The following is a 112,193-nucleotide window of genomic DNA, read 5'->3' on the forward strand; positions in this document are numbered from 1 at the left end:
GATCATGCAACACGCAGAAGATTATGATTTATCCAAAAATGGAATGATTAATTCTGGAATTATTGCAACTAAACTTGGATTATCTGGAATACCTGCTGTTGCTGAAAGAATAATTATTGAAAGAGATTTAACGTTACTTGAAAACATTAAATGCAGATATCACATATCACAAATTTCAGCTGCTAAATCAGTAGAAATTATCGAGGAAAGAAAAAATAAAGTTAAATTTACGACAGGTGTATCCATAAATAATCTTTCATTAAATGAAAATGATATAGGAGATTTTAGAACTTTTTTAAAATTATCACCGCCATTAAGAACTGAAGAAGATAGAATTGCTTTAGTACAAGGATTAAAAGATGAAACGATAGACGTTATTGTGTCTGATCACAAACCAGAAGACGAAGAGCAAAAAAGATTAACATTTGCACAAGCGTCTACAGGGGCCTCTGGAATAGAAACGCTTTTATCATTAAGTCTAGAATTATATCACAATGGCTCTGTTAAATTAGAAACTATCATTAAAGCTTTAACATCAAACCCTGCAAAAATTTTAAAAATTGATAAGGGTAATCTTTCAGTGGGCAATGAAGCAGATTTTTGCATTGTAGATATTGATAAACCTTGGGTTGTCAAAAAAGATAAACTTATCTCCAAATCAAAAAATACCTCTATTGAAGACAAAAAACTCCAAGGAAAAGTCACTAATACATTTGTAAAAGGTGAAGAATTATTTAAGTTATAATAATGGAATATTTAATTGTTGCATTAAGCTCATATTTATTAGGATCAATACCCTTTGGTTTTATACTTACAAAAATATTTTTAAAAAAAGATATTAGAGATATTGGCTCAGGAAACATTGGAGCTACAAACGCCCTTAGAACAGGTAATAAAACATTAGGCTACGCAACTTTACTACTGGATATAACAAAAGCTGTATTGCCTGTTTTATATGTAAAATTTAATTATCCTGATTATATCTTTATTGCATCATTAAGTGCATTTTTAGGTCATGTTTTTCCAATATGGCTTAAGTTTAAAGGAGGCAAAGGTGTTGCAACATATGTTGGTATATTATTTTCTATAAACATCTTTTTGGGTTTGGTATTTATTATTAGTTGGGCTGTTACATTTCTTATTTCAAAATACTCATCACTTTCATCACTAGTTGGTAGTTTAATGGTGCCAATGTATTTAATAATTTTTGAAAATTATAATTCAATATTTTTCATAATAATGTTTGTGCTTATATTCTACACGCACAGAGAAAACGTCAAACGATTGAAAAACAAAGAAGAAACTAAGACTAAAATTTATTGATTTGACTATCTAAGTCTTTTAAGTAATTTGTTTAGTAATGAATCTTGTAGTCGTAGAAAGTCCAGCTAAAGCAAAAACTATCAACAAATATCTTGGTGATGAATATATTGTTTTAGCGAGTTATGGTCATATTAGAGACCTTCCCTCAAAAAATGGTTCTGTTGATCCAGAAAATAATTTTAAAATGGAATGGGAAGTTGATAGTTTTTCTAAAAAATATCTTAAAGAAATTACAGATGCAGCTAAGATTTCATCAAAAATCATATTAGCAACTGACCCAGACAGAGAGGGAGAAGCAATTGCTTGGCATGTTAAAGAATATTTAAATGAAAAAAAATTAATTAAAGACAAGCATATAGAAAGAGTTGTTTTTAATGAAATTACAAAAAAAGCTGTTATTCATGGAATTGAAAACCCTCGACAAATAGAGCCATTACTTGTTGATGCCTATATGGCTAGAAGAGCCTTAGACTATTTAGTTGGCTTTAATATATCACCAATTTTGTGGACAAAGTTACCAGGTTCTAAATCTGCAGGTCGTGTTCAGTCAGTTGCCTTAAAATTAATTACAGAACGAGAACATGAAATAGAGCTTTTTGATCCTGAGGAATTTTGGACTTTAAGTATTCAATTCAACGATAGTGATAAAAATTCTATATTAGCAAGTATCACTCAATTGAACGATAAAAAAATTGAAAAATTTTCTTTTAAAAATAAAGCTGAAATTGATAAAGCAATGGAAGAGGTTAAATCTAAGAATTTCAATATAAATGACATCTCTAGCAAAGTTGTTAATAGAAACCCTTCTGGTCCTTTTACTACCTCCACATTACAGCAAGTTTCTTCTGGTAGGTTAGGATTTGGAGCGTCACGTACAATGCAAATAGCTCAAAAACTTTATCAAGGTATAGAAATTGACGGTGAAACTATTGGTCTTATCACGTATATGCGAACAGATGGCACTAACCTGTCCAAAGACGCTATAGATACTTTTAGAAAATATATAAAAAATGAATTTGGTGATGAGTATGTTCCAGATAACGCTGCAAGTTACTCTGGAAAAAAAGCTAAAAATGCTCAAGAGGCACATGAAGCAATTAGACCCACAGATATAATGCGAGCACCAGATACAGTTAAAAAATACCTAAGTCCAGATCAGCATAAATTATATGATTTAATTTGGAGTAGAGCCCTATCCTCTCAAATGAAACCCGCTCAATTTGATAGAAATACTATAACGATATCTTCGGATGATAATGGAACAATTTGTAAAGCTAGTGGATCTGTTATTAAATTTGAGGGCTTTTTAAAGGTTATGAAGGATAACAAAAAAGATGATGATGAAGATATCCTTCCTGAAATGAACAAGGGCCCCGTTAATATAGAATCTTTATTAGATGAACAGCATTTTACACAGCCACCACCAAGATACTCAGAAGCAAGTTTAGTTAAAAAATTAGAAGAATTAGGTATTGGGAGACCTTCAACATATGCAAGTATAATATCTGTTATATCTACTAGAGGATATGCGGAAACAATTAATAAAAGATTTCACCCAACTGATCGTGGTAAATTAATTTCTGCTTTTCTTGAAAAGCTTTTTTCTAAATATGTTGACTATAATTTCACTGCAAGTTTAGAAAATCAACTAGATGATATTACTACTGGTAAGGAAGGATGGATAAAAGTTCTAGAGTTATTTTGGAAAGACTTTAATCAAAACGTATCTGACGTTAAAGAGAAAAGAACTAGAGAAGTTTTAGATCTATTAAACGATAGTCTAGGTAGTTTAATTTTTGAAAGAGATGCAGATGGAAATATTAATAGACAATGCAAGTTATGTGACAGTGGATCATTAAGTTTAAAGAATAGTTTTAGGGGTGGTGCTTTTATTGGTTGCTCAAATTATCCAGATTGTAAATTTACCAGACCCCTGTCTAAAGCAAAAGCAGCTGCTCAATCTCAATTAGCTGAACCAAAATTTATAGGTAAGCATGAAAATGGAAATGACATGTACCTTAAAAATGGAAGGTTTGGTCCCTATTTACAGTATGAAAAAATTGAGGAAATAAAAGATGAGATTATAATTGAAACAAAAAAGAAAAAAAAAACAAAAAAAAAGAAGATAGAAAAAGAAGATAATAATTTAAGAAATGTCTCAATACCTAAAGGAATTACATTAGATAGCGTGGATCTTGATAGAGCTAAATTTTTATGCTCGTTACCAAAAAGTTTAGGCATTAACCCTGAAAATCAGAAAGATATAATATTAAACTCAGGAAGATTTGGCCCATATTTGAAATGTGAAAACAAATCAGCAAGAATTGAAAATGTTGAGGAGATCTTCTCAATTGGGCTTAATAGAGCAATAACTCTAATAGCAGAGGCTAAACCTGGTAGAATGTCAGCATCAATTATAAAAGATCTAGGAGAACACCCTGAAGACAAAAAACCTGTTAGAGTAATGAAAGGACAATATGGGCCTTATATTAAATATAAATCTCTTAATGCAACAATTCCAGAGGAAAAAGACCCTTTAGAACTTAATATGGAAGAAGCTTTAATATTAATTGAGAAAAGAAAAGAATACGATAAAAATAAAAAAGTTAAAAAAAAGAAAAAGAAATGAAAAAAATAATATTTATAACATTTATTACATCAGCACTTATGTCTAATGCTATGGCTGAAAAAATTGATTGTAATCAGTTTGAAAAGGTTAGTGCTAAATACATAGAGTGTTCAGCAAAAAATCTAAAAGAAAAATCTTCAAAACTTAAATTAAAAGCAACGGTTGGAGCTGAAGAACTTAAAGATAAAATAACTACTAATGCTAAGAGTGGAAAAAAGAAATTTGACAAACTTAATTTAAAAGAAAAACTTGTTAAATTTAAAAACAGTAAAACATTAACTGAATTTATGGAGAAATAATCATGTCATATGAAAATAAAATAAAAGAATTAAAGTTAGAGCTGCCAGAAGCAAGAGATCCTGTTGGATCTTATGTTGCATCAAAACAAATTGGTAAGATGTTATTTATCTCAGGACAAATTTCTACTGCAGCAAATGGAGAATTAATCAAAGGTAAGGTTGGTAAGGATCTAAAAACTGAAGATGGATATGAAGCAGCTAAACGTTGTGGTATAAACATAATATCTCAAGTTAAAAAAGCTTGTGGCAATGATCTTTCAAAAGTAAAATCTTGTATAAAGCTCACAGGATTTGTTAATTCAACAGAAGATTTTACAGAACAACCCAAAGTAATAAATGGTGCTTCAGATTTAATAGTTTCAGTTTTTGGAGACTCTGGAATGCATACAAGAGCAGCTGTTAGTACAAACAGTTTGCCGCTTGGTGTGTCCGTTGAGGTTGATGCTATTTTTGAATTAAATTAATTTCCAATACTAAAATATTTAATCTTATTATCTTTCATTTTATCAACTGAGTAAATATTTCTCATATCAAAAATTGAGAATTTTTTATTTTTCACATCTTTTTTAAAATTAATATTTTTAAAATCATTCCATTCTGTGTGAATAATAATTAAATCTGATTTTTTAATTGCATCTTTAATGTTGGTTGAAAAAATAACATTCTTAAATTTTTTAAAATCTGGTTTTTCTCCAGTTGGATCAAAATAATTTATTTTTGCACCTTTTTTAATTAATGCAGGAATCATTGTTAGACTAGAAGAATCTCTCATATCATCTGTGTTGGCTTTAAATGTTACTCCTAAGAAACAAACATTTTTATTTTTTATTTTATTTTTTAAAATCTCGAAAACTTTTTTTAGCATTAGTGATGATCTATTTTCATTTGATTTAATAACACTTTTAATCACTGTTAAATTAGTTTTGAATTTATTTGCAGTGGCTGTAATGGCCTTAGTATCTTTTGGAAAACAAGATCCACCATAAGCAGGACCAGCTCTTAAAAAACGACTACCAATTCTATTATCGAGGCCCATACCGATAGAGATATCTTCAATGTTAACATTAATTTTTTCACATAAATTGGCTAGTTCATTAATAAAAGTAATCTTTGTTGCTAGAAAAGCATTAGAAGCATATTTTATTAATTCGGCTGCTCTTCGAGACGTATTAACGTATTTTGCACCTTTTGATATCAATGGCGAATAAAGATTTTTTAAAATCTTATTAGATTTTTTATTATGAGTCCCAATAACTACTCTATCAGGGTAGGTAAAATCTCTTATAGCATCACCTTCTCTTAAAAATTCAGGATTTGAAACCACTGAAAAAAGTTTTTTTGATACTTTTTTTGAAATAATCTTTTCTATTTCGTCTCCTGTTGTCACAGGTACAGTAGATTTAGTTATAATAATTTTAAACTTTTTAATAGATTTGCTAATTTCTTTTGCAACATTGTATACCTGACTTAAATCAGCATTATTACCATTTTTTTTAGTGGGAGTGCCAACGCAAATAAAAATAATATCCGATTTTGAAATTGAATCTTTTAAATTTGTAGAGAACTTTAAACGATTATTTTTATAATTTTTAATGAGTAATTCTTCTAAACCAGGTTCATATATTGGGATAATACCATTTTTTAAGTTTTCAATTTTATTTAAATCTTTATCAACACAAATAACGTCATTTCCTAAATCTGAAAAACAAACTCCACTAACTAAACCGACATACCCCGTTCCTATCATGCAAAGTTTCATTGTTTAGAAATCTCCAACGTTGATTTAATATAACCCTTCATTGTTCCACAATCTAAGTATTTACCTGAAAAATTGTGACCAATAAATTGATTATCATCTTCTATTAAAGCTTGGATAGCGTCAGTGATATGAAATTCACCACTTTTACCTGGTTTAAGAGATTTTAATTTAGAAAAAATTGTTTTAGGTAATATATATCTTCCTATTACAGCATTATTAGAAGGTGAAGTTTTTATAGAAGGTTTTTCAACAACATTATTTATAATAAAATTATTTTTATCAATTTTTTTTCTGATGTTGTAGATACCCCACCTAGATACATCATTTTTATTAACCTTCATACTTGCCATAACTGATGCTTTAAACTTATTATGCACGTCAATCATTGACTTAGAGCAGTTTTTTTTAATTATCAAATCATCAGGTAATAACATTAAAAAATATTTATCTGTAATAAATTTTTTAGTCTTGTAGACAGCATCACCAGTTCCTAATGGTTTGTCTTGAAAAACAAATTTAATCATTTTTTTATATTTGAGAATTTTTTTATATTCTTTGATAATTTTTGGATCATTTTTTTTCTTGATAATATCTTTATAAAATTTATCATTATAAAAATATTTCTTTATCATCAATTTTTTTTTAGAAATAATAAATACAATTTCCTTAATACCAGCCTCAATACATTCTTCGATAATATATTCTAAGCCTGGTTTTCCATTAATAGGTAGAAGCTCTTTAGCAAAAACACTTGTTAGTGGTAGTAGTCTAGTACCAAGACCAGCTAAAGGAATTATAGCTTGTTTAATCATATAAATGTTTTACTTATTAATATTCTTATTACAAATGAAATTAATAAAATTAAAAACTGATTTAATTAAGGCAATTGAGTTAGATAAAAGATTAGGTTTTGTCCCAACAATGGGAAGTTTACACGAAGGTCACAAGACATTAATCAAGACATCACAAAAAAACTGCAAAAAAACATTAGTCAGTATTTTTATTAATCCAACTCAATTTAATAATAACAAAGATTACAAAACATACCCTAAAAATTTAAAGCAAGATTTGAGTTATCTTAAAAAACTTAAAGTTGACTATGTATATTTACCAACCATTAAACAAATTTATTGGAAAAAAAATAATGAAATCAAACTAAATAAATCACAAAAAATATTGTGTGCAAAATTTAGAAAAGGACATTTTGAAGGTGTACTTGATGTTTTGGATCGTTTTATTGAATTAATTTCTCCACAAAAAATGTTTATGGGAGAAAAAGATTTTCAACAATTTTTCTTGGTTAAAAACTATATTGAAAATAAACACAATACCAAAGTTCAAGTATGTAAAACAGTCAGAGAACAAAACAAACTAGCTTTATCTTCCAGAAACTCTTTATTAAATAAGAAAAGTTTTATTAATTCGGGAATAATTGCAAAAAAATTATTATCTTTAAAAGATGAAATTCTGAAAAACAAAAAAAATTACAAAAAAATGATATTTAGTTTAAAAGAAGAACTATCTAAAAATTTTGATATTAAAATTGAATATTTGGAATGTAGAAACACACATAATTTAAGCACAAATATTACGAACAAACCTTTTAAACTTTTTGTGGCTTACTATATTAATAACGTACGATTAATTGACAATTTTTAGAGAAAATAAGCACTAACACCAAGAAATGAAACAAAACCTATAACATCAGTAATAGTTGTTACAAACACACTTGATGCAATAGCAGGATCTATATCCATTTTTTTTAAAGTTATAGGTACTAAAATTCCAAATAAACCTGCAACAATCATCGTAACTATCATTGACATAGAAATTATTAAAGAAAGTAGAGAGTCTTGAAACCAAACTTGAACTACTAAAGCACTTATTATTGCAAATATAATGCCATTTAAAATACCAATATTAAATTCTTTTAAAATATTTTGTGTAAAATTGTTTTTAGTTAAGTCATTGGTTGCTAATGTTCTTACAGTTACTGCCAAAGTTTGCATTCCAGCATTACCACCCATAGATGCAACAATTGGCATAAGAAATGCGAGCACTACCATTTGTTCAATTGTAGCACCAAATAAACTAATAACCCACGTTGCAAGAAATGCTGTAAATAGGTTTAATAAAAGCCAGTTAAATCTTCTTCTAGTTTTCTTAAAAACTCCATCAGTAATTTCTTCATCCCCTACCCCAGCTAATCTCAAAGCATCTTCTTCAGCTTCTTCTTTTAATACCGTTAAGACATCATCATACATGATCATACCAACCAACTTGTTTGATTTGTCGACAACAGCCGCTGAATTTAAGCTATAGTTTTCAAACACGTTACCAACTTCTTCTTTGTCCATGTCTACTGGAATAAGTAGTTGAGATTCTGACATAATAGAAAGCATTTTAGTTTCTCTCGAAGTAGTTAAAACTTTAGATGATGGAACGGTTCCAATAGGTTTAAAACCCTCATCAATAATAAAAATTTCTAAAAATTCTTCCGGTAAATCTTTATTTTCTCTTAAATAGTCAATTGTTTGACCAACAGACCAATTACTAGGAACAGCCGTGAACTCACGTTGCATTATTCTAGCAGCTGTGTCTTCCGGATAACTTAAGCTTTCCAGTAAAGCAAATCTATCTTTTGGAGGTAAGGAGCTTAATATTGTATTCTTATCTTTTTCATCAACATTTTCTAAAATTGTAATCGCATCATCAGATTCAAGATTTTTTAAAAGTCTAACAATAGTATCAGGTGAAAGATAAGCTATGATTTCAGACTGCACCGACTCGTTTAATTCAATAAAAACTTCTGGATCTATATTGAAATTATTAAGTTTAATTAAGCTTTCTCTATCATTTTGACCAAGATGTTCAATTATATCAGCCGCATCAGCAGGGTGCATCTCATTAAAAGAATTAGTAATAAATTGAGCATCATTGTTAGCAATCTTAGAAGTAACAACTTTTATGTACTCTTTATTAAACTCAAAATTAACTTTTTTATCTTTTATTTTTTTTATTAAAGACATAAATTTACCTATAAATCAATTTTGCACTAATAGAGCATAATAAAAATAATACAATTTATAAATGAATATAGAGATTAAAAAGTCAATAAAACCAATAAAATATGAAGATGCAATAAAACTACTTGAAGAAAGATTATTGCAGATAAACAATGGTCAAAAAGAGGATTTAATATGGATCTTAGAACATGAAGAGGTTTATTCTGCAGGTACGAGCTATAAAGAAAAAGAAATTCTTAATAAAGATATTAGTCTAGTAAAAACAAACCGTGGAGGAAAAATTACTTATCATGGTCCAGGTCAATTGATTTGTTATTTTGTGATAGATTTAAAAAAAAGAAAAAAAGATATAAGAAAATTTATAACTTTAATTGAAGAGACGATTATTGACAGTTTATCAAAATTTAATATCAAGACATTTGGTGATCCAAAAAACATTGGTATTTGGACTGACCATAAAGGTAAAATTAATAAAGTTGCAGCAATTGGTGTAAGAGTTAGTAAGTGGATAGCTTATCATGGGTTTGCAATAAATATTAATAACGATCTTTCAAAATATAAAAATATTATTCCATGTGGTATTTCAGACAAAGGCGTAATCAATCTTAAAGAAATTAAAGATCAAGACTATAAGAATTTAGATGAAATTATTATTGAAACCTTTTCTAAGAATTTGGAAATCTAAGTCTTTTTGTCTTTAAAAGTTTTTTAAAATAATCTGGTAATAATGCTGTGTAGGTATATTTTTTATCATTAATCATAAATTTAATTTGATATGAATGAAGCATTAAATTTTTATTTATTGCTTTATCTGTGTTACTAAATTTATATTTTTGATCCCCATAGATTGGGCATCCTACAGCGTAAAGTTGCTTTCTTAATTGATGTTTTCTTCCTGTGATTGGTTTCATTTCAACTAGACTACATATAGAATTTTTATCTAACACTTTGTAAAGTGTTCTAGCTTTTTCAACTACCTCTCTATCATTATCATATCTGGTTAAATCATCATTCCACTCACCAGAGTCCTTTTGCAATTCTCCATGGCATATAGCCAGGTAAGTTTTATGAACTTTTCGAAGTCTAAATAAAGAGGTTAATAACTGAGCGGATTGTCTGTGTTTAGCCATAATAAAAACTCCAGATGTATCTTTATCAAGTCTATGTACAGAAAATGGTTTTGTGTCCTGAAAAATTTCACTACGAGCAAATATATCTACAAGATTTTTTTTAGATTTGGTTCCACCTTGAACTGAAATGCCAGAGCTTTTATTAAGAACAATGAAATCATCATTATTATCAATTATTAATTCTTCATTTTCTTTAATAACTTCTTCTGAAGGTACAAATTTAATTGTTTTTTGAACAATTGTTTCTTTAAAATCAAAGTTGAATAAATCTATAGTGTCACCTGTCTTTACTTTATGAGAGCTTTTAATTTTTTTATTATTGATTTTAACTTTTCCACTTTTTAAACTTTTTTCAATTAGACCTTGAGGGTAATTGCCAAGATTATTACGTATCCACCTATCGATACGCATATCGTTAAACGTTGAATCAACGTTAAAAGACTTTTTCATGATGATATAATTTTATATAAAAAATTAAGCAGTAGCTAATTTTTTCTCTTCAGTTTTATCTTTAGCTGGATCTTTTTTCTTTCTATCAACTCTTTTTGCCTCAACATCTCTATCTACAAATTCAATTACAGCCATAGGTGCATTGTCACCATATCTAAAGCCAGCTTTGATGATTCTTGTGTAGCCACCATTTCTTGTTTCATATCTTTTTGATAATGTTTTTTTGACTTTATTTGCAGATGTTATGTCTTGTAATTTAGACATTAACATTTTTGTAGTTTGAAGAGTCTCTTTTTTTCCTAAAGTTATGATTTTATCAGCTTGAGGTTTTAAGAATTTAGCTTTTGGAAGTGTTGTAGTGATCTGCTCATATTTTATTAAAGAATTAAGCATATTCTTCAATAAAGCTTTTCTATGTTCAGAAGTTCTATTTAACTTCTTATTAGCCATTCCATGTCTCATTAGATTTGCTCCTCTAACTTTTTAGACATTTCAGCTATATTTTCTGGTGGCCAGTTCGGAATCTCCATACCTAAGTATAAAGACATACCAGTTAAAACTTCTTTTATTTCATTAAGTGATTTTCTTCCAAAGTTAGGTGTTCTAAGCATTTCACCTTCTGACTTTTGAACTAGATCTCCAATGTAAATAATATTATCATTTTTAAGACAATTCATAGAACGCACAGATAATTCAAGTTCATCAACTTTTCTTAATAAATTCTTATTGAATTCAGGCTCAGATGAAACTTCTTTTACAGGTACTTCAACAGGTTCGTCAAAATTAACAAACATATTTAGTTGATCTTGGAAAATTCTAGCAGAATAAGCAACGGCATCTTCAGCAGAAATTGATCCATTAGTTTCAACTTCCATAATTAATTTATCATAATCAAGGGCTTTTCCTTCTCTTGCTGTGCTTATAGAGTAAGAAACCTTCTTAACTGGACTATATAAAGAATCTATAGCAATTAATCCCAAAGGTGGTTCTTCTGGCTTGTTCATTACTGCAGGAACGTATCCTTTACCTGTTCCAACATTCATTTCCATATGGAAATGCGTATTTTCATCTAAATTACAAATAACCAGATCAGGATTTAAAATTTCAATATCAGCAACTGGTGCTATGTCAGAAGCTTTAATTTCTCCAGGACCTTTAGCATCTAAAATAAGTTTTTTAGTAGTTTCTGATGAGCTTTTTAAAGCTAATGATTTAACGTTTAAAACTATGTCAGTAACATCTTCTCTAACACCTTTGATAGATGTAAATTCATGTAAAACACCATCAATTTGAATTGAAGTTACAGCAGCACCTCTGATTGATGAAAGTAAAATTCTTCTTAAAGAATTACCTAAAGTTAAACCATATCCTTTTTCTAAAGGCTCTGCGATAATTTTTGCATGTGACTTGTCATCACTAATTTTAACATCTAATTGAGCTGGTTTAATTAATGCTTTCCAATTTTTAGCATTTACATTTAAACTTTCCATTTATTAAACTCTCCTTTTTTTGGTGGTCTTACGCCGTTATGTGGCATTGGTGTTGTATCTTTTATTGAAAGAATCTTAAATCCTCTCGCTTGTAAAGCTCTTAATGCAGTTTCTCTTCCTGAACCAGGTCCTTTAACTTCAACTGACAAAGTTTTCATTCCATATTCTAAAGCTTTAGATGCAGCAGAATCTGCAGCAATTTGTGCAGCATAAGGTGTTGATTTTCTTGAACCTTTAAAACCTTTTTGTCCAGCGGATGCCCAAGAAATTACATTTCCATTAGTATCTGCAATTGAAATTATTGTATTGTTAAAAGTAGACTGTACATAAGCAATACCATTAAGAATATTTTTTTTTATTTTCTTTTTTTTGGAATAAGAGCTTTTCTTAGATTTTTTATCTACTTTTTTTTCTACAACAGCATCTTTATTCTCAACTTTATCTACTTTAGCCATAAATTAATTATTTTTTAAGTGGAGTTAATTTTTTACCAGCAATTGCTATTGCTTTACCTTTTCTTGTTCTTGCATTACATCTTGTTCTTTGTCCTCTAACAGGAAGTTTTTTTCTATGTCTAGATCCCCTGTAGCAAGCAAGGTCAATTAATCTTTTAATAGTTAAAGAGTAATCTCTTCTAAGATCACCTTCGACTTTAAAATTTGCATCAATGTATTCTCTAATTTTTAAAATATCTTCGTCAGTTAGTTCATTTATTCTTTTTGCTTTAGGAATTTCTAAAGAAGTACAAATTTGGCTAGAAAATTTATTACCAATACCATAGATGTACGTTAGTCCTATGTGGACAAGTTTGTTTTGTGGAATGTTTACACCTGCTATACGAGCCATATTTTTGAGAATAAATTTAGCCTTTTATATAAGAAGATGTTCCAAAGTCAACGTCTTAAACCTTAAGAATTTCATTAATTTTATTGGTTATTTGATCAATTTCACCTGCTCCATCAATTTCAGTGAAATTTGAATTTTTTGAATAGAATTCTAACACTGGTTTTGTTGAAGACATATAAGTGTCATATCTAGAAATAACAATTTCAAGATTGTCATCTTTTCTTTTCTTTAAGTGTTCAACACCACAAGGATGAAGCTCTATTTGCTCCTTATTAAAATATTCATTTAACGTCATATTACATTTTTCACAGGTCATTCTGCCCAAAATACGTTTTTCTATAATGTCTCTTGATACATTTAAGAATATAGTATGCCCTATTGTTTGTTTGAACTCGTTTAATAAAACCTCTAAATTAATAGCTTGTTCAACATTTCTTGGATAGCCATCAAAAATAATTCTATCTCTATATTTTAAATTAGTTAAAGATTGTCTTAATAAAGTGTTTACGATCTCATCTGAAACAAATTTGCCATTAGATATTAACTTTTCTATATCCACTCCAAGATCAGTTTTAGATTTAACTTCATCTCTTAATAGATTTCCTGTTGATAATTGGAAGTAATTATGTTTTTTAACAATAGATTGAGCTTGAGTCCCCTTACCCGCTCCTGGAGGACCAAAAAGAATTATATTCACTTAATTATTTTCCGAATTTTGTTTTTTTAATTAATTGCTCATATTGAGAGCTCATTAATCTAGTTTGGATTTGTGTAACGGTATCAATTGCAACTACAACAACAATCAAGATTGAAGTCCCACCTAAATAAAAGGGTATTGGATAATTAGCAATTAGAAATTCTGGCATTAAACAAACTATTGTTAAATACAATGCTCCAATTGTCGTAAGTTTTGTCACAATTTTTTCAATATACAAAGCTGTATTTTCACCTGGTCTAATCCCAGGTACAAAACCACCATATTTTCTTAAGTTATCAGCGGTCTCAGTTGGATTAAATGTTATGGATGTATAGAAAAAAGTAAAAAATATTATTCCAGAAGCATAAAGCAACATGTAAAGAGGTTGTCCTTGTGTAAAGTATGAACTTAAATTTAAGAATGTGTCATTGTCTGAAAAACTAAAATTAGAAAAAGTAACAGGCAATAATAATAAAGCTGAAGCAAAGATTGCTGGAATAACACCGGCTTGGTTAATCTTTAAAGGTAAATGAGAAGATTCACCACCGTACATTTTATTTCCCATTTGTCTTTTAGGGTAATTTATTAAAATTTTTCTTAATGCTCTTTCCATGAAAACAATGAACATAATTGTTGCGACTAATAATACAAAAATCCCAATAATCATAATTGTAGATACTGCACCCGTTCTACCCAACTCGAATGTAGTAACTAAAGCACGTGGAATTTCAGCAACAATACCAGCAAAAATAATCAACGAAATACCATTACCGATACCTCTTTGTGTTATTTGTTCACCAAGCCACATTAAAAACATTGTACCAGCAACAATGGTTGATACCGCTGTTATAGTAAAAAATAAGCCTGGATTAATAACTAAGTCAGCAGAAGATTGTAAACCTATAGATAATCCGTAACCCTGAATAGTAGCAAGAATTACAGTTCCATATCTTGTGATTTGAGTTATTTTTGCTCTTCCAGTTTCACCTTGTGCCTTTAAATTTTTAAAGTAATCAGATACGCCAGTTAATAACTGAACTATGATTGAAGATGAAATATAAGGCATAATTCCAAGTGCGAATATAGCCATTCTACTTACAGCCCCGCCTGAAAAAACATTGAACATTCCAAGTAATCCTTTTTGATTACCACTCATCATTGTTTGTAATTGCTCAGGGTCAATGCCTGGAATTGGCACAAAAGTACCAAATCTATAAACTGCTAAGATAAATATTGTAAAGATTATACGATTTTTAAGATCATTAGTTTGAGAAGAAGAGCTCATAATATCTTAATTATTTTTTTAGTTGTATTGTTCCGCCAGCTTTCTCTAATTTTTCTACAGCAGATTTAGAGATTAAGTCAGCTTCGATATTAACTTTATCTTTAATTTCACCTGTACCTAGTATCTTTAATTTTTGTGAATTTTTATTGATCAATTTAAGTTTTTTAAGTAATGCCATATTAATAACATCACCAGAATTGATTGTTTTTTCAGTTATAAAAGTTTGAATTTTTTCCAAGTTCATTATTGCAATAACAGCTTGGTATCTCTTAATTGCATTAAAGCCTCTTTTAGGTAATCTTCTATATAAAGGCATTTGACCACCTTCAAAAGCTTTAATAGCAACACCAGATCTAGATTTTTGACCTTTAACACCTCTGCCAGATGTTTTTCCTTTTCCAGAACCGATACCTCTACCGACTCTCATCTTTTTTTTGTATAAAACTTTTCCTGTAGTATTTAATGTAGTCATTATCCTCTTTTTTCGATTACATCAGAAATTTTTTTATTTCTAATTGTTGCAATATGCTTTGGTGAATTTTGTTTTGAAAGAGCTTTCATCGTCGCTCTTATCATATTGTGAGGGTTTGATGTACCCATTGATTTAGCAACTATATCTTTAATTCCTAAAACTTCACAAACTGCTCTTACAGGACCGCCTGCAATAATACCTGTTCCCTTAGGAGCAGATCTTAAAATAATTTTACCAGCACCATCTTTACCATAAACATCATGATGAATAGTTCTACCTTCTCTTAGCGGCACATGGATTAAAACTCTTCTTGCTGTTTCATTGGCTTTTTTAATTGCATCAGGCACCTGTTTGGCTTTAGCATGTGCTACTCCAATTTTACCTGCTTGATTACCAACTACAACTAAAGCTGAAAAACCAAATCTACGACCACCTTTTACTACTTTTGTAATTCTGTTGATGTGAACTAATTTTTCTAAAATACCGTCGTCTTTTTTGTCTTTAAAATCCATAATTAAAATTCCATTCCATTTTTACGTAGTGTTTCAGCAAAAACTTTAACTCTGCCGTGGTATTTGTATATACCTCTATCAAAAAATATTTTTGATATTTTCTTTTCTTGGGCTTTCTTTGCAAGTTTCTCTGCTACTATTTTAGAAATTTCTGTTTTATTTACTTTGTCCATAGAACGAATGTCTTTTTCAACAGAAGAACATGACACAAGAGTAATGTTTTTTACATCATCAATAATTTGAGCTGAAATATTTTTTGCAGATCTTGATATGCTTAGCCTTAATCTATCAGATGATGCAACTTTTTTTAATTTACCAGTTACTCTAAATTTCTTTCTTTGAATGGTATTTAATTTCATTATTTCTTCTTCCCTTCTTTTCTTAGAATGTATTGACCTTGCTCTCTAATACCTTTGCCTTTATATGGCTCTGGTTTTCTAAAAGCTTTGATTTTTGAAACAACCATACCTACTTGTTGTTTATCAGATCCACTAACTTTAACTACCGTCTGTTTTTCAACAACAATTTTAATTCCTTCAGGAATATCAAAATTAATATCGTGGCTATAACCTAATTGTAAATTTAACTGTTTATCTTTTAATGCAGCTCTGTAACCCACTCCAACAAGCTCAAGAATTTTTTCATAGCCAGTACTTGACCCAATAACAGCATTATTGATTAAGCTTCTATTCATGCCCCATAATCTTTTTGAGTTTTGATCCTTAACTTTAGGGCTGATAGATATTTCTTTTCCTTCGGTAACGTCAAGATTAAACATTTCAAGATCAATATTAAGTGATTTTTTACCTAAAGGTCCCTCAATGTTAAGAACACTACCAGAAAGTACTGCTTTAACTTTTTCAGGGATTGAAATACTTATTTTACCAATTTTAGACATTAAAATACCTTACAAATTATTTCGCCACCAACTTTTTGTTTTCTAGCTTCAATATCAGTCATTACACCTTTTGGTGTTGATACAATAGCTATTCCTAGTCCACCATTAATTTTTGGCAAACTATCAGCACTTGAAAATATTCTTCTACCAGGCTTAGATACTCTCTCAAAAGTACTAATTACTGGATTTCCAGAATAATATTTTAAGTCAACTGACAATGTGGGTTTATTATTTTCAGTTTCAATTTTATAGTCTTTTATAAATCCTTCACTTTTAAGAATATCTGCAATCTTAACTTTAAAGTTAGAAGAAGGTAATGTTACTTTCTTATGATTTCTCACTTGTGCATTTTTTATTCTTGCAATCATATCCCCTATTGGGTCACTTAAACTCATATTATCCTTTCTACCAACTCGACTTAGTCATGCCAGGAATTAATCCATGCAGTCCCAAGTCTCTTAAGGCTATTCTTGATATTTTTAATTTTCTGTAAACACCGTGTGGTCTTCCAGTAATTTGGCATCTATTCATAACTCTGTTTTTTGCAGAATTACGAGGTAAATTTGAAAGCTTTTGCTGTGCTTTAAATCTTTCTTCTAATGATATTTTTTTATCCATTACAATTTTCTTTAATGCTTGTCTTTTTTTGAAAAGCCTATCTGAAAGTTTAATTCTTTTATTATTTTTATTTACTGCGCTTACTTTAGCCATTCCTAATTGTCTCCTTTTTTAATAAATGGAAAATTTAGTTTTTCTAAAAGAGCAAAACTATGATCTTTATTTAAAGCAGAGATCACAACTACAACATCAAGACCTCTAATCTTATCAATTCTATCAAAATTAACTTCTGGAAAAATTATATGTTCTTTAATGCCAAACGTGTAATTACCAAACTTATCAAATCCTTTGGGTGATAAGCCTCTAAAGTCTTTAATTCTTGGTAAAGCAATATTTACAAGTCTATCTAAAAATTCATACATTTTGTTACCTCTTAAAGTAACTTTTAAACCAGCGTTTGTACCTTTTCTCGTTTTAAAGTTTGCTACTGATTTTTTAAATTTAGTCACAGTTGGTTTTTGACCTGTAATTTTTCCTAAATCTTCTTCAGTAGATTTCATAATCTTTGCATCAGCACCATCAAGACCAAGACCCATGTTAATAACAACTTTTTCAACTTTTGGACCCATATAGGTATTTTTATATCCAAGGGTTTCTTTAAGCTGTGGTTGGATTTCTTTGTAATAAAGTTCTTTTAATCTAGGTATCATTATTTCTTAGCCTCAGTTTTTTTTGTTTTAGCTTTTTCGTCAATAAGTTTAAGGTTTGAAATGTGGATGAAGCTCTCTTTAGAGACTATTCCACCTTTTTTTTCTTTTGTAGTTTTAACATGTTTTTTCACAATATTAATTCCTTGAACTTTTGCTCTGTTATTAGGTCTATCGATTTCAATAACCTCACCCTCTTTTTTTTTATCTCTTCCAGTTAAAACTCTAACTTTTAATCCTTTTTTAATCATTTATAAAACCTCTGGAGCCAATGAAATTATTTTCATTTGACCTCTACTTCTTAATTCTCTTGTTACTGGACCAAAAATCCTAGTCCCCACTGGTTCACCTTTATCATCAACTAAAACAGCTGCATTATTGTCAAATTTAACTTTGGATCCATCTTCCCTATGAATTCCCTTTTTAACTCTAACTACAACAGCCTTATGAACAGAACCTTTTTTAACTTTTCCTTTAGGCAATGCCTCTTTAACTGCGATAACGATAGTATCACCAATGCTTGCGTATCTACGTTTAGAGCCACCTAAAACTTTAATGCATTCTATTCTTTTTGCACCAGTGTTATCAGCTACTAATAATTCAGTTTGTACTTGTATCATTTAGATCCATCCATTACTTGAAATTTTTTATTCTTAGAAAAAGGCTTACACTCAATTATTGACACTGTGTCTCCAGTTTTAAATTTATTATTTTCATCGTGAGCGTTATATTTTTTTCTAACTTTAACTACTTTTTTTAATACTGGGTGTGAATATTTTCTTTCAACAGATACAGTTATAGTTTTGTTTGGTTTATCGCTTGTTACTACTCCTGTTAATATTTTTTTAGGCATTTAATTTTCCTTTTAGTGTAGTTTTTAATCTAGCTATAGTTTTTTTAGTTTGTCCAATTTTAGATGGATCTGTAACTTGTGAATTAATTTTTTGAAATCTAAAGTTAAATAAATCTTTTTTTAATTTATCAATATTTTTGATAACTTCGTCCTTAGATAATTTTTTAATTTCTTGTTTTTTCATATTATGCAAATCTCTTAATAAATTTTGTTTTTATAGGTAGTTTAGCTGAAGCCTTATAAAGTGCTTCTTTTGCTATTGTCTCTGAAACACCATCAATTTCAAATAAAATTCTACCTGGCTTCACTCTACAAGCCCAATATTCAGGAGCTCCTTTACCTTTACCCATACGTACTTCAACAGGTTTTTTTGAAACAGGTATATTTGGAAAGATTCTTGTCCAAACACGTCCCTGTCTTTTCATGTGTCTTGTTAAAGCGACCCTAGCAGCTTCTATTTGTTTTCCTATAATTCTCTCTGGCGCCATAGCTTTTAATGCAAAAGATCCATAGTTAATCTTGCTAGCACGTGTAGCTGTTCCATGAATTCTTCCTTTATGTGCTTTTCTGTATTTTGTTCTAACTGGCTGTAACATAATTATTCTTTAACCTCTTTTGGAACTATCTTGTTAGTTTCTTGGCTAAATTCTTTAGCAAATACTTCACCTTTATAAATCCAAATTTTTATTCCAATAATACCAAATGTTGTTAATGCTTCAGCTTCTGCATAGTCAATATCTGCTCTTAAAGTATGTGATGGTATACTTCCTTCTCTTAACCATTCAGTTCTAGCTATTTCATTTCCACCTAGTCTACCACTAATAGAAACTTTAATGCCTTTTGCACCAAGTCTTAAACATGATTGCATAGCTCTCTTCATGGCTCTTCTATATGATATTCTTTTAACTAATTGTTGTGCTATATTTTCAGCAACTAAATAAGCATTTGTTTCCGGCTTTTTAACTTCTTTAATATTAAGTGTTACTTCATTGTTAGTAAATTTAGATAAATTGTTTTTTATTTTATCAATATCGCTACCTTTCTTTCCAATTACAAATCCAGGTCTTGATGTGTAAATAGTAACAAAACATTTATTAGAGGTTCTCTCTATCATAACTTTAGATACACCAGAATTAACAACATTTTTCTTGATATATGCTCTGATCTTAAAATCTTCGATAAGATAATTTCCAAAATCTTTCTTTTTTGCATACCAGACAGAATCCCAACCTCTGTTTACACCTAGTCTGAAACCAACAGGATTAACTTTTTGACCCATGACTCTCCATTTGTTTTGCTTCTGATAATATAATTGTAATAGTTGAATAAGGTTTTAAAATTGGTGCAGCTCTACCTTTTGCTCTTGGTCTAAATCTTTTCATAACAACTTTTTTTCCACAGTATGCTTCTTTAACAATTAGTTTATCTATGTCGTATTGATTGTTATTTTCAGCGTTAGCAACAGCTGATGAAACTGTTTTTCTTATTTCTCTAGAAATTCTTTTTGCAGAAAATTGAAGCTCTCTAATAGCTACATCAACTTTTTTTCCAACAATTGCTTTAAGTATTGGGTTAAGTTTTCTTACACTAGATCTAATATTATTATTTACAGATCTAACTGTATCTACTTTAGTTCTGTTAATTTTCTTTTTTTTATTCATAATTATTTTTTCTTCTCAGCTGGTTTTCCTTTTTTTTCAGCTGGTGTATGTCCGAAAAATGTTCTAGTTGGAGAAAATTCACCTAATTTATGACCCACCATATCTTCAGATATAGTAACTGGAATGAATTTTTTTCCATTATAAATCAAAAAACTAACTCCTATAAACTCAGGAATAATTGTTGATTTTCTTGACCACGTTTTAATAGGCATTTTTTTTGGATCTAATTTTTGTTTTTCAACTTTTTTAATCAAGCTCTCTTCAACAAAAGGTCCTTTCCATACTGATCTAGCCATTATTTTTTAGAATCCTTCCTGTTGTTTCTTCTTCTAACTATAAATTTATCTGTACTCTTATTGTCTCTAGTTTTTAATCCTTTTGCAGATTGACCTGTTGGAGATACCGGATGTCTTCCACCTGCAGTTTTACCTTCACCACCTCCATGTGGGTGATCAACAGGATTCATCACAACTCCTCTAGTATGAGGTCTTCTACCAAGCCATCTTGATCTTCCAGCTTTACCAATCTTAATATTTTTTTGATCTGGGTTTGAAAGCACGCCAATTGTTGCCATGCATCTTGAGTCAATTTTTCTAACTTCTCCAGAGGTCATTTTAATTAATGAGTAATTTCCATCTAATCCACTGATAGTAACTGATGTACCTGCAGATCTAGCTATTTTTCCACCAGCACCAGGTTTTAGCTCTACATTATGGATATTGATACCAACAGGAATATCTCTAAGTGGCATACAGTTTCCAACTTTAATTTCTTTTTCCGATCCATTTTCAACTTTATCACCTACTTTAATTTTTTGAGGAGCTAAATAGTAAAAATGTTGTCCATCATCAAACTTAACTAACATGATGTAGCAAGATCTATTTGGATCATATTCAATTCTTTCGACAGTGCCTGGCATGTCGATTTTCTTTCTGTAGAAATCAACCAACCTATACATTTTCTTGTGCCCACCGCCTGACATATTACGAGAAGTTATGTGTCCATTATTATTTCTTCCACGCATTGAATTTTTTGGCTCAACTAAGGCCTTAAATGGCTTGCCTTTCCAAAGACCAGCTCTATCAACTAAGATTGTTCCTCTTGTTGATTTTGTATAGGGTTTGAATGTTTTTAATGCCATTTTTAAATTCCAGATGTTAGATCAATACTTTGACCCTTTTTAAGTGTTATTATTGCTTTTTTGTAACCTTGAACATTAACTTTTTTACCTCTAGTTACTTTGGTTCGATTTTGTTTATTGATAATATTTATTTTTGTAACATTAACTTTAAAAATCTTTTCAATATTTTTCTTCAAATTAGTTTTGTTGGCAGCTCTGGGTACTTTAAAAACAATTTTATTTTGTTCTGACAAGTTAGTTGTTTTCTCAGTAACCATTGGTGATAGAATTTTATCGTATAAATGTATTTTATCCATTTTAAGAATATCTCTTTTCTAGTTCTTTAATTGAGCTTTCTGTAAAAACTACTTTTTTAAACTTTATAATATCAAATGCACTGAAATGATTAATATCCGTAACTTTAACATTTGGAATATTTCTAACTGACTTTTCAATTTTCTCTTTAGATGATTTATCTAAAATTATTAATGAATTTGTAATTTCAAATTTTTTAATAATTAAATGCATTTCTTTAGTTTTTTTAATCTCATTTCCAAAATCACTAAAAATTATCAAATTATTAAGTTTATTCTTCTCAGTAATTAGTGAAGCTATACTTAGTTTTTTTTCACTTTTATTTAATTTTCTTTTTTTGTATGCCAGTTCACCTTTAGGTCCATGTGCAACACCACCACCAACAAAAATAGGTGCTTTTCTACTTGCGTGTCTAGCTCCACCAGTACCTTTTTGAGCATAAATTTTTGATGTAGATCCAGCAATCTCATTTTGTTGTTTAGTTTTTGCGTGTCTACCTTTGTAATTAGCATTAGTTTTATATAATACGTTATCAACCAATCTTTTATTAATTTTAGCAGAGAAAATTTTATCTAAAACTTCAATTGAATCTTTTTTACCGTCTAAGTTTAATTTATCAATTTTCATTATTTTTTCTTTTTTATCTGGTGTTTTTTTAGCTTCTTCAGCGGCAGCAATTTTTTCATTAATAGTCATTTTGTTTATAACTTTTACTGACTTTTTAACTAAGATTTCAGTATTTTTTGAACCAGGAATTGATCCTTTTAAATATAACAATTCATTTTCAACATCTGTCTTAATAATCTCTAAATTTTGCATAGTTCTAACTCTATCACCCATATGACCAGCCATTTTTTTACCTTTAAAAACTTTACCAGGATCTTGTCTTTGTCCAGTGGATCCATGAGATCTATGTGATACAGAAACTCCGTGTGTAGCTCTTAATCCACCAAAATTGTGTCTCTTCATGGCACCTGCAAAACCTTTACCAATAGTTTTTGAAGTAGTATCAACAAACTTAACTTCATTAAATATTTCAAGACCAAATTCGTTACCTTCTTTGTATAACTCTGTATCTTTAACTCTAAATTCTTTTAATTTTTTCTTAGCTTCTGTATTTTTCTTTGCATAAAAGCCTTTCATTGCTTTTGTAAGTTTAGATGCTTTAATTTTACCAAACCCCAATTGCACAGCTTTATATCCACGTTTTTCTTCGTCAATAACTTGGATCACTCTAGCCTTTTCCATTTTAATAACAGTTACTGGAACTAAACGCCCTGTTTTATAGAACTCTCTAGTCATACCAATTTTTTTCCCAATTAATGCAATCTCGGTCATATTTAAATTTTAATCTCCACATCAACACCTGATGCTAAATCAAGTTTCATTAAAGCTTCAACAGTTTGAGGTGTTGGCTCTATAATATCTATTAATCTTTTGTGTGTTCTTGTTTCAAATTGCTCTCTACTTTTTTTATCTATATGTGGTCCTTTAAGAACTGTGTATTTTTCAATTCTAGTTGGCAAAGGAATTGGTCCCTTGATGGTAGCACCTGTTCTTTTAACAGTATTAACAATCTCTTCTGTAGAAGCATCTAAAATCTTATTGTCGTAAGCTCTTAATTTTATTCTTATGTTTTGTTTTTCCATAATAGTTAGCCTGCAATTTTCTTAGTTACTTCATCCTGCACGTTTTGTGGGACTTTAGAGTAATGATCAAAAAACATTGAATACTGAGCTCTACCTTGAGACATTGATCTTAAGCTATTTATATATCCAAACATGTTAGCTAAAGGAACCATAGCTGTAATCACTGTTGCATTTCCTCTATTTTCTTGAGTACTGATTTGGCCTCTTCTACTATTCAGGTCACCAATAACATCACCCATATAATCTTCTGGTGTGACAACTTCAACTCTCATAACTGGTTCTAATAATTTCAAAGTTCCTCTAGTACACGCTTCTTTAAAGCAAGCTCTACCTGCTAATTCAAATGCAAGAACACTTGAGTCAACATCATGATGTAATCCATCTAAAATTGTAACTTTATAATCAATCATTGGAAATCCTGCTAAAATTCCGCCATCTGAAATTGTTTCAATTCCTTTTTCAACACCAGGAATAAATTCTTTTGGAATTGCACCACCTTTAATTTTGCTTTCAACAGATCTACCTGAACCAGGCTCTTGTGGTTCAACCAAAAGTTTAACTTTTGCAAACTGACCAGCACCACCACTTTGTTTTTTATGAGTATATTCAAATTCTGAGGCGTTTTGTAATGTTTCTCTATAAGCAACTTGAGGAGCACCAACATTTGCCTCTACATTAAATTCTCTTTTCATTCTATCGACAATAATATCAAGGTGTAACTCACCCATTCCTTTAATAATAGTTTGACCAGATTCTTCATCTGACGTTACTCTGAATGATGGGTCTTCTTTAGCCAATCTTCCTAATGCTTCACCCATTTTTTCTTGGTCAGCTTTTGTTTTAGGCTCAACAGCAATTTCGATTACAGGTTCCGGGAACTCCATTGGTTCTAATAAAACAGGATTAGCTTCATCACAAAGAGTATGTCCTGTTATCGTGTATTTTAAACCAGCTAAAGCAACAATGTCACCCGTATTTGCTTCTTTGATATCCTCTCTTGAGTTCGCATGCATTAAAAGCATTCTACCAACTCTTTCTTCTTTATCTTTTGAAGTATTATAAACGGCAGTTCCAGTTCTAATCGTTCCCGAGTAAATTCTAATAAAAGTTAATGAACCAACAAATGGGTCATTAGCAACTTTAAATGCTAATGCAGAAAATCCTGTACCATCATCAAACTTCATTTCAACAACATCTTCACTACCTGGTTTAGTTCCATTAATAGATCCAATATCGATCGGGCTTGGTAAGTAGTTAATTACAGCGTCAAGTAAAGGTTGAACACCTTTGTTTTTAAAAGCTGAACCAGTAGTTATTGGAACAAAACTAAAATTTAAAGTTCCTTTTCTTATGCATTTTACTAAATCTTCTTCTTTGATTTCTTCCCCATTTAGGTAAGCTTCCATTAGTTTTTCATCTTGCTCTACAGCCATTTCAACTAATTCAGTTCTGTATTTTTGTGAAATTTCTTTTAAATCATCAGGAATTTCTTTGTATTCCCATTCAGCTCCTAAAGCTTCATTTTTCCAAACTTGAGCTTTCATTTTAACTAAGTCAACAACGCCAGATAAATCTGCTTCAATACCAATAGGGATTTGAATTGGTAGAGGCTTACAGCCTAATCTATCCTTAATCATTTCAACACATCTATAAAAATCAGCACCCGTTCTATCTAACTTGTTTACAAAACAAATTCTTGGAACTTTATATTTATCAGCCTGTCTCCATACTGTTTCAGATTGAGGTTCTACACCGGCAACACCATCAAAAACACAAACAGCACCATCTAAAACTTTTAATGATCTTTCTACTTCAATCGTAAAGTCAACGTGTCCAGGAGTGTCGATGATATTAATTCTATGATCATTCCAGAAGCAAGTTGTTGCTGCTGATGTAATCGTAATACCTCTTTCTTGTTCTTGTTCCATCCAATCCATTGTTGCAGCACCATCATGTACTTCACCAATTTTATGACTTTTTCCTGTGTAATATAAAATTCTTTCGGTCGTAGTAGTTTTACCAGCATCAATATGGGCCATGATACCAATGTTTCTGTATTTATTTAATGTATGTGTTCTAGCCATAATTTATTACCACCTAAAATGAGCAAAAGCTTTATTTGATTCTGCCATTTTATGTACATCTTCTCTTTTTTTAACTGCAGAACCTTTTTTTTCATAAGCATCATACAGTTCGTTAAAAATTTTATCTGACATATGTTTGTCTTTTCTTTTTCTAGAAGCATCAACTAACCATCTAATTGCTAGTGCTTGTGCACGTTTAGTTTTAACTTCAACAGGAACTTGATAAGTTGCGCCACCTACTCTACGTGATCTAACTTCTACAGTGGGTTTAATATTATTTATCGCTTCATTAAAAACATTAATGGGCTCTTCTTTTGTTTTTGATTTTATTTTTTCTATAGCTTCATAGACAATTTTTTCAGCAACTACTTTTTTGCCGTCGTACATTATTGAGTTAATTAATTTAGGGATTATTGTAGAATTAAATATTGGGTCTGGAGTAACAACTTTTTTGGGTTGTGTTTTTTTTCTAGACATAATTATTTACCTTTTTTAGTTCCATACAAAGATCTACGTTTCTTTCTATTTGCAACACCTTGTGTGTCTAGGTTTCCTCTAAGGATATGATAACGAACACCAGGTAAATCTTTTACACGACCGCCCCTAATTAAAACAACTGAGTGTTCTTGTAAATTATGACCTTCACCACCAATATAAGCTGTAACTTCAAAACCATTAGATAGTCTAACTCTAGCAACTTTTCTTAATGCTGAGTTGGGTTTTTTAGGAGTTGTTGTATAAACTTTTACACAAACACCTCTCTTCAAAGGTTGTTTTTGAAGTGCAGGAACTTTATTCCTAGCAACAGGTTTAATTCTTTTTTTTCTTAACAACTGGTTAATAGTTGGCATAAATTTTTTTAATTAATTAATATATTTTTGAGTGAAAATAACTGACAGGTTATTTTGTGGCAGCGTTTAGTTCCGTAAAGTAGGTACTACATTCCAACCAAAAACAGCGTCAAAATACTATTAAATCTCTGATTGTCAAACTAAAACTACAAGTTAAACGTGTTTTTTTTATTAATTTGCTGGAGTTTCTGTAGTCTCTAAAGGCTCAATTTTCTCTTGCTCAGCTAAGAATTTATTATCGGCATCAATGGCATTCTTATTCCATTTGTTCTTAATGTGACCTGTTCCAGCTGGAACTAATCTACCTACAATAACGTTCTCTTTTAAGCCATTTAATGGGTCGACTTTACCTTTAATCGCAGCATCAGTTAAAACTCTAGTAGTTTCTTGGAATGAAGCAGCAGAAATAAATGACTCAGTTTGAAGTGAAGCTTTAGTAATACCCATTAAAACTCTTTCACCAGATGCTGGATTCTTTCCTTCAGCAACTAGTTTTTCATTTGTATTATCAAACTTAATTCTGTCAATCATTTCACCTGGTAAGTAAGACGAGTCGCCAGACTCTTTGATTTCAACTTTTTTAAGCATTTGTCTTAATATCGTTTCGATATGTTTGTCGTTAATAATTACACCTTGTAACCTATAAACTTCTTGTACTTGGTTAACAAAGTATTCTGTTAAATCTTTTATACCAAGTATTCTTAAAATATCATGTGGCAACGGTTGTCCATCTAAAAGATACTCACCTTTTTTTATTTTTTCACCTTGGTTAAAATTAATATGTTTACCTTTTGGAATTAGATAATTTGAAGGTTCACCATTATCTGGTTGTATGGAAATTCTTTGTTTTCCTCTAACTTCTTTACCAAATAAAACTTGGCCATCATTTTCTGCAATTATTGCACTATCTTTTGCTTTTCTAGCTTCAAATAATTCTGCAACACGAGGCAATCCTCCAGTAATATCTTTTGTTTTAGTAGTTTCCTTTGGAAGTCTAGCTATTATATCACCAGCAAATATTTTTTGACCATCTTTCACTGAAAGAATTGAATCTGGAACTAAATAATATCTGGCTTCATTATCGTCAGCTTTTTTAATAACATTTCCTTTATCATCTCTTAAAGTAATTCTTGGTTTTAAATCTGTGTTTTTAGATTGAGCTCTCCAATCAATAACAGATTTAGATGAAATTCCTGTTGCATCATCAGTTGTTTCTTGAATTGAAACACCATCAATTAAATCTACATAGCCAGCTATACCACTTTTCTCTGCGATAACTGGAGTTGTATAAGGATCCCATTCACAAATTTTTTCATTTGCTTTAACTTTATCACCATTCTGGAAAAATAATTTTGATCCATAAGCAACTTTGTAAACAGCAACTTGAACTCCATTATTATCTTCAATTGATAATTGTGTATTTCTTCCCATTACAATTAAATTTTTCTTAGAATCTTCTAATAGGTTAGAGTTTATAATTTTTAAAGTTCCAGCTGTTTTTGTTACAATCTGAGATTCTTGCTTAACAGAAGCAGTACCACCAACGTGGAAGGTTCTCATTGTTAACTGAGTACCAGGTTCACCAATTGATTGAGCTGAAATCATACCAATTGCTTCACCAACATGAACCATTTTTCCTCTAGATAAATCTCTTCCATAACAAGTAGCACAAACACCAAGTTTAGAGCTACAAGTCATAACTGAATAAGCTTTAATAAATTTAACACCAGCTGCATCAATTTTATCGCAACCAGCTTCATCAATCATTGTTTCTTTTTTAATAACTACTTCGCCAGTGATTGGATTTTTTACATCGAAAGCTGTAACTCTACCAAGTGCTCTTTCTGATAAACTAACAACAACATTTCCACCTTCCAAAATTTCTGCTAATTCAATAAACCCTGGATTATCACACTTAATTTTAGATATAGTAAGATCTTGAGCTACGTCACAAAGTCTTCTTGTTAAATAACCCGAGCTTGCAGTTTTCAGGGCTGTATCAGCTAAACCTTTTCTGGCTCCGTGTGTTGAATTAAAATATTCTAGGGCAGTTAAACCTTCTTTGAAGTTAGAAATAATTGGAGTTTCGATAATTTCACCAGATGGTTTTGCAATAAGACCTCTCATACCAGCCAACTGTTTCATTTGCGCAGCTGAACCTCTAGCTCCACTATCTGCCATCATAAATACTGAGTTAATCTTCATGCCATCAGGAGTACTTTCTGTAGCTGAAATACCTCTCATCATTTCACCAGCAACTTTATCTGTACATTTTGACCAAGCATCAACAACTTTGTTATATTTTTCACCTCTAGTAATTAAACCTTCTGAATATTGATTTTCATAATCTGCAATTAATTTTTTAGTATCTTCAATTAGTTGTCCTTTGTTTGCAGGAATAACTAAATCATCTTTACCAAAAGAAATACCTGCTTTAAATGCGTGCTTGAAACCTAAATCTTTTAAATGGTCACAAAATATAACTGTAGTTTTCTGACCACAAAATCTAAAAACACTATCGATAATTTCTGAAACAGTTTTTTTAGGAAGCAATCTATCAATCATTGAAAAAGTAATATCTTTATGTTTTGGAAGTAAGTTAGCTAATAAGAATCTTCCAGCAGTCGTAGTGTGTTTTTCAACTCTTTTGTTGCCCTTCTCATCTAATGTTTCAAATCTAGAAACAATAGTAGAGTGAACTTTTATTTGACCTGTAGATAGTGCATGTTCAATTTCATCATTATTTATGAAGTAACCATCTGGTTTTTCAGTTTGAAAAGGCGCTTGAGATAAATAGTAAAGACCTAAGATCATATCCTGACTCGGTACTATTATAGGTTTACCGTTTGATGGACTTAAAATGTTATTTGTTGATAGCATTAAAATTCTTGCTTCTAGTTGAGCTTCTAAACTTAGAGGTACGTGAACTGCCATTTGGTCACCATCAAAGTCAGCATTAAAGGCCGCACAACATAAAGGATGAAGTTCAATTGCATCTCCTTCAATTAACTTAGGTTCAAAAGCTTGAACTCCAAGTCTGTGAAGTGTTGGTGCACGGTTTAATAAAACTGGGTGTTCTCTTACAATAAGTTCTAATGCATCCCAAACAGCATTAGTTTCTTTTTCTACTAATTTTTTTGCTTGTTTGATTGTAGAAGCTAATCCTAGTTTATTTAATCTAGCATACAAGAATGGTTTAAATAATTCTAAAGCCATCTTCTTAGGTAAACCACATTCATGTAATTTAAGGTCTGGCCCTACAACGATTACAGATCTTCCTGAATAATCTACTCTTTTTCCTAGTAAGTTTTGTCTAAATCTACCTTGTTTACCTTTAAGCATCTCTGCTAAAGATTTAAGTGGACGTTTACCGGTTCCAGTAATTACTCTTCCTCTACGACCATTATCAAATAATGCATCAACAGATTCTTGAAGCATTCTTTTCTCATTTCTAACAATGATATCAGGAGCTTTTAAATCCATTAATCTCTTAAGACGATTATTTCTGTTTATAACTCTTCTATAAAGATCATTAAGATCTGATGTAGCAAATCTTCCACCATCTAATGGAACTAAAGGTCTTAATTCAGGTGGTATAACTGGTATTACAGTTAAAATCATCCATTCTGGCTTTTGACCAGTTTCAATAAATGACTCAATCAATTTAAGTCTTTTAATTGATCTTTCTTCATTAACTTTTGATTTTGTTTCTTTAATTGTATTAATTAAAAGCTTTCTTTCAAGCTCAAGATCCATTGATTTAAGAATAGATAAAATTGCTTCAGCTCCAATACCAGCTTCAAATGATTCTTCACCAAACTCGTCTTGGTATTTTGCTAATTCTTCTTCGTTAAGTAATTGATTTTTTTGAAGACCAGTTAAACCAGGCTCAATAACTATGAAGTTTTCGAAATAAAGAACTCTTTCAACTTCTTTTAACTTCATATCAACGGCTAGTGAAATTCTACTAGGTAAAGATTTTAAAAACCAAATGTGTGCAACGGGAGTTGCAAGGTTTATGTGACCCATTCTCTCTCTTCTTACATTGGATTTTGTAACTTCAACTCCACATTTTTCACAAATAATACCTCTAAACTTCATACGCTTGTACTTACCGCACAAACATTCGTAATCTTTTATCGGTCCAAAAATTCTAGCACAAAACAAACCATCTTTTTCTGGTCTAAAAGTTCTATAGTTAATAGTTTCAGGTTTTTTAATTTCACCATATGTCCAAGATTTAATTTTTTCAGGGCTAGCTAAAGTAATTTTAATGCTATTAAAATTTTGTGCTTCAGAAACTTCACTATTTTTAAATAAATCTGTTAATTCTTTTTTCATATTTAATTTAACTCTATGTTTAGTGCTAATGATTTAATTTCTTTAACTAGAACGTTGAATGACTCTGGAATTCCAGACTCAAAATTTTCTTCACCTTTAACAATCGTTTCATAAACTTTAACTCTTCCGGCAACGTCATCTGACTTGACTGTTAAAATTTCTTGTAATGTGTACGAAGCTCCATACGCTTCAAGAGCCCACACTTCCATTTCACCAAATCTTTGTCCACCAAGTTGTGCTTTACCACCCAATGGCTGCTGTGTAACAAGACTATAAGGACCAGTAGATCTTGCGTGAATTTTATCCTCAACCAAGTGATGCAGTTTAAGCATATAAATAATACCAACGGTTACAGGTCTATCAAACATTTCGCCTGTTCTACCATCCCATAAATTAGTTTGACCTGAAGTAGGTAATTTTGCTAACTCAAGCATTTCAGAAACATCTTTTTCTTTAGCTCCATCAAATACTGGAGTTGAAATAGCTATACCATTTTGTAAGTTTTCACATAAATCTGAAAATTCAGTTTTGTTTAATTTGTCAATTCCCCCATCAAACACTTCTTTACCATAAACAGATTTTAGGAATGATGAAATTTTTTCAGTTTTTTCAAATTTTTTATTATTTTCATTAACTAATCTTTTAACTTCTTCACCAAATTCTTTACAAGCCCAACCAAGGTGAGTTTCCAAGATTTGACCAACATTCATACGACTTGGAACTCCAAGTGGATTTAATACAATGTCAACAGGTCTTCCATCTTCTCTATAAGGCATATCTTCAACAGGGACAATTTTACTGACTACACCCTTGTTTCCGTGTCTACCTGACATCTTATCACCTGGTCTTAATCTTCTTTTAATCGCAACGAAAACTTTTACCATTTTCATAACACTTGGTAATAAATCATCTCCACTTCTAATTTTTAAAACCTTATCTTCAAATCTTTCTTGAATATCTTGTTTTGCTTGATTGTATTGATCTTTTAATTGAGCAATACTCGCTTCATCATTAACATTGCCTACTGTTATTTTGAATACATCGTTAATATTAATTTTATTAATTGTCTCAAGATCAAGTTTGGTACCTTCGTCTAAATCTTTTATTTTTTTAGTTAAAGAAGCTCCTGATAAGATTTGATTAGCTCTTTGTTTTATGCTTCTTTCTAGAATTTCTTCCTCTACAATTTTGTCTTGTTGAACAGTATCAATTTCTGCTCTTTCAATTGTAATAGATCTTTCATCTTTTTCTATACCATGTCTATTGAATACTCTAACATCAACAACCGTTCCACTGCTTCCTCGAGACATTTTTAATGATGTGTCAGTTACATCGATTGCTTTTTCACCAAAAATAGATCTTAATAATTTTTCCTCAGGTCCAGATGCTGAATCTCCTTTAGGTGTAACTTTACCAACTAATATATCGCCAGCTTTTACTTCAGCGCCAATATAAACAATTCCAGATTCATCAAGGTTTTTTAGGGCTTCTTCATTTACATTTGGAATATCTCTAGTGATTTCTTCTTCACCCAATTTTGTATCTCTAGCCATAACTTCATATTCAACAATATGAACTGATGTAAATACATCATCCGTGACACATCTTTCTGAAATTAAAATAGAGTCTTCAAAATTGTAACCTTGCCAAGGCATAAATGCTACTGTCACATTTTTTCCAAGTGCTAGCTCACCTAGTTTAGTAGATGGTCCGTCAGCAATAATATCTCCTGATTTAACTTTATCACCTACTCTAACAAGTGGTTTCTGGTTTATACATGTATTTTGGTTTGATCTTTTAAATTTTTGCAGGTTATAAATATCCACACCTGATTTAGTGAAATCTGTTTCTTCTGTTGCTTTGATTACAATTCTTTTTCCATCAATTTTATCAACTGTACCATCACGACTAGCAACAATAGTTACACCTGAATCAAGAGCAACATCACTTTCAATTCCAGTACCAACTAAAGGAGATTCTGGTTTTAATAAAGGAACCGCTTGTCTCATCATGTTAGATCCCATTAGAGCTCTGTTCGCATCATCATTTTCTAAGAAAGGGATTAGAGAGGCTGCAACAGAAACTAACTGTTTAGGTGAAACATCAATATAATCAATTTTACTTGGATTTGATAAAACGAAGTTTAAATTTTCTCTACAAGGAACAAGTTCTTCTAAAATTTTTCCAGATTTATCTATTTTTGCATTAGCTTGAGCAATTGTATATTTTGTTTCTTCCATCGCTGAAAGATATTCAACTTTATCTTGAACTACACCGTTTAAAACTTTTTTATAAGGACTTTCAATAAAACCATACTTATTAATTTTAGCATAAGTAGATAAGCTATTAATCAAACCAATGTTCGGTCCTTCAGGTGTTTCAATTGGACAAATTCTTCCGTAGTGAGTTGGATGAACGTCACGTACCTCAAACCCAGCTCTTTCTCTAGTTAACCCACCTGGTCCTAAAGCTGAAACTCTTCTTTTGTGTGTAATTTCTGATAATGGATTTGTTTGATCCATAAATTGAGAAAGTTGTGAACTTACAAAAAAATCTTTAAGAGAAACTGTTAATGGTTTCGCATTAATCAAATCTTGTGGCATTGCTGATTCAATATCAAGAGTTGTCATTTTTTCTTTAATCGCTCTTTCCATTCTGTAAACACCAATACGCGCTTGGTTTTCAACAAGTTCGCCAACAGATCTTACTCTTCTGTTACCTAAGTGATCAATATCATCAACTTCATCTTTACCATCTCTTAAATCTAACATTTTATGAACGATAGCAATTATGTCGTCATTTCTTAAAATTGTAATTTTATCAGAACACTCAAGGTTCAGTCTCGAGTTCATCTTAACTCTACCAACATCAGAAAGATCGTATCTATCTGAACTAAAGAACAGGTTATTAAATATCTGTGTAGCAATCTCAACTGTTGGCGGTTCACCTGGTCTTAAAACCTTGTAAATTTCAGTAATTGCATCATTTTTTGAATTATTTTTATCATTTAAGATAGTTGTTAATAAATAAGGTCCTTTATTAATAGAATTAGTAATAGAAATTTCAATTGAGCTAATGTTAGCCTCTAAAATTTGCTTAATAATGGTATCATTTAACTCTGTACCTATTCCAAAAATACCTTCTTCTTCATCATCACTAACTTTAACTTCATTATGCAAATATTTTCCAATTAAAGACTCTTGAGATACAAGAATGTCTTTAAGCCCATCTGAAGCTAACTTTTTAGCATTTAAAAAATTAATTTTATCACCAAGCTTAATTACAACATTTCCTGTTTTAGCATCAGTAACTTCTTCAGAAAAATTTTTTGCTTTGTAATTTTCAGGATTAAATTTTGTTTTCCATTTACCTGTTTTTGCATCAAATGAATAAGTGTCTTTATCATAAAACTCATCCGCTATTTCTGATTTAGTTAAACCTAAAGCCATCAAAAGAGTTGAAGCAAATATTTTTTTCTTTCTATCAATCTTGAAATATAAAAAATCTTTAACATCGTATTCTAAATCTAACCAAGATCCTCTGTTAGGAATAACTCTACAATTAAATAATAATTTACCACTTGCATGTGATTTGCCTTTATCATGATCAAAGAAAACACCCGGACTTCTGTGCATTTGGTTTACAACAACTCTTTGAACACCGTTTGTTATAAAAGTTCCACTATCAGTCATCATAGGTACTTCACCCATATAAACTTCCTGCTCTTTGGCAGATAAAATATCTTTAGTATTGTTTTCTTGGTCAATTTCGTAAACAACCAATCTTAAAGTACATTTTAGTGCTGACGTAAAAGATAATCCTCTTTGAATACATTCTTCAGTATCAAATTTTGGTTTTTCAAGTCTATAAGAAACGTATTCTAATGTGGCTTTATCATTTAAATCTTCTATCGGAAAAATACTTTTAAAAACTCTATCAAATCCTTTTGATAAATCTCCAGCTTCACTGTCAAAATCAGTAAGTTGTTTGTATGAATTTTTTTGAACTTCAATTAAATTTGGAATAGATAAAGTTTCCGCAAGCTTTCCAAAGCTTTTTCTTACATTTTTCTTTTGAGTAAAAGATAATTGCATTTATTACTAATCACTGATTAATAAATTAACCAGTTATGAAATCTTTCTAATTAATTTATTTAAGTTCTACTTTTGCGCCAGCTGCTTCCAACTTAGCCTTGATCTCTTCAGCATCTTTTTTGTTTACACCAGACTTAACTTCTTTTGGTGCACCCTCAACTAAATCTTTTGCTTCTTTAAGACCTAAAGATGTTGCTGCTCTAACTTCTTTAATAACATTAATTTTTTTATCACCTGCAGAAATTAACATGATTGTAAAATCATCTTTTGCTTCTTCAGCTGCACCGCCTGCTGCTGCTGCTGGTGCTGCTGCAGCCATAGCAGTAACACCCCACTTTTCTTCAAGCTGTTTTGAAAGTTCAGCTGCTTCAACGACAGTTAAACTTGATAAGTCTTCAATAATTTTGTTTAGATCAGGCATATTTTTTTTTACTCTTTAGGTTGTTTTTTAAGAATTTTCTGGGCTCAAACTACTCATTTTTTCGGATCGTGCAAGTAAAATACTTACTAATTTTGATGCTGGTGTAGCCAAAATTCCGACAAGATTAGCTCTTGCTTCATCAAGTGTTGGTAAATTTGCTACATTTTGAACTGCAGCTTGGTCTAATACCTCATTACCCATAATTCCACCTAAAAGTTTCAAACTTTCGTTTGTTTTGGCAAATTTAGATAAAATTCTAGCTGATATTATCGCGTCATTAGAAAAAGCAACTGCAGTAGCGCCTGTAAATAAATTTGATAGCTCCTTACACTTAGTTTTTTCTAGTGCAATTTTTGTAATTCTATTTTTTGTTATAGTGAACTTAATGCCATGTTCTCTCATTTGCGCTCTAAGTTCATCAAGTTGAGACATTGTAAGTCCTTGGTAGTGAGTTACCATTACAGCTTCATTATTCTGAAAATGTGTTTCCATTTCACTAATATAATTCTTTTTTTGTTCCTTGTTCATCATAACTATATAGCTTTTCCTAATTTAACTTTATACGAAACACCCATGCTTGACGTTATAAAAGTATTTTTTATTAAGTCACCTTTTAAAGTTAGGTTTCCTTTTTCTTTTTCTAAAGTATCTAAAATAGCATGAAAATTTTTAAGTAATTGATCATCATGGAAAGATTTCTTGCCTATACTTACACCAATATTTCCATCTTTATCGTTTCTAATTTCTGCTTGTCCTGATTTAGCATTTGTTACAGCTTGCTTAATGTCCTCTGAAACTGATCCTAATTTTGGGTTAGGCATTAATCCTTTTGGACCTAAAACTTTTCCAAGCTTAGATAATTTAACCATCATACCTGGTGTACAAATTAATTTTTCAAAATTAAGTTCACCAGCTTTAATTTTATCAATAAATTCATCGCTACCAACTATATCAGCTCCGGCATCTTTAGCTTCTTTGGCTTTTGTATCCTCACAAACAACAGCTACTTTCACTTTCTTACCTGTTCCACCAGGTAAGTTAACTACAGTTCTAATATTTACTTCACCTTTTTTTTGTTTGTTGTTCACTTGAAAGCTCAAGTCAATTGATTCATCAAATTTTGTAGTACAATTTTTTTTAACATTCGCTAATAAATTTTCAATAACATCAGCAGTTAAATCTTTTGTTTTTTCAGGTAATTGTTTAAATCTTTTTGATGGCATTAGTCTTTAACCTCTATCCCCATTGATCTTGCTGATCCTGCAATAATTTTTACCGCTTGCTCAAGATCGTGAGCATTAAGATCTTTCATCTTTTGGGTTGCAATTTCTTCTGCTTGTTTTTTTGTAATTGATCCAGCAATACTTCTGCCTGGCTCTTTAGATCCACCTTTAAGTTTAGCAGCTTCTTTAATAAAATGTGATGCTGGCGGTGATTTAATTTCAAAATCAAATTTTTTATCTTTATATACTGTGATAACTACTGGAATTGGTTTTCCAGCAAATGCTTTTGTTTTATCGTTAAAAGCTTTACAAAATTCCATTATATTAATTCCACGTTGACCTAACGCAGGACCAACTGGCGGTGCTGGATTGGCTTGGCCACCCATAATTTGTAACTTTATATATCCACTAATTTCTTTTGCCATTAACTTGCTTTCTCTACTTGGTTATATTCTAAATCAACTGGTGTTGGTCTTCCAAATATTGAAACTGAAACCTTAAGTCTTGATTTCTCTTCATCTATATCTTCAACCATACCGCTGAATGATGCAAAAGGACCGTCAACGACCTGAACTTTTTCACCAATGCTGTATTCTATACCAGATTTTGGCTGAGCTACACCATCTTTTATTTGTCCTAAAATCTTTTCTATTTCTTTATCTGAAACAGGAACAGGAATGCCCTTTGAACCTAAAAACCCACTCACACGCTTTAAGTTTTTAATTAAATGATAAAGATCATTATCCATTTCACTTTTAATCAAAACATAACCAGGAAAGTATTTCTTTTTTCTCTGAATTCTCTTTCCTCTTTTTACTTCTGTTACATCGTGTGTTGGAACAACAATTTCTTCAATTTTGTCAGAAATTTTTGCTTTTTCAGCTTCTTCCTTAATTAATCCAGCAACTTTATTCTCAAAATTTGAGTGTGATTGAACAATATACCAATTTTTCATTAAATACTTACCTTTAGTAAAGCTTCCAATAAAAATTTAAGTACTTGATCAAGAAGCAAAAAGAAAAGAGACATAATAACTGCCATAGCAAATACCATTAATGCACCTTGCATTGTCTCTTTTCCGGTAGGCCAAGAAACTTTAAAGGCTTCTTGTTTAACTTCTTGGATAAATTTTATCGGGTTTTTCATAATATACTGTTTAGCTTATTGGCAGGAGCGGAGGGAATCGAACCCTCAACCTCCGGTTTTGGAGACCGGCACTCTACCAATTGAGCTACACTCCTATAGAGTTTACTCTATAATTTTAGTTACTACTCCAGCTCCAACTGTTCTACCACCTTCACGAATAGCAAAGTTTAATTTTTCGCTCATCGCAATTGGAGTAATTAATGTAACAGTGAATTTAGCGTCATCACCAGGCATAACCATTTCAGTTCCAGCTGGTAATGTAACTTCTCCAGTTACATCAGTTGTTCTAAAGTAAAACTGAGGTCTGTATTTAGTAAAGAAAGGAGTGTGTCTTCCACCCTCATCTTTTTTAAGTACATAGGCCTGAGCTTCAAATTTAGTGTGTGGTGTAATTGAAGCAGGTTTACAAAGAACTTGTCCTCTTTGAATGTCATCACGTTCAACACCTCTTAATAGTATACCAACGTTATCCCCTGCTTCACCAGAATCTAAAAGTTTTCTGAACATTTCAACACCAGTACAAACTGATTTTTTAGTTGCAGTAACCCCTACGATTTCAACTTCTTCACCAGTTTTAATAACACCAGATTCAATTCTTCCAGTTGCAACAGTCCCTCTACCTGAAATTGAGAAAACATCCTCAACAGGCATTAGGAAAGGTTTGTCAATATCTCTAGTTGGTTGAGGAATAAATTCATCAACAGCTTTCATTAATTCTATAATAGAATTTTTTCCAATTTCTTCATCTCTACCTTCAACAGCAGCTAATGCAGATCCTTTAACGATAGGAGTTTTATCACCTGGATATTTGTATGAAGTTAAAAGTTCTCTAATTTCTTCTTCAACAAGTTCAATCATATCTTTATCATCAACTTGATCTACTTTATTTAAGTAAACAACAATTGCAGGAATACCAACTTGTCTTCCTAAAAGAATGTGTTCTCTAGTTTGAGGCATAGGACCATCAGCAGCATTAACCACTAAGATAGCTCCATCCATTTGAGCTGCACCGGTAATCATGTTTTTTACATAGTCAGCGTGACCTGGGCAATCAACGTGTGCGTAGTGTCTTTTTTCAGTTTCATATTCAACGTGAGCAGTTGAAATTGTAATCCCTCTTTCTTTTTCTTCAGGGGCTTTATCAATCTGATCGTAAGCAACAGCTTTTCCTCCACCAAGTTCTGCTAATGTAATTGTGATAGCAGCTGTTAATGTTGTCTTACCATGGTCGACATGACCAATTGTACCGATGTTACAGTGTGGTTTATTTCTTACGAACTTTTCTTTTGACATTACGTTTTTACCTCAGTTTTAGTTTTATTAATAATTTCTTTTTTTCTTGGAGCGGGTAAAGAGAATCGAACTCTTACATCCAGCTTGGAAGGCTAGCGTTCTACCATTGAACTACACCCGCACAACATCAAGAATAACACTCCATTGTTATAAAAAATTTTATTGATTGGTGGAGGGGGAAAGATTCGAACTTTCGAAGACCGAAGTCAACGGGTTTACAGCCCGCCCCATTTGACCGCTCTGGAACCCCTCCTTTTTGGGGAAGTGTCCCCTTGCTCAATAAAGCTTCAAACAACATGCGTTTTATATATTTTTATTATGCAATTGCAACACGAGATTTACTGTGAAAATGGAGGAAAATACGTATAAAACAAAGATAATTTTATGAATAAATCATCTTTTTTAATCGTTGGTCAACATGCTGTAATTGAGGCTTTAAGAAACCCAAAAAGAAAGGTTTTAAAAGTTTTTTTAACAGAAGAAAGTAAAAAAAATATTCATAGAAAAAACCCAAAGAAGAATGTCCTTGAAGACGTTAAAGTCTATTTTAAATCAAAAAAAGAATTAGATAAGTATACCTCTAAAGATCAAATTATGCACGGTGGGTACATTGCAGAAGTTGAGCATATCGATCAACCCGACTTAAAAGAATTTATAAAAGGAAAAAATGAATTAACATTTGTTTGCATAGATGAAGTAACAGATCCTAGAAATATTGGATCGTTAATTAGAAGTGCTTCTTCATTTCATATAGATGGATTAATAGTTAAAGAAAGACAATTCCCGTCTGATAGTAAGCTTATGTATAAAGCCGCAAGTGGATGCATGGAGCATATTAATATTTTTGAAGTATCAAACATAAATTCAACACTTAAAAATTTAAGAGAAAAGAATTTTTGGGTTTATGGGTTTGATGCAAGAGGAGAAAAAGACTTTACAGAAATTAAATGGGAAGGAAAGAATGTTCTTTTATTTGGATCTGAAGGTTTCGGTATGAGAGAACATACTGGAAAGTACACAGATTTTTTTGTGAAGATTGACATAAATAAGGATGTAGAAAGCTTAAATATCTCAAATAGTGCAGCGATTGTGTTTCATCATTTAAGTTATTTGAAAAAAAATTCTTGATTAGTCTAAGATTTCTTAATAGAAATCGTTTATGCCCTTGTAGCTCAGCTGGTAGAGCAATTGATTTGTAATCAATAGGTCCGCGGTTCGACTCCGTGCGGGGGCACCATCACTTAATTATTTGAAGTTTCTTTACGCGTTTGTTCAATCTTTATTTTTTTGTGAAGACTGTTATTTTTATCATATAATAATTCAAAGCTAATTTTTTTATTGGCTTGAATTTTAATTGTTTTTGCATTTCTAACCTCAAAATTATCTGCAACAGCGCTGATAGGTCTTTTATTTGTATCTAAATTTTTTATTAAAATTTTAGATTTATCACTAATAATTGTACCCTTCCATCTTCTAGGTCTAAAAGGACTAATCGGAGTTACTGCTAGCTTTCTTGAATCTAAATTTAGAATTGGTCCATGTGCTGATAAATTATAAGCTGTACTACCTGCAGGTGTTGAAACTAATACGCCATCAGAGATTAAATTTTTAATAATATTTTTTTTATTAGCAGTAATCGAAATTGATGATGCCTGCTTGCTTTGTCTTAATATTGATACCTCATTGATAGCTATTGATTTTTTTGTTTGATTTTTTTTATTAGTCACAGTCATTTGTAGAGGATAAATTTTAACACTATTAGAGATATTCAAATTTTTAATAAAGTTTTCATTAGAAAACTTATTCATCAAAAAACCATAGTTTCCAGAATTAATTCCATAGAAAGGTTTCTTATACTTATGTAATTTTTTTAAAGTTTGAAGCATGAAACCATCTCCACCTAGAACAATTATTATGTTGGATTTTCTTAAAGATGTAATCTTAACTTTTTTAATAAGAATTGATTTAATCTTAAGGGAGACTTTGGTTTTATCAAATACTAAATATACTTTATCTCTCATTTGGTGGTGCCCTCGGCCAGACTCGAACTGGCACTCCAAAAAGGCACGGATTTTAAGTCCGTTGTGTCTACCAATTTCACCACGAGGGCATGTACTATTTTCATTTGTTTAACTGTTTTTATTTATAACTCAACTTCTTTTTGTTAACAAATCATATCAATATTTTTATTAAGCTTTTAATGCTTTTTTAAGAATACGATTATCTAAACTACAATCTTTATAACCTCTCTTTACAACATTTAAATATCGTTCTGTTGGATATGCAAATAAAGTTTTTTTAGTCATGGTATAGGTCATTACTTTTTTACCATAATAAGTAAAATAATATTTTTTATATAGAACTGGATAATCTTCATAAACATCTAATTTTTTTTCATCACTTTTAGATATTTCAAATAAAGCACCAGGAACAATTGAGTTTTTTTTAGGTTCTATATCAGCAGCTCTATATTTGCTTCTAAAGGTTAGTTTAAAATTAGTTAAATTAATTTTTTTTAAAAAGACACTGTCCTTGCATCTTCTTTTCATTTGAAAATGATTAAGATTACTTCCGTAAGCAAAATAAAGCATTAAACTACCTAGCAACTACTTCTATTTTTTTTTGATTAACAAACTCTAATACTTCAGAGCTACACTTATCAATTTTAAGTTGATCTTCAGATCTTATTACTATTGATACGCCTAGCTTGCCTGCTTGAAAAAATGGGTAACTTCCAATTTCAACATCCTTATTGTTATCTTGAACATTGGTTAAAGAGTTTGCAATTTCACTTTCAACAGTTTTTAAACTTATTGTATGGCTTAATATTGGATCTCCCCCTACTATCTTGTTTTTTAATCCACCCAACATTGATTTTAAAATTGAAGGAACTCCTGGTAAGCAAAAAACGTTTTCTATATAAAATCCTGGAGCACCACTTGTTGGATTTAATATTAAATTAGCATTACGTGGCATCCATACCATTTTTTGTCGACCTTCGTTAAATTCACCCACTTTGTAGTAAGCTTCTAATATTTTAAAAGCTTCTTTATGAATTTCATACTCAAGATTAAATGCTTTAGAAATAGACTGAGCAGTAATATCATCATGAGTTGGTCCTATACCACCAGTTGTAAATACATAATTATTAACCTTTCTTAAATGATTAACGGTCTCAATAATTGTATTTTCTATATCTGGAATAACCCTAACCTCGTTAACTTTTACACCAATTGAGTTTAACCATTGTGCAATTGTGCTGGTATTAGTGTCTTGCGTTCTTCCAGATAGGATCTCATTACCGATAATAAGTATTGCTGCATTAAATTTTGTATTTTGGGTCATTATTAAATATACAATTTAAATATGGAATTTACCAAAGCTTTAATAAAAGGCAAACTGATCAAACGTTATAAGAGGTTTTTTGCAGACGTTAAAATTGGCAAGGAAATAGTTACGGCACATTGCCCTAATACTGGATCTATGAAGGGCTTATTAGATGAAGGAAATGTGGTTTATGTATCTAAAAATGATGACCCAAAAAGAAAGTTAAAATATACTCTTGAAATAGTTAAAGTTAAAAAAAATTTAGTTGGTGTTAATACTCATTTTGCAAATAAAATTGCCTACCATGGTTTAGCAAATAATCTACTTAAAGAAGTTGCAAACAATGACAGTATCAAGGCTGAGGTATTTTTTGATAAAGAAACACGGTTTGATTTTTTAGTTGAAAAAAATAAACAAAAAATATTTGTAGAAGTTAAAAATGTTACTTTATTCAGAGAAGAAAAAACTGCAGAATTTCCAGATTCCGTTACCACTAGAGGGTCAAAGCATTTAAAAACACTTATAGAGGCGGTTAAAAAAGGCTATAAATCCTATCTATTATTTTTAGTCCAAATAGAGGGTGTGGATAATTTTAAAATAGCAAAAGACATTGATAAAGAATATTATGAAAATTATTTACTCGCAAAAAAAGCTGGAGTTAACTTTTTAGCTTATCAATGTAAAATAAATTTAAAAGAAATTAAAATAGATAAAAAAATTAAAATTATTAATGCCTGATTATTTAGAAAAATTTGAAAAGATGAGAGTTGCTGGAAATCTTGCAGCAAGAACTCTTGATATGCTTACAGATAATATTAAGCCAGGTGTAACTACAGAGTTTGTAGATAAACTAGGATATGAATTTATTAGGGACAACGGTGGTTACTCAGCTCCACTTTTTTATAGAGGTTTTAAAAAATCATTATGCACTTCTTTAAATCATGTTGTCTGTCACGGTATACCTTCTGATAGAGTTTTAGTTGAAGGTGATGCTTTAAATGTTGATGTAACAGCTATAGTTGATGAACATTATGGTGATACAAGTCGAATGTTTTGTGTTGGAAAAACTCCTGTTAAAGTTAATAACTTAATTGATGCTACATACGAGTCGATGATGAGAGCAATCAATTTATTAAAGCCAGGATTAAAATTGGGTGACATTGGATATGAAATACAATCTTTTGTTGAAAAAAAAGGCTACTCAGTCGTTAGAGATTTTTGTGGTCATGGAATAAGCACAACATTCCACGAACCACCTAATATTTTACATTATGGAAGAAGAAATACAGGGATGGAACTTAGACCTGGAATGACTTTTACAATTGAGCCTATGATAAATATCGGTGAATGGGATGTAAAGATGCTAAAAGATGGCTGGACAGCAGTTACAAAAGACAAATCTTTATCGGCACAATTTGAACATACGCTAGGTATTACTGAAAATGGTTATGAAATCTTTACAGAATCTGTTAAAGGTTATTCTAAGCCCCCTTACTTATAATTAATGATTGAACGATATTCTAGAAAACAACTAACTGACATATGGTCAGAACAAAACAAATACCAAATTTGGCTCGATGTAGAGGTTGCAGCAGCAGAAGCCATGGAAAAATTAGGTCAAATTCCTAAAGGTGTTGCATCAGTTGTTAGAAAAAAAGCTAAAATAAACGTTAAAAGAATTCATCAAATTGAGAGTAAAGTTAAGCACGATGTAATAGCATTTTTAACCTCTATTACTGAAAAAGCAGGGATTAAAGCAAGATACCTTCACCAAGGCATGACCTCTTCTGATGTTTTAGATACCAGTTTAAATATTCAATTAGTTCAATCAGGTAAAATTCTACTCAGTGATATTGATCAAATTCTAAAAGTTTTAAAGAAACAAGCCAAAAAATACAAATACACTCCTTGCATGGGTAGAAGTCACGGAATTCACGCTGAACCTATAACTTTTGGTTTAAAATTAGCATCATTTTATGAGGAGTTTAAGAGAAATAGAAAAAGATTAGTTGATGCAATTGATGAAATTTCAACATGCGCAATCTCTGGTGCTGTTGGCACATTTGCAAATATTAATCCTAATGTTGAAAAACATGTAGCAAAAAAACTTGGATTAAAAGTTGAGTCTATATCAACACAAGTAATACCAAGAGATAGGCACGCTTTTTATTTTTCAATTCTTGGAATTATTGCAGGATCAGTTGAAAGAGTTGCAGTTGAGATTAGACATTTACAGAGAACTGAAGTTTATGAAGTGCAAGAGTTTTTTTCAAAGGATCAAAAAGGTTCTTCTGCAATGCCTCATAAAAAAAATCCAATCTTAAGTGAAAATTTAACAGGACTTGCTAGAATGGTTCGAAGTGCTGTTATCCCTGCTCTTGAAAATATTGCACTATGGCATGAAAGAGATATTTCTCACTCAAGTGTTGAAAGAAATATTGGTCCAGACGCAAATATTACCTTAGATTTTGCTTTAGCAAGACTAAGTAATATTTTAGATAAAATGATTGTCTATCCAAAAAAAATGATTGAAAATTTAAATATAACTAAGGGTTTAATTTTTTCACAAGAAGTAATGTTAGAACTAACAAAATCAGGTTTAAGTAGAGAACAATCTTACAAAATGGTTCAAAATTATGCAAAAAAATGTTTTGCAGAAAATCTAAATTTATTTGATGTTATATCAGATGATAAATTCATAATGGCTAAAATTTCATCAAAAAGATTAAAAGCTATATTCAATTATTCATCGCATTTTAAGAACGTAGATTTAATTTTTAAAAGAGTATTCAAATAATGAAAAAAGGTAAAAAATTATACGAAGGCAAAGCTAAAATAATTTACGCAACATCTGATAAAAATTTGGTTATTCAATATTTCAAAGATGATGCAACTGCTTTTAATAATTTGAAAAAATCAACAATTGAAGGCAAAGGTGTTTTAAACAATAGAATTTCAGAACATATTTTATCAAACTTAACTCAAATTGGGATTAAAAATCATTTAGTAAAAAGACTAAATATGAGAGAACAAATTATCAAATTAGTTGAGATTATACCTATTGAATTCATTGTTCGTAATGTTGCAACAGGTTCTATTACTAAAAGATTAGGTATCGAAGATGGAACAGTTCTAAAACAGCCACTATTAGAGTATTGCCTTAAAGATGATAAATTGGGTGATCCACTTATTGCTGAAGAACATATTTTAGCTTTTGATTGGGCTACAAAATCTGAATTAGAAAAAGTTAAAAAAATGATTCTTAGAATTAATGATTTTATGATTGGAATGTTTAGAGGAGTTGGGATTAAACTAATTGATTTCAAACTTGAATTTGGAAGGCTTAAAGAAAATGGGAAAAATGAGGTTATTCTGGCTGATGAGATTAGTCCTGACACTTGCAGATTATGGGACAGTATTACTGATAAAAAACTAGATAAAGATAGATTTCGTAAAGATTTGGGTGATTTAATACCTGCATATACTGAAGTTGCAAAAAGACTTGGTATATTGCACGAGCAATCAAATTTAAGTGCTGTTAATGTTACAAAGTTAAGATCAGTTAAAAAAAGAAAATAATATGAAAATATCTGTAATTATAACACTTAAAAAAGATGTTTTAGATCCTCAAGGTAAAGTTATCCATCAAACCCTGGACGGTATGGGATTTGAAGGGATTAATGAAGTAAGACAAGGAAAATATTTTGAAATTGACACTAAAGAAGACGATAAGAAAAAAGCTGAAAAAAAAGTTGAAGAAATGTGTAAGAAACTTTTAGCAAACTTAGTGATAGAAGACTTTAAAATTATTGGATCACAATAATAAAAAATGCATTCATCTGTAATAACCTTTCCTGGATCTAATTGTGATAGAGACATGGATGTTGCTTTAAAGAAGTTTGGTTTTAAAAACAAAATGGTTTGGCATGACGATGTTGAGCTGCCAAAAAGTGATTTAGTAGTTTTACCAGGTGGTTTTTCATACGGGGATTACCTTAGATGTGGAAGTATGGCATCAAAATCAAAAATTATGAAATCGGTTCTAAACTTTGCTCAAGGGGGTGGTAAAGTTATGGGAGTTTGTAATGGGTTTCAAATTTTAGTTGAATCTGGATTACTGCCTGGTGTGCTGCTTAGAAATAAATATTTAGAATTTATTTGCAAAAATGTTTTTGTTAAAGCTAACAATAAAGATAACTCTTATTTTAAAGATGATAAAAAAAACATCTACGAGTTTCATATAGCTCATAATGAGGGAAATTACTTTTGCTCTAATGATCAAATTAAAGAAATTAATGACAATAACCAAATAGCTTTATTTTATTCAGATGAAAACGGAAATGTTAATGAACAATCTAATCCAAATGGTTCATTACAAAATATAGCTGGTGTGTTTAATAAACAAAAAAATGTTTTAGGAATGATGCCTCATCCAGAAAGAATGATAGACCCTGCTCTTTCAGGTGAAGATGGTTCAATTTTTTTTCAAAACTTAATTAATAATTTAAAATAATGATAGTTAACGAACAGCTTGCAATTGATCATGGTTTAAAAAAAGATGAATATAAAAAAATCTGTGATTTGTTAAAAAGAGTTCCCAATATTACTGAGCTTGGTATTTTCTCAGCAATGTGGAATGAGCATTGTTCTTATAAATCTTCAAGATTTCATCTTAAAAACTTACCTACTAAAGGAAAAAACGTAATTCAAGGTCCTGGTGAAAATGCTGGTGTTATTGATATTGGCGATGATGATGCAATAGTATTTAAAATTGAAAGTCATAATCACCCTTCATTTATTGAACCTTATCAAGGTGCCGCAACGGGTGTTGGTGGAATTATGAGAGATGTCTTTACAATGGGAGCAAGACCAATAGCTAATTTAAACTCAATTCATTTTGGCTCACCTCAGCATAAAAAAACTAAGAATTTATTACGTGGAGTTGTTCACGGTATAGGTGGATATGGTAATTGTATGGGGGTTCCAACAATTGCTGGTCAAACTAGTTTTGACGAATCTTATAATGGTAATATTTTAGTAAATGCTATGACCCTAGGTCATGTAAAAAAAGATAAAATTTTTTATTCAAAAGCTGCAGGTTTAGGGAAACCTGTGATCTATGTTGGTTCAAAAACAGGTCGAGATGGAATTCATGGTGCAAGCATGGCATCAGCTTCATTTGATGATAAAATTGAAGAAAAAAAACCGACTGTTCAAGTTGGTGATCCTTTTACAGAAAAACTATTATTAGAAGCTTGTTTAGAATTAATGGCAGGAGATTCGATTATTGCTATTCAGGATATGGGTGCTGCTGGATTAACTTCTTCAAGTATTGAAATGGCTTCAAAAGGAAATTTAGGAATTGAGATCAATTTAAATAAAGTTCCTTGTAGAGAGGCAAACATGTCCCCTTATGAAATTATGTTATCAGAAAGCCAAGAGCGAATGCTTATTGTTTTAGAAAATGGCAAAGAAGAAATGGCTAAAAAAATATTTGATAAATGGAATTTAGATTTTGCTGTAATTGGTCAAACAACAAAAAGTAAAAAAATTGAACTTTATTTTAATGAAGAAAAAGTAGCAGATATTCCTGTTAACACATTGGTTGAAAACTCACCTATGTATGATCGAAAATGGAAAAAAGCTAAATTACCTAAAAGGATTAAAGTTGATAAAGAACAATTTAAAACCTTAAAAGTAAAAAATGTTTTAAATAAAATATTATCTAATCCAAATGTTTGTAGCAAAGAGTGGATTTGGCAACAATACGATCATACCGTTATGGGTGATACTATTCAAAAACCTGGTGGAGATGCTGGTGTTGTTAGAGTTCATGGTACCAATAAAGCTGTTGCTGCATCTGTAGATTCATCTGCTGTATATTGTTGGGCTCACCCTTTAAGTGGGGGAAAGCAAATTGTTTGTGAAAGTTGGAGGAACTTAATTTCAGTTGGTGCTAAACCAATTGCTATTACTAATTGCTTAAATTTTGGTAGTCCTGAAAATGAAGAAAATATGGGTGAGTTTGTTGAGTGTGTTCAAGGTTTAGGTGAAGCGAGTGCTTACTTAGAGTTTCCAGTAGTTTCTGGAAACGTTTCATTTTACAACCAAACTAAAGATATTGGGATTAAACCTACACCAGCAATTGGGGGGGTTGGTTTAATTAAAGATTACCAAAACATGGTTACAATGGATTTAAAAGAAGCTGATAATATACTTTTAGTTATTGGTAAAACTGAAGGTCACTTGGATCAAAGTTTATTTGCAAGAGATATTTTAAATGAAAAAAATGGACCTCCTCCTGAAATTAATCTTTTTAATGAAAAAAATAATGGTGAAACAATTTTAAAGCTTATTAATAAAAAATTTATAAAATCTGCTCACGATGTTTCTTTAGGTGGAATAATTACTGCTCTTTCTAAAATGTGTATTAAAGGTAAAAAAGGTGCAACTCTTAAAAAGTCTAATTACTTAATTAATCAATTTGAATACTTATTTGGTGAAGATCAGGGAAGATACATTATTGAAATTAGTAAAGATGATCTAGAAAATGCTACTAAAATACTTCAAGAAAACTCCGTACATTTTGATGAACTTGGGTTAGTAAATGAAGATGGTTTAATAATTGACGATAAGACAAAAGTATCAATTGACGATTTGATTAAATCACATACAAATTGGCTAACGAACTACATGGAAAATTAAAATGGCAATGGATATAAAAGAAGTTGAAACACTCATTAAAGAAGCTTTACCAGATGCTATAATAGAAATTCAAGATCTTGCAGGAGATAGTAATCACTACTCAGCGACAATAACCTCTAAAGAGTTTTCAGGAAAAAGTAAAATTGAACAACACAAAATGGTGTACAATTCTTTAAAAGGGAAAATGGGCAACGAACTTCATGCATTAGCAATTAAAACAAAGGAACAATAATGGACGATAGTACAAAAAATTTAATTCAAGGTCATATAGAAACCAACGAAGTATGTTTATTTATGAAAGGAACGCCAGATGCTCCTCAATGTGGATTTTCTATGGCTGTGTCAAATATGTTAAAAATTTTAGAAGTGAATTACAAAGGAATAAATGTTCTTGAATCTCAGTCTTTAAGAGAAGGTATAAAAGAATTTAGTGACTGGCCTACTATTCCACAAGTTTATATTAAAGGTGAATTTGTTGGTGGCTGTGACATCGTTAAGGAAATGTATGAAAATGGTGAACTCAAAAAAGTCCTTGAGGATAAAGGAATTAATTTTAAAAAATAATTTATTACTTATAAATATAATCTCTAGTATTCGGAGTTGACATATAGTTCTTTGTTAGTTGGAACTGATAAACAACTTGGTCTCCCCACTTAAAAGCACTTTCACAGCTAGCTAAATAAAATTCCCACATCCTAAAAAATTTTTCATCAAACATATTAATTATTTGAATTTTATTTTTAATACAATTTTCTTTCCAGTGCCTTAGAGTGTGAGAATAATGTAATTTAAGTACCTCTATGTCAGATACTATTAATCCAGCTTTCTCAACAGGTGTTACCACCTCACTGAGACTAGGCGTATAACCACCTGGAAAAATATACTTAGTTATCCAGGGGTGTGGGTCTCTAGGAGGATTAACTGAGCCAATAGTGTGAACTAGTGAAACACCATCATCTTTAAGCAAATTATCAATTTTCTTAAAAAAATTTTTATAAAATTTCCTACCCACATGTTCAAACATTCCAACACTTACAATTCTATCAAACTTTTCGTCTAACTGACGGTAATCTATTAGCTTAAAGGTAACTTGATTTTCTAAATTAAACTTTTTAGCTTTTTTAACACAGTAGTTAAACTGATTTTCAGATAGAGTAATCCCTGTAACTTCACAATTATTACTTTTTGCAATATCAATAGCTAAAGATCCCCAGCCACAACCTATATCAAGAACTTTTTGATTTGGCTTTATATTAAGTTTTTTTATTATGTGTTGTATTTTATTATTTTGAGCATCTTCCAAAGTATCATTTTCATTTATAAAATACCCACACGAGTATTGTTTTTTAGGATCTAAAAATAAACTGTATAAATCATCTGAGAGATCATAATGATGTGCCACATTCATTTTTGATTTTTTTATAAAGTTAAAGTTTGTTAAATATCTATAAGACCCATAAAGCTTATTTATCAACATACTAAAAAAATTTAATTCACCTCTTCCTATATTCATAAGCGCTATATCTAAGAAATCAGTTAAACTTCCGTTTTCAATTTGTATATCTCCATTAGAATAAGCTTCTCCAAAATATAAATCTGGCCTAAAAAATAATTTATAATGGAGTTTCTTATCTAATATTTTAACTGTGATTGGCTTATTGTTTTTTGGTGTGCCAATAATATATTTATTTGAATTAGCATCAATTAAAAGAAAGCCATCTTTCTGAAACAATTTATTTAGATATCTTGCCAGTTGCATTTAAAATCTCATAAAAATTTTATTTATAAGAAAAAATGTATAATAAATTTATATAAAATTCACTCAGGATTAATTCACAATTTTATTGGAATTTTAAGAGCAATATTAAAAGAATTTTTTAAAAAAGGATATTTATTATCTAGAGTAATATTCAATTACTAGATTAGGTTCCATTATTACTGGATAAGGAACTTCGTCGAACTTAGGCGTTCTAACAAAAGTAACTTTTTTATTTTTTTCATCTAAATTAATGTACTCAGGAGTTTCTCTTTCTTTACTAGCTAGAGCAATATCAATTATAGCTAACTGTTTAGATTTATCTCTAATTTCAATTATATCTTCTTCTTTAACAACATAACTTCCAATATTAACTTTTTTACCGTTAACTCTTACGTGACCATGGTTAATAAGTTGTCTCGCTGAAAATACTGTTGTTGAAAATCTTGCTCTATAAACAACAGAATCTAATCTTCTCTCAAGTAATCCAATTAAATTTTCACCCGTATCCCCTTTCAACATGGTAGCTTTTTTATAAATATTTCTGAATTGTCTTTCGTTAATGTTACCGTAGTAACCCTTTAATTTTTGTTTAGCTTGTAGCTGAATTCCGTAATCAGAAGGTTTTCCTTTTCTACCTTGTCCGTGTTGTCCTGGACCATAATCCCTTTTATTAAAAGGACTTTTAGGTCTACCCCATAGGTTAATTTTTAACCTTCTATCTATTTTATGTTTAGCGCTTATTCTTTTTGTCATTTGATAGGTGGGTTTATAAACTTACTCATTATTTTGTCAATCAACCTTTTTTGGACAAACTTGCAAATACACTGGATAAAATACGCGTTTCCTTCTCAGAAAGCTCCATTTTAGAAAAAATGCTTCTTAAGTTTTCAAGCATAATAGGTCTCTTCTCCAAGGGTTTAAAAAAGTGTTTTTCCTCTAGTTTTTTGATGCACAAGTTAGTCATAGCTTGAATATCCTTTTTGCTAGCTAAGGTTACTTTTTTTGATTTAGAATATTTTGCACCTTTTAGATTAATGATGCTTGCTACTGTATGAGCAATAATAATAACACTATGTGACAGGTTTAAAGATTTAAAATCAGGGTTAGTTGGGATTTGCATGGTGAAATTAGCATAACTAATCTCATTATTAGATAAACCAGACGCCTCAGAACCAAATAAAAAAGCTATCTTTTTATTAAAATCAATTTTTTTTAAATCATCTAAATTAATATGTTTAATATTTTTATTTCTAAACCTTGCAGATGTTGCAATAACACAATCTACCTTTTTAACAGCAGATTCTAAGGTTTCATGTACTTTAGCATTAATAATTAGATCTTTTGCGCCAACTGACGTTGCTAAAATTTTATCATTTGGGAAAATTGGTTTTGGTTTAACAATAACTAACTTTTTAAAGTTAAAGTTTTTAACAGCTCTAGCACAAGCTCCAATATTTTCAGATAATTGAGGTTGATGTAAAATAAATGAAATATTGTTAAACGACATTAAAGACTTGCTGGGGCTTTATCTTTAAATAATTTATAATCTAAACTATCAACCAATGCTTTAAATGAAGCATCAATTATATTTGCTGAAACACCAATAGTGAACCAATTTTTGCCTTTTGAGTCTGTGCTTTCTATTGAAACTCTAGTGATTGCCTCAGTACCTGTATTTAAAATTCTAACTTTATAATCAACTAATTTTAAATCTTTTAAATATTTAGAGTATTTGTTTAATCGATCTACATTTTGTCTTATAGCATTATCTAGAGCATTAACAGGACCATTTCCTTCACCCGTACACATAATTTTTTCACCATCAACTTCAAGCTGAGCTTTTGCAGAAGAAACAATTGTACCTGACGAATCTTTTTTAACAGAGACATCGTATTCTTTAATCAATATATACCTTGGTATTTTGCTGATAATCCTTCTGGCCAATAATTCAAAAGATGCGTCAGCGCCATCATAACTATAGCCAATAAATTCTCTATCTTTAACTTCATCTAAAAGTTTTTTAATTTTAGGATCGCTCTCTTCTATTTCTATACCAATAGTTTTTAGTCTTGAGATTATATTGGATTTTCCAGATTGATCTGAAACTACTATGTTTCGAGAATTTCCAACTTCTTCAGGATCAATATGTTCGTAAGTTTTTGGATCTTTTTGAACCGCTGATACATGAAGACCACCTTTATGAGAAAAAGCAGCAGCACCAACGTATGGAAGATGTTTGTTAGGTTTTCTATTTAAAATCTCATCCAACAATCTAGAGCATTCTGTTAATTTCTTAATATTGTCTGGTTTAATTTTTAATTGAAAATTAGTTGCAAAATCTTCTTTTAAAAAAAAAGTAGGGATTAGTGACATTAAATTAGCATTACCACACCTTTCACCTAAACCATTGATGGTTCCTTGCACCTGTCTAACTCCAGCCCAAACTGCAGCTAAAGAATTCGCAACTGCATTACCAGTATCATTGTGTGCATGTATCCCTAAATTTTTTCCAGGTATAGTTTTAGAAACTTCTGTAACAATTTTTGTAACTTCATGAGGTAAGGTTCCACCATTAGTGTCACATAAAACAATCCACCTTGCTCCCTCATCAAATGCTGATTTGAGACATGATAAGGCGTAACTTGGATTAGCCTTGTATCCATCAAAAAAATGCTCTGCATCGAACATGAATTCTTTATTCTCTTTAACGAAATGTTTAGCTGTCTCTTTAATGTTTTCTAAGTTTTCTTCATTAGAAATACCAAGTGCTATATCAACATGAAAATCCCAAGATTTTCCTACAATACAAACTGCCGGTGTGTTTGAGTTTAAAAGTGCTGATAGTCCAGGATCATTATCGGCACTTCGACCAGTTCTTTTGGTCATACCAAAAGATGTTAGTTTAGCATTATTAAATGAATGTTTTTTTTGAAAAAATTCAGTATCCGTAGGGTTGGCTCCTGGCCACCCACCCTCAATATAATCAACACCTAAATTATCTAAAGCTGAGGCAATTTTCAATTTATCATCTACAGAAAAGTCTACACCTTGTGTTTGTGCACCATCTCTTAGTGTTGTATCAAATATAAAAAGTTGTTGTTTGCTCATTTTAGTTTCCAAATTGTTTTACCATCTTTGTCTTCTATTAAAACCCCTTTATCTAAAAGCTTATCTCTAATGATATCAGCTTCTTTATAATTCTTATCTTCTCTTGCTTTGTTTCTAAGTGAAATCATTTCCAAAATATCATCTTCATTAATGGATGATTTTTTCTTTTTAAATTCCATCCACTCTTCTTTTGTTTTATTTAAAATACCAATAAAATTACAAGCTAATACAAATAAACTTTTCTCTTCATTTCCTCCTTTTAAGGCCTTATCATAAAGTTGATGTAATTTTGCAATGTAGCCAGGTGTATTCAAATCATCATATAATGGAGACAAAATATCTTCATCTAAAACTATTTTGTCTTTCGGGGGTAAATAAACTTCATACCATTTATCAATAGTATTTTTGCAATCTTCTAAGAGCTTTTCGTTCCAGTCTAATGGCTGTTTGTAGTGAGCACTCATAAGAGCAAGTTTTAAAACTTGTCCATCAACATTATCTTTAAAATCTTTAATCTTAAGTATGTTGCCAGTTGATTTAGCCATTTTTTCATTGGACATAGTAATAAATGCGTTATGGATCCAATAATTTGCAAAAACTTTACTATCATTCGCACATCTTGATTGTGCAATTTCATTTTCGTGATGTGGAAAAATTAGATCAATTCCTCCACCATGAATATCAAATACGTTTCCTAGGTATTTCTTTGACATTGCTGAACATTCTAAATGCCAACCAGGTCTTCCTTTACCCCAAGAAGAATCCCAAGAAGGCTCATCATCCTTAGAGGGTTTCCATAAAACAAAATCTTCTGATTTTTTTTTATTATCTGAAACTTCTACTCTAGATCCTGCAATTAAATCTTCTAATTTCTTATTCGATAGCTTTCCATAATCATCAAATTTGCTAACTTCAAAATAAACATGGTTGTTTGCCTCATAGGCAAAATCTTTTTCTATTAAAGTTGATATCATTTTAATCATGAGATCAATATGATCTGTAGCTTTTGGCTGTTGGGTTGGATTATCTAAATTTAAGTAATTACAATCATCATTAAAATCTTTAATAACATTGTTTGTTAATTCAGATATTGAAAGATTTTTTTCTTTTGCTGATTTAATTATCTTATCATCAACATCTGTAATATTTCTTATATAATTTATTTTATCATGACCATATTTTGATTTTAAAACTTTGAACAAAATATCAAAAATAACAAGAGGTCTAGCATTACCTATGTGTGGGTTGTCATAAACAGTTGGACCACAAACATACATTCCAATGTTTTCTTTATTTATAGGAACAAATTTTTCTTTTTTATTCTTTAGATTATTTGTTAAAAAAATATCCATGTTTATTATCTTAGAATTATACTTTAATTATAGATTTGTGAATCTATAAGATTAGTTGGGAATCTTGCAAACTGGGATTGGTTCCATTTTATGCAAGTTCATCTTTCTTATTTTTTCGTATTTTTGACGATTTATTGAATTAACATTGTTCATAGCTTCTTCTAATTCCTCGTATTTAAGACCTAACTGACCTTCATCAGTTCTGCCATCATCCCATAATCCATCTGTTGGAGCAGCATCAATTATCTCTTGAAGAATATTAATAGATTTACCTATTTCCCATACTTCTGATTTATTACAATCCGCAATAGGGGATATATCAACTCCACCATCTCCATATTTTGTATAAAACCCCACTCCAAAATCCTCAACTTTATTTCCAGTACCAACCACAATACCTTTGTTTGCAGCTGCTACTTGATAAAGAGTGGTCATTCTAATTCTTGCTCTAGAATTTGCCATTCCAAGTTCACTATCAAAATTTGATAACGTACTCTCAAAGGTTTCAAATAATTTATCTAAATTTATTGTGTGTGCTTCAACATTATCAAAATTTTTAACAAGCCATTCTTGGTGTTTTAAACTTAAATCATGCTGTGATGATTTTTGTTTAATAGGCATTGATAAAACAATTGTTTTAATGCCTGTCATTGCGCTCAATGTGCTTGATACAGAAGAATCTATTCCTCCAGAAATTCCAATAATTAAAGATTGAGCCTTACTTGGCATCTTGTTCACGTAATCTTTAATCCAATTACTTATAAATTGTGCTTTTTCTAACGGTTTCATTTCCTAAAATTTAAACGAAATTGTATTCAATACAATGGTTTAAGATGCCGCTTTAATATTTTTTTTAGAATAAGCGGCATTTTTTTTAATCTCATCAGAAATTAAAAAAGCTAACTCTAATGCTTGGTTAGCGTTAAGTCTTGGATCGCAATGAGTGTGGTAACGGCTAGATAAATCTTGGTCAGATATTTTTTGAGCACCCCCTGTACATTCCGTAACATTTTGACCAGTCATTTCAATGTGTAAACCACCTGCATAACTTCCTTCACTTTGGTGGCATTCAAAAACATTTTTTACTTCTTTGACAATACTATTAAAGGGTCTTGTTTTAAATCCAGTTGTAGCTTTAATTGTATTTCCATGACAAGGGTCACATGACCATATTACATTTAAACCTTCTTTTTTGATTGCTCTAATTAATTTTGGTAAAAATTTAGAAACATTTTCATGGCCAAATCTAGAAATTAAAGTTATTTTACCTTTTTCATTATTTGGATTAATTTTATTACAAAGGTTTATCAAGTCTTCAGCTTTTAATGTTGGTCCACATTTAATTCCAATTGGATTTTCAATTCCTCTACAAAACTCAACATGTCCACCATCTAGTTGTCTTGTTCTATCTCCTATCCAAACAAAGTGAGCTGAGGTATCATGATATTCACCTGTTGTTGAATCTACTCTCGTCATTGCTTGTTCAAAAGGAAGTAATAAAGCTTCATGTGAAGTCCAAAAGTTTACTGTTTTTAATCTTCTATTAAAGTCAGAATTAATTCCACAAGCATCCATAAATGCTAAGGCATCTGCAATTCTATCTTCTAAATCTTTAAATTTTTTAGCAGCAGGTGTATTTTTAATAAACCCTAAGTTCCAAGTATGTACTTTTTTAAGATCAGCAAAACCTCCATGAGAGAAGGCTCTTATAAGGTTAAGCGTTGATGCAGATTGAGAATAAGCTTTAAAAAGTCTTTTTGGATCAGGAACTCTTGATTTTTCATTAAATTCCATTCCATTAATATTATCACCTAGGTAACTAGGCAGTTCAACACCATCAATATTTTCAACAGGAGAACTTCTTGGTTTTGAAAACTGTCCAGCAATTCTTCCAAGTTTAATAACTGGTAATGATGCCGAATAAGTAAGCACTAACGACATTTGCAGTATCAGTTTAAATGTATCTCTAATGTTATCAGGATGAAATTCTGCAAAACTTTCTGCACAATCTCCACCTTGTAATAAAAAAGCTTTTCCATCTACAACATCAGCTAATTGTTCTTTTAAATGTCTCGTCTCACCAGCAAAAACTAATGGTGGGAAATCTTTAATTTTACTTAAAACACCATCCAATTCTTTTTGATCAGGATATTCAGGAATGTGTTTTACAGGATAATTTCTCCAGCTATTTATTTTCCAATTTTTCATATTCAACCTAGGGGTGTTGTAGCAGAGTTTAATTATTATTCAACTGTGACTGATTTTGCTAAATTTCTAGGTTTATCAATGTCATACCCTTTTTTAAGAGCTGAATAATAAGCTAATTTTTGCAATGGAACAGTTAATAAAAAAGGCAACAAGTCATCATTGGCACTTTCAACTAATACTGTTTCCCAAATATTTTCTGAAAAAACTTCGTCTTTGCTCTTGTTAGTAATCAATAAAACTTTAGCCCCTCTTGCTATTACTTCCTGCATATTAGAAATTGTTTTTTTATAATAATTATCTCTTGGAGCTAAGACAACAACTGGCATTCCATCTTCAATTAAAGCTAAAGGCCCATGTTTCATCTCACCTGCAGGGTACCCTTCGGCATGAACGTAAGCTAATTCTTTTAATTTTAACGCCCCTTCTAATGCAATTGGGTAAGAAAAGCCTCTGCCTAAAAACATCGAACCTTTTGCATCAGTAAATGAACTTGAAACTGTCTGGATTTTACTCTCTGTAAGTAAAGTTTGCTCAACTAATTTAGGTAATAACTTTAAGTCTTTAATTTTGTTTAAATATAAATCTTTGTCCAAGTCTTTTCTTAAAATTCCTAATTTTAATACCAAAATATATAAAACCAACATTTGACCCATAAAAGCTTTTGTGGATGCAACACCAATTTCTTGTCCACAATGAATGGGTAAAACAAAGTTAGAGTCCCTTGCAATAGAGCTTTCTATAACATTAACTACACTGCAAGTTTTCATGTTATTTTTATTACATAAATCTAGAGCAGCATAAGTGTCCGCTGTTTCACCAGACTGAGAAACAAAAATGTATAAATTATCATCTTTAAATCTATTTTTTCGGTATCTAAACTCGGATGCAATATCAATTGTTACATCAAGTGTAGTATTTTCTTCAAACCAATATTTTGCCATTAAGCAAGAGTGATAAGCTGTACCACAGCCAATTAAAGTAACTGAAGAAATTTCCTTAATATTCCAGGGAAAATTGTAGATGTTGATATCATTGTTAATTTTATCAATATACTCATTTATACAATTCTTTAATGTTGTAGGCTGTTCTTCAATCTCTTTTGCCATAAAGTGTTTAAAATCACCTTTGTCATAATCCTGCTCTTTTGAAGATAATTCTAAAACTTTTTTATTAACCTTTAAGCCCTCTTCATCAAAAAACTCAACTTGGTCTTTTTTTATAATGCAAAACTCTCCATCATTTAAATATGAAATTTTATTAGTCATAGATTTTAAAGCGTAAGAATCTGAGCCTAAATAATTTTCATTAGGACCATAACCAACTGCAAGTGGAGACCCTCTTCTAGCACCCACTATAAGATCTGGTTGATCTTTAAAGATTATACCTAAAGCAAAACTTCCATGTAATTGTTTAAGGGTTTTGATAATTGCCTCTTTTAAATTTAGTTCTTTTAAATACTCTGTTATTAAATGTACAATTACCTCAGTATCTGTTTGAGATTTAAATACATGACCCTTGTTTATTAAATGCTTTTTTAAAAGTGTAGAATTTTCAATAATCCCATTATGTACAACCGATACACTCTCTGAAGAATGAGGGTGTGCATTAATAGTATTTGGAATACCGTGCGTTGCCCATCTAACATGTCCAATTCCAATAGGGCCTGACATATTCTTAACAGCAAGATTTTTTTCTAAAATATCAACTCTACCTTCTGATTTTGCTTCACTTACAATTCCATTTGATAATGTGGCAATTCCTGCAGAGTCGTATCCTCTATATTCTAATTTTCTAAGAGAATTAATAATTGTAGATGAAACCGGTTTATTACTAGCTATACCTATTATTCCACACATTTTATTTCGTTCTTCTTTTATAGTTTTTAACTTCTGTTTGAGAGCTTCTAGTTAAAGCTAATGAATTTTTTTTAACTTTCTTTGTAATAACTGATCCTGCCCCAACAATACTATTTTTTTCAAGAGTAATTGGTGCAACTAATGATGAGTTAGATCCTATAAATACATTATCTCTAATTTTTGTTTTACTTTTTTTAACACCATCATAATTACAGGTAATTGTACCAGCTCCAACATTTACACCTTTACCCAATTCACTATCGCCAATGTAGGATAAATGATTAATTTTTGATTTTTTTCCAACTGTACTTTTCTTAACTTCTACAAAATTTCCAATTTTAGACCCTTCTTCAAGAATAGTTCCTGGTCTTAATCGTGCATAAGGTCCAACTTCAACTTTATTTTTTATTTTACAATCTTCTAAATGTGAAAATGAATTGATAGTTACATTATTTCCAATTTTAACTTTTGGCCCGATGACAACATATGGATTAATAGTAACGTTTTTTCCAACCTTTGTATCTTTTGAAAAAAAAATAGTTTCAGGACCAATCATCTTTACACCAGACTTGATAAAAAATTTACGAAGTTTTTCTTGTTCAATATTAGAATTTATTTGTTTCATCTGGAAATATTTTTATATTAAGTGTATAGATAGCTTAATTCACAATTTATTTCTTAAAAATACTTTATTAATGACTCAAAATTACTCAATTTTATTTGACCTAGATGGAACATTAGTCGATACCGCACCTGATTTAATGAATGCTCATAATCATGTAATGAGAAAATATGGTTACCCCACCAAATCTACTGCTGACATTAGAAATTTAGTGGGTCAAGGAGCTGGTGCGATGATTGGTAGATCTATATGGGGGCAAGCAAAAAAAGAGTTTGGTAAAATTGATGATCAAAAAATTAAAGCTGAAATGGTAAAAGATTTCGTTAATTTTTATGGAAAAAATATTATTAAAGAAAGCACACTTATTAATGGGGTAAAAGAATTTCTAAAATGGTGTAAAGAAAAAGAAATTTCAATGGCAGTTTGTACTAATAAACAAGAACACCTAGCAATTGATCTTTTAAAAAAAATTGGAATTTATGATTACTTTGAGTACGTTGCTGGGTCTGATACGTTTGATTATTGCAAACCCGATCCAAGACACATAACAAGTATTATTGAAATCATCGGGGGTGATGTAAAAAAATCTCTAATGTTTGGGGACAGTGAAACTGATGCAAATGCAGCAAAGGCTGCCTCTGTTCCTGTTATTTTATTAGAAAATGGTTATACAGAAAAAAATTCTAATGAAATTTACCATAATCATTTAATAAAAGACTTTATTGGTGTTGAAAAAATAGTTTCAACTTACTTAAAAGATTGATTTAATTTTTTTTCTTACTATTAATAGGTTTGCACAATTAAGGAGGCCTAATGATTTCACATAAAGTTAAAGTTTACCCATCAAAAATTGATTTACCTAAAAAAAATCAATTAGCATGGAAAATTGCTGAAATTGCCTCTGATAATGCAAAATTAGATAAGGCAGCCATTGAGATGGTTATTAATAGAATAATTGATAATGCTTCAGTTGCCATTGCTTCTTTAAATAGGAGAGCGGTTATCTCTTCAAGAGAAATGGCCCTAAAGCATCCTAGAAAAAATGGTGCAAATTTATTTGGTATTGATTCAAAATTAAAATTTGATTGTGAATGGGCTGCTTGGTCCAATGGAACAGCTGTTAGAGAGCTTGATTTTCATGATACTTTTTTAGCAGAAGATTACAGTCATCCTGGAGATAACATTCCACCCATTTTAAGTGTTGCTCAACAAACTAAAAAAAGTGGACTAGATTTGTTAAGAGGAATTATCACAGGTTATGAAGTTCAGGTTAATTTAGTTAAAGGAATTTGTTTGCATAAACATAAAATAGATCACATAGCACATTTAGGACCAAGTGTTGCTGCAGGTTTGGGTACAATGTTAAAACTTAACACTGAAACAATTTATCAAGCAGTTCAACAAGCTCTACATACAACAGTTTCAACAAGACAATCTAGAAAAGGTGAAATCTCTAGTTGGAAAGCTTACGCCCCTGCTCATGCTGGTAAACTTGCAATTGAAGCAGTTGATAGAGCAATGCGTGGTGAAGGTGCTCCAAGTCCTATTTATGAAGGAGAAGACAGTGTTATAGCTAGAATATTAGATGGCAAGAAAGCTTTATACAATGTGCCCCTTCCAAAGAAAAAAGAATCTAAAAGAGCGATACTTGAGACCTATACAAAAGAATATTCAGCTGAGTATCAGTCTCAAGCACTAATAGATATTGCTAAAAAACTTAATAAGAAAATTCCTAATTTAAATCAAATTAAAAAAATTGATATTTACACAAGTCATCACACTCATTACGTAATTGGAACTGGTGCAAATGATCCACAAAAAATGGATCCAAATGCAAGTAGAGAAACACTTGATCACTCTATTATGTACATTTTTGCAGTAGCACTTGAGGATGCTGATTGGCACCATGTTAAATCATATACCAAACAAAGAGCTAATAGAAAAAGCACTATAAAAATTTGGAAATCAATTACGACGTTTGAAGATAAAAAATGGACTAAAAAATATCACGATCCTAATCCAAAAAATAAATCATTTGGTGCAAGAGTTGTAGTTACTTTAAATAATGGTAAAAAAATTACAGAACAATTAGATAGAGCAGATGCTCATCCTTATGGAGCACGTCCGTTTAAAAGACAAAATTATATTAATAAGTTTTTAACGTTAACAGACGGTATCTTAGATAAAAAAGAGAGTGCACGTTTCTTAAAAGTTGTTCAAAATCTTAAAAACCTTAAAGCTGGAGAGTTAAATAAATTAAACATCCAGGTTAAAAGAAGTCAGATAAAAAAAAATACGAAACAAGGAATTTTTTAATGCATTTTGTAGAAAAAGAGCCCAGTCAAAAAAGAGCTGACTTTGTTAGTAAACTAAAATCAAATAAAATTTTAAGAGTTCCTGGTGCTTATAATCCACTAACAGCAAAACTAATTGAAGAAATTGGGTATGATGCAGTTTATGTATCAGGTGGAGTTATGGCTAATGATTTAGGATTTCCAGATATTGGTTTAACTACGCTGCAAGATGTTAGTACTAGATCTTATTTAATATCTAGAGTTACAAGTTTACCTACCATCGTTGATATCGACACTGGTTTTAAGTCTTGTGAAGAAACTATTAAAACTTTTGAAGAATTTGGGGTGTCAGCAGTTCACTTAGAAGATCAAGTAGAACGAAAAAGATGTGGTCACTTAGATAACAAAGAATTAATTTCAACTGAAGCAATGGTTAAGAAAATTAAAGAATGTGTTGCTGCAAAACAAGATGAAAATTTTAAAATTATAGCAAGATCTGATGCTAAAGGAGTTGAGGGAATAGATAAGATGATTGATAGATGTAAGGCATATATTGATGCTGGAGCTGAAATTATTTTCCCAGAAGCTTTACAGGATGAAAAAGATTTTGAAAAAGTTAGAAAAGAACTGTCCTGTTACTTGTTAGCGAATATGACAGAATTTGGAAAATCTAAGTTATTCAATTACAAAGAGTTAGAAAATTTTGGGTATAATATTGTGATTTATCCGGTCACCACACAAAGATTGGCTATGAAAAATGTAGAAGATGGTCTTAGAGACATTTTTGTGAATGGACATCAGAACAACATTATTGATAAAATGCAAACTAGAAAAAGACTTTACGAGTTAGTAGAATATGAAAAGTACAATTCGTTAGATGAAAAAATTTATAACTTTAGTACGGAAGGACATGAATAATGAGTGATGATATTAAAAAAGGTTTACTAGGGATAGTTGTTGATGAAACAGAAATTTCAAAAGTTATGCCAGAGATCAATTCTCTTACTTATAGAGGTTATGCAGCTCAAGATTTATGTGCAAGATGTGATTTTGAAGAAGTTGCTTACTTAATTTTAAATAAAGAATTACCCAATAAAAAACAATTAAAAGAATTTAAGAAAGTATTATCTAAAGAAATAACTTTATCTAAAAATTTATTAAGTATTTTAAAAAAAATACCTAAAAAATCTCATCCAATGGATGTTGCAAGAACAGCTGTTAGCGTCATGGGTCTTGAAGACAAAGAAACTAAAGACAGCTCACCAAAAGCAAATTTAAGAAAGGCGATTAGAATTCTTGCAAAAACACCTACTGCCTTAGCAGCTTTTTACAGACTTCGAAAAGGAAAAAAAATTATAGCTCCAAAGAAAAATCTTACTTTTTCTGAAAACTTTTTCCATATGTGCTTTGGAAAAGTTCCTGAAAAAGAAATTGTTAAAGCTTTTGATGTATCACTAATTTTATACGCTGAGCATAGTTTTAACGTATCCACATTTACTGCAAGAACTATTACCAGTAGTTTATCTGACATTCATGGAGCAATCACAGGTGCGATCGCTAGTTTAAAAGGTCCTCTTCATGGTGGTGCTAATGAAGAAGTAATGCACATGATGAAGAAAATTAAAAAACCTGAGAACGCTTTAAAATGGATTACGAAGGCTCTTAAAAACAAAGATGTGGTGATGGGATTTGGTCATAGAGTTTACAAAAGTGGAGATTCAAGAGTTCCAACCATGAGAGAATACTTTAAAAGAGTAGCTATTATTAAAAAAGATAAAACATTTGAAAAAATTTATGACATTGTTGAAAAGGTAATGATTAAAGAAAAAAATATTTATCCAAATGTTGATTACCCGACAGGACCTACTTACCATTTAATGGGTTTTGATACTGATTTCTTTACTCCAATATTTGTGATTTCAAGAATTACAGGTTGGTCAGCTCATATTATGGAACAACATGCTGCTAATAAATTAATTAGACCACTTGCAAGTTATAAAGGTAGTAAGCACAGAAAAGTAATACAGCTTAACCAAAGATAATTAATTTTTTTCTATTTTAGCAAATCTTTCGAAAATAATTTCTGATTTGAGATTGTTATCTCTAACAAATTCATCTATGGCTTGTTTGACCCCTGGTGCTTGACTTAAGTTGTAGTCATCACAAAGAATGGTTCCATTATTATCTAGAACTGGTTTTGAATAATGAAGGTCATTTTTAACCGTCTCATAAGCATGTCCTCCATCTAAAAAGACATAGTCAATTTGAGACATATCCATCTTTTTTAAAAGTAAATTTGAATTCCCTTTAATTAAATGAATATTTTCTTTAAATTTTTTTAAAAGATAGGTTACCGCCTCAACTGAGTATGGATCTTGTCTTAAGATATATTTAAAATATATTTGCTTTAACGGATTATTAAACTTAGTGTTTGGTATAACTTCATTAGCATTTTCAACACTCTCACCAAACAAATCTAATCCTATATATTTGAAATCATTTCCATGAAGGCCGTGTAATAACTCACAAACATTTCGTGCTGTAACACCATGAAACACACCAATCTCTAGGAAATTTTTAGGTTTCTTGGAGGCTATTTCATTAAGAAAATGCTCTCCAATACCTTCTTGTTTAAGGCTAGTTTTTCTAAAATATTTCTTATATTTCAAAAGATTAACTAAAAGCTTCTGTCCAAGTTCCTTGAGTTGCTGCTTTAGAATATTCAGTGGAACGACCTTCGAAGAAGTTCATGTGTTCAACTGCATTCAACATAGAATCTAACCAAGTAAGTGGGTTTTTGTCCACATCATAAATTGGCTCTAATCCAAGCTGAGATAATCTTCTATTAGCAATAAATCTTATATAAAGTTTTACATCTTGTGCTGTAAGACCTTGCATAGGACCCATTTCAAAAGCTAAATCAATGAAAGCATCTTCATGCTCAATGATTGTTCTACATGCTTTGTAAAGTTCTGCTTTTAATTCAGGAGTCCAGATTTCTGGGTTCTCATGAATGAACTCTTTAAACAATCTAATCATAGAATTACAGTGCAACGTTTCATCTCTTACTGACCAAGTAACAATTTGGCCCATCCCTTTCATTTTATTATGTCTTGGGAAGTTAAGTAAGATTGCAAAACTTGCAAACAATTGTAAGCCTTCAGTGAACGCACTAAATACAGCTACTGTTAATGCAATATCTTTTTTTGAACTCATGTCAAAATTTTGCATGTAGTCATATTTATCTTTCATCTCTTTATATTTCATGAACGCAGAATATTCAGACTCAGGCATTCCAATCGTATCAAGTAAATGAGAGTAAGCTGCGATGTGAACTGTTTCCATTGAAGCAAAAGCAGTCATCATCATTAAAACTTCTGTAGGTTTAAACACAGTTGTATAATGTCTTAAATAACAATTTTGTACTTCAACATCAGCTTGAGTAAAAAATCTAAAAATTTGTGTTAATAAATTTTTTTCAGATTGAGTTAAATTTTTCTGCCAATCTCTAACATCATCACCAAGAGGCACTTCCTCTGGTAACCAATGGATTCTTTGTTGAGTTAACCAAGCATCATAACACCATGGATATCTAAAAGGTTTGTAAACTGGGTTTTCAACTAGTAGTCCCATTTTTTGGGGTTTAACTATTTCCTCTTTTGGTGGTTGAATAATTTTAGTATTCATTTTTTCTACTGACATGATAGGCACTCCTCGTATTCTGGTTGTTCAGTTGTTTGTGGTTTTGATTTGTAAACATTTGCGTTAACATCTGTTGCTTTAGTGTCATTAACATTTTCCGCACGTTGAATTGATTTTGATCTACAATAGTAAAGACTCTTTAAACCTTTTTTCCAAGCATCAAAATGAATTTTGTGTAATTCTCTTTTGTGAATATCAGCTGGTACAAATAAGTTAATTGATTGAGCTTGAGATATATACGGCGTTCTATCTCCACTTAACTCAATAATCCATTTTTGATCCAACTCAAAAGCAGTTTTGAAAACATCTTTTTCTAAATCAGTTAAAAAATCTAAATGAGAAACAGATCCTTGATTTGTTGTAATCCCAGACCAAACATCATCAGTATTTTTCCCATGTTTTTCCAATAATTCAACTAAGTATCTATTTCTAACATTAAATGAACCTGAAAGAGTTTTGTGCGTGTAACTATTTGCTGCAACTGGCTCTACTCCAGGGGATGCTCCACCACAGATAATAGAAATAGAAGCTGTTGGTGCAATCGCAGTTTTGTTAGAAAATCTTTCATTATAACCATAATCTGCAGCATCTGGACAAGCTCCTCTTTCATCAGCTAAATCTTTTGAGGCTTGATCAACATGTTCTTGAATATGTTTGAATATCTTTTTATTCCAAGCTTTACTCATCACAGATTCAAGTGGAATACTATGTTTCTGCAAATAAGAATGGAAACCCATAACACCTAGGCCAACACTTCTTTCTTTTTCAGCAGAATATTTTGCATCATCAAATTGCTCTGGAGCTCTTTCAATAAAATCAGTCAATACATTATCTAAAAATCTCATAACATCATTAATCATAACGTTGTCATCTTTCCACTCATCATACTTTTCTAAGTTTAAAGATGATAAACAACATACAGCAGTTCTATCTCTGCCATTTTTATCTATTCCTGTAGGTAATGTAATCTCACTACAAAGGTTAGAAGTTTTAACAGTTAGATTTGCTAACTTATGGTGTTGTGGAATTTGTCTGTTAACTGTATCGATATAAATAATATAAGGTTCACCCGTTTCAATTCTTGCAGTTAATAATCTAATCCATAAATTTCTTGCAGAGATCGTTTGTTGTACAGTTCCATCAGCAGGACTTTTTAGTGCCCACTGTGCATCTGTTTCAACCGCTCTCATAAATGCATCAGATACTAAAACACCATGATGAAGGTTTAATGCTTTTCTATTTGGATCTCCACCTGTAGGTCTTCTCATTTCTATAAATTCTTCAATTTCTGGATGTTCAATTGGAAGATAACAAGCAGCAGATCCTCTTCTTAATGAACCTTGGCTAATTGCCATTGTTAACGAGTCCATTACTTTAATGAAAGGAATTATTCCTGATGTCTTTCCAACTTTACCAATTTTTTCTCCAATAGATCTAAGGTTACCCCAGTAACTTCCGATCCCACCACCTTTAGCAGCTAACCAAACGTTCTCACTCCATAAATCTAATATTCCATTTAAACTATCTGATGCTTCATTTAAAAAACATGAAATGGGTAAACCTCTTTTAGTTCCCCCGTTTGATAAAACTGGAGTTGCTGGCATGAACCATAAATTACTAATGTAGTTATAAATTCTTTGTGCATGTAAATTGTCATCAGCGTATGAACTTGCAACACGAGCGAATAAATCTTGAAAAGATTCGTTATGACCTAAGTAACGATCTTTTAAAGTTGCTCTACCAAAGTCTGTTAATTTATTGTCTCTTGATCTATCAATTTTAATAATGATACCTTTTTCATTTTGAAAAAGTTCAGTGTCATTGCTAAGTGAAAATAAATCTGGTCCTTTATTTTTTGAAAGTTCGCTATTATCTGGGCTATATTCGGAGACAGCTTTCTTGAGTGCCTGTGATAGAATTTTGTTCATATTTTAAGTTTATTTTAGTTTTTTTTACAAAACAACTATATGTTGTATGCTGAAAGCATTGATACACCATATAAATCATTATTCAACAGAACGTTTATAGAACATAGAAAAAAAATATCAATAAAAAAATTAAATTGATTGTAGAAACATAAGCAATGACAACAGAATTAAAAATAGATCCGTATGGCTTCAGGGAGTATGACGCGAGGTGGTTGTATGAGAAGGACATAAACAGAATCGGAATAGAGAATCTAGGTAAAGGTTTAGGCACTCAAATTATAAAACATACAAAAAAAGCGAATCCAAGAGTAATTGTTGGTCATGATTATAGATCTTACAGTGAAGAAATAAAATCTGCACTTAAGAAAGGTCTACTTTCAACAGGATGCAATGTTGAAGACATCGGTTTATCATTATCCCCTACTGTTTATTTTGCACAATTTAATTTAGATGCTGATGCTGTTGCAATGGTTACTGCTAGTCACAATGAAAATGGTTGGACTGGAGTTAAAATGGGTATCAAAAAAGGTTTAACCCATGCACCAGAAGAGATGAAAGAATTAAAAGAGATAACTTTAAATGAAAATTTTACAAAAGGTGAAGGAGTTGAAAAACAAATAGAAGGTTTTCAACAAATTTATAAAGACGATTTAATAAATAAAAATAAAATAACAAAAAAAATTAAAGCAGTTGTTGCTTGTGGAAATGGAACCGCTGGAATATTTGCCCCTGAAATTTTAAGAGGAATTGGTTGTGAGGTAATAGAGCTTGATTGTGATCTTGATTGGACTTTTCCAAAATATAATCCAAATCCAGAAGATTTAGAAATGTTATATGCAATCGCAAAAGCTGTAAAAGATAATAATGCTGATATTGGTTTTGGCTTTGATGGTGATGGTGACAGAGTTGGTGTAATTGATAATTTGGGGGATGAAATCTTTTCAGATAAAATTGGATTATTGATTGCAAGAAACTTATCTAAAACTCATAAAAATTCTAAGTTTATTGTCGATGTTAAATCAACAGGACTGTATGCAACTGACAAAGTTTTAAAAGACAATAACTGTCAAACCATTTATTGGAAGACAGGTCACTCACACATTAAAAGAAAAGTTAATACTGAAAAAGCTTTAGCTGGATTTGAGAAAAGTGGTCACTTTTTCTTTAACCAACCTTTAGGTTTTGGTTATGATGATGGAATAAATTCTGCAATTCAAGTGTGTCATTTATTAGATAACGAAAACAAATCGATGAATGAGATTATAAAAGAACTGCCTAATACTTTTCAAACTCCAACCATGGCACCTTTTTGTAAAGATGAAGAAAAATATCAAGTAGTTGAAGAGTTAGTTAAACAAGTAAATGAATTAAAAGATAATAAAACTAAAATTGATGACCAAGAAATAAGTGAAGTCTTAACCGTTAATGGTATCAGATTTTCTTTTAAAGATGGATCATGGGGATTAATTAGAGCCTCATCTAATAAACCATCTCTTGTAATTGTTACTGAAAGTCCAACATCGAATGAGAGAAAGAAAAAGATCTTTGATTTTATTGATGATCTTTTACAAAAAACTGGCAAAGTTGGCGAATATGATCAAAAAATATAAATATTTACTAATTTTTATCCTCCTGTTTACCTCTAAAAGTCACGCTTTAAGCCCTGAATATGAGAAGGAATTGTACATTGGCTGTTACTCTAACTCTAAAGCTTATATTGGCCCAGATGGCGCTAAAATATACTGTCAGTGTACCGTTGATAAATTAAGCGCAAAATTTAGTGATGAAGAGATGGATGAAGTCTTCAGCAAAGAGCCTGAAGAGATTATGGAGCAAACAGCATTTGCGACAGAAGATTGTGAAAAATAATAATTAAAGCTTTTCAAATAATCAAATAATTAATAGGTTTTGAAAATGGAAGATAAGAAAAACTTCGGTTTTGGAACTCAAATTAGAAAATCTCCTTACTTTAACTCAACTGTTAAATGGGGTGCAACTGGCTTTTCAGTTTATAATCATATGTACATTCCTCGTGACTTTGGTTCTCCTGAACAAAACTTTTGGAATTTAGTCAATGAAGCGATTTTATGTGATGTTGCAGTAGAGCGACAGGTTGAAATTACAGGACCCGATGCTACAAAATTTATTCAACTCTTGACCCCTCGAGATCTATCAAAGCTTTCAGTTGGTCAATGTAAATATGTTTTAATTGTAAACAATGAAGGTGGAATTTTAAATGATCCAGTTTTATTAAGATTAAAAGAAAACCATTATTGGTTGTCTCTTGCTGATAGTGATATTTTATTATGGGCACAAGGAGTTGCAATCAACTCAGGTCTTAATGTTAAAATTATTGAGCCCGACGTTTCCCCTCTTCAATTACAAGGGCCAAACTCTGGAAAAATTATGGAGGCTTTATTTGGTGAAAGTATTAATGATCTTAAATATTATTGGTTACGTGAATTAGATTTAGATGGCATTCCTTTAATAGTCTCTCGTACCGGTTGGTCAAGTGAACTAGGTTATGAATTATATTTAAGAGATGGCTCTAAGGGAGATGAGTTATGGGAAAAAATAATGGCAGCTGGTAAACCACATGGATTAAAACCAGGTCACACATCATCAATTAGAAGAATTGAAGGTGGAATGTTATCTTATCATGCAGATGCAGATATTAACACTAACCCTTATGAAGTTGGATTAGGAAGACTTGTTAATCTTGATACCAACATAAACTTTGTTGGTAAAGATGCTTTAAAAAAAATAAACAAGGATGGCATTAAAAGAAAACAAGTTGGAGTTATCTTAGATAGTGATCCTTTAACTGGACCTAACACTACTTTTTGGGAAATCACTAAAGACAATGAAGTTGTTGGTAAAATAACTTCTGCAGTATATTCACCAAGACTAAAACAAAACATAGCCCTTGCAATGGTTTCAATTAACAATTCAGAAATTGGAACAGTGCTTGATGTTAAAATGAATGATAAAATCGTTAAAGCAACTGTTGCTGAAAAACCTTTTTATGATCCTAAAAAGAAGCTAGCTAGTAGCTAACATTAAGAGTATTTATAAAGCATGCTAAAACCAAAAGATTATATTTCCCTGTATTTACTGGTTATTATCTTAACGGTAGTCTCAGTTAACTTCATGTACCGTCTTTATTTTTAAACTTCCTCTGAATTTAAAACTCTATCTTTTCTAAAGGTTCTATTTTCTCCTGATTTATAATCATAAGTTTTTAAATACTTATCCTCAATAGATATTATCTTTATCTTTCTTGAACTTTTAAAGCCAGAAGCGCCTGAATAATCTATACTGTAAGTCTTTTCAGCTTTCCATTTAAATTTGACATTTGTACTTTTGAATTCTTGTCTAACTGGGGCACTTCTTCTTTTTTTTCCAGAACCTTTTTTACAGCTCATACAAACAATTCCAATACCTGAACTTAAATTGCTGTCTTTAAATGATTTTAGATTTTTAAGTTTTTTACATCTATCACAATACTTCTGTTCTCCATCATTTGTTTTTTGAATTGACTCTTGAATTTTATATTGTGAGGTATTTATTTTTCCATTTTTCTTAAAGGTCTCCTTAAGTTTCTGATCTAAGTATTTTACTGGATTATCAGAGATATTAAATTTATTTAATCTTATAAAATTAACACCATACGTTTCTAAAGTTTTTTGTCTTTCTTCATGTTCTACAGTATAATAATCTTCATAGTTACTATCTGTGATTAGATCTGTACTTTCAAAATGCTCTTTAAGTCCATCATATTCAATAACTGACTGTTTTGTTTTGCCATCAGAGTTATAAATAACAAGAAAATCTACAACAAATTTTGGGTGATTATATTCCATATATAGTTGTTTAAAATATTCTCCAATTGGAAATTGAGATTTAACTTCAATTTTATCCTTATTCTCTAAATAGAAAGGTGTTTGTTTGAACCAATCTAAAACCTTAGCTTCCATTGGAGACTTCGGGTCTAATTGTGATTTGCTTGGAAGCTTTTCTTCACTTGAATATATATTGTGAATAAACCTGATTGCATTACCTATTTCTTTATTAAAATCATCTGGCTTTTTACTTAAAACAAAAACCATTTTTTCCTGAACCCTGCTTAATCCAACATTTAATCTTTGAGCTTTTTTGTCTCCAAGTTCTTCAAGATCAGTTCTTGATAGATCAGTTGGAAATATCCAGTTTAACTTATCTATATTTTTTGTGGCAACCATTGAATAATATACAATTTCTCTTTCTTCACCTTGACATGTATCAAAAGTCATTATTTTCAAATGAAGCTTTTCAAAAAAATAATCCTTATCTTTATGTTTGGTAATTAAGTTAGTAAGATTTTTTTGTTGATCAGAAAATGGTGTGATTATTCCAACTGTAGTTTCGTCTCCACTTTCTTTAATTTTTTCTAATTGTTTAACAATATATTTGGCTTCCTCATCATTCGTATTCCCTATTTCTTTATCAATTTCATAATCTAAAACTTCAAAATGTATAATGTCTTTGATAGATTTTGATCTCAATCTTATTGCTTGTAAATCATTGTTATAAAAAGTTTTTGAACAATATGCTATATGCTCAGGATAACCCCTAAAGTGCTTTTTAAGCATTGCCCCATAATTTGCAATTCTTTCAAAAAAATCTAATATCGATGTTTTAACGTTAAAACTTTCTAATCTTTCAAGCTGTAGAGGGTCTTTTGATATGTTATTTTTAAAAACTTTTCTTAAATTATTTAACAACGCATTATTTTTAATAGATGTCGCCTGATATGATTGTAAGTTACTGAATTGCTTTTTATCCCCTAAAACTAATATTTTTTTTGCTCTTATAATAGCAGGGAATGCTTGAGCAATACTAACCTGTGAAGCTTCATCAATAATAATAAGATCAAACATACCAGTATCTAGATCTATATATTCAGCAAAGTCTCTTACGCTAGAAATAATACAAGGAAAAGTATTTTTTAATTTAGAAAACTGTTCTTTAGGAAATTTTTGCTTAGCTCTAATTATTTTACTTAAACTTTTTGCAGTATTTTTATTTGTATCATAAAAACTAATTATCTTTTCATCAATTATGTCAGTCATTCTTGTAGTATAAAGCGATTGAGCTCTTTTCATTAATGTTGCATAATCGAAATTTTCTGAGTTATCAAAAATACCTGAAAAGAAATTTTCTAAATTATAGTATTGCTTTATGTAATCTACGGTGTCTTCTTCAAGGAGTGCAATCTTGTTTTCAAACAAAGTATCTACGTCATTTTCTATAATACCTAATTTTTTAGATTGCTCTTTATTTTCAAAAACTATTGATAAGGTGTGTTTATATTTTTTAATAAAATCTATTTGTTCATATAAAGCAGAGGGTTTACTCTTTTTAATGATTTGAATTAATACTTTATAATCTATTTTATTTTTAGAACAAAAAGTAAAAAACGTAGAAGCATAGTTTGCAAAAAATAATAATTTTTGATCATGTTTTTTTAAATCAATAGCTTCCTTAGTTTTTAATTTTTTTTCAATTTCATTTTCAATCTTAATTATTTGATTTCCCTTTAAAAATCCTCCAAATACACCATCAGTTAATTTTCTATATTCAGAAACTTTTTTTCTTAAAAAATCTATCGTGTCCTCATTTATGATACCATAATTGTAAAATAAATTGAAATCAGCTTCACCATCTTTTGCATACATGTCAATTAATTTAAGGTTGTCTAAGTAATTTTTAAAGTCTAAAAATTTTTTTGATTTATAAATTTCTTTAAATTCATCTACAACAAATTCATATTCAGATATTTGATTAAGATTATCAATAAAGGTATCTAATGATAAATCTTCACTCGTTAAATTATTGTTTTGGAGATATAAATTAAAGGCTTTTACATCAATAACAAGATCTTCCTTGGAACATTCTTTTGAAACCACAGCAAATTCTTCAAATTTACTTTTATCGATATTTTTATAATGATCAGAAAGTATTTTTAAACGATCATTAACTACTCCAGAAATTTCACTTATTTCTTTTTCAACTTCTTTTCTGTGTGTTTTTTGTGCTCTATGAAAGGTTCTTAAATTATCGACAGAAGTTTTAGCTAAAATTTTATTATAAGTATTTCCCATTTTACCAAGTCTTAATATGGGATTTTGAATGTTATGCTTACCTCTTACTTGATTCAAAGTAGTATTAATTTTATTTTCCACAACATCTAATGCTTCTCTGGTATCAGATAAAATCAAGATAGATTTAAACTTTAAAATATAATCAAACGCTATTGCGGAAATAGTGTGTGATTTACCTGTTCCAGGAGGACCCTCTACAACTACATATTTACATTTTTCGTTATTAAGCGCCCTTAATATTTTTAATTGTTCAGGATTAACGGGAATAGGACTTTCATAGTTTAATCTATCATTAACTTCTAATCCATCCCACTCATCTTCAATATTCTCATTCACCACCTCTGGTTCATTAATTAAAAAATCTGTAATTAATTGTTTAAACATTCCGGCAACATCACTGTCACCTTCAAGAATTTTCGATAAAATATCTTCATAATCATTTACTAATGCTTCATCTGATTTGTCAAAGACACAAAAATAACAATTGTTTGAAACTGCAAACTCAAGACTTTTTGAGATTTGTTTCGATGAATTTTTAAAGTCTATATTTCCATCTGTTCTTAATTTAGAAATTAAATTTTGAATAATACCAGTTAATCTCTCAGATAAGTTCTCTTCTTCAGATATGTAGAGCTTTCTCTCCTCATCAAATGTTTCAACTTTTTTATCTTCTTTAAATAAAACTTGAAAAGCATATTGAATAGCTTTTTTATTAACAAACAGTTCGTTAGAAAATCCAATTTTGAAATGGCTTTCAGTTGAATATTCTTTAATATTAACCTGTGTATAAAAAAGTGGAAATCTTTTTTTCTCTATTTCAATGTCCCCAAAGTACAAATAAATTTCTTTCTTATCCAAATTCTTTTGTGAGTTGACTATTTCCTGGAGATCATAATAAAAATCTTTTACTTCAAAATTTGAAAAATAATTTAATAAACTGGCCGCTATGTCACTTTTATTAAATAGGCTAGATATATCATCCTTAGGTTTATATTTTTGATCTGCTAAAATGTTATTAAAAATTGATGGAATTTGTTCGACTAAGGGGTCTAATATTAATTCCGTCAATCCTAGCTCTAGAGTGTATAAAGATTCAAATACAAAGTTACTCTGGCTACCAATTAATGGATCCATTTTTTCAGAAATTGGTTTAATTATTATTTCTGTAAGCTCTTTCTTAATGATTTCATTAATTTGATCATAAGCTTCATCAGGTTTATTTTTATGTGATAATGCAAACTCTTTTATTGTTTTGGTAGATAGGGTTATTATCTTTTCTATATCCTTGTCTTTGATTTGTTTTGTTAATTTCTTTAATAAATCTACAGAAGTGTCATTAAGCTTAACTGTATGAGTACCTTTTTTTACTGAAATTTCTTGCTGAAACGGTTCTGTTTTATTTAGAAGTTTTCTAAGTGACTCATTAAAATTTTCATATTTAGATAAATCAATTCCTATTTTAAAGTTTTTTTCGTTATTTAATCTAATATATCTTTTGGGAAATCTAGTTGACTTAAAACCACTTTGTAAAAAATCCATAAAATATTTACAAAGTTCTTCAACAAATATATTTCTAGATTGTTGTGTAGACATAATCTTTAACCTACCAAAAACAATTTAACTTTACTATCTGATTTTAATTTCACAAATAAAACAAAATTGGAGCAAATTTACAACAAATGGATGTGATTAAAATAGAATCATGCATTGGATTTCATTCCTTTTCGCCCGTTTACGTTTCTTTTCATTGTTCTCCTCTTTACGTAGACCCCTCGATAAGAGAAGGGGTGAAACCATTACTAACTTTAAACTACTCACCTTAAAAAAAACAACCAACATTAGGAGTTCGATATATGGAAATAAACGGTATTAATAAATACTGTCATGTAAGCGCTTACATTGCTTATGATAACTGCAGCCCAGTTTACAAACAAACCTTCAAGTTTGAACTAAGTCCAAGTACCCATAACAGCATTATATGGGAGAAAATAATCAAAATACTCAAGAAAAACGGAATAAATGTGGAGCTTAAATCATGAAGCGGTTCTTAATTTTTGTCTCAGCTCATTTGTTTTTGTTTCTATTAGTCATTGCTTATCAAGCCCAAGCAGATCATGAGGAATGGAACATTAATAAATTTGAAAAGTTAGTTTATGCAAGAGTTTCAGGTGAAGTTACCCACGGAGACTCGCTTAATTTTTTTATACACGTTAATGATGATTGTGATCGTGTGTGGAACAATTTTACATTTTACACTTATGAAAAACCAGGTGATATCAAGCAATTAATAGGTAAGCACATCCCAATAAGAATTAATAACCAAGAAGAAACTGCTGAAGTTGAGGCAGTAACACCATTTTTAATGGGTTACCGAGTTTTGTTCTCTATAGGTACTTTTGATCTTCAAAAATACATCTACAAATTAAATGATTTTTATAACGAAGAAAAAAGATTTGAAATTGAAATAATTGATGGTGTTGGTTTTAAAGCAGCAAAATACTTTGACATCCCAAATAATAATTGGAAATTAGATAAACTTGTACCCTCTGTTTTAGAAGCTCGTAAACTTTGTAAAACTATTGATCAGGTGGGTAGTTAGATAATGTTAAGAATTATCTTACTTATCTTAATATTATTACCCACAACCTCTAACGCTGATCAAGGTTTAAAAATCTCATGTCTTAATATGAAAGATGTAATCATTGGAAGAAAGCTTGATCCTTTAAAATTTACAATGCAAGCAGTTGGTCTTGAATACTTTGATAAAGAAAAGGGTGAATTTATTATGATTGAAGCTAATAAATTAGATATTGGTGAAAACCAAGTAACTGCAAGATTTGCTGATTATGAATTAGGGTTTCAAATGATTGTATTTGATGGAGATACAGAACCTAGCATGACCATGTCAAAGTACGACTTTAAAAATAATAAGTTCTTAGAGCATTATCAGTGTGATTTTGAAACTACAAATATAGAATAAAAACTTAAAACTATAATTCCTAAAATCTTTTTCATATTATTAATCCAAATTCCTAATCTCACAATTAGCATAATCAAGAGCTTCCCGAGCAAAATCTCCTGCATCATTTACAAAACTTTGTAGAGATCTTTGATAATCATCTACTTCATACCTGTATCTATCTAGATCACTATTATAACTATTTATAGTCCAGTCATCACATGTGTGAGTATTGCTAAACTCATTTACACAAAAAGGAACTGATGGCTTTGATGGTTTACTGTATGTTGATGGAGCTGATGGAGCTCTTGGTTCAGAGCACCACGCAAGAGCATAAGTTGGAATAAATAGACTAAGAACTATTATCCCTAAAAGCTTTTTCATTAATTTAATAACCTAAAGGGCAAATTTCTGCACGACCAATTGTCTTTGCACTAAGACTGCCAAGTTGATCATAGAAACAAACTTTATTCATACCAGAGGCTATATCAAAACTAAAAAATCCAGGAGGCTGTTGAGTTTGTGTCGTTGTTCCTGATGCTGTTCCAGAATTCAAAATAGCTAAACCTAATAATGCATTATTAAATCTTGCTTGTCTTTCTTGAGCACTAACTGGTCGAGACCAAACTTTTACTAATTTATTACTAGTATCAAAAAATTCATATCTCCAAATATCAGCACCGGCAGCATCTGCACAATGAAAGCCTCTTAAATTACCATCATTAAAAACCAACTTTGGTTTTACTAAAGCAACTTTTCTACACTCCTTCTGATAATCTGTAAAATTTGTTCCAACGTTTAAAGCAGTTTGATTAATTGCACATCCACTCAATAACAAACCTAGAATTATGACTCCTAAAATCTTTTTCATGAACCAAGATCCTAGCAAATTCCAAATCAGGTGTCTAGGCTATGGAATGAGAGTTAATCAACTAAAAGATTGTAGAATTTAAAGATTGATTAATAAAACTATTATAGCGATAGCTATTAACACAGCACTGACAATGATATAATTCAATCTAATATTAAATTTTTTAAAGACTATTTCAGTAATCTTTTCCCAGAATAATACGATCAAGAAGATGATTATAGCTGGCAGAATATATTTGATCATAAATCCATAATTATTGTGTAAGCTAAATAAGTAAGTTCAATGGCTAATAGTATTTCAAGTCCAGACATAATTTAAACCTACCAAACCTTATATCAGGTGTCTAGGTGATGGAATTAACTAATATTAAAAAGGATTAAAGAAGCCTGAGGCGTTGCTGTTGATTAAAGATTACTTTTATTTTACAGGTATTACAAAGTTTGGTGTGTATGTTCTATGCTTATCAGTTATAGAGTCTGTAATACCAAAATCAATTAGAACACTTCCAGCTAGTTTTGCATCTTCAATTTCACTCGGTATGCTACCAAATCCTGTTTTTCCATTTGAAGTTTTACAATCATATTTTAACGCATCGTCTGAACGTCTAACCATTTGTGTCCCAGGAATATCTACTTGATACTGAGCTCTCTTGTTTGAAAGTTTACAATTCCCTGAGCTTCCATCGCTAAATGAGAGTGTAACTGGCACCTCTGCATCATTAACAATAGTTGCACAAGAAGTTAGGAATACTAAAATTGTGGTAGAAATTATAAATTTAAGCTTTAACATAATTAAAAATTTCTATCAGTTCTCAAAACTCTTGTAAAATTTTTGATTTTTTCTAAAGCATAAGCTTCATCAACTACTTATAACTTTGCTCTATGAACATAACCAATTGATGTGGCTATAAGCTCTAAATAAACTATTTTATTTTTTGCAGCTATAACTTCATCGCCAATTGGATCCATTCTCCAAACTAAAGGGGTACCTACAGGTTTCTTTACAACTATTTCATACATGTCTGGTACGACATCTTCCTGAATAAAAGCTTTGCTTGGCAGGTAGTAAGATGATGATGTGGATCCGCTGATATTAACCGCTGGTGTGTCTAAGCTTATTAATGAACCACCTTTTCTAAGAATTATAATTCTTGATTTTTCTGGTTCAATTTTTAATCCTAAATAAGATCCACCAGTTGGTGTTACCTTTGGTAAACATCCTGATAAAAATATACTTATAAATACAATTCCTAAAATTTTTTTCATGACAAAAAGACCAGCAATAATTAAATCACTGGTCTTAAATCTTTTAATTTATTTGTTAGAAATTGTAACTGAAACCAACATTAATACTGTCAACTTCTTCACCATCCAAATCATACATAGAGTAACCTACTCTACCTTTTAGATTTACTAAGTTGACTTCTAAACCAACACCATAAAACACATCTGTACCATCTTCATCAGCGTTTGCTGTTGCGGTTGTAGAAGCAATACTAAGTTCACTATCCCATTGGTGAACACCTAATTTACCATAAAGCATTACACCTTCTGATAGTTCATATTTTTGTTTAACACCAACACCCATTGAAGATGCTTTAACTGCTAAAGTCGCTGTAGCATTGAACTCATATGTAGTTCCTTCATATATAAACTGATTACCACTTACCCCTGATAAACTTGACTCACCAAAATCATTATATGAAACTTCAATATCCATTGTATCACTTATTGGCATTCCAGCGTATAAAGAATAACCATTGTCTTTTTCATCTAAAGTGGAACTAATATTTGTAATACCAGAATCTATTTCATTATTTAAGTAATCTATACCAATGTAAAACTCCTCAGATTTTACGGTCTGAAGTCCTAGTAGAGAGAAAGTAAATAACAATATTGTTAATTTTTTCATTTTTTTCCTTTAATTAATTAATTAAGTTTCTACTCTATAAAAAATAAAATAGATAAATAGAGAAACTATTACATGTAATAATTACATGTAATAACTACGTGTAAAAGAATTACCTTTAAGAATTTTATTTTATTTTTACTTAAAATTCTTTAAATTTAAATTATGAGAATTAAAACATATGCATCAGTTCTTGCAAATGATTTTGATGAAAAAAAAGGTTTACGCTCAATTAATAAATTTCGTAAAGGACCAATACATTATAAGTTATGGCTCTTAATATTGGACAACTATTTAAATAAAATAGACACCACAACAGAATCTATAATGGTTTTTTTATCTAAAAATGCTTCTAGAAAAACTATAAGCCTTATTTTAACTGAACTTGAAAATGAACAATTAATAATAAGGAAGAAAAGTATATCTGATAATCGTATTACATTAATTGAACCCACTCAACTTACAATACAAGAGTTTAATGAATGGATTAAGACCTTCAAATCAGCACTAAATAGTATTTAGGGTTAAATTAACATTTTGTTAAAATAATTTATTATTAAATATTTATATTTATTCTTTAATTATTCACTAACCAAACCTTAAATCAGGTGTCCAGTTGATGGAATGAAGACAAAGATAACTGTTTGTTTAATGTTCATTTTTTACAATATGTCATTTATAGATGTGCTCCACATAGGATCTGAATGCTTATCCCAATAGAGTTTGTGAATTTTTCTTGTAATATCCCCTACCGTTCCTTGTTTAATATTTTCCCCACTTACTTTTGTTATTGGCATTACCCCTCCTGCTGTTGAAGTTGCAAATAATTCTTTAGATGATTTTAACATTTCAATCGTTATAGATTTTTTATTAACGTTAATATTTAATTCTTTTGCTAAATCAATAACGGTTTGTCTTGTAATTCCTTCTAGTACTCCATGGTCTGGGGTATTAATTCCATTTTCATCAACAGAGAAAATATTAAAGCCTGGGCCTTCTGAGATATTATTATCCTCATCTACTAATAAAGCAGTATGATGTCCTCTCTCATAAGCATCAAGCATACCGGTGACTAAATCCATCCAATGATAATTTTTAATAGTAGGATCAACTGAACTTGGAGGAATTCTTGTTATATCGGTTAAATATACATCTAATCCTTTTTCAAAATCTTCTGGTTTAAGTATCCAACCAAAGGGTACTGCAAAAGCCATAAAACGTGGTGTCGCTTTACGAGGATCTCTAACAAAGTTTGGAGACATTCCTCTTGTTTGTATCATTTCAACATAAGAGTCTTCAAGATCAGCTTTTTTAACACAGCCTGCTAATATTTTTTTTATTTCTTCACGACTAAGTCTGCATGGCATTCTCAGTTTTTCTGTTGATTTAAAAAAACGATCAATATGTTTATCTAATTGAAAAAATCTACCCTTCCAAACATGGACAACATCATATGTGGCATCAGATCTTAGAAAACCCCAATCTAAAATAGGAATTTTAGCTTCAGAAAGTTGAATGAATTCACCGTTCATCCATGCCGATCCTTTTGGAAAAATATCACTCATCATCCAACCCTACCAATATTCAAATCAGGTGTCTAGGTGATGGAATTAGCTAACACTAAATAAGGATAAAGAGATCCTGAGAATGGGTAATATTGTTATTTAATAATCCAAAAAATGATATTTATTATATAAACCAAAATACCATAAAATAAGAACATTAGAAATTTGTCTTTTCCTGACTTTTCTTTCCAATTCAAAGTAAATAACGCAGCAGGTGATGCAACTAGTAAAATAACCCCAACAACAATTACCAATACTGATAAAATTATAAATACATTCATAAATTAGTTTTTATCATATATTTTCTTAAATATTAAATCTGTCTTTAATTGCATAAAACCACACCGCTAATCTAAAATAAAATGTTCTTAACTTAGGGAAGATAAACTTCTTAGGTAATCCTTTATAAATTTTTGAAATATCTAACTCTTTACTGTTTGATAATACTAACTTAGACAATTGTTTTCCAGTCCAAGGAGCAGCACTCACTCCAACCCCATTATAACCAAATCCATAATAAATCTCTTCATTATCAATTTTACCAATAGAGGGAGTTAATTTTTGAGATAAAGCAATTAATCCCCGCCAATTGTAATCAATATTAATATCTTTCCATTGAGGAAAAATATCTTTTAAAAATTTTTCCATTTTCTTAGACATATTTAAATTAGATTGATCACTGCCACTTAAATCCCCTCTAGTGCCAAATAAAATTCGGTTGTCAGGTAACTTTCGATAATAATATAAAAGATTTTTAGTATTAGCTATTGGGGAAAATGTTTTAAAATTATGTTGGTCAATTTCTTGCTTCGTTAAGGGTTGGGTGACAATAATATTTGAAATTACTGGTAAAATTCTTGAATTCATCTCCGGGATTAAGCCTTCTTGATAGAACCCATTTGTTGCAACGACTATTTTTTTTGAACGAATAGATCCTTCTTTCGTCCTTAAAATATAAGTGCCCTTATCTTTATCAATTTTATCCACTTTAGTGTGCTCGAAAATCTTTAGTTTTTTAGATAAAGCATATTTTGCAATGCCATTAACAAATTTAAGAGGATTGATTGCAAAACCAGGTTTATAAGAAAAAGCTCCAAATTGCTCTGTGCCACCATGGCCAATTTTATCAAAGTCTTCTTTAGAATAAATTTCAGTTTCAATACCAAACTCTTCTCTGTAAGCTTTGGCTTGTTCTTTAATATCTTTAAACTTATTTGGATGATGGGCTACAACGTAATTACTATCCCCCGTTACATCACAATCAATATTATATTCTTGTATAATATCTTTTGTATAATTTGAGCCTTCAACAGAGTTTTTAAAGAACTTTTTCGTTTCATCATTGCCGTAAATTGCTTGCATCTTTTTAAAAGACATCTTACTTGGTGGTAGAGAACAAAAACCTGCATTACGAGATGATGCCCCCCAACCTATTTTTCCAGCTTCAACTAAAATGACCTCTAAATTATGATTTTCTATTAAATTAATTGCACAGGATAAACCAGTGTACCCTCCACCTATTACAACAATTTCTGAGCTGACATCTTTATTAAGTTTATCTAGATTTAAATTTTCGCTTGAATGATCTTCCCAATAACTACTAACTGGGGTGTTAAATTGATAAATATCAGAATGATAAATATTTTTCATTAACAAGACCCTAGCACGCAATTAATACTTAATTCTAGTCAAACTTCTAATTTTTTAGGATTTGAAATGAACTTAAAAGACTTAAGCCCTATTTTCATAGGGCTTAAATTAGATTAGTTAAGCAGCACTTGCTCTTTGCTCTATGTGCTCTTTATTATTAGAACTTGAAGAAACCTTTTGAAACAATTTAATAGGAACTCCTTTTGATAAAATATCTAATACCGGGCAATGTGTATTTACCGTATCAATCAATTTATCTATTTCTGCTTTAGGTGATGAAGATTTAATATCAACAGTACCAGAGATGGATTGAAAGCCAGGTCTAGTGTTTTTATTTAAAGCTAAAAAACCCTGAAGATCTAATTCACCTTTTAATTTAACACTAACACTCTCAATATTAATACCCGCTGCTGTAGCAAATGCTTTATAGGTTATCTCCTGACACGTTGCTAACGCTGCTAATATTAACTCTACTGGGCTGGGTCCCTCATCTTTTCCACCAAAACTTTTGGGTTCATCAACAACTAATTTATGCTCTCTAAGAGTGACTACAGATTGAAGTCCTTCTTTAAGAATTGAGTTGCTTTCATATTGGACCAAAGCATTTTTGGGGTTGGCTGTAAAATCCTTCTGTAGATTACTTATTGTTTCTTTTAGATTGTTACTCATTTGTTTTCTCCTGTTTTAGTGCTTCGACATATGTCAGGCGCACAATTTAGTTAAATGCCCTTCTTAATTTATTTACGCTTTGTCTCCATATTCAGTCATATGTTTTGGAATTCTTTTATTTTTTCCATACATAAAATGATTTTCCATGTTCTCTCGATATTTACTTGCTGGAACAGTTAAACCAATAGATTCAGCAACTTCCCTAATCAACATTGGGTTTGCTCCACAACATACTCCAAGGTAATTAATACCTAAGGCATAAGCATCTTTTGCAAATTTACCTATTTCATATCTATTACAAAAGTGTGGGTCCAATGCTGTTGGAAACGTTCTTCCATGAGGTGATGGACATGCACAATTACTTCTGTCCGGTAGATTAAAAAATGTTGGGTAATCTTCACTGGTTCTATAAGGAATAGGTAAAGCTCCAACATGACATTTAACTGCTTTTCTAATTTCTTTTAAAAAAGGAAACATGGTAGCAGGTCCTCTAAAACAATTTAAACCAACAACATCAGCCCCTAATTGCTCTAGCTCTTTACAGGTATCAACAACGGATTTTCCATCTCTCATTTTATTTTCACCCATTGGAGATATGGTTAATACAGTTGGTAAACCTGTTTTTTTCATAACTTCTAAAGCTTTAAAAGCTTCTTCAGCATAATAAAAAGTTTCACCAATTAACATATCAGCACCTTCTTCAACGGCCCAACCAATCATCTCTGTAAACATTCCTTCAACTTCTTTTTGAGATTGTGGATCATTATGTTTCCAGATATTTGAATTTGAAATATTACCTGCCATCAAATTTGGTTTTGATCCTTTAGGAGTATCTAGTGCTACTTTTTTAGCAATTTTTAATGCTGAACGATTTAGTGGTTCAAGAAGTTCTTCTTTACCAATAACACGCATTTTTTCTCTGTGTCCATTATAAGTAAAGGCCTCAACTACATCAGATCCTGCGTGTTGAAATTCTCTATGTAAGTTCTCTAAAACTTCAGGATGATCTAATGACACCATTGGAACAAATTCCCCTGATGACATGTACCCACGTCTTTCTATCTCAAATAAAAAACCTTCTGCGCATATAACAGGTCCTTTATCTAATCTTTCTTTTAATTTATTTGTGCTCATTTTTTTTCCTCTTGTTTTGGAGAAAAAAGGTCACAAAATAACAAGAGGGTTAAATCCATAGGCCTCTTTTCTCCTTTTTAGTGCTTAAGCAAATGCAGGGCGCACAATATGGTTCAACTGCCCGGCTTAATTTTATGAAAGATAAAAAAAAACCACCTGTCTAAAGCGGTGGTTGAAGCGTCGCTTTAGCAGGATTTATAACGCGCTCTGCAATTTAACTTAAATCAGCGCACCTAAATATAATCAACTTTCTCTCAAACTGTCAATTGAAAAAATAAATAATAGTTAAAATTATGAGAATAATGACAATCCAAATACTAAGATTAGTTAAGAATTGCTTTAATTTAGAATTAGATTGTAGAAAAGCTGGGAGTACTAATAAGAGTATCCCTAGCATATAAACAAAGGGTAATATCTGATCTGCCATTTATATCGATGATAGCTTCATCTTTTTGGAATACTTTTTCTGAGGTGAATTTTTTATAACTGCTTGAGCACAACGCATGACCCCTCTTTTTTTATCAAAAGTCATTTTGGGTTCACCATACAATTTCCATCCATTGGATATGGCCTCCGTTACACGATGGCAAAATTCTGAAGTGTCGTCACTTGTAATAAATCTATAACCTTTCATAATCAGACCTTAACAAGTCCTAAATCGGGTGTCTATATCTAGGACGATTATTACTTAATGAAATAATAAGATTGGTTAAGAATTTTTGTAATAGAGAATCTTTTAAATACTTTTATCAATAAATTCATATAACTCATTAAGTGTTATACTTATGTTAATTATAATCCTGTATTAAATGAAATTTAAGTCATTATTCAACTAGACAAAATCATTAATTAATATAAATGATGATGAATCAACTCCTCTTAAAACTTATTATTAAATTCTCTAGCTAGATTTTAACTTCGAATAATATAAAAATTGATGAATCAACTCTCCTCAAAGTAAACTAATAAACTTATCTATAGATATATTTTTACCAACCTATTAAATCGACCTTAAGACTAAGAATCGTTCGAAATGAAAAACAATAAAAAAAACATAAAATAGGAAAATAGAAAAATGGAAATGACCTTAATATATACGATAGTAGGCTTTGCTTTAGCGGGGTACAGTGTTATTGCAAATGACTCAATTCAAACATTGGGAACTTTTATCGCGTCAAAACAAAAATGGTTTAAATGGTACACTCTTGCTAGTGCAGCATCATTTGTAATGATACTTGCTATTACTTGGGGCTGGTACAGTAATGATGGAGATATCTCTTACGGCAGACTAACAAGAATACCTTTCCAAGAAATACAATGGTATCACGCAGTGGCACCAGGAATACTTCTAGTATTAACAAGAGTAGGTATACCTGTTTCAACAACCTTCTTAGTTTTATCAGCTTTTGCATCAACGGTAGTACTTGAAAAGATGCTTATGAAAAGTGTTGTCGGCTATGGTTTAGCTGCAACGGCTGCTTATATTTGCTGGGTCGTTATTTCAAAATTTATTAATGAAAAACTAGATGAAGTTGAAGACAAATGGATTGGCTTTTGGCGTAACTCTGTTTGGGTAACTTCTGCTTGGTTATGGTGGGTTTGGTTATCTCATGATGTAGCTAACATTGCAGTTTATCTTCCAAGACAAATTGATGTTAACTTATTATTAATTGTACTAGCTTACTTTACAGCACTACTTTTTTATATCTTCTACATTCATGGTGGAACTATTCAAAAGGTTGTCTTAGAGAAAACTGGCACAAGGTACGCAAGATCAGCAACCATAATCAATATTATTTATGCTGCGGTTCTTTATTATTTTAAAGAACTTAATGACTTACCAATGTCAACAACTTGGGTGTTTGTTGGACTATTGTGTGGAAGAGAATTAGCAATCGCATCAATGAATAGTGATTATAAATTCAAATATGTGTTTCCACTAATTGGTAAAGACTTTCTTAAAATGACTATAGGATTGACGGTGTCAGTTGCAATTGTGCTTGCAATTCACTACATCATAATTCCAAATAATTGGTTTTAAGTTTTAAGACAATTAACATTTAATTATTAGCTCTAAGCATTTAATTTATTGCTTAGGGCTTAATAATTTAAGCAAAATAGTTTCAAATATTAATTATTTAAGTTGCCTCTGTAACACGATGACAAAATTCTGAAGTATCATCGTTTATAATAAATCTATAACCTTTCATCTATACTCCTTTTTAATTTTGTTTTTTATATTGTCTTCTTATGAAGATTATTATGTAAGTGAAGACAAAACCAAAGACAAATTCATCTAAAATTGATCTGTGATTACCCATACCACTTGCAAAATTCCATCTATTAGCATTAAAAAAATCAATCCCAATATCAAATGCTTCTTTACCATTAGAGGCTGAAACAAAAAGATAAACGATTATTACCAGTAAAAACCCACCCATATAAGAGGATAAAACATCTAATAAATGAGTTTTATTCTTTTTATTTTTTATAAGTTTATTTCCAGGGTTTGAAACAACAAAGCTAATAGCAAGTAGGATTAGAAAAGATATTAAGATTAACCAATACATAAAAGTATACTACTAAATCTTAAATAAAGTGTCTAGGTGATGGAATGATTGTTATTTAATAAAATATATACTACATAGCTTTCTTTATGTTTTGATATATTTTAAAAATTATTTAATTAAAAAGGAATTCACAATGAAAGCTGTCGTTTATAAAGATTATACTGCCAATATTGAAATTATTGATATTGCAAAGCCAAAACTTCAAAATAAATCTGTCCTAGTAGAAGTACATGCCGCTAGCATTAATCCGATCGATAATATTTTACATGCAGGTTATCTAAAAGAAATGCTAGAGCTTAGCTTTCCTCATATTATGGGCTATGATGTTTCAGGCAAAGTAGTCGAGGTTGGTAAAGATGTACTTAATGTCAAAGTTGGTGATGAAGTATTTGCTCGTCCCAATCAAGAAGACGCTGGCTCAATTGCTGAGTTTGCTCGTATCCAAGAAAATGAACTTGCCATTAAACCAGAAAATCTAAGCCATATAGAAGCGGCATCTGTCCCACTAGCGGGTTTAACAGCATGGCAGGCATTAGTTACGAAAGGTAATATTAAGCAAGGTGATAAAGTGTTGATCCACGCTGGTTCAGGTGGTGTTGGAACACTTGCCATCCAAATTGCAAAACATTTTGGGGCAACAGTTGCAACAACTACAAGCTCTAAAAATATTGAACTTGTTAAAAGTTTGGGAGCTGATCTAATAATTGATTATACCACTCAATCATTTGAAGATAAATTGTCTGATTATGATTTAGTCTTTGATATGATTGGGGGTGATGTACTTGCTAAGTCTTTCAAGGTTTTAAAAAAGGGAGGTACTCTGATTTCCATTAAGGGCCAAGATACTGAAGACCTTGCTAAAAAATATGGTGTAAACTTTGAATGGTTTTTCATGTCACCTGATGGAGCAATGCTAACAGAACTTGTAACATTAATTAGTCAGGGCACCATTAAAACTGTCATTGACAGCACGTATCCAATGGAACAGGCCTCAGAAGCTTTTGGAAAACTAGCAGAGGGTCGAACTAAAGGTAAGATTGTTCTTACAATTAAATAGGGTTTAGATAATCAAGCTATTAAAGCTTAAATCTTGAGCAAAGAAACTTAAAGATCAAATAGTTAAATTTACCAAGACCATAGAAATTAGGTGCAGGTTTTTTAGTCTTTAATTTTTTAGCTTTTTTCTTCTTCATAGCCAATATGGTTTTGTGTTTCGTTTGAATGTTTTAGATTATAACAATCTGTGCAAAGTAAGATCACTTCTGGTCCAGAGCTTACTTGTGTTAAGATGGCTGTATCATCTCCACACTCACTGCACCCTGATAAACGTTTCTTCATTTATGTTTATTACGGGTAATTTGATTAATTCTATCAATATAATTTTTTATCTCAGGTTTATCTTGAGCTTTATTATCTTGTTTGGGGTTTTTCTTCCTTTGGTAATAATAATAGATAGGCATAACAACAGATAAGGCAACGATAATAATTGCTAATATGATTTCAGAAGTTGTAACCATTTAATATTTAATGACAGGCTTGATTGAATTTTTTAAGTCTCCAATAATTATAAGGCCATGGTGTTAAAAATCCCGCAGTTAACATAATAGGTACCACCCACCAAGTTAGCATCGCTCCACCGGTTAAAAAATAATCCGTAGCATTCATAGAAATTTCCATACTAACCATTGAGATGAAACTCATTCCACAGGCGGTCTTTAAAGCATTAATTAATTTAAAATTTTGTCTCATTAAAATAAAAGTTTCAAGCATAATGCTGGTTAATAAACCATTTATGATTGCTAAAGTCATAATACCTAATACTGGAAAAGGAATTTTACTTAACTGAAAAAATAGTATGGTTCCAAAGTCACCAATTGCACAACCGATAACACACCACATCGTATTCTTAGCACTTTTTCGCCACGTGTGTTTACACGACCAATGAAATGTATCAGTTGCCATTTAATTTATTTACTTAAATTTATTTGATGTTGGTAATAATCATTAGGCCAAAAACTTTTAATGTAGGCTAAAACTGAATCTATATCTTTGTCATTTAATTTATCTCCAAAAGCGCCCATTTTACCCTCATAGTCACTAATTATTCCAACTAAACCATATTTAATAATTTTATGTAATGTCTCATCATCATGGTGCCAAGTGTGACCTGTACCATTTAGTGGTGGTGCTTTACGATGACCATCTTCATCTAAACCCTTCCAATTTTTAGCACCTGACAAATTAACTTGATGACAGCTTACACAATTATTTTGGTATACAATTTTACCTCTAGCAATCATTAATTCAGAATCTCTTGTGATTGGAAAATGATTATCTGAATAAGAAATACTACTTAATGATATAAACAGTGTTAAAATTAGAAGTATCTTTTTCATAACAACTAAACTTATATATTAAAATTGGTTGATTAATCTTATATTTTTTTAAGTTTGATTGATTATAAGTATTCATTAATGAACAATTTTTTATTATTTATTGTCACACTTTTTTGCTGGTCGCCTACTTGGTATGTAATCAAGTTTCAATTAGGCTACGTTGATCCTTTAGTGTCAGTATTTTATAGATTTTTGATAGCTGCAATAGTTATTTTTGTTTATCTAATTTATAAGAAGAAAAATCTTAAATTTTCTTTAAATCAGCATGCATGGTTTTTACTCTTTGGTGTTTGTCTCTACTCACTAAACTATGTTTTCTTTTATCTATCAAACACTTATTTAATAAGTGCATTTCCAGCAGTTGTCTTTTCAACGGTAGTTATTATGAATATTTTAGGAGAAGGCTTTTACTTTAAAAAGAAACCTTCTTTAAAAACTTTACTTGGAGCAAGTATTGGGATGATTGGAATTATAATCATCTTTAATGATGAAATTTTCAATTTTAGCTTTGCTAATGGAACCCATGTTGGATTATTTTTAGCCTTACTTGGTACATTTAGTGCATCAACAGGTAACATGGTTCACCAAAGAAACTTAAATAATAACTTTTCATTAATACCAACACTTGCGTATTCAATGCTTTATGGGTCACTGGTCACACTATTAATTACCCAAATAAAGGGTACTGAATTATTATTCGAGTATAGCTTCAGTTATATCGCATCCCTTGCTTATCTATCAATAATTGGCTCAATATTTGCTTTTATCTTTTACTTAAGATTATTAGAAAAAGTTGGAGCAGGACGAGCTGGGTATGTAGGGGTTGTAATGCCTGTACTAGCTTTATTAATCTCAACAATATTTGAAAACTTAGAATGGCAACAAGATTTAATAATAGGTTTACCTATTTTAATGATTGGCGCAGTGCTCGTTATTAATCAAAAAATTAAACCAATAAAATAATTTCTAAGAATTTTTTATTTATTACATTTACCAATTGAACCTAGTAAACATTTAGTTCCATCAATCCAAGTTGCATTGTTAAGATTAGCGCCTTCAAATGTAGCATTTAAAATATTAGCACCAGTTAAGTCTGCTTCAAAGAGGTTGCTATTATTAAAGTTTGTCTCAATTAATGATGAGCCTTTAAAATTTACTCTTGTTAAATTTGCACTTGTAAAGTTGGCTTTTTCAAAAATACCCCCTTCAAGATTTGCTTCATACAAATTAGTTCTTATAAAAGAAGATTCTACAAAATTACCATTAGATAACGTTGCATTCATCATCACCCCTTTATCAAAAGTAACTTTAATAAAACTAATAAAAGATAAATTAGAATTTGGTATATAAGCTCTGCTTAAATCTTGGCCTTCTGAGAATTGGCAATTAGAATAATCCACTCCATCAGTTGGAGCATCATCACAACCCGCTTTTGCACCACTAGTTAACAATAAGCTTAAGACTAAAATACTTAAAAACTTAATAAAGCTAGTCCCCAATATTTTTTTCACAACTAAATGCTAACAAATATTTTTTAAGATGTCTTGAGTTAATTTAGTTAGGTTTTGTCCAATATCCATAAACACAACGTGTGCCCCGTCTTGAGCAATCATAAGTATCATGCAAGACACCATCTTTAACAACCGTTATGTGTTTTGAACAAGATACAATTAACGTCCCACTTGGAAGTTCATCTTTTTTCAAATGAACTTTGCAGCCTTGACCAATAAACATAGTCGGCGTCCACTGCCAACCTAGTTTTTCAAGGTATTTCTTAACAACTACCCTATGAGTACCTGATCTTGGGCTGTCATTTTTTTGTTTTAAACTTCTTGCAAGTCTTGTTCTTGATGTAGTTCTAAATTCTTCATTTGCCTTATAAAGATCATCATAAATTTTTTGATAAGGAAGCTTTGTTACAATTGCAATAGATCTAACTACACAGTCTCCAGCTTTACCTTTATATCCAGCAGCAGCTCTTCCTCCATCATTGATTTGTAATTCTAGATTGCTACTTGAAAATAATCTTTTAAAGAAATTCACGATTTAGTTTTATGATCTAAGATCTCGATCATACACTGGGTTGCATATTCACGCCATTCGCTAGCAGTTTTGCCTTTAAGGCTATCAAGCTGTTGCTTGTTACTATTAATGCTTTCTTGGTATTTAACTTTATCAGTTTCTTCTAGATTTTTTTCCATGTTAGCAAGATTGGTTTCCATGGCACTAATCCAACCATTACCAAGTTCAACACATTTAACATCATCTTTCTCATCACAAACTTGCTTGAAGAAATTGAAAATAACATCATCTGTTTTAATCTCTTTGCTCATCTTATCTGCCAAAAATACCTAATTTAACATCATAATCAACTGCAATTCCATAATCAGGATCATCATCACTATCAACTACTAATTGGCCTGCTCTACTTAATAATCTATGACAATCTTTAGTTAAATGTCTTAATTTAACTTTTTTTCCAAAACTATTATATTTGTCAGCAATGTCTTCAATGGCTTTTAATGCAGATTGATCAATTACTTTTGATCCTGCAAAATCTATAATAATTACTTCAGGATCTTCTTCTGGTTTAAATAATTCTAAAAAGCTATCAGTTGAACTAAAAAATAATGGTCCTTCTATTTCATAAACCTTAGCACCTTGTTCTCTAATAGATGGTCTCTCTATGGCTCTAATTCTTGATGCAGATTTCCAGGCAAAAACTAACGCAGATACAATTACTCCAACAATTACAGCGACAGCTAAATCCTCTAAAACAGTTACAACGGTTACAAGGACAATTACTAACGCATCACTCTTTGGTACAAAAAATAATATCTTTAAAGAGTTCCACGCAAAGGTTCCAATCACTACCATAAACATTACACCAACTAGTGCTGCAATTGGGATCATCTCAATATAGTTTGATGTATATAAAATAAAAATTAATAAGAATACTGCTGCAGCTATTCCTGCAATTCTTGTTCTACCTCCTGATTTTACGTTAATCATAGATTGACCGATCATCGCACATCCACCCATACCCCCAAAAAAACCAGTAACTGTATTTGCAAAGCCTTGTGCTAAACATTCTTGACTAGCCCCACCTCTTTTATTGGTAATTTCACCAACTAAGTTAAGAGTTAACAGGCTTTCAATTAAGCCAATGGCAGATAAGATAAATGCATAAGGGAAGATAATTTTTAAAGTTTCAAAGTTTAAAGGAACACTTGGAATTGAAAATATTGGTAATCCTCCTTTAACACTTGCAAGATCTCCAACACTTGGAATATCAATCTTTAATGCTAAAACTAATATTGAAGTAACCAAAATTGCAGCAAGAGTTGCCGGCACTGCTTTAGTAATCTTTGGTAGTAACCAAATAATTAACATGGTTAACGCTACAAACCCTATTGAATAATATAAAGTGTTTCCTGAAATCCATACTGATTGCCCCATTGCATTAAGGGTTTTAAACTGACTAAGTTGTGAGATACCAATAACGATTGCAAGGCCATTAACAAAACCTAGCATTACCGGTTGGGGTACCATTCTAATAAATTTTCCAAGTTTAAAGACACCCGCTAGTAATTGTAAAATCCCCATCAAAACTACCGTTGCAAACAAATACTGTGCACCGTGATCCATAACAAGGGACACCATGACAACAGCTAAAGCACCCGTTGCTCCTGAAATCATTCCAGGTCTTCCACCAAAAACTGCTGTAATCAACCCAACAATAAAAGCTGCATAAAGTCCTGATAAAGGTGCAACACCTGCAACAAAAGCAAAGGCAATAGCTTCAGGAACTAATGCTAAAGCAACCGTTAAACCTGATAAAACTTCAATTCTAAATAAAGAAAAGGACGCTCCTTCCTTTGGAATATAATTTTGTGAGTTAAAGCCAATAGATTTTGCAAATGATGAGAGTGTGGTTTTAATCAATGTGTTTAAATTTTAATTATTTATAAGTAGGCGTGTTATCTATTTAGTAAAGCAAGCAGTTGATAAAGTCTAGTTTCAATTAATACGTGTTAACAAATTTGAGACGAATCAGATACATAATGATTAAGAGGTAGTGGTGGGAGACTAAAACTACCTCTGTCCTTACCCTTTAATCCTTAAAAAAACTTTTTAATTTTTGAAATAGTTTTTGCTAATAAAACTTTTGAATAAGGTTTCCCCTTTACTACCCAAACTGAAAGTGGCCAGGTACTATCTTTAGTAGATCTTGCAATAATATGAATGTGTAATTGGGGAACAATGTTGCCAATTTTTTCAACATTAAGTTTTTTTGTTTTAAAAATTTTTTTCATTAACTTGCTGCAATGAACAATTTCTTTCATTAATAACATTTGATCTTTTGAATTAAGTTCTGAGATATCGGTTATATTTTTTCGCTTTGGAATTAAAATGATCCAAGGAAATTTAGCATTATCAATTAAACGAATACTGCATAATTTTAATTCAGTTATTAAATGAGAATCTTTTAGAAAACTTTTACTTACTTTATTTGCCATAACTACAGTTTGAAATATTCATATAAAAATTTTGCAGCAATGATAAGTAAAAATATTCCAAAATATTTACTAATTCTATTCTTATCAATTGTATGAACTGTTCTTGCACCAATTCTAGCCATAAAGGTTGTAATCGGTATAAAAATTAAAAAAGCAGGAATATTTAAAAAACCAATACTTAATGGAATATTTGTTTTTAAATAACTGCCAGTTATCAAAAATCCGATTGCGCCAAATAATGCTATTAAAAAACCAATAGCCGCAGCACTACCTATAGCTCTATTAATTGAGTAACCAAAAAACTTTAGAATTGGAACATTCATAACAGCCCCTCCAATACCCATGGGTGCCGAGATAAAACCTACTAAAAATCCTAAAATAATTTTCAAATGAAGCTTAATTTTAAGAGTTATATTTTTTTCCTTTTCTTTTAATAATAAAAGATAAATACTTAATAAAAATATTACGATTGCAAAGAAAAGAACTAAGGTTTTAGTTTTAAGAGTTGCTGCAAAAATTGTTCCAAAAATAACACCAAGCACTACAAATATTCCATAACTTTTAACTATATCAAAATCCACTGCTTTAAATTTATGATGAGTTAAAACTGAGACAGTTGAGGTTGGTATTATGATTGCAAACGATGTTCCAACCGCAAGGTGCATGACATATTGTTGATCAATCCCTAAAGAATTAAAAATATAAAACAAAAATGGAACTGTAATTAATCCACCGCCAATACCAAATAAACCTGCAACAAATCCAACAGGAATAGCAGTTAAGGCCATTAGTAGGCTAAAGTATATGTACTCGTTGGATAAAAGAGAACTAAGCAGATTGACTTACCGACGTGTCGACATTGTTATATTTAATCTTATCCATGATGTGATCAATCTTTTTAACATCGGCATCTCTAACACACATATTTTCGCTTAAATACCTTTTCCAAAAGCTAGATCCTGTTTGACCATGAAATAATCCAAGTGTATGTCTCATAATTTGATTTAAACGTGTTCCTTTTTTTATTTCTTCTCTGACATACGGTAGTAATTGTTCAATTACATCTTGTCGACTTGGTACATTTTCATTATTAAATATATCTCTTTCAATATCAGCTAATAAATAAGGAGTATGGTAAGCAGCACGTCCAATCATAACTCCATCAACTTTATCTAAGTGATCTTTCATTTGATCAGTTGTGGTAATTCCACCGTTGATAATAATTTCTTCATTAGGGAAATCTTTTTTTAATCTGTAGACAAAATCATACTTTAAAGGAGGGATGTTTAGATTTTGTTTAGGAGTAAATTTTCCAAGAATAGCTTTTCTTGCATGAATGATGAAAGTTTTAACACCAGTGCTTTTTAAAGTTGAAATAAAATGATGTAAATTTTCATAATCTTCGGTGTCATCGTAACCAATTCTTGTTTTAATCGTAACCGGCAACTTTGTAACCGATTGCATTTTACTTAAGCAGTCTGCAACTAAATTTGGTTCTTTCATCAAGCATGCCCCAAATTTATTTTTCTCAACTTTTTTTGAAGGGCAACCAAGGTTTAAATTTATCTCATCATAACCAAAGTCCTCACCTGCTTTGGTAGCCTCTGCAAGTAAAGTTGGAGACGATCCACCAATTTGAAGGGCTATTGGTTTTTCATTTATATTAAATTCTAATAGTTTTTTTTTATCCCCTCGATGAATAGCTTCAGAGACAACCATCTCACTATAGAGCAATGTATTTTTACTAATCAGTCTTAAAAAAAAACGTTCATGACGATCAGTGCAATCCATCATAGGTGCAACGGATACTTTCCTGTTCATACTAAACTTTTATATTATTTTTTTAGCTATTTGTAGTCTCTGAATCGTCAGAGTTTTCTTCAGTTGTTTCAGCTTCTGTTTCAGCTTCAGCTATTTGATCTAAAGAAACTGCTGTCTCTTCATCTCCCACTTCTAACTCTGCATCAACGTCAACTTCTGGCTCTGCCTTTGCAGTTAATTCTTCTAAATCATCAGAGGATACTTGAATTTTTTCAGGAATTTTTCTAGCTCTTTTAGATGGTAAAATAGGAGTTCCACTTTTAGAAATTTCACCTTTGTACATACTTTCAAAATCATCACCAATAATTTCATCATCATCAGTGCCATCGTCAACTTGCTCAACGTGTTTTCTAAGTTTGTGAATAGCGCTATCTGTTAAGTCTGAAACTTTAACAGTTTCCTCGGCAATTTCTCTTAAAGATATAACTGTGTTTTTGTCATTATCTCTATCTAAAGTTGGCTCTAAACCAGAATTTAATTGAACTGCTCTTTCTTTAGCAACTAAAACTAATTCGTAAGGACTTTCTACTTTATCTATGCAATCTTCTACTGTTACTCTAGCCATGCGCAGTATCTATACAGTAGTTAAAAAAAAATCAAGGATAATTCTATAAATAATCAGGATTAAGCTTATTCTTTACAAGGAATAACAACAATATTGCTATTAAAATATAAGATCCTGAAACAAGAGCAATTTGCTCAATAGAAAGGCTATTATCAATCAAAATTCCAAAGAGCGCTGTACCAAATGCAGTTGAAAATACCATTAACGCTGTGGTTAATGCTTTAATGGAACCAATATATCTCACTCCATAAATCTCAGCCCAAGTAGCAGAACCTAGGACATTTGCTAAACCGTTTGAAATCCCAATTAAACCTAAAAATACAAATGATGAAATTGGTGAGTTAAAATAATAAAGCACAAACGTTGCAACTAATAAAGGAATGTTCATATAAATTATTAATTTTCGACTACTAAACTTATCAATTAAAAAGCCTGTTAAAAATAAAGTAATCACTGATAAAATTGAATACACCATAAAGGATTGGGCAATAACATAAGGTCCCCAACCTTTAGATGACACTATAAAAGATTGATAAACAAATGTACCCGTTGCAATCCAAGGCATCGCTAACATGCTTAAACATATAATATAAAAGCGATAATCTTTTAAAACTTCACCTCTCGTCCATTGTTTTATATCTTTAGTTTTAATATTTGTGGCACTAGATGCTTCTCTTGAATCTAATTTAACATTTTTAACTAATGCAACAATGACAATAGGTAAAATGATAATAACTGAAATTGATATAGCTATCCAAATATTTCTCCAATCAACAAAAGTTAATAAAAAAATAATTAATAAAGGTAAAATAAATTCAGCTAACGATAAACCAAGCCAAGTTGTGCTTAATGCACGTCCCCTAGTCTTTTCAAAAAATCTTGATATTGTTGTGGTTGCAGTGTGAGACATTAGTCCTTGACCTGATAACCTCATTAAGAAAATTGATAAAAATAAAAAAGCGACTGATGAAATTTTAGAAAATAAAAAACAAGAGATCGCTAGTAACGCAATGACATAAGATGCAAATTTTAAAATATTAAAATCATCAATTTTTTTACCAACCCAAACAAGTATAAAACTACTTAATAGAGTAGCAGATGCATAGATAGATCCAAACTGACCATGCGTGATAGAAAGCGCGTCTCTTATGCTTGAATTAAACAATCCTAGAAAAAAACTCTGTCCAAAGCTTGAAAAAAATGTAAATATAAATCCAAATAAAATTACTTTAAAATTCAAACTTTTAAACATAGGAAATAGAAATTATGAGCAATGTTGCATTTATAGGTTTAGGTGTCATGGGTTATCCAATGGCAGGATATATATCAAAAGCAGGTCACAATGTAACTGTTTATAATAGAACAGCTGCAAAAGCTGATAAATGGGTTGCTGAATATAAAGGGTTAAAAGCAGATACTCCTGCAAAAGCTGCAGAAGGTGCAGATTTTATATTTACCTGTGTTGGTAATGATAACGATTTACGAGAAGTAACTTTCGGTGACAACGGTATCTTTAAAACAATTAAAAAAGGCTCAGTTTACATTGATAACACAACCGCTTCTGCAACGATTGCTAGAGAGATTTATGCTCATTCAGTAAAAAGTGAATTTGGTTTCTTAGATGCGCCTGTATCAGGTGGACAAGCTGGTGCTGAAAATGGTGCCTTAACTGTAATGATTGGTGGAGATCAAATAAACTTTGATAAAGCAAAAGACATTATTGATTGTTACAGCAAAAAGATGAAATTATTAGGTGGTGCTGGTAATGGTCAATTAGCAAAAATGGTTAACCAAATTTGTATTGCAGGTCTTGTTCAAGGTTTATCAGAAGCAATTAACTTTGGAAAAAAAGCAGGTTTAAATATGGAAGATGTAATTGAAGTTATATCTAAAGGTGCTGCTCAATCTTGGCAAATGGAAAACAGATATAAAACGATGATTGATGATCAGTTTGAATTTGGTTTTGCAGTTGATTGGATGAGAAAAGATTTAAAAATTGCTATGGATGAAGCTAAAAATAATGGCTCTCAACTTCCTGTAACTGAAATCGTTGATAAGTATTACGGTGAAGTTCAAGAAATGGGTGGAAAACGTTGGGATACTTCTAGTTTGATTAGAAGACTTAGTAAATAATCTATAATGCAACCAGCATACTACGAAGATTTTGATGAGATCAAAAATAAGATCTGGTCAATGCTGGACAATGCTATCAAGGATAGAGGATCTCCATTTAGAATTCCTGTATTTATTTGTGGTGGTCAAGATGACTTTGATGGCAGAATTGTAGTCCTTAGAAAATCAGATAGAGAAAACAATATTATCCAATACCATAGCGATATCAGATCTAATAAAATTGCTAAATTAAAAGCAAATAAGAACGCAGCAATGTTATTTTATGACAAGGAAGAGAAAATCCAAATTAGACTTAAAGTTGAATGCACCGTTAATCATGAAAATGATATTACAAAACAGTCCTGGTTAAAAACAGGACACATGAGTAGAAAATGTTATTTAGTTGATAACGGACCAGGAACATTATCTGAAACCCCTACTTCAGGACTAAAGCCTGAACTAGATAATTTTGAATTTACAATGGAGCAAAGTGAAGTGGGATATAAAAACTTTACTGTTATTCAATGTAAAATTAAAAGTATGGAGTGGCTTTATTTAGCAGCCAAAGGTCACCGTCGTGCTAAATTCGATTTAGAAAATAACAAAGATACCTGGTTAATTCCTTAAAAAACTGATTTAGAATATATTTTCCAATTATCTTGGTAATGAATTGCATTTTCAGTAATTGTTTTTGCCTCTTCTGTTGAGACTTGTCTTACAATTTTACCAGGGGATCCAATCACTAGAGAATTGTCAGGAATGACTTTGTTTTCTGTGATCAAAGCATTAGCTCCTATGATGCAATTTTTTCCAATTTTTGCACCATTTAAAATTACAGCACCAATTCCAATTAAAGAATTGTCTTCAATCGTGCAGCCATGCAGCATAACCAAATGACCAATAGTTACATCTTTTCCAATTTTTAATGGGTAACCTGGATCGGTATGCAATACACTGCCATCTTGTATATTGGAGCCTTCACCGATATGAATATTTTCAACATCTCCTCTTAAAGTTACATTAAACCAAATGCTGGTATTTTTTTCTAGCGTGACATCACCAATAATAGATGCATTAGATGCAGACCAATTATCACCTAAATTTTTAACTTTTTTATCTTCCAAATCATAAAACATAACTTATATATTATTATAACATGCCGTTAAAAACTCCAATATGTGATTTCGGACAAGCAGCTAAAAGCTTTGAATTAAAGTCCACTAATAACGAAATTATTAAATTAAATGATGTTAAAGGGACAAATGGAACTTTGGTTATGTTTATTTGTAACCACTGTCCTTATGTAAAAGCAGTTATTAAAGACATTGTTGAAGATTGCAAAAATTTAGAAAAACATGGGGTAAAAGCAGTAGCTATCTCAGCAAATGATCCAGTAAATTATCCTGAAGATAGTTTTGAAAATATGATTGAATTTTCAAAAAAACATCAGTTTAGTTTCCCTTATTTATTTGATGAAACTCAAAATGTTGCAAAAAATTATGATGCAGTATGCACTCCTGATTTTTTTGGGTACAATAATAATTTAGAATTACAATATAGAGGTCGAATAAGAGAATTGGATAATTTAAAACCAGTAAGAACTGGTGATAGTGATTTATTTATAGCAATGAAACAAATTGCAGAGACGGGCAAAGGTCCTGAAACGCAAATTCCAAGTGTTGGCTGCGGTATCAAATGGTTGGATAATTAATGTACTTAATAGTTACAAAAACGTTCCCTCCAGAAGTTGGAGGTATGCAGAATTTAATGTGGGGTTTAGCAAACGAACTTTCAAAACATTACATGATAAAAGTATTTGCTGATTATCATGAAAATCATAAATTATTTGATGAGCAAGTTTCTTTTTCAATAGAGCGTGTAGGTGGCATAAAACTTCTTAGAAAATATAGAAAAGCTCAATTGATTAATGAATTTATTAAAGAAAATAAGATTGATGGCATTATTGCTGATCATTGGAAAAGTTTAGAACATCTTAAAACTAATAAAAAAAAAATATGTTTAATCCATGGTAAAGAAATTAATCATGAAAAAGGTACCTCCCTTAATAAAAGAGTATTGGAGGTTTTAGATAATGTTGAAACTATCGTTGCTAATTCTGAATACACTAAAAATTTAGCTATTTCATTGGGAGTTCAGCAAGATAAAATTGTAGTTATAAATCCTGGTGTTGATCCTGTTGAAGATTTAGATAAAAAAACTTTAGATAAAGTAGAGAATTTATTAAAACATAAGTCTCCAAAATTAATTACTGTTTCTAGATTTGATAAAAGAAAAAACCATGAAAAAGTAATCATGGCGCTTCGAAATTTAAAACAAATCTACCCTAGTATTATTTACATTTGTGTGGGTTACGGCGATGAAGAGGAAAATATTAAAAAATTAGTAGCAGAATTGGGCCTTCAGCCACAAGTGATGTTTTTTAAAGATATTTCTAACGAATTAAAAAATGCACTAGTTGCTAAATCTAATATTTTTGTAATGCCATCTATTGTTCATAAAAAATCTGTTGAAGGATTTGGGATAGCTTATGTTGAAGCTGCTCAATATGGATTGCCCTCTCTTGGTGGAAAAGATGGAGGTGCAGCAGATGCAATCGAGCATGAAAAAACAGGTTTAATCTGTAATGGCAATGAATTGGATGAAGTTTATTCATCAATTAATTTAATGTTAGAAAATAATAAATTCCAAGAGTACGGAAAAGCTGCCAAAGAAAATTCTGCTAAATTTAAGTGGAGTACTATTATTGAAGAATATAAAAAAATTCTAAACTAAATCTTTTTACTCTTAATTGTTTTATAAATTTGCCACCCAACAATTAGAATTGTTATTCCTATTATTGCAGCAGTAAGAGGTCTGTCCCATAAAAAAGTCCAAGAACCATCACTTATTAATAAAGATCTTCTTAAATTTTCTTCCATTAATCCACCGAGGACAAAGGCTAATATGAGTGGTGGCATTGGAAAATCATATAAGCGCATAAAAGTTGCAACAACTGCAATTCCAATCATTAAATAAATGTCAAAATTATTAAAGGACATTACGTAAATTCCCGTAATTGAAAAAAATAAAATAAGTGGAATTAAATAATTTTTAGGTACAGCAAGTATTCTTGCTATGTAAGGTATTAAGGGCAGGTTTAGAATAAGCAATACTACCATTCCAATATACATAGACATAATAACTGACCAAAAGATTTCAGGATTTGTTATATAAAGTCTAGGCCCTGGTTGAATTCCAAATCCTAATAAAGCACCAAGCATTACCGCAGTAGTTCCGCTTCCGGGTATTCCTAAAGTTAATAAAGGAACAAAAGCTCCAGAGCATGCTGCATTATTTGCAGTTTCTGGTGCAGTTAAACCATGAACACTACCTTTACCAAATTTTTCTTTTTCTTCATCACTAACAAAATTTCTTTCCATTCCATAGGCTAGAAATGATGCAATAGTTGCACCCGCTCCTGGTAAAACTCCGATTAAAAAACCGATAATTGAGTTTCGAGGAATAGCTTTTAACATTTTACCTCTCTCTTCTTTATTAATCTTGATTGAACCTAGTTCAGTTAATGAAACTTGTTTAGCGACAGCGGATGGATCATTTCGTTTTAAAATAATTGTTAAGGCTTCACTCATAGCAAAAGTTGCCATTACAACTAAAACGAAACTTATCCCATCAGATAAATTCATATTATTAAAAGTAAATCTTGAAATATCAGATAAAGAATCTTGACCGACTGATGCTAACATTAAGCCTAAAACAACCATCATCATTGCTTTTAAAAATTGTCCCTTTGATGAAAAAGCTGCAATGGCTGTTAAACCTAAGATCATTAAAGCAAAATAATCTGGTGATCTAAAAGATAAACTTACTTTAGATAAACTTGGTGCAAGAAATAATAAATATATTGAAGCAAGGGTTCCACCTGCAAAAGAGCTCCAAGCAGCAATCGCTAAGGCTTTTCCAGCTTTACCTTGTTGAGCCATAGGATATCCATCAAATGATGTTGCAACAGTTCCAGGAACACCTGGAGCATTTAATAAAATTGATGAAGTTGATCCACCAAATACTGCACCATAATAAACACCTGCCATTAAAATTAATCCAGTAGCTGGATCAAAACCATAAGTAATAGGTATCATTAATGCAATTGCTGTCATTGGTCCAAGACCTGGGAGCATTCCAATGATGGTTCCAAAAAAACAACCAATCATAACCATAAATATGTTTTGGAACGTAAGAGCTGTTTTTAAACCAATTAAAATTCCTTCAATCATCCCATAACTCCAATTAGTTTTAAAAATGGATCTCTTAAATAAATTTCAAGCACTCCATGCAAAAGATACATAAAAGCACCCACAAAAGGGAAAGAGAGTAAAAATATTAACTTCCACCTTCTCTCACCTAACGCATAATAAGAAGACGCTAGAAATAGAGAGGTTGTTAAAAAATAACCTACTTTTAATATAGTTACTCCATAAATAATTGCTATGAGCACAAGTATAGCTGTTTTTTTATACTCTAAGTTTTTATGATTAACTTTAATGGTATTGGGCTCTGGTAAAATAATTTTTAAACCAGAAAAGAATAAACCTGCATAACCTAAATAAATTGGAAATGTTCTGGCATTAAAAGGTGCGTTTTCATCAAATGAAAAAACTTGAATTTGATACGCAATATATAAATAGAATGCTGAGAAACTAAAAAAGAGCAGTGATATAATTTTAGTAGTATTTATATTCACTGCTCTAATTTTTAAATAATCCTAAAGGATTATATAACTCCTAATTTCTTCATAAGAGCTGTCATTTCTACAGTTTGTGCATCTAAGAATTTAACAAAATCCTTATCTGAGTTATAAATATTAACCCAAGCATTTCTTTTTCTAACAGCTTCCCATTCAGGAGTTTCCATCACTTTACCTAACATTGTAGATAAAGCTTTTTTATCTTTATTGCTCATATTTGGAGGTCCAAAAAATCCTCTCCAGTTTACGAACTGAACATCATATCCTTGTTCTTTTAGAGTTGGTGCATCTGGTGCATCAGCTATTCTTGAAGGAGCAGTAATACCAATAATTCTTACTTGGTCTCTTGCACCCATAAGTTCACCTAAACCTGTAGAGATAATTTGAGTTTCTCCAGATAAAAGTCCAGCTAACGCTTTTCCACCAGCATCATAAGGAATATAAGCAACATCATTTGGATTAGCACCAGCAGCTTGGAAAGCTAAAGCACCAATTAAATGGTCCATACTTCCTCTTACTGATCCACCAGCCATCTTAATAGAGCTTGGATTCTTTTTATATGCATCAACTACATCTTTAAAGTTTTTGTAAGGTGAGTCTTTTGCAACTGCAATCGCACCGTAGTCACCAATTACACCAGCGATCGGTGTAACATCTTTATAAGATAAAACTCCAGATCCTGTAACATAACCTTCGTGTCTAGTAATAGATCTTAAAACTAGCGGCGTAGATTGTACTAAAATTGTATTTTTAGGTTGAGTATTAATCATGAAAGCTAAAGCTTTTCCTCCACCACCACCTGACATATTTTCAAATGATGCACTTTTTAACATTCCTGATTTTGTTAAAGCTTCTCCAGTACCTCTAGCAGTTCCATCCCATCCACCACCAGCACCACCACCAATTACGAAATGGATTTTATCCATTGCGATTGAATTTGTTGCTGTTGCAGAGAATAATACAATTGCTGAAAATAGTACTGAAACTATTTTTTTAATGTTTTTCATTATTTCCTCTTTATTATTAGTTAATAAGACATTTACTTGAAATCTTTATCAATAGTCAATACTACTCTGGCATGTTGTTCTATTGGTTAGAACATGCTATTCTACCTAGTAGAATATGATTAAAATAAAAAAAAAATTGATGGCGTTGAGGCGGTAAACAAAGCACTAGAGATTATAAATTGTTTCACACTAAAGAAAGAAACATTAAGCATAACTGAAATTTCAAAAATTACAGGTGATTATAAAAGTAGAGTTTCTAGAATATCAAGATCATTAGAAAATTATGGGTTTTTAAGAAGAATTGATAACGGTACATTTAAACTTGGAAGTTCAATTGGTAGGCTAATAGAAGTTTATGATGATAGTTTCAATTTTAAAAAACTTATAAAAGATGAATTAGATTTCATAATGACAAAATCAAATGAAACAGCTAGTTTTTTTGTAAAACAAAAAAATTATAGAACTTGTTTGATAACTAGTGAACCCAATAAACCCATAAAACACACAATCCAAACTGGATTAAAAAGACCTCTAGACAAAGGTTCAAGCGGACATGTTCTTTCATCATTTCATAATTTACCAATTAAAAATAAAGAAACTATTCTTAAAAACCAATATTCGATGTCTTTTGGTGAAAGAGATAGAGAGATCGCTTCTGTTTCTGTTCCAGTAATACCAACTAAAAACAAAATTTTAGGATCACTAACAATTACAGGACACATTAGTAATTTTAATAAAAAAAATTGTTTATCATTTTTAAATATTTTAAGATTATCAAGAATTAAGATTGAAAAAAAACTTAAAAAAATTTCATAATATGAACGCTTCTCTTGACTTAAACAAAAATACTTTAAAACAATTATTTTCTAAAAAATTTCTATTAGTTATTTTAATTTCTATCCCAAGTGCAATTGTAGCTGACTATTTTAATATCCCATTAGCGTGGATGCTTGGTCCTATGCTTGCAGTTTCAGTTGCAGCATTAAGTGGAATAAAAATTAAGATGCCAAAGCTAGCTTTAAGTTCAATTTTAATAGTTCTTGGTCTTCATATTGGAAATTATATCGATCAAAATTTAATCAATCAGATGACTGAATGGGTGTGGACTTCAATAATAATGTTTGTCTATATTTTAATAAGTATTTTAATTGTATCTAAATATTTACAAAAATTTTCAGGCTATAATGTCAAAACTTCTATTTTTTCAGCAGCACCGGGTGCTTTAGGACCTTTAATGATATTAGCTGAACATGAAAAATCTGACTTATCACAAGTTGCTACATCACATTTAATTAGGTTAATTATAATAATAACTGTTATTCCCTTTTTTGTTGTTAATTATTCAACAAATGAAGCTCTAACAATTGAAAAATTTGATTATCTTGATCAAAACCATTTTCATCTTTTAATCCTCTTAATAGGTTCAATATTATTAATTTTCTTATTTGATAAAATTGGTGTGCCTGCTGCATTATTATCAGGAACATTAGTTGCAAGTGGAATTTTGCAAATAACTGAAGTTGCCTCCTACAAACTACCAGATGAAAGTATAAATTTTTGTTTGCTTATTTTAGGTGCCTCTGTGGGTTGTCGTTTTGCAGATAAATCATTAAAAGAAGTTGCAGGTAATTCATTTCATAGTTTGGTTGCAACTACAATACTGGTAGCTCTTGGATTGTTAGCTGCAATTGTTGCAACATATTTTGTTGATACCAATTTTTTAACTCTACTTTTATCTTTTTCTCCTGGAGGAATTTATGAGGTAGCTGTAATAGCAATAGCTTTTGATTTAGACCCTAACTTTGTGGCATTTCACCATATTATTAGATTACTAATGATACTCTTCATTGTTCCTGTAATATTGAAAATTATTAGTAAGAAATTAAATTAATATTTTTTCTAAAACTTTACCTGCACTTAATTTATTTAAATCATCAACCTGTATTGCTTTAAATTTTTCTCGCTCAATACTAACTTTAAAAGCTGTTGTATGTTTACCAAATAAAGTCAAACCTTCTACACCAAGATGAGCAGTCATGTGAGCTGGTCCTGTATCATTTGCAATAACAAATGAACTTTCTTTAATCAAGTTTGCAAGTTGAGAAATATCTAAAGCTTTACCTTTATCTAAAATTGAAATGGCATTAATGTTTTTTGCATCATCGATTTCAGAGGGTCCAGGTGCTACAATAACTTTAATTTGATCTTTATATTTATTTTTAATTAATTCTATTAGCTCATTATAATGGGGCCACTTTTTATGAGTTAAATGCGCTGAACAAAATGGAAATAAGACAATGTATTTGTCTAACTTAAATTCTTGTTTAATATTATCGATGTTAGTCACAGCCCAGCTAAAATTTGGTTTCATGGTGTGCTGTGTTTTAATTCCAGAGGTTTTAAGTTGATGATCAAATCTATTTAAAACGGGGTCTTTATCAAATTCATCTTTTGAAATATTACTTGGCAAAGTTGTTTCTGAGCTAGACCAAGTATTAAAATTTGCTTTTGGAAATAAAATATTTTTATAAAATTTTGTTCTAGATGAGTTTTGTAAATCATAAACTTTTCTAAAATTCTTCTTTTTCAAGTTTCTCATTAACATATATAGATAAATTAAATTAAATCTTGATTTACGTTTGTCTAAAATAACATTGTGTACAAATGGGTTTTTCCTAAATAATTCAAAATAAGGTTTTGTTGTTAAGATATGTATTTGATCTTCAGGGTGGTTTTCAGAAATATCTTGAATTGCCCCACAAGCTTGGGCTATATCTCCTAAAGAACCATGTTTGATAACTAAAATATTAGACATATTTCTAACAACTTAACATAGTATAAATTTTTATGAATAAAATTCTAGTTGAAGTATCAGTTGGTGAACTTTTAGATAAAATTTCTATTTTAGAGATTAAACAAGAAAAAATTAAAGATCCTGAAAAATTAAAATTTATTAATGATGAGCACAGTATTTTAAAAAATCAATTAGATAGCAATGTTAAATCTGATGAAAAACTTAATACACTTTTTCAATCCCTGAAAGATATTAATGCAAAATTATGGGTGATAGAAGATGACAAACGATTGTGTGAAAAAAATTCTGATTTTACTGAAAAATTTATAAAATTATCAAGAGATGTTCATTTTTTAAATGATGATCGTGCTAAAATAAAATTAGAGATGAATAATCACACTGGCTCTAAGATTAAAGAGATTAAAGAATACACTTCTTATTGAAAACTATATTTCTTTTCTAAATATTTTATCAAGTTGTGAAAAATAAAAGTCATAAATAAATAAATTCCACCTGCTAAAAGAAACACTTCTAAAGGTTTATAAGTCGTTGATACAATATGTTTTGCAACTCCTGTAATATCCATTAAGGTTACCGTGCTTGCAAGAGATGTGCCCTTCATCATTAATATAATCTCATTACCATAAGCTGGTAAAGATTGTCTGATCGCTACAGGAATTTGAATTTTATATAAAATAATTTTACTTGATATCCCTAAACTTTTACCCGCTTCAATTATTCCAGGTTTTATAGTTTGAAAAGCTGATCTTAAAATTTCTGAAGTATAGGCCCCAGTATTTAAGGCAAATGCAATAATTGCGCACCAATAGGGTTCTTTTAAAATGACCCAAAGAAAAGTTGATCTTAACCACTCGATTTGTCCAAGACCATAATAAATTATAAATATTTGAACTAGTAATGGAGTTCCTCTAAATAAATAAGAATATCCATAAGCAAATTTATTAATAAATGGGTTTTTGTTTAATCTTAAAACTGCAAATAAAAATCCAATAAATAAACCAATGATTAATGATGCTGATAACAATTTTAAAGTTATAACTGCAGCACTAAGTAGTTTTGGCAAACTTGTTATCATTAAATCAAAATCCATTAAAAGCCCCTGCTATATTTGACTTCAAGTCTATTAATTAACTTCATACTTAAAAACGTAAGCATCAAATATAAAACTGCCGCAAAACAGTAAAAGAATAAGGGATCTCTAGTAGAACCTGCTGCAATATAAGATTGTCTCATAATCTCAACTAAACCTGTAACTGATATTAAAGATGTATCTTTTAAAGTGATTTGCCAAACATTACTTAAGTTTGGAATAGCAAGTCTTAACATTTGAGGTAGAATTATTTTATAAAATTGTACAAATTTACTAACCCCTAAAACTTTAGCAGCTTCAAATTGACCTTTATCTATTGATTGTATCGCTCCTCTAAATACTTCTGTTGAATAAGCGCCAGATATAATACCGATTGCAACTGAACCCGTAATAAATGCATTAATCTCAATGTATTCAAAGTATCCAAAAATTGAAGCAACATACATAATCGCTCCACTTCCCCCAAAAAAGAAAAGGTAAATTACTAATAATTCTGGAACCCCTCTGATGACTGTGGTGTACGTATTGCCAATAAAATTTAAAAATTTATTATTTGATAATTTTAATGGCGTAAAGATTAATGAAAATAAAAAACCAATTAACATTGCAGTAACTGCCACTGCAATTGTCATTAGAGTTGCATAAAACAACTCGTCTCCCCAGCCTGTTTTTCCGAATGATAAAAGATCCATATCGAAAGGGCGACTAAATAAATAGTCGCCTTTTCAAAATATTATTTACATAGAAGCGTCAAAGCCAAAATGCTTGATCGCTAATTTGCTGATGATTCCTTGTTTTCTAGCAGTGTTAATTGCTTTGTTGAAATCTTTAAGAAGTTTTGCATCTCTTGTACCGATTGCATCATCTCCACCTTGTCTAATTCCAACACCAACACCATTACCAAAAGCACCACCTGAAAAAGTAGGTCCAACTAGTACTACTGGTTTTCCTGATTTATCCGCATAATCAGTGAATGCGACAGCTGCAGCTAATGCAACATCACATCTACCAGAAGTTAAGTCTAAGTTTACTTCATCTTGAGTTTTGTAAGTTCTAACATTTACTTTACCTACATCACCAGACTCTAAAAAGTTTTGGTGAATAGTTCCAGTTTGTGTACAAACAGTTTTTCCAGCAAGTGCAGCAGTTAAAGTCTTAAGAGTTTTCTTAACAGCACTTCCACCTAAAGTTAAATTAATTCCTTCTGGTGTATCCATGCCCTCTAAACTAGAACCTTTCATTACTGCAAGGGCCGCAACTTCGTCTGCATAACCTTGTGAAAAAGTAATTGTTTTTTGTCTTTCTGCAGTAATTGACATTCCTGCCATGATCGCATCAAACTTTCTCATTAACAAAGCTGGAATCATTCCATCCCAATCTTGTTCAACGATAGTACACTCGTGACCCATGATTTTGCATAGCTCTTCTGCTAACTCAACCTCAAAACCAATAAGAGCACCTGAAGCATCCTTAGAGTTCCATGGTGGGTAAGCACCTTCTGTTCCAATCTTTATTTTATCAGCGTAAACATTTCCGATTAATAATAAAGAAGCAAGAACACTTAATATTGTTTTTTTAAATATATTCATTTTTTCCTCCATATGATTATGAGGATTTATTTCACAATTTTAATAATTTAAAAAGAAATTTTTAGTGATTAATTGATGATGAAAAGTTCCAAGAACAGTCAAAACTTGGGATGTAAACCCTATCCAAAGTTGTATTTCCAAAATTCTTATTGAAAACATCTAACCATTTCTCTACTTGCTCTGGTTTCTTATCTTGGCTACCCACTTGAGCGGTAATTACTCCATTAGGTTTTAATATTCTAATTAATGAGTCCATATTTTTGGCAGCAAGATCAATACAAAACTGATCATCGTTAAGATCTACAAAAATTTTATCATACTTATCATCTTCAACAGATTTTATACTTTCAAAAGCATCACCCCAAATACATTTAACTGAATTTTTCTCTGTTGATTTGTTACCAATGCTTCCAAGGTGTTTATTACAAACTTCAACTACTTCTGGATCAAGTTCATACCAGTCTATAAAATCAAAACCTTTAGACATACACTCTCTTGCAACTCCTCCATCACCACCACCAATGATTGCAGCTGTTCCCATGTCTTTATTTAATTTTAAAGCAGCGTTTACAAATGTTGAGCTATACAAAACTTCATCATTTGTTGCGACTTGAATTTCGTTATCAATAAATAATGATTTACCAAATTGTTCTAAATCTAATATTTCAATATGTTGACCTACTTTAGATTTAAAATCTTCTAAAACTTCATTTACAACATATGATTTTTGTAATCCAGGCGAACTGTAAATGTCATGATATAAAGACTTAGTATCTCTATCAAAAGCTTTTGTGACAATTCTCTTATGTTTAAATTCTTTTTTGACAATATCGAGCGCAATAGAAGGACTTACCTTCCCACATGTGAAAAAATCAAAACTAATAATTCCTTTTTCTGGAAACGTATGAAAACTAATATGACTTTCCGCTAATAAGGCAAGGATAGTAAAACCTTGCGGTTCAAATTTATACTTTGAAATTTCAAGAATTGTAACTTCTGCAGCTTTTGCAATTTTACGAATTACGTTCTCGTAGATTGAAGGATCATATTCTTGAGTAGTGCCAATGATATCTAAAGTTATATGCTCGCCTACTTTAGTCATAAAAATTATTCCCTCTTATAATTTTTTATTAATATTAAGTTGCTCGGTTTTATATAGGTGTATTGATAATTTTCAACAATTAATCAATTTTTTGATATTTTACTTAATTAAATTAAAACTGAGCATTAATTAAATTAGCAAATGCACTAGCCCCTTTTGCTAGATTTTTGTTCCAATCATTATCAGCATTTTCATCTGCATTATCAGATATGTATTTAAAACATTTAAATTCAATATTCTCTAACTTACAAACTTTTGCAATAGCGTAGGCCTCCATATCAACTACATCAACTTCCATATCAATTTTTTTATTAACAAAACTATCTCCTGTTCCACAAGAATAGCCTTCTTTTGATGTAATAATTTCTTTAATTTTATCAAAAGGCGTCTCGCCTAATTCAAAATCTAACCCTCTAACATCCATATCTCTTTGATAAAATTTGGTGCATTCAACGATTCCTTTTAACTTAGTATTAATTGCACCTACAGTACCATAATTGATAATTAGTTTTGGTTTGTAAATATTGATTAACTTTAATGTGTTATAAGTTGCATTAATTTTTCCAACTCCGACATGGTTAAAATAGTCTAATCCAATCGTTTCTTCTTTAATTGCTGCTAGGAATAATTTGTCCATAGATTTTTTTTACTAAAGATATAAATATATTAATATCATGAATTTAAAAGATTATATTAGATCTATTCCAGATTATCCAAAAAAAGGAATTTTATTTAGAGATATTACAACTTTAATTAAAGACGCAGATGCATTTGAAGAATGTATTAATCAAATAATTGAAAGATCAAAAAATTATAAAATAGATAAAATTGCTGCAATTGAGTCAAGAGGATTTGTATTTGCTTCTGCTGTTTCTTATCTTCTTAAAAAACCTTTTATTATGTTTAGAAAGAAAAACAAACTTCCGGCTGAAACTCATTCAGTTGATTTTGA

131 protein-coding genes, 5 tRNA genes, 2 pseudogenes and 2 riboswitches (2 of these 140 cut by a window edge) are annotated in these 112,193 nt (G+C 30.7%); of the genes and pseudogenes, 40 read left to right on the forward strand and 98 right to left on the reverse strand.

Annotated features, from left to right (window positions below):
• The 5 genes in view from pyrC to AC5SLW_RS03365 are tightly spaced (at most 37 nt apart) and all read left to right on the forward strand, a layout consistent with a single transcriptional unit that may run on beyond the window.
• On the forward strand, positions 1-745 hold the 3' portion of the coding sequence (pyrC, locus tag AC5SLW_RS03345; protein WP_494575796.1) for a dihydroorotase. The gene continues 542 nt to the left of window position 1, outside the view; only the last 745 of its 1,287 coding nucleotides appear in the window; its start codon lies off the left edge, out of view; its stop codon occupies positions 743-745.
• Positions 746-747: 2 nt separating this feature from the next.
• Complete coding sequence (gene plsY, locus AC5SLW_RS03350; protein ID WP_494575798.1) at positions 748-1,323, forward strand: glycerol-3-phosphate 1-O-acyltransferase PlsY; 576 nt, start codon at positions 748-750, stop codon at positions 1,321-1,323.
• A gap of 37 nt (positions 1,324-1,360) precedes the next feature.
• The gene (topA, locus tag AC5SLW_RS03355; RefSeq protein ID WP_494575800.1) at positions 1,361-3,952 is read left to right on the forward strand and encodes a type I DNA topoisomerase; all 2,592 of its coding nucleotides are present in this window, start codon (positions 1,361-1,363) and stop codon (positions 3,950-3,952) included.
• Positions 3,949-4,251: a hypothetical protein gene (locus AC5SLW_RS03360; RefSeq protein ID WP_494575802.1), complete on the forward strand. Its 303-nt coding sequence runs from the start codon at positions 3,949-3,951 to the stop codon at positions 4,249-4,251. The genes topA and AC5SLW_RS03360 overlap by 4 nt, the downstream gene beginning before the upstream one ends.
• Positions 4,252-4,253: 2 nt before the next feature.
• A complete protein-coding gene (locus AC5SLW_RS03365) occupies positions 4,254-4,715 on the forward strand; it encodes a RidA family protein (protein WP_494575804.1) in 462 nt (153 codons plus the stop codon).
• Here AC5SLW_RS03365 and AC5SLW_RS03370 read toward each other — a convergent pair.
• Both AC5SLW_RS03370 and AC5SLW_RS03375 read right to left on the reverse strand, forming a co-directional pair.
• Positions 4,712-6,010: a UDP-glucose dehydrogenase family protein gene (locus AC5SLW_RS03370; protein WP_271616148.1), complete on the reverse strand. Its 1,299-nt coding sequence runs from the start codon at positions 6,008-6,010 to the stop codon at positions 4,712-4,714. The two genes, AC5SLW_RS03365 and AC5SLW_RS03370, sit on opposite strands and share 4 nt — an antisense overlap.
• Entirely contained in the window at positions 6,007-6,822 is an 816-nt protein-coding gene (locus AC5SLW_RS03375; RefSeq protein ID WP_494575806.1) for a sugar phosphate nucleotidyltransferase, read from the reverse strand. Before AC5SLW_RS03375 ends, AC5SLW_RS03370 begins: the two co-directional genes overlap by 4 nt.
• 4 nt (positions 6,823-6,826) lie before the next feature.
• Here AC5SLW_RS03375 and panC point away from each other — a divergent pair, with 4 nt between their 5' ends.
• Complete coding sequence (panC, locus tag AC5SLW_RS03380) at positions 6,827-7,669, forward strand: pantoate--beta-alanine ligase (RefSeq protein WP_494575808.1); 843 nt, start codon at positions 6,827-6,829, stop codon at positions 7,667-7,669.
• On the opposite strand, the gene mgtE is transcribed toward panC, so the two are convergent.
• Complete coding sequence (mgtE, locus tag AC5SLW_RS03385; RefSeq protein ID WP_494575810.1) at positions 7,666-9,039, reverse strand: magnesium transporter; 1,374 nt, start codon at positions 9,037-9,039, stop codon at positions 7,666-7,668. The two genes, panC and mgtE, sit on opposite strands and share 4 nt — an antisense overlap.
• A gap of 61 nt (positions 9,040-9,100) precedes the next feature.
• On the opposite strand from mgtE, the gene lipB reads away from it, so the two are divergent.
• The gene (gene lipB, locus AC5SLW_RS03390; protein ID WP_027306998.1) at positions 9,101-9,721 is read left to right on the forward strand and encodes a lipoyl(octanoyl) transferase LipB; all 621 of its coding nucleotides are present in this window, start codon (positions 9,101-9,103) and stop codon (positions 9,719-9,721) included.
• On the opposite strand, the gene AC5SLW_RS03395 is transcribed toward lipB, so the two are convergent.
• The 42 genes and pseudogenes from AC5SLW_RS03395 to AC5SLW_RS03600 form a co-directional block, all read right to left on the reverse strand.
• On the reverse strand, positions 9,702-10,616 hold the full coding sequence (locus AC5SLW_RS03395) for an RluA family pseudouridine synthase (protein ID WP_006996836.1): 915 nt from the start codon (positions 10,614-10,616) through the stop codon (positions 9,702-9,704). The two genes, lipB and AC5SLW_RS03395, sit on opposite strands and share 20 nt — an antisense overlap.
• Positions 10,617-10,640: 24 nt before the next feature.
• Positions 10,641-11,078, reverse strand: coding sequence for a 50S ribosomal protein L17 (gene rplQ / locus AC5SLW_RS03400; protein ID WP_494574552.1), 438 nt, complete (start codon positions 11,076-11,078; stop codon positions 10,641-10,643).
• Entirely contained in the window at positions 11,078-12,106 is a 1,029-nt protein-coding gene (locus AC5SLW_RS03405) for a DNA-directed RNA polymerase subunit alpha (protein ID WP_006996834.1), read from the reverse strand. Before AC5SLW_RS03405 ends, rplQ begins: the two co-directional genes overlap by 1 nt.
• The gene (gene rpsK, locus AC5SLW_RS03410) at positions 12,094-12,561 is read right to left on the reverse strand and encodes a 30S ribosomal protein S11 (protein ID WP_494574554.1); all 468 of its coding nucleotides are present in this window, start codon (positions 12,559-12,561) and stop codon (positions 12,094-12,096) included. Before rpsK ends, AC5SLW_RS03405 begins: the two co-directional genes overlap by 13 nt.
• Positions 12,562-12,568: 7 nt before the next feature.
• Positions 12,569-12,952 carry a 30S ribosomal protein S13 gene (rpsM, locus tag AC5SLW_RS03415; protein WP_006996832.1) on the reverse strand — a complete coding sequence of 128 codons (384 nt, stop codon included), beginning with the start codon at positions 12,950-12,952 and terminating at the stop codon, positions 12,569-12,571.
• 55 nt (positions 12,953-13,007) lie between these two features.
• Entirely contained in the window at positions 13,008-13,649 is a 642-nt protein-coding gene (locus AC5SLW_RS03420) for an adenylate kinase (RefSeq protein WP_494574556.1), read from the reverse strand.
• 4 nt (positions 13,650-13,653) lie between these two features.
• Positions 13,654-14,934 (reverse strand): preprotein translocase subunit SecY, encoded by a 1,281-nt coding sequence (gene secY / locus AC5SLW_RS03425; protein ID WP_006996830.1) that lies wholly within the window; start codon positions 14,932-14,934, stop codon positions 13,654-13,656.
• A 10-nt stretch (positions 14,935-14,944) separates the two neighbouring features.
• The gene (gene rplO / locus AC5SLW_RS03430) at positions 14,945-15,406 is read right to left on the reverse strand and encodes a 50S ribosomal protein L15 (RefSeq protein WP_006996829.1); all 462 of its coding nucleotides are present in this window, start codon (positions 15,404-15,406) and stop codon (positions 14,945-14,947) included.
• Positions 15,406-15,918 (reverse strand): 30S ribosomal protein S5, encoded by a 513-nt coding sequence (gene rpsE / locus AC5SLW_RS03435; protein WP_006996828.1) that lies wholly within the window; start codon positions 15,916-15,918, stop codon positions 15,406-15,408. Before rpsE ends, rplO begins: the two co-directional genes overlap by 1 nt.
• Positions 15,919-15,920: 2 nt before the next feature.
• On the reverse strand, positions 15,921-16,277 hold the full coding sequence (gene rplR, locus AC5SLW_RS03440; protein ID WP_006996827.1) for a 50S ribosomal protein L18: 357 nt from the start codon (positions 16,275-16,277) through the stop codon (positions 15,921-15,923).
• Positions 16,277-16,816, reverse strand: a complete 540-nt coding sequence (gene rplF, locus AC5SLW_RS03445) for a 50S ribosomal protein L6 (protein WP_006996826.1) — start codon at positions 16,814-16,816, stop codon at positions 16,277-16,279. The genes rplR and rplF overlap by 1 nt, the downstream gene beginning before the upstream one ends.
• Positions 16,816-17,211 carry a 30S ribosomal protein S8 gene (gene rpsH, locus AC5SLW_RS03450; RefSeq protein WP_494574559.1) on the reverse strand — a complete coding sequence of 132 codons (396 nt, stop codon included), beginning with the start codon at positions 17,209-17,211 and terminating at the stop codon, positions 16,816-16,818. Before rpsH ends, rplF begins: the two co-directional genes overlap by 1 nt.
• Before the next feature lie 10 nt (positions 17,212-17,221).
• Positions 17,222-17,527 (reverse strand): 30S ribosomal protein S14, encoded by a 306-nt coding sequence (rpsN, locus tag AC5SLW_RS03455; protein WP_006996824.1) that lies wholly within the window; start codon positions 17,525-17,527, stop codon positions 17,222-17,224.
• A 2-nt stretch (positions 17,528-17,529) separates the two neighbouring features.
• The gene (gene rplE, locus AC5SLW_RS03460; RefSeq protein WP_006996823.1) at positions 17,530-18,084 is read right to left on the reverse strand and encodes a 50S ribosomal protein L5; all 555 of its coding nucleotides are present in this window, start codon (positions 18,082-18,084) and stop codon (positions 17,530-17,532) included.
• Positions 18,084-18,332 (reverse strand): 50S ribosomal protein L24, encoded by a 249-nt coding sequence (gene rplX, locus AC5SLW_RS03465; RefSeq protein ID WP_006996822.1) that lies wholly within the window; start codon positions 18,330-18,332, stop codon positions 18,084-18,086. The genes rplE and rplX overlap by 1 nt, the downstream gene beginning before the upstream one ends.
• The gene (gene rplN, locus AC5SLW_RS03470) at positions 18,333-18,701 is read right to left on the reverse strand and encodes a 50S ribosomal protein L14 (protein ID WP_271480979.1); all 369 of its coding nucleotides are present in this window, start codon (positions 18,699-18,701) and stop codon (positions 18,333-18,335) included.
• Positions 18,698-18,934, reverse strand: coding sequence for a 30S ribosomal protein S17 (gene rpsQ, locus AC5SLW_RS03475; RefSeq protein ID WP_006996820.1), 237 nt, complete (start codon positions 18,932-18,934; stop codon positions 18,698-18,700). Before rpsQ ends, rplN begins: the two co-directional genes overlap by 4 nt.
• Positions 18,927-19,118, reverse strand: coding sequence for a 50S ribosomal protein L29 (gene rpmC / locus AC5SLW_RS03480; protein ID WP_006996819.1), 192 nt, complete (start codon positions 19,116-19,118; stop codon positions 18,927-18,929). The genes rpsQ and rpmC overlap by 8 nt, the downstream gene beginning before the upstream one ends.
• 1 nt (position 19,119) lies before the next feature.
• The gene (gene rplP / locus AC5SLW_RS03485) at positions 19,120-19,530 is read right to left on the reverse strand and encodes a 50S ribosomal protein L16 (protein ID WP_006996818.1); all 411 of its coding nucleotides are present in this window, start codon (positions 19,528-19,530) and stop codon (positions 19,120-19,122) included.
• Between the two features lie 2 nt (positions 19,531-19,532).
• On the reverse strand, positions 19,533-20,213 hold the full coding sequence (rpsC, locus tag AC5SLW_RS03490; protein ID WP_011282155.1) for a 30S ribosomal protein S3: 681 nt from the start codon (positions 20,211-20,213) through the stop codon (positions 19,533-19,535).
• On the reverse strand, positions 20,197-20,595 hold the full coding sequence (gene rplV, locus AC5SLW_RS03495) for a 50S ribosomal protein L22 (RefSeq protein WP_494574563.1): 399 nt from the start codon (positions 20,593-20,595) through the stop codon (positions 20,197-20,199). The genes rpsC and rplV overlap by 17 nt, the downstream gene beginning before the upstream one ends.
• 2 nt (positions 20,596-20,597) lie before the next feature.
• Complete coding sequence (gene rpsS / locus AC5SLW_RS03500; protein WP_006996815.1) at positions 20,598-20,891, reverse strand: 30S ribosomal protein S19; 294 nt, start codon at positions 20,889-20,891, stop codon at positions 20,598-20,600.
• Positions 20,891-21,736, reverse strand: a complete 846-nt coding sequence (rplB, locus tag AC5SLW_RS03505) for a 50S ribosomal protein L2 (RefSeq protein ID WP_006996814.1) — start codon at positions 21,734-21,736, stop codon at positions 20,891-20,893. Before rplB ends, rpsS begins: the two co-directional genes overlap by 1 nt.
• Before the next feature lie 2 nt (positions 21,737-21,738).
• Positions 21,739-22,032, reverse strand: a complete 294-nt coding sequence (gene rplW, locus AC5SLW_RS03510; RefSeq protein ID WP_020169482.1) for a 50S ribosomal protein L23 — start codon at positions 22,030-22,032, stop codon at positions 21,739-21,741.
• Between the two features lies 1 nt (position 22,033).
• Positions 22,034-22,657, reverse strand: a complete 624-nt coding sequence (gene rplD, locus AC5SLW_RS03515) for a 50S ribosomal protein L4 (RefSeq protein ID WP_494575823.1) — start codon at positions 22,655-22,657, stop codon at positions 22,034-22,036.
• A gap of 3 nt (positions 22,658-22,660) precedes the next feature.
• Positions 22,661-23,368, reverse strand: a pseudogene (gene rplC / locus AC5SLW_RS03520) (50S ribosomal protein L3); the annotation flags it as partial.
• Between the two features lie 2 nt (positions 23,369-23,370).
• Positions 23,371-23,679, reverse strand: coding sequence for a 30S ribosomal protein S10 (gene rpsJ / locus AC5SLW_RS03525; RefSeq protein ID WP_271480986.1), 309 nt, complete (start codon positions 23,677-23,679; stop codon positions 23,371-23,373).
• Positions 23,680-23,684: 5 nt separating this feature from the next.
• The gene (gene fusA / locus AC5SLW_RS03530; RefSeq protein WP_006996809.1) at positions 23,685-25,763 is read right to left on the reverse strand and encodes an elongation factor G; all 2,079 of its coding nucleotides are present in this window, start codon (positions 25,761-25,763) and stop codon (positions 23,685-23,687) included.
• Positions 25,764-25,769: 6 nt separating this feature from the next.
• Positions 25,770-26,240 carry a 30S ribosomal protein S7 gene (gene rpsG, locus AC5SLW_RS03535; RefSeq protein ID WP_006996808.1) on the reverse strand — a complete coding sequence of 157 codons (471 nt, stop codon included), beginning with the start codon at positions 26,238-26,240 and terminating at the stop codon, positions 25,770-25,772.
• Between the two features lie 2 nt (positions 26,241-26,242).
• A complete protein-coding gene (gene rpsL, locus AC5SLW_RS03540; protein WP_006996807.1) occupies positions 26,243-26,614 on the reverse strand; it encodes a 30S ribosomal protein S12 in 372 nt (123 codons plus the stop codon).
• 171 nt (positions 26,615-26,785) lie between these two features.
• Positions 26,786-30,955, reverse strand: a complete 4,170-nt coding sequence (gene rpoC, locus AC5SLW_RS03545; protein WP_011282158.1) for a DNA-directed RNA polymerase subunit beta' — start codon at positions 30,953-30,955, stop codon at positions 26,786-26,788.
• 2 nt (positions 30,956-30,957) lie between these two features.
• The gene (rpoB, locus tag AC5SLW_RS03550; protein WP_494574566.1) at positions 30,958-35,049 is read right to left on the reverse strand and encodes a DNA-directed RNA polymerase subunit beta; all 4,092 of its coding nucleotides are present in this window, start codon (positions 35,047-35,049) and stop codon (positions 30,958-30,960) included.
• A 55-nt stretch (positions 35,050-35,104) separates the two neighbouring features.
• The gene (gene rplL / locus AC5SLW_RS03555; RefSeq protein WP_006996804.1) at positions 35,105-35,470 is read right to left on the reverse strand and encodes a 50S ribosomal protein L7/L12; all 366 of its coding nucleotides are present in this window, start codon (positions 35,468-35,470) and stop codon (positions 35,105-35,107) included.
• A 27-nt stretch (positions 35,471-35,497) separates the two neighbouring features.
• Positions 35,498-35,998: a 50S ribosomal protein L10 gene (gene rplJ, locus AC5SLW_RS03560; protein WP_494574568.1), complete on the reverse strand. Its 501-nt coding sequence runs from the start codon at positions 35,996-35,998 to the stop codon at positions 35,498-35,500.
• A 5-nt stretch (positions 35,999-36,003) separates the two neighbouring features.
• Entirely contained in the window at positions 36,004-36,693 is a 690-nt protein-coding gene (rplA, locus tag AC5SLW_RS03565) for a 50S ribosomal protein L1 (RefSeq protein ID WP_494574570.1), read from the reverse strand.
• Positions 36,693-37,118, reverse strand: coding sequence for a 50S ribosomal protein L11 (gene rplK / locus AC5SLW_RS03570; RefSeq protein WP_006996801.1), 426 nt, complete (start codon positions 37,116-37,118; stop codon positions 36,693-36,695). The genes rplA and rplK overlap by 1 nt, the downstream gene beginning before the upstream one ends.
• The gene (gene nusG / locus AC5SLW_RS03575) at positions 37,118-37,648 is read right to left on the reverse strand and encodes a transcription termination/antitermination protein NusG (protein ID WP_006996800.1); all 531 of its coding nucleotides are present in this window, start codon (positions 37,646-37,648) and stop codon (positions 37,118-37,120) included. The genes rplK and nusG overlap by 1 nt, the downstream gene beginning before the upstream one ends.
• On the reverse strand, positions 37,648-37,839 hold the full coding sequence (gene secE, locus AC5SLW_RS03580; protein ID WP_006996799.1) for a preprotein translocase subunit SecE: 192 nt from the start codon (positions 37,837-37,839) through the stop codon (positions 37,648-37,650). Before secE ends, nusG begins: the two co-directional genes overlap by 1 nt.
• Before the next feature lie 19 nt (positions 37,840-37,858).
• Positions 37,859-37,934 (reverse strand) — tRNA-Trp (locus tag AC5SLW_RS03585).
• Positions 37,935-37,941: 7 nt separating this feature from the next.
• Positions 37,942-39,132 (reverse strand): elongation factor Tu, encoded by a 1,191-nt coding sequence (gene tuf, locus AC5SLW_RS03590; protein ID WP_006996798.1) that lies wholly within the window; start codon positions 39,130-39,132, stop codon positions 37,942-37,944.
• Between the two features lie 47 nt (positions 39,133-39,179).
• Positions 39,180-39,253: transfer RNA gene (locus AC5SLW_RS03595), tRNA-Gly, on the reverse strand.
• A 46-nt stretch (positions 39,254-39,299) separates the two neighbouring features.
• Positions 39,300-39,385: transfer RNA gene (locus AC5SLW_RS03600), tRNA-Tyr, on the reverse strand.
• A gap of 131 nt (positions 39,386-39,516) precedes the next feature.
• Here AC5SLW_RS03600 and rlmB point away from each other — a divergent pair.
• On the forward strand, positions 39,517-40,260 hold the full coding sequence (gene rlmB / locus AC5SLW_RS03605; RefSeq protein ID WP_006996797.1) for a 23S rRNA (guanosine(2251)-2'-O)-methyltransferase RlmB: 744 nt from the start codon (positions 39,517-39,519) through the stop codon (positions 40,258-40,260).
• A gap of 33 nt (positions 40,261-40,293) precedes the next feature.
• A tRNA-Thr gene (locus AC5SLW_RS03610) sits at positions 40,294-40,369 on the forward strand.
• Positions 40,370-40,373: 4 nt separating this feature from the next.
• Here the strand turns inward: AC5SLW_RS03610 and AC5SLW_RS03615 are convergent.
• The 4 genes from AC5SLW_RS03615 to AC5SLW_RS03630 form a co-directional block, all read right to left on the reverse strand.
• The gene (locus AC5SLW_RS03615) at positions 40,374-41,153 is read right to left on the reverse strand and encodes an NAD kinase (RefSeq protein ID WP_494574573.1); all 780 of its coding nucleotides are present in this window, start codon (positions 41,151-41,153) and stop codon (positions 40,374-40,376) included.
• 4 nt (positions 41,154-41,157) lie between these two features.
• A tRNA-Leu gene (locus tag AC5SLW_RS03620) sits at positions 41,158-41,242 on the reverse strand.
• A gap of 79 nt (positions 41,243-41,321) precedes the next feature.
• Positions 41,322-41,723, reverse strand: a complete 402-nt coding sequence (locus AC5SLW_RS03625; RefSeq protein ID WP_494574575.1) for a gamma-glutamylcyclotransferase family protein — start codon at positions 41,721-41,723, stop codon at positions 41,322-41,324.
• A 4-nt stretch (positions 41,724-41,727) separates the two neighbouring features.
• Positions 41,728-42,477 carry a competence/damage-inducible protein A gene (locus AC5SLW_RS03630; protein ID WP_494574577.1) on the reverse strand — a complete coding sequence of 250 codons (750 nt, stop codon included), beginning with the start codon at positions 42,475-42,477 and terminating at the stop codon, positions 41,728-41,730.
• Positions 42,478-42,498: 21 nt separating this feature from the next.
• Between AC5SLW_RS03630 and sfsA the strand changes: the two genes are divergently transcribed.
• From sfsA to grxD, 9 genes are read left to right on the forward strand one after another with little or no spacing between them, the layout of a single operon-like run.
• Entirely contained in the window at positions 42,499-43,197 is a 699-nt protein-coding gene (gene sfsA, locus AC5SLW_RS03635; RefSeq protein ID WP_494574579.1) for a DNA/RNA nuclease SfsA, read from the forward strand.
• Positions 43,190-43,960, forward strand: a complete 771-nt coding sequence (map, locus tag AC5SLW_RS03640; RefSeq protein ID WP_020169493.1) for a type I methionyl aminopeptidase — start codon at positions 43,190-43,192, stop codon at positions 43,958-43,960. Before sfsA ends, map begins: the two co-directional genes overlap by 8 nt.
• Before the next feature lie 3 nt (positions 43,961-43,963).
• Positions 43,964-45,256 (forward strand): adenylosuccinate lyase, encoded by a 1,293-nt coding sequence (purB, locus tag AC5SLW_RS03645; protein ID WP_494574581.1) that lies wholly within the window; start codon positions 43,964-43,966, stop codon positions 45,254-45,256.
• Positions 45,256-46,038 carry a phosphoribosylaminoimidazolesuccinocarboxamide synthase gene (purC, locus tag AC5SLW_RS03650; RefSeq protein ID WP_006996790.1) on the forward strand — a complete coding sequence of 261 codons (783 nt, stop codon included), beginning with the start codon at positions 45,256-45,258 and terminating at the stop codon, positions 46,036-46,038. Before purB ends, purC begins: the two co-directional genes overlap by 1 nt.
• A gap of 1 nt (position 46,039) precedes the next feature.
• Positions 46,040-46,282, forward strand: coding sequence for a phosphoribosylformylglycinamidine synthase subunit PurS (gene purS, locus AC5SLW_RS03655; RefSeq protein WP_006996789.1), 243 nt, complete (start codon positions 46,040-46,042; stop codon positions 46,280-46,282).
• Positions 46,283-46,288: 6 nt separating this feature from the next.
• Complete coding sequence (gene purQ, locus AC5SLW_RS03660) at positions 46,289-46,972, forward strand: phosphoribosylformylglycinamidine synthase I (RefSeq protein ID WP_006996788.1); 684 nt, start codon at positions 46,289-46,291, stop codon at positions 46,970-46,972.
• Positions 46,972-49,164: a phosphoribosylformylglycinamidine synthase subunit PurL gene (gene purL, locus AC5SLW_RS03665; RefSeq protein ID WP_494574583.1), complete on the forward strand. Its 2,193-nt coding sequence runs from the start codon at positions 46,972-46,974 to the stop codon at positions 49,162-49,164. The genes purQ and purL overlap by 1 nt, the downstream gene beginning before the upstream one ends.
• Position 49,165: 1 nt before the next feature.
• Positions 49,166-49,396 (forward strand): BolA/IbaG family iron-sulfur metabolism protein, encoded by a 231-nt coding sequence (locus AC5SLW_RS03670; RefSeq protein ID WP_006996786.1) that lies wholly within the window; start codon positions 49,166-49,168, stop codon positions 49,394-49,396.
• The gene (gene grxD / locus AC5SLW_RS03675) at positions 49,396-49,728 is read left to right on the forward strand and encodes a Grx4 family monothiol glutaredoxin (RefSeq protein ID WP_006996785.1); all 333 of its coding nucleotides are present in this window, start codon (positions 49,396-49,398) and stop codon (positions 49,726-49,728) included. Before AC5SLW_RS03670 ends, grxD begins: the two co-directional genes overlap by 1 nt.
• 4 nt (positions 49,729-49,732) lie before the next feature.
• Here the strand turns inward: grxD and AC5SLW_RS03680 are convergent, their stop codons facing one another.
• From AC5SLW_RS03680 to AC5SLW_RS03720, 9 genes are all read right to left on the reverse strand, one after another.
• Complete coding sequence (locus tag AC5SLW_RS03680) at positions 49,733-50,923, reverse strand: class I SAM-dependent methyltransferase (protein ID WP_494574585.1); 1,191 nt, start codon at positions 50,921-50,923, stop codon at positions 49,733-49,735.
• Positions 50,924-51,058: 135 nt separating this feature from the next.
• Positions 51,059-51,676: a 30S ribosomal protein S4 gene (rpsD, locus tag AC5SLW_RS03685; RefSeq protein ID WP_006996782.1), complete on the reverse strand. Its 618-nt coding sequence runs from the start codon at positions 51,674-51,676 to the stop codon at positions 51,059-51,061.
• Positions 51,677-51,716: 40 nt separating this feature from the next.
• On the reverse strand, positions 51,717-52,430 hold the full coding sequence (locus tag AC5SLW_RS03690; protein ID WP_271499695.1) for an RNA methyltransferase: 714 nt from the start codon (positions 52,428-52,430) through the stop codon (positions 51,717-51,719).
• On the reverse strand, positions 52,430-54,031 hold the full coding sequence (gene cimA / locus AC5SLW_RS03695; RefSeq protein WP_494574588.1) for a citramalate synthase: 1,602 nt from the start codon (positions 54,029-54,031) through the stop codon (positions 52,430-52,432). Before cimA ends, AC5SLW_RS03690 begins: the two co-directional genes overlap by 1 nt.
• Positions 54,028-55,389, reverse strand: coding sequence for a cysteine--tRNA ligase (gene cysS, locus AC5SLW_RS03700; protein ID WP_494575825.1), 1,362 nt, complete (start codon positions 55,387-55,389; stop codon positions 54,028-54,030). The genes cimA and cysS overlap by 4 nt, the downstream gene beginning before the upstream one ends.
• Before the next feature lie 45 nt (positions 55,390-55,434).
• Positions 55,435-56,172, reverse strand: coding sequence for an NAD(+) synthase (gene nadE, locus AC5SLW_RS03705; RefSeq protein ID WP_271616368.1), 738 nt, complete (start codon positions 56,170-56,172; stop codon positions 55,435-55,437).
• A 39-nt stretch (positions 56,173-56,211) separates the two neighbouring features.
• On the reverse strand, positions 56,212-57,591 hold the full coding sequence (locus AC5SLW_RS03710; RefSeq protein ID WP_494574591.1) for a class II 3-deoxy-7-phosphoheptulonate synthase: 1,380 nt from the start codon (positions 57,589-57,591) through the stop codon (positions 56,212-56,214).
• Positions 57,592-57,626: 35 nt separating this feature from the next.
• A complete protein-coding gene (gene glmS / locus AC5SLW_RS03715) occupies positions 57,627-59,447 on the reverse strand; it encodes a glutamine--fructose-6-phosphate transaminase (isomerizing) (RefSeq protein WP_494574593.1) in 1,821 nt (606 codons plus the stop codon).
• 1 nt (position 59,448) lies between these two features.
• Positions 59,449-60,072, reverse strand: a complete 624-nt coding sequence (locus AC5SLW_RS03720; protein WP_494574595.1) for a DapH/DapD/GlmU-related protein — start codon at positions 60,070-60,072, stop codon at positions 59,449-59,451.
• A gap of 70 nt (positions 60,073-60,142) precedes the next feature.
• On the opposite strand from AC5SLW_RS03720, the gene AC5SLW_RS03725 reads away from it, so the two are divergent.
• From AC5SLW_RS03725 to AC5SLW_RS03740, 4 genes are read left to right on the forward strand one after another with little or no spacing between them, the layout of a single operon-like run.
• A complete protein-coding gene (locus AC5SLW_RS03725) occupies positions 60,143-60,832 on the forward strand; it encodes an HAD-IA family hydrolase (protein ID WP_271499403.1) in 690 nt (229 codons plus the stop codon).
• Between the two features lie 50 nt (positions 60,833-60,882).
• A complete protein-coding gene (locus AC5SLW_RS03730; RefSeq protein WP_494574597.1) occupies positions 60,883-62,385 on the forward strand; it encodes an MmgE/PrpD family protein in 1,503 nt (500 codons plus the stop codon).
• Positions 62,385-63,281 (forward strand): methylisocitrate lyase, encoded by an 897-nt coding sequence (gene prpB, locus AC5SLW_RS03735; protein WP_006996772.1) that lies wholly within the window; start codon positions 62,385-62,387, stop codon positions 63,279-63,281. Before AC5SLW_RS03730 ends, prpB begins: the two co-directional genes overlap by 1 nt.
• Entirely contained in the window at positions 63,281-64,405 is a 1,125-nt protein-coding gene (locus tag AC5SLW_RS03740) for a bifunctional 2-methylcitrate synthase/citrate synthase (RefSeq protein WP_006996771.1), read from the forward strand. The genes prpB and AC5SLW_RS03740 overlap by 1 nt, the downstream gene beginning before the upstream one ends.
• On the opposite strand, the gene AC5SLW_RS03745 is transcribed toward AC5SLW_RS03740, so the two are convergent.
• From AC5SLW_RS03745 to AC5SLW_RS03755, 3 genes are read right to left on the reverse strand one after another with little or no spacing between them, the layout of a single operon-like run.
• Positions 64,406-65,032 (reverse strand): class I SAM-dependent methyltransferase, encoded by a 627-nt coding sequence (locus tag AC5SLW_RS03745; protein WP_006996770.1) that lies wholly within the window; start codon positions 65,030-65,032, stop codon positions 64,406-64,408.
• A gap of 4 nt (positions 65,033-65,036) precedes the next feature.
• Positions 65,037-66,050: a ribonucleotide-diphosphate reductase subunit beta gene (locus AC5SLW_RS03750; protein ID WP_011282174.1), complete on the reverse strand. Its 1,014-nt coding sequence runs from the start codon at positions 66,048-66,050 to the stop codon at positions 65,037-65,039.
• A 5-nt stretch (positions 66,051-66,055) separates the two neighbouring features.
• Entirely contained in the window at positions 66,056-67,993 is a 1,938-nt protein-coding gene (locus AC5SLW_RS03755; RefSeq protein WP_494574600.1) for a ribonucleoside-diphosphate reductase subunit alpha, read from the reverse strand.
• A 155-nt stretch (positions 67,994-68,148) separates the two neighbouring features.
• On the opposite strand from AC5SLW_RS03755, the gene AC5SLW_RS03760 reads away from it, so the two are divergent.
• From AC5SLW_RS03760 to AC5SLW_RS03770, 3 genes are all read left to right on the forward strand, one after another.
• Positions 68,149-69,603, forward strand: coding sequence for a phosphomannomutase/phosphoglucomutase (locus AC5SLW_RS03760; protein WP_494574602.1), 1,455 nt, complete (start codon positions 68,149-68,151; stop codon positions 69,601-69,603).
• A 70-nt stretch (positions 69,604-69,673) separates the two neighbouring features.
• Complete coding sequence (locus tag AC5SLW_RS03765) at positions 69,674-69,862, forward strand: hypothetical protein (protein WP_271617086.1); 189 nt, start codon at positions 69,674-69,676, stop codon at positions 69,860-69,862.
• A 45-nt stretch (positions 69,863-69,907) separates the two neighbouring features.
• Positions 69,908-71,050 (forward strand): glycine cleavage T C-terminal barrel domain-containing protein, encoded by a 1,143-nt coding sequence (locus tag AC5SLW_RS03770; protein ID WP_494574604.1) that lies wholly within the window; start codon positions 69,908-69,910, stop codon positions 71,048-71,050.
• A 110-nt stretch (positions 71,051-71,160) separates the two neighbouring features.
• Here the strand turns inward: AC5SLW_RS03770 and AC5SLW_RS03775 are convergent, their stop codons facing one another.
• The gene (locus tag AC5SLW_RS03775; protein ID WP_494574606.1) at positions 71,161-75,729 is read right to left on the reverse strand and encodes a DEAD/DEAH box helicase; all 4,569 of its coding nucleotides are present in this window, start codon (positions 75,727-75,729) and stop codon (positions 71,161-71,163) included.
• A 442-nt stretch (positions 75,730-76,171) separates the two neighbouring features.
• Here AC5SLW_RS03775 and AC5SLW_RS03780 point away from each other — a divergent pair, with 442 nt between their 5' ends.
• Together AC5SLW_RS03780 and AC5SLW_RS03785 are read left to right on the forward strand one after the other, a co-directional pair.
• On the forward strand, positions 76,172-76,735 hold the full coding sequence (locus AC5SLW_RS03780; RefSeq protein WP_494574608.1) for a hypothetical protein: 564 nt from the start codon (positions 76,172-76,174) through the stop codon (positions 76,733-76,735).
• Positions 76,736-76,738: 3 nt separating this feature from the next.
• The gene (locus tag AC5SLW_RS03785) at positions 76,739-77,116 is read left to right on the forward strand and encodes a hypothetical protein (protein ID WP_494574610.1); all 378 of its coding nucleotides are present in this window, start codon (positions 76,739-76,741) and stop codon (positions 77,114-77,116) included.
• 39 nt (positions 77,117-77,155) lie between these two features.
• On the opposite strand, the gene AC5SLW_RS03790 is transcribed toward AC5SLW_RS03785, so the two are convergent.
• The 5 genes from AC5SLW_RS03790 to AC5SLW_RS03810 form a co-directional block, all read right to left on the reverse strand.
• On the reverse strand, positions 77,156-77,479 hold the full coding sequence (locus AC5SLW_RS03790; protein ID WP_494574612.1) for a hypothetical protein: 324 nt from the start codon (positions 77,477-77,479) through the stop codon (positions 77,156-77,158).
• 4 nt (positions 77,480-77,483) lie between these two features.
• The gene (locus AC5SLW_RS03795; protein WP_494574614.1) at positions 77,484-77,966 is read right to left on the reverse strand and encodes a hypothetical protein; all 483 of its coding nucleotides are present in this window, start codon (positions 77,964-77,966) and stop codon (positions 77,484-77,486) included.
• Between the two features lie 417 nt (positions 77,967-78,383).
• Positions 78,384-78,755, reverse strand: a complete 372-nt coding sequence (locus AC5SLW_RS03800) for a hypothetical protein (RefSeq protein WP_494574616.1) — start codon at positions 78,753-78,755, stop codon at positions 78,384-78,386.
• A gap of 77 nt (positions 78,756-78,832) precedes the next feature.
• The gene (locus AC5SLW_RS03805; protein ID WP_494574618.1) at positions 78,833-79,231 is read right to left on the reverse strand and encodes a hypothetical protein; all 399 of its coding nucleotides are present in this window, start codon (positions 79,229-79,231) and stop codon (positions 78,833-78,835) included.
• Between the two features lie 55 nt (positions 79,232-79,286).
• Positions 79,287-79,877, reverse strand: coding sequence for an outer membrane beta-barrel protein (locus tag AC5SLW_RS03810; protein WP_494574620.1), 591 nt, complete (start codon positions 79,875-79,877; stop codon positions 79,287-79,289).
• 162 nt (positions 79,878-80,039) lie between these two features.
• Here AC5SLW_RS03810 and AC5SLW_RS03815 point away from each other — a divergent pair, with 162 nt between their 5' ends.
• Positions 80,040-80,396, forward strand: coding sequence for a hypothetical protein (locus AC5SLW_RS03815; protein WP_494574622.1), 357 nt, complete (start codon positions 80,040-80,042; stop codon positions 80,394-80,396).
• A gap of 140 nt (positions 80,397-80,536) precedes the next feature.
• Here the strand turns inward: AC5SLW_RS03815 and AC5SLW_RS03820 are convergent, their stop codons facing one another.
• The 6 genes from AC5SLW_RS03820 to AC5SLW_RS03845 form a co-directional block, all read right to left on the reverse strand.
• On the reverse strand, positions 80,537-81,442 hold the full coding sequence (locus AC5SLW_RS03820) for an aminotransferase class IV (protein WP_494574624.1): 906 nt from the start codon (positions 81,440-81,442) through the stop codon (positions 80,537-80,539).
• 92 nt (positions 81,443-81,534) lie between these two features.
• The gene (locus tag AC5SLW_RS03825) at positions 81,535-81,720 is read right to left on the reverse strand and encodes a hypothetical protein (protein WP_006996719.1); all 186 of its coding nucleotides are present in this window, start codon (positions 81,718-81,720) and stop codon (positions 81,535-81,537) included.
• 25 nt (positions 81,721-81,745) lie between these two features.
• Positions 81,746-83,089 (reverse strand): NAD(P)/FAD-dependent oxidoreductase, encoded by a 1,344-nt coding sequence (locus tag AC5SLW_RS03830; RefSeq protein ID WP_494574626.1) that lies wholly within the window; start codon positions 83,087-83,089, stop codon positions 81,746-81,748.
• 117 nt (positions 83,090-83,206) lie between these two features.
• Complete coding sequence (locus AC5SLW_RS03835; RefSeq protein WP_494574628.1) at positions 83,207-83,758, reverse strand: OsmC family protein; 552 nt, start codon at positions 83,756-83,758, stop codon at positions 83,207-83,209.
• Between the two features lie 4 nt (positions 83,759-83,762).
• Positions 83,763-83,827: riboswitch (SAM riboswitch) on the reverse strand.
• A gap of 3 nt (positions 83,828-83,830) precedes the next feature.
• A complete protein-coding gene (locus tag AC5SLW_RS03840) occupies positions 83,831-84,892 on the reverse strand; it encodes a homocysteine S-methyltransferase family protein (RefSeq protein ID WP_494574630.1) in 1,062 nt (353 codons plus the stop codon).
• A gap of 67 nt (positions 84,893-84,959) precedes the next feature.
• Positions 84,960-85,024, reverse strand: a riboswitch (SAM riboswitch).
• Between the two features lie 295 nt (positions 85,025-85,319).
• Positions 85,320-85,526 carry a DUF1737 domain-containing protein gene (locus tag AC5SLW_RS03845; protein ID WP_006996714.1) on the reverse strand — a complete coding sequence of 69 codons (207 nt, stop codon included), beginning with the start codon at positions 85,524-85,526 and terminating at the stop codon, positions 85,320-85,322.
• 441 nt (positions 85,527-85,967) lie between these two features.
• Between AC5SLW_RS03845 and AC5SLW_RS03850 the strand changes: the two genes are divergently transcribed.
• Complete coding sequence (locus tag AC5SLW_RS03850) at positions 85,968-86,933, forward strand: hypothetical protein (protein ID WP_006996713.1); 966 nt, start codon at positions 85,968-85,970, stop codon at positions 86,931-86,933.
• 97 nt (positions 86,934-87,030) lie between these two features.
• Here AC5SLW_RS03850 and AC5SLW_RS03855 read toward each other — a convergent pair whose 3' ends face one another.
• A complete protein-coding gene (locus AC5SLW_RS03855) occupies positions 87,031-87,102 on the reverse strand; it encodes a DUF1737 domain-containing protein (RefSeq protein ID WP_080515810.1) in 72 nt (23 codons plus the stop codon).
• A 12-nt stretch (positions 87,103-87,114) separates the two neighbouring features.
• Positions 87,115-87,462: a hypothetical protein gene (locus AC5SLW_RS03860; protein WP_006996712.1), complete on the reverse strand. Its 348-nt coding sequence runs from the start codon at positions 87,460-87,462 to the stop codon at positions 87,115-87,117.
• 133 nt (positions 87,463-87,595) lie between these two features.
• On the opposite strand from AC5SLW_RS03860, the gene AC5SLW_RS03865 reads away from it, so the two are divergent.
• Positions 87,596-88,519: an NADP-dependent oxidoreductase gene (locus AC5SLW_RS03865; protein WP_006996711.1), complete on the forward strand. Its 924-nt coding sequence runs from the start codon at positions 87,596-87,598 to the stop codon at positions 88,517-88,519.
• Between the two features lie 116 nt (positions 88,520-88,635).
• Here AC5SLW_RS03865 and AC5SLW_RS03870 read toward each other — a convergent pair whose 3' ends face one another.
• Genes AC5SLW_RS03870 through AC5SLW_RS03885 form a run of 4 tightly spaced genes read right to left on the reverse strand, consistent with a single transcriptional unit; the run spans position 88,636 to position 89,858 of the window.
• Positions 88,636-88,800 (reverse strand): hypothetical protein, encoded by a 165-nt coding sequence (locus AC5SLW_RS03870; protein ID WP_006996709.1) that lies wholly within the window; start codon positions 88,798-88,800, stop codon positions 88,636-88,638.
• Positions 88,797-88,979, reverse strand: a complete 183-nt coding sequence (locus tag AC5SLW_RS03875; protein WP_018414243.1) for a hypothetical protein — start codon at positions 88,977-88,979, stop codon at positions 88,797-88,799. Before AC5SLW_RS03875 ends, AC5SLW_RS03870 begins: the two co-directional genes overlap by 4 nt.
• Before the next feature lie 7 nt (positions 88,980-88,986).
• Positions 88,987-89,424 (reverse strand): DUF4396 domain-containing protein, encoded by a 438-nt coding sequence (locus tag AC5SLW_RS03880; protein WP_018414244.1) that lies wholly within the window; start codon positions 89,422-89,424, stop codon positions 88,987-88,989.
• 5 nt (positions 89,425-89,429) lie between these two features.
• Positions 89,430-89,858, reverse strand: coding sequence for a c-type cytochrome (locus AC5SLW_RS03885; RefSeq protein ID WP_271615698.1), 429 nt, complete (start codon positions 89,856-89,858; stop codon positions 89,430-89,432).
• Between the two features lie 78 nt (positions 89,859-89,936).
• On the opposite strand from AC5SLW_RS03885, the gene AC5SLW_RS03890 reads away from it, so the two are divergent.
• On the forward strand, positions 89,937-90,821 hold the full coding sequence (locus AC5SLW_RS03890; protein WP_494574633.1) for a DMT family transporter: 885 nt from the start codon (positions 89,937-89,939) through the stop codon (positions 90,819-90,821).
• Positions 90,822-90,835: 14 nt separating this feature from the next.
• On the opposite strand, the gene AC5SLW_RS03895 is transcribed toward AC5SLW_RS03890, so the two are convergent.
• The 9 genes from AC5SLW_RS03895 to AC5SLW_RS03935 all read right to left on the reverse strand — a co-directional run bounded on the left by AC5SLW_RS03895 (position 90,836) and on the right by AC5SLW_RS03935 (position 98,016).
• Complete coding sequence (locus AC5SLW_RS03895) at positions 90,836-91,369, reverse strand: pentapeptide repeat-containing protein (RefSeq protein ID WP_494574635.1); 534 nt, start codon at positions 91,367-91,369, stop codon at positions 90,836-90,838.
• Between the two features lie 43 nt (positions 91,370-91,412).
• Complete coding sequence (locus tag AC5SLW_RS03900) at positions 91,413-91,901, reverse strand: hypothetical protein (protein ID WP_494573831.1); 489 nt, start codon at positions 91,899-91,901, stop codon at positions 91,413-91,415.
• Entirely contained in the window at positions 91,898-92,191 is a 294-nt protein-coding gene (locus AC5SLW_RS03905) for a hypothetical protein (protein ID WP_006996701.1), read from the reverse strand. The genes AC5SLW_RS03900 and AC5SLW_RS03905 overlap by 4 nt, the downstream gene beginning before the upstream one ends.
• A 1-nt stretch (position 92,192) precedes the next feature.
• Positions 92,193-93,803, reverse strand: a complete 1,611-nt coding sequence (locus AC5SLW_RS03910; RefSeq protein ID WP_494574637.1) for a SulP family inorganic anion transporter — start codon at positions 93,801-93,803, stop codon at positions 92,193-92,195.
• Between the two features lie 176 nt (positions 93,804-93,979).
• Positions 93,980-94,378: an HIT domain-containing protein gene (locus AC5SLW_RS03915; RefSeq protein ID WP_494574639.1), complete on the reverse strand. Its 399-nt coding sequence runs from the start codon at positions 94,376-94,378 to the stop codon at positions 93,980-93,982.
• 2 nt (positions 94,379-94,380) lie between these two features.
• A complete protein-coding gene (locus tag AC5SLW_RS03920) occupies positions 94,381-95,166 on the reverse strand; it encodes a sulfite exporter TauE/SafE family protein (protein ID WP_006996698.1) in 786 nt (261 codons plus the stop codon).
• A gap of 40 nt (positions 95,167-95,206) precedes the next feature.
• Entirely contained in the window at positions 95,207-96,199 is a 993-nt protein-coding gene (gene dusA / locus AC5SLW_RS03925) for a tRNA dihydrouridine(20/20a) synthase DusA (protein WP_018414250.1), read from the reverse strand.
• Between the two features lie 22 nt (positions 96,200-96,221).
• Complete coding sequence (rpoZ, locus tag AC5SLW_RS03930) at positions 96,222-96,764, reverse strand: DNA-directed RNA polymerase subunit omega (protein ID WP_494574641.1); 543 nt, start codon at positions 96,762-96,764, stop codon at positions 96,222-96,224.
• A 43-nt stretch (positions 96,765-96,807) separates the two neighbouring features.
• On the reverse strand, positions 96,808-98,016 hold the full coding sequence (locus AC5SLW_RS03935; RefSeq protein ID WP_494573836.1) for an MFS transporter: 1,209 nt from the start codon (positions 98,014-98,016) through the stop codon (positions 96,808-96,810).
• A gap of 14 nt (positions 98,017-98,030) precedes the next feature.
• Here AC5SLW_RS03935 and AC5SLW_RS03940 point away from each other — a divergent pair, with 14 nt between their 5' ends.
• Both AC5SLW_RS03940 and AC5SLW_RS03945 read left to right on the forward strand, forming a co-directional pair.
• On the forward strand, positions 98,031-98,897 hold the full coding sequence (locus AC5SLW_RS03940; protein WP_494574643.1) for an NAD(P)-dependent oxidoreductase: 867 nt from the start codon (positions 98,031-98,033) through the stop codon (positions 98,895-98,897).
• A 6-nt stretch (positions 98,898-98,903) separates the two neighbouring features.
• Entirely contained in the window at positions 98,904-99,503 is a 600-nt protein-coding gene (locus AC5SLW_RS03945; protein ID WP_494574645.1) for a flavin-binding protein, read from the forward strand.
• Here the strand turns inward: AC5SLW_RS03945 and AC5SLW_RS03950 are convergent.
• Positions 99,500-100,012: a gamma carbonic anhydrase family protein gene (locus tag AC5SLW_RS03950; protein ID WP_494574647.1), complete on the reverse strand. Its 513-nt coding sequence runs from the start codon at positions 100,010-100,012 to the stop codon at positions 99,500-99,502. The genes AC5SLW_RS03945 and AC5SLW_RS03950 overlap by 4 nt on opposite strands.
• A 20-nt stretch (positions 100,013-100,032) precedes the next feature.
• On the opposite strand from AC5SLW_RS03950, the gene AC5SLW_RS03955 reads away from it, so the two are divergent.
• Positions 100,033-100,587 carry a thioredoxin family protein gene (locus AC5SLW_RS03955; protein WP_494574649.1) on the forward strand — a complete coding sequence of 185 codons (555 nt, stop codon included), beginning with the start codon at positions 100,033-100,035 and terminating at the stop codon, positions 100,585-100,587.
• Positions 100,587-101,669, forward strand: a complete 1,083-nt coding sequence (locus tag AC5SLW_RS03960; protein ID WP_494574651.1) for a glycosyltransferase family 4 protein — start codon at positions 100,587-100,589, stop codon at positions 101,667-101,669. The genes AC5SLW_RS03955 and AC5SLW_RS03960 overlap by 1 nt, the downstream gene beginning before the upstream one ends.
• Here the strand turns inward: AC5SLW_RS03960 and AC5SLW_RS03965 are convergent.
• Genes AC5SLW_RS03965 through AC5SLW_RS03975 form a run of 3 tightly spaced genes read right to left on the reverse strand, consistent with a single transcriptional unit; the run spans position 101,666 to position 104,645 of the window.
• Positions 101,666-103,168, reverse strand: a complete 1,503-nt coding sequence (locus AC5SLW_RS03965; protein WP_018414256.1) for a tripartite tricarboxylate transporter permease — start codon at positions 103,166-103,168, stop codon at positions 101,666-101,668. The two genes, AC5SLW_RS03960 and AC5SLW_RS03965, sit on opposite strands and share 4 nt — an antisense overlap.
• Positions 103,165-103,635 carry a tripartite tricarboxylate transporter TctB family protein gene (locus AC5SLW_RS03970; protein WP_494574653.1) on the reverse strand — a complete coding sequence of 157 codons (471 nt, stop codon included), beginning with the start codon at positions 103,633-103,635 and terminating at the stop codon, positions 103,165-103,167. Before AC5SLW_RS03970 ends, AC5SLW_RS03965 begins: the two co-directional genes overlap by 4 nt.
• Before the next feature lie 29 nt (positions 103,636-103,664).
• On the reverse strand, positions 103,665-104,645 hold the full coding sequence (locus AC5SLW_RS03975) for a tripartite tricarboxylate transporter substrate binding protein (protein ID WP_494574655.1): 981 nt from the start codon (positions 104,643-104,645) through the stop codon (positions 103,665-103,667).
• 135 nt (positions 104,646-104,780) lie between these two features.
• On the opposite strand from AC5SLW_RS03975, the pseudogene AC5SLW_RS03980 reads away from it, so the two are divergent.
• From AC5SLW_RS03980 to AC5SLW_RS03990, 3 genes and pseudogenes are all read left to right on the forward strand, one after another.
• A pseudogene (locus tag AC5SLW_RS03980) lies at positions 104,781-104,933 on the forward strand (helix-turn-helix domain-containing protein); the annotation flags it as partial.
• A gap of 120 nt (positions 104,934-105,053) precedes the next feature.
• A complete protein-coding gene (locus tag AC5SLW_RS03985) occupies positions 105,054-105,461 on the forward strand; it encodes an IclR family transcriptional regulator (protein WP_494574657.1) in 408 nt (135 codons plus the stop codon).
• A 1-nt stretch (position 105,462) separates the two neighbouring features.
• Positions 105,463-106,536 carry an AbrB family transcriptional regulator gene (locus AC5SLW_RS03990; protein WP_494574659.1) on the forward strand — a complete coding sequence of 358 codons (1,074 nt, stop codon included), beginning with the start codon at positions 105,463-105,465 and terminating at the stop codon, positions 106,534-106,536.
• Here the strand turns inward: AC5SLW_RS03990 and AC5SLW_RS03995 are convergent.
• A complete protein-coding gene (locus AC5SLW_RS03995) occupies positions 106,528-107,460 on the reverse strand; it encodes a glycosyltransferase family 9 protein (RefSeq protein WP_494574661.1) in 933 nt (310 codons plus the stop codon). The genes AC5SLW_RS03990 and AC5SLW_RS03995 overlap by 9 nt on opposite strands.
• A 32-nt stretch (positions 107,461-107,492) precedes the next feature.
• Between AC5SLW_RS03995 and AC5SLW_RS04000 the strand changes: the two genes are divergently transcribed.
• Positions 107,493-107,882 (forward strand): DUF6165 family protein, encoded by a 390-nt coding sequence (locus AC5SLW_RS04000; protein ID WP_006996683.1) that lies wholly within the window; start codon positions 107,493-107,495, stop codon positions 107,880-107,882.
• Here AC5SLW_RS04000 and AC5SLW_RS04005 read toward each other — a convergent pair.
• The 5 genes from AC5SLW_RS04005 to AC5SLW_RS04025 form a co-directional block, all read right to left on the reverse strand.
• Positions 107,876-108,550, reverse strand: coding sequence for an ABC transporter permease (locus AC5SLW_RS04005; protein WP_006996682.1), 675 nt, complete (start codon positions 108,548-108,550; stop codon positions 107,876-107,878). The genes AC5SLW_RS04000 and AC5SLW_RS04005 overlap by 7 nt on opposite strands.
• Positions 108,550-109,242, reverse strand: coding sequence for an ABC transporter permease (locus AC5SLW_RS04010; RefSeq protein ID WP_006996681.1), 693 nt, complete (start codon positions 109,240-109,242; stop codon positions 108,550-108,552). The genes AC5SLW_RS04005 and AC5SLW_RS04010 overlap by 1 nt, the downstream gene beginning before the upstream one ends.
• Before the next feature lie 45 nt (positions 109,243-109,287).
• The gene (locus AC5SLW_RS04015) at positions 109,288-110,139 is read right to left on the reverse strand and encodes a transporter substrate-binding domain-containing protein (protein WP_026225080.1); all 852 of its coding nucleotides are present in this window, start codon (positions 110,137-110,139) and stop codon (positions 109,288-109,290) included.
• Positions 110,140-110,200: 61 nt separating this feature from the next.
• On the reverse strand, positions 110,201-111,241 hold the full coding sequence (gene speD / locus AC5SLW_RS04020) for an adenosylmethionine decarboxylase (protein ID WP_494574664.1): 1,041 nt from the start codon (positions 111,239-111,241) through the stop codon (positions 110,201-110,203).
• 112 nt (positions 111,242-111,353) lie between these two features.
• A complete protein-coding gene (locus tag AC5SLW_RS04025) occupies positions 111,354-111,878 on the reverse strand; it encodes a 5'-methylthioadenosine/S-adenosylhomocysteine nucleosidase (protein ID WP_018414264.1) in 525 nt (174 codons plus the stop codon).
• 37 nt (positions 111,879-111,915) lie between these two features.
• Here AC5SLW_RS04025 and AC5SLW_RS04030 point away from each other — a divergent pair, with 37 nt between their 5' ends.
• On the forward strand, positions 111,916-112,193 hold the 5' portion of the coding sequence (locus tag AC5SLW_RS04030; protein ID WP_006996677.1) for an adenine phosphoribosyltransferase. It continues 250 nt past the right edge of the window; 278 of the gene's 528 nt are visible here — the first part of the coding sequence; the start codon lies at positions 111,916-111,918; the stop codon falls past the right edge of the window.

This window comes from Candidatus Pelagibacter sp. PS_40 (genome assembly GCF_059417765.1).

Bases quoted from the DNA above. Each gene is read 5' to 3' on its own strand.
- AC5SLW_RS03845 (WP_006996714.1), bottom strand. From the start codon at position 85,526: ATGAAAGGTTATAGATTTATTACAAGTGACGACACTTCAGAATTTTGC.
- AC5SLW_RS04015 (WP_026225080.1), bottom strand. From the start codon at position 110,139: ATGAATATATTTAAAAAAACAATATTAAGTGTTCTTGCTTCTTTATTA.
- prpB (WP_006996772.1), top strand. From the start codon at position 62,385: ATGCATTTTGTAGAAAAAGAGCCCAGTCAAAAAAGAGCTGACTTTGTT.
- AC5SLW_RS03790 (WP_494574612.1), bottom strand. From the start codon at position 77,479: ATGAAAAAGCTTTTAGGGATAATAGTTCTTAGTCTATTTATTCCAACT.
- AC5SLW_RS03625 (WP_494574575.1), bottom strand. From the start codon at position 41,723: ATGCTTTATTTTGCTTACGGAAGTAATCTTAATCATTTTCAAATGAAA.
- plsY (WP_494575798.1), top strand. From the start codon at position 748: ATGGAATATTTAATTGTTGCATTAAGCTCATATTTATTAGGATCAATA.
- AC5SLW_RS03375 (WP_494575806.1), bottom strand. From the start codon at position 6,822: ATGATTAAACAAGCTATAATTCCTTTAGCTGGTCTTGGTACTAGACTA.
- secY (WP_006996830.1), bottom strand. From the start codon at position 14,934: ATGAGCTCTTCTTCTCAAACTAATGATCTTAAAAATCGTATAATCTTT.
- AC5SLW_RS03680 (WP_494574585.1), bottom strand. From the start codon at position 50,923: ATGCAACTGGCAAGATATCTAAATAAATTGTTTCAGAAAGATGGCTTT.
- rpsC (WP_011282155.1), bottom strand. From the start codon at position 20,213: ATGGGTCAAAAAGTTAATCCTGTTGGTTTCAGACTAGGTGTAAACAGA.
- AC5SLW_RS03725 (WP_271499403.1), top strand. From the start codon at position 60,143: ATGACTCAAAATTACTCAATTTTATTTGACCTAGATGGAACATTAGTC.
- AC5SLW_RS03995 (WP_494574661.1), bottom strand. From the start codon at position 107,460: ATGTCTAATATTTTAGTTATCAAACATGGTTCTTTAGGAGATATAGCC.
- AC5SLW_RS03370 (WP_271616148.1), bottom strand. From the start codon at position 6,010: ATGAAACTTTGCATGATAGGAACGGGGTATGTCGGTTTAGTTAGTGGA.
- AC5SLW_RS03795 (WP_494574614.1), bottom strand. From the start codon at position 77,966: ATGAAAAAGATTTTAGGAGTCATAATTCTAGGTTTGTTATTGAGTGGA.
- rplE (WP_006996823.1), bottom strand. From the start codon at position 18,084: ATGATACCTAGATTAAAAGAACTTTATTACAAAGAAATCCAACCACAG.
- rplJ (WP_494574568.1), bottom strand. From the start codon at position 35,998: ATGAACAAGGAACAAAAAAAGAATTATATTAGTGAAATGGAAACACAT.
- rlmB (WP_006996797.1), top strand. From the start codon at position 39,517: ATGAATAAATCATCTTTTTTAATCGTTGGTCAACATGCTGTAATTGAG.
- AC5SLW_RS03720 (WP_494574595.1), bottom strand. From the start codon at position 60,072: ATGAAACAAATAAATTCTAATATTGAACAAGAAAAACTTCGTAAATTT.
- rplA (WP_494574570.1), bottom strand. From the start codon at position 36,693: ATGCCATCAAAAAGATTTAAACAATTACCTGAAAAAACAAAAGATTTA.
- AC5SLW_RS03690 (WP_271499695.1), bottom strand. From the start codon at position 52,430: ATGTCGTTTAACAATATTTCATTTATTTTACATCAACCTCAATTATCT.
- AC5SLW_RS03750 (WP_011282174.1), bottom strand. From the start codon at position 66,050: ATGAATACTAAAATTATTCAACCACCAAAAGAGGAAATAGTTAAACCC.
- rplQ (WP_494574552.1), bottom strand. From the start codon at position 11,078: ATGAGACATGGAATGGCTAATAAGAAGTTAAATAGAACTTCTGAACAT.
- rpsK (WP_494574554.1), bottom strand. From the start codon at position 12,561: ATGGCTAAAGTAGATAAAGTTGAGAATAAAGATGCTGTTGTAGAAAAA.
- rplF (WP_006996826.1), bottom strand. From the start codon at position 16,816: ATGTCTAAAATTGGTAAAATAAGTATTTCAATCCCTGAAAAAGTTAAA.
- AC5SLW_RS03905 (WP_006996701.1), bottom strand. From the start codon at position 92,191: ATGAGCAAAGAGATTAAAACAGATGATGTTATTTTCAATTTCTTCAAG.
- rpsH (WP_494574559.1), bottom strand. From the start codon at position 17,211: ATGAGTTTAAGTGACCCAATAGGGGATATGATTGCAAGAATAAAAAAT.
- AC5SLW_RS03365 (WP_494575804.1), top strand. From the start codon at position 4,254: ATGTCATATGAAAATAAAATAAAAGAATTAAAGTTAGAGCTGCCAGAA.
- rplV (WP_494574563.1), bottom strand. From the start codon at position 20,595: ATGAATAAAAAAAAGAAAATTAACAGAACTAAAGTAGATACAGTTAGA.
- AC5SLW_RS04010 (WP_006996681.1), bottom strand. From the start codon at position 109,242: ATGGATCTTTTATCATTCGGAAAAACAGGCTGGGGAGACGAGTTGTTT.
- AC5SLW_RS03965 (WP_018414256.1), bottom strand. From the start codon at position 103,168: ATGATTGAAGGAATTTTAATTGGTTTAAAAACAGCTCTTACGTTCCAA.
- rplR (WP_006996827.1), bottom strand. From the start codon at position 16,277: ATGAAATTAAATACCATTCAAAGAAAGAAATTTAGAGTAACTGGTAAA.
- AC5SLW_RS03880 (WP_018414244.1), bottom strand. From the start codon at position 89,424: ATGGCAACTGATACATTTCATTGGTCGTGTAAACACACGTGGCGAAAA.
- rpmC (WP_006996819.1), bottom strand. From the start codon at position 19,118: ATGAAAAAACAAGAAATTAAAAAATTATCTAAGGACGAAGTTATCAAA.
- AC5SLW_RS03805 (WP_494574618.1), bottom strand. From the start codon at position 79,231: ATGAAAAAAATTTTAGGAATTGTATTTATAAGTATATTTTTATCAGGA.
- rpoC (WP_011282158.1), bottom strand. From the start codon at position 30,955: ATGAAAAAAGAATTAACAGATTTATTTAAAAATAGTGAAGTTTCTGAA.
- AC5SLW_RS03950 (WP_494574647.1), bottom strand. From the start codon at position 100,012: ATGTTTTATGATTTGGAAGATAAAAAAGTTAAAAATTTAGGTGATAAT.
- rplW (WP_020169482.1), bottom strand. From the start codon at position 22,032: ATGGATAAAATACATTTATACGATAAAATTCTATCACCAATGGTTACT.
- AC5SLW_RS03800 (WP_494574616.1), bottom strand. From the start codon at position 78,755: ATGTTAAAGCTTAAATTTATAATTTCTACCACAATTTTAGTATTCCTA.
- rplX (WP_006996822.1), bottom strand. From the start codon at position 18,332: ATGATTAAAAAAGGATTAAAAGTTAGAGTTTTAACTGGAAGAGATAAA.
- AC5SLW_RS03785 (WP_494574610.1), top strand. From the start codon at position 76,739: ATGTTAAGAATTATCTTACTTATCTTAATATTATTACCCACAACCTCT.
- AC5SLW_RS04005 (WP_006996682.1), bottom strand. From the start codon at position 108,550: ATGGATTTTGATTTAATGATAACAAGTTTGCCAAAACTACTTAGTGCT.
- rpsQ (WP_006996820.1), bottom strand. From the start codon at position 18,934: ATGCCTAAAAAAATATTAACAGGAGTAGTAACAAGCGATAAACCAAAC.
- secE (WP_006996799.1), bottom strand. From the start codon at position 37,839: ATGAAAAACCCGATAAAATTTATCCAAGAAGTTAAACAAGAAGCCTTT.
- rplO (WP_006996829.1), bottom strand. From the start codon at position 15,406: ATGACTACATTAAATACTACAGGAAAAGTTTTATACAAAAAAAAGATG.
- topA (WP_494575800.1), top strand. From the start codon at position 1,361: ATGAATCTTGTAGTCGTAGAAAGTCCAGCTAAAGCAAAAACTATCAAC.
- purC (WP_006996790.1), top strand. From the start codon at position 45,256: ATGAAAAAAGGTAAAAAATTATACGAAGGCAAAGCTAAAATAATTTAC.
- AC5SLW_RS04000 (WP_006996683.1), top strand. From the start codon at position 107,493: ATGAATAAAATTCTAGTTGAAGTATCAGTTGGTGAACTTTTAGATAAA.
- AC5SLW_RS03810 (WP_494574620.1), bottom strand. From the start codon at position 79,877: ATGAAAAAATTAACAATATTGTTATTTACTTTCTCTCTACTAGGACTT.
- purL (WP_494574583.1), top strand. From the start codon at position 46,972: ATGATAGTTAACGAACAGCTTGCAATTGATCATGGTTTAAAAAAAGAT.
- AC5SLW_RS03840 (WP_494574630.1), bottom strand. From the start codon at position 84,892: ATGAGCACAAATAAATTAAAAGAAAGATTAGATAAAGGACCTGTTATA.
- rplN (WP_271480979.1), bottom strand. From the start codon at position 18,701: ATGATACAAGTACAAACTGAATTATTAGTAGCTGATAACACTGGTGCA.
- rpsJ (WP_271480986.1), bottom strand. From the start codon at position 23,679: ATGGAAAAACAAAACATAAGAATAAAATTAAGAGCTTACGACAATAAG.
- dusA (WP_018414250.1), bottom strand. From the start codon at position 96,199: ATGAACAGGAAAGTATCCGTTGCACCTATGATGGATTGCACTGATCGT.
- AC5SLW_RS03860 (WP_006996712.1), bottom strand. From the start codon at position 87,462: ATGTATTGGTTAATCTTAATATCTTTTCTAATCCTACTTGCTATTAGC.
- AC5SLW_RS03820 (WP_494574624.1), bottom strand. From the start codon at position 81,442: ATGATGAGTGATATTTTTCCAAAAGGATCGGCATGGATGAACGGTGAA.
- lipB (WP_027306998.1), top strand. From the start codon at position 9,101: ATGAATATAGAGATTAAAAAGTCAATAAAACCAATAAAATATGAAGAT.
- AC5SLW_RS03960 (WP_494574651.1), top strand. From the start codon at position 100,587: ATGTACTTAATAGTTACAAAAACGTTCCCTCCAGAAGTTGGAGGTATG.
- rpsM (WP_006996832.1), bottom strand. From the start codon at position 12,952: ATGGCTCGTATAGCAGGTGTAAACATTCCACAAAACAAACTTGTCCAC.
- purB (WP_494574581.1), top strand. From the start codon at position 43,964: ATGATTGAACGATATTCTAGAAAACAACTAACTGACATATGGTCAGAA.
- rplD (WP_494575823.1), bottom strand. From the start codon at position 22,657: ATGAAAATTGATAAATTAAACTTAGACGGTAAAAAAGATTCAATTGAA.
- rpsG (WP_006996808.1), bottom strand. From the start codon at position 26,240: ATGTCTAGAAAAAAAACACAACCCAAAAAAGTTGTTACTCCAGACCCA.
- AC5SLW_RS03825 (WP_006996719.1), bottom strand. From the start codon at position 81,720: ATGAATGTATTTATAATTTTATCAGTATTGGTAATTGTTGTTGGGGTT.
- AC5SLW_RS03395 (WP_006996836.1), bottom strand. From the start codon at position 10,616: ATGAAAAAGTCTTTTAACGTTGATTCAACGTTTAACGATATGCGTATC.
- AC5SLW_RS03615 (WP_494574573.1), bottom strand. From the start codon at position 41,153: ATGAGAGATAAAGTATATTTAGTATTTGATAAAACCAAAGTCTCCCTT.
- AC5SLW_RS03890 (WP_494574633.1), top strand. From the start codon at position 89,937: ATGAACAATTTTTTATTATTTATTGTCACACTTTTTTGCTGGTCGCCT.
- rplB (WP_006996814.1), bottom strand. From the start codon at position 21,736: ATGGCATTAAAAACATTCAAACCCTATACAAAATCAACAAGAGGAACA.
- mgtE (WP_494575810.1), bottom strand. From the start codon at position 9,039: ATGTCTTTAATAAAAAAAATAAAAGATAAAAAAGTTAATTTTGAGTTT.
- AC5SLW_RS03885 (WP_271615698.1), bottom strand. From the start codon at position 89,858: ATGAAAAAGATACTTCTAATTTTAACACTGTTTATATCATTAAGTAGT.
- grxD (WP_006996785.1), top strand. From the start codon at position 49,396: ATGGACGATAGTACAAAAAATTTAATTCAAGGTCATATAGAAACCAAC.
- AC5SLW_RS03915 (WP_494574639.1), bottom strand. From the start codon at position 94,378: ATGGCAAATAAAGTAAGTAAAAGTTTTCTAAAAGATTCTCATTTAATA.
- AC5SLW_RS03985 (WP_494574657.1), top strand. From the start codon at position 105,054: ATGACAAAATCAAATGAAACAGCTAGTTTTTTTGTAAAACAAAAAAAT.
- AC5SLW_RS03360 (WP_494575802.1), top strand. From the start codon at position 3,949: ATGAAAAAAATAATATTTATAACATTTATTACATCAGCACTTATGTCT.
- AC5SLW_RS03630 (WP_494574577.1), bottom strand. From the start codon at position 42,477: ATGACCCAAAATACAAAATTTAATGCAGCAATACTTATTATCGGTAAT.
- rpsE (WP_006996828.1), bottom strand. From the start codon at position 15,918: ATGGATTTTAAAGACAAAAAAGACGACGGTATTTTAGAAAAATTAGTT.
- AC5SLW_RS04025 (WP_018414264.1), bottom strand. From the start codon at position 111,878: ATGGACAAATTATTCCTAGCAGCAATTAAAGAAGAAACGATTGGATTA.
- AC5SLW_RS03850 (WP_006996713.1), top strand. From the start codon at position 85,968: ATGGAAATGACCTTAATATATACGATAGTAGGCTTTGCTTTAGCGGGG.
- sfsA (WP_494574579.1), top strand. From the start codon at position 42,499: ATGGAATTTACCAAAGCTTTAATAAAAGGCAAACTGATCAAACGTTAT.
- glmS (WP_494574593.1), bottom strand. From the start codon at position 59,447: ATGTGTGGAATAATAGGTATAGCTAGTAATAAACCGGTTTCATCTACA.
- AC5SLW_RS03710 (WP_494574591.1), bottom strand. From the start codon at position 57,591: ATGAAAAATTGGAAAATAAATAGCTGGAGAAATTATCCTGTAAAACAC.
- panC (WP_494575808.1), top strand. From the start codon at position 6,827: ATGTTTTACTTATTAATATTCTTATTACAAATGAAATTAATAAAATTA.
- AC5SLW_RS03830 (WP_494574626.1), bottom strand. From the start codon at position 83,089: ATGAAAAATATTTATCATTCTGATATTTATCAATTTAACACCCCAGTT.
- AC5SLW_RS03730 (WP_494574597.1), top strand. From the start codon at position 60,883: ATGATTTCACATAAAGTTAAAGTTTACCCATCAAAAATTGATTTACCT.
- fusA (WP_006996809.1), bottom strand. From the start codon at position 25,763: ATGGCTAGAACACATACATTAAATAAATACAGAAACATTGGTATCATG.
- AC5SLW_RS03975 (WP_494574655.1), bottom strand. From the start codon at position 104,645: ATGAAAAACATTAAAAAAATAGTTTCAGTACTATTTTCAGCAATTGTA.
- AC5SLW_RS03865 (WP_006996711.1), top strand. From the start codon at position 87,596: ATGAAAGCTGTCGTTTATAAAGATTATACTGCCAATATTGAAATTATT.
- AC5SLW_RS03740 (WP_006996771.1), top strand. From the start codon at position 63,281: ATGAGTGATGATATTAAAAAAGGTTTACTAGGGATAGTTGTTGATGAA.
- AC5SLW_RS03760 (WP_494574602.1), top strand. From the start codon at position 68,149: ATGACAACAGAATTAAAAATAGATCCGTATGGCTTCAGGGAGTATGAC.
- nadE (WP_271616368.1), bottom strand. From the start codon at position 56,172: ATGAAACCGTTAGAAAAAGCACAATTTATAAGTAATTGGATTAAAGAT.
- AC5SLW_RS03835 (WP_494574628.1), bottom strand. From the start codon at position 83,758: ATGAGTAACAATCTAAAAGAAACAATAAGTAATCTACAGAAGGATTTT.
- rpoB (WP_494574566.1), bottom strand. From the start codon at position 35,049: ATGCAATTATCTTTTACTCAAAAGAAAAATGTAAGAAAAAGCTTTGGA.
- AC5SLW_RS03920 (WP_006996698.1), bottom strand. From the start codon at position 95,166: ATGGCCTTAACTGCTATTCCTGTTGGATTTGTTGCAGGTTTATTTGGT.
- AC5SLW_RS03775 (WP_494574606.1), bottom strand. From the start codon at position 75,729: ATGTCTACACAACAATCTAGAAATATATTTGTTGAAGAACTTTGTAAA.
- AC5SLW_RS03755 (WP_494574600.1), bottom strand. From the start codon at position 67,993: ATGAACAAAATTCTATCACAGGCACTCAAGAAAGCTGTCTCCGAATAT.
- tuf (WP_006996798.1), bottom strand. From the start codon at position 39,132: ATGTCAAAAGAAAAGTTCGTAAGAAATAAACCACACTGTAACATCGGT.
- AC5SLW_RS03670 (WP_006996786.1), top strand. From the start codon at position 49,166: ATGGCAATGGATATAAAAGAAGTTGAAACACTCATTAAAGAAGCTTTA.
- speD (WP_494574664.1), bottom strand. From the start codon at position 111,241: ATGACTAAAGTAGGCGAGCATATAACTTTAGATATCATTGGCACTACT.
- purQ (WP_006996788.1), top strand. From the start codon at position 46,289: ATGCATTCATCTGTAATAACCTTTCCTGGATCTAATTGTGATAGAGAC.
- rpsL (WP_006996807.1), bottom strand. From the start codon at position 26,614: ATGCCAACTATTAACCAGTTGTTAAGAAAAAAAAGAATTAAACCTGTT.
- map (WP_020169493.1), top strand. From the start codon at position 43,190: ATGCCTGATTATTTAGAAAAATTTGAAAAGATGAGAGTTGCTGGAAAT.
- cimA (WP_494574588.1), bottom strand. From the start codon at position 54,031: ATGAGCAAACAACAACTTTTTATATTTGATACAACACTAAGAGATGGT.
- AC5SLW_RS03945 (WP_494574645.1), top strand. From the start codon at position 98,904: ATGCAACCAGCATACTACGAAGATTTTGATGAGATCAAAAATAAGATC.
- AC5SLW_RS03940 (WP_494574643.1), top strand. From the start codon at position 98,031: ATGAGCAATGTTGCATTTATAGGTTTAGGTGTCATGGGTTATCCAATG.
- rplL (WP_006996804.1), bottom strand. From the start codon at position 35,470: ATGCCTGATCTAAACAAAATTATTGAAGACTTATCAAGTTTAACTGTC.
- rplP (WP_006996818.1), bottom strand. From the start codon at position 19,530: ATGTTACAGCCAGTTAGAACAAAATACAGAAAAGCACATAAAGGAAGA.
- AC5SLW_RS03770 (WP_494574604.1), top strand. From the start codon at position 69,908: ATGGAAGATAAGAAAAACTTCGGTTTTGGAACTCAAATTAGAAAATCT.
- rpoZ (WP_494574641.1), bottom strand. From the start codon at position 96,764: ATGGCTAGAGTAACAGTAGAAGATTGCATAGATAAAGTAGAAAGTCCT.
- purS (WP_006996789.1), top strand. From the start codon at position 46,040: ATGAAAATATCTGTAATTATAACACTTAAAAAAGATGTTTTAGATCCT.
- rpsS (WP_006996815.1), bottom strand. From the start codon at position 20,891: ATGGCTAGATCAGTATGGAAAGGACCTTTTGTTGAAGAGAGCTTGATT.
- rplK (WP_006996801.1), bottom strand. From the start codon at position 37,118: ATGGCAAAAGAAATTAGTGGATATATAAAGTTACAAATTATGGGTGGC.
- AC5SLW_RS03405 (WP_006996834.1), bottom strand. From the start codon at position 12,106: ATGGAAAGTTTAAATGTAAATGCTAAAAATTGGAAAGCATTAATTAAA.
- AC5SLW_RS03990 (WP_494574659.1), top strand. From the start codon at position 105,463: ATGAACGCTTCTCTTGACTTAAACAAAAATACTTTAAAACAATTATTT.
- AC5SLW_RS03870 (WP_006996709.1), bottom strand. From the start codon at position 88,800: ATGAAGAAACGTTTATCAGGGTGCAGTGAGTGTGGAGATGATACAGCC.
- AC5SLW_RS03780 (WP_494574608.1), top strand. From the start codon at position 76,172: ATGAAGCGGTTCTTAATTTTTGTCTCAGCTCATTTGTTTTTGTTTCTA.
- rpsN (WP_006996824.1), bottom strand. From the start codon at position 17,527: ATGGCTAAAGTAAGCGCAGTAAATAAAAATAATAAAAGAATTAAACTT.
- AC5SLW_RS03875 (WP_018414243.1), bottom strand. From the start codon at position 88,979: ATGGTTACAACTTCTGAAATCATATTAGCAATTATTATCGTTGCCTTA.
- AC5SLW_RS03935 (WP_494573836.1), bottom strand. From the start codon at position 98,016: ATGTTTAAAAGTTTGAATTTTAAAGTAATTTTATTTGGATTTATATTT.
- nusG (WP_006996800.1), bottom strand. From the start codon at position 37,648: ATGAAAAATTGGTATATTGTTCAATCACACTCAAATTTTGAGAATAAA.
- rpsD (WP_006996782.1), bottom strand. From the start codon at position 51,676: ATGACAAAAAGAATAAGCGCTAAACATAAAATAGATAGAAGGTTAAAA.
- AC5SLW_RS03815 (WP_494574622.1), top strand. From the start codon at position 80,040: ATGAGAATTAAAACATATGCATCAGTTCTTGCAAATGATTTTGATGAA.
- AC5SLW_RS03955 (WP_494574649.1), top strand. From the start codon at position 100,033: ATGCCGTTAAAAACTCCAATATGTGATTTCGGACAAGCAGCTAAAAGC.